At 46.1% G+C, this 115,343-nt stretch carries 72 protein-coding genes, 1 tRNA gene and 1 pseudogene (1 of these 74 only partly in view); 42 read left to right on the top strand and 32 right to left on the bottom strand.

The window, feature by feature from the left end:
- Nucleotides 1–195, top strand: partial view of a C40 family peptidase gene (locus QUA34_RS01595; RefSeq protein WP_333324789.1) — the 3' portion only. The gene continues 513 nt to the left of window position 1, outside the view; only the last 195 of its 708 coding nucleotides appear in the window; the start codon falls outside the window, past its left edge; it ends in the stop codon at nucleotides 193–195.
- A gap of 90 nt (nucleotides 196–285) precedes the next feature.
- Nucleotides 286–1,308 carry a glycosyltransferase family 2 protein gene (locus QUA34_RS01590; RefSeq protein WP_445242785.1) on the top strand — a complete coding sequence of 341 codons (1,023 nt, stop codon included), beginning with the start codon at nucleotides 286–288 and terminating at the stop codon, nucleotides 1,306–1,308.
- 137 nt (nucleotides 1,309–1,445) lie between these two features.
- On the opposite strand, the gene QUA34_RS01585 is transcribed toward QUA34_RS01590, so the two are convergent.
- Nucleotides 1,446–2,618, bottom strand: a complete 1,173-nt coding sequence (locus QUA34_RS01585) for an IscS subfamily cysteine desulfurase (RefSeq protein ID WP_333069058.1) — start codon at nucleotides 2,616–2,618, stop codon at nucleotides 1,446–1,448.
- Nucleotides 2,619–2,714: 96 nt separating this feature from the next.
- Here QUA34_RS01585 and QUA34_RS01580 point away from each other — a divergent pair, with 96 nt between their 5' ends.
- The 10 genes from QUA34_RS01580 to cheB all read left to right on the top strand — a co-directional run bounded on the left by QUA34_RS01580 (nucleotide 2,715) and on the right by cheB (nucleotide 19,632).
- Nucleotides 2,715–3,383, top strand: coding sequence for a hypothetical protein (locus QUA34_RS01580; protein ID WP_333383553.1), 669 nt, complete (start codon nucleotides 2,715–2,717; stop codon nucleotides 3,381–3,383).
- Nucleotides 3,384–3,575: 192 nt separating this feature from the next.
- Nucleotides 3,576–4,898 carry a four-carbon acid sugar kinase family protein gene (locus tag QUA34_RS01575; RefSeq protein ID WP_333383550.1) on the top strand — a complete coding sequence of 441 codons (1,323 nt, stop codon included), beginning with the start codon at nucleotides 3,576–3,578 and terminating at the stop codon, nucleotides 4,896–4,898.
- Between the two features lie 423 nt (nucleotides 4,899–5,321).
- Nucleotides 5,322–6,473, top strand: coding sequence for a circadian clock protein LdpA (gene ldpA, locus QUA34_RS01570; RefSeq protein WP_333383548.1), 1,152 nt, complete (start codon nucleotides 5,322–5,324; stop codon nucleotides 6,471–6,473).
- Between the two features lie 170 nt (nucleotides 6,474–6,643).
- Nucleotides 6,644–8,413 carry a R3H domain-containing nucleic acid-binding protein gene (locus tag QUA34_RS01565; protein WP_333383545.1) on the top strand — a complete coding sequence of 590 codons (1,770 nt, stop codon included), beginning with the start codon at nucleotides 6,644–6,646 and terminating at the stop codon, nucleotides 8,411–8,413.
- A gap of 379 nt (nucleotides 8,414–8,792) precedes the next feature.
- Entirely contained in the window at nucleotides 8,793–10,469 is a 1,677-nt protein-coding gene (locus QUA34_RS01560; protein WP_333383543.1) for a CheR family methyltransferase, read from the top strand.
- A gap of 3 nt (nucleotides 10,470–10,472) precedes the next feature.
- On the top strand, nucleotides 10,473–11,603 hold the full coding sequence (locus QUA34_RS01555) for a chemotaxis protein CheW (RefSeq protein WP_333383540.1): 1,131 nt from the start codon (nucleotides 10,473–10,475) through the stop codon (nucleotides 11,601–11,603).
- Between the two features lie 442 nt (nucleotides 11,604–12,045).
- Nucleotides 12,046–13,467: a methyl-accepting chemotaxis protein gene (locus QUA34_RS01550; protein WP_333383537.1), complete on the top strand. Its 1,422-nt coding sequence runs from the start codon at nucleotides 12,046–12,048 to the stop codon at nucleotides 13,465–13,467.
- A 322-nt stretch (nucleotides 13,468–13,789) separates the two neighbouring features.
- Nucleotides 13,790–15,673 carry a methyl-accepting chemotaxis protein gene (locus QUA34_RS01545; RefSeq protein WP_333383534.1) on the top strand — a complete coding sequence of 628 codons (1,884 nt, stop codon included), beginning with the start codon at nucleotides 13,790–13,792 and terminating at the stop codon, nucleotides 15,671–15,673.
- Nucleotides 15,674–15,763: 90 nt separating this feature from the next.
- The gene (locus QUA34_RS01540; RefSeq protein ID WP_333324883.1) at nucleotides 15,764–18,259 is read left to right on the top strand and encodes a hybrid sensor histidine kinase/response regulator; all 2,496 of its coding nucleotides are present in this window, start codon (nucleotides 15,764–15,766) and stop codon (nucleotides 18,257–18,259) included.
- Between the two features lie 287 nt (nucleotides 18,260–18,546).
- Entirely contained in the window at nucleotides 18,547–19,632 is a 1,086-nt protein-coding gene (gene cheB / locus QUA34_RS01535) for a chemotaxis-specific protein-glutamate methyltransferase CheB (RefSeq protein ID WP_333324808.1), read from the top strand.
- Between the two features lie 149 nt (nucleotides 19,633–19,781).
- Here cheB and QUA34_RS01530 read toward each other — a convergent pair whose 3' ends face one another.
- Nucleotides 19,782–20,168, bottom strand: coding sequence for a response regulator (locus tag QUA34_RS01530; protein ID WP_015175702.1), 387 nt, complete (start codon nucleotides 20,166–20,168; stop codon nucleotides 19,782–19,784).
- A 741-nt stretch (nucleotides 20,169–20,909) separates the two neighbouring features.
- Between QUA34_RS01530 and QUA34_RS01525 the strand changes: the two genes are divergently transcribed.
- On the top strand, nucleotides 20,910–23,720 hold the full coding sequence (locus QUA34_RS01525; RefSeq protein WP_333324810.1) for a GAF domain-containing protein: 2,811 nt from the start codon (nucleotides 20,910–20,912) through the stop codon (nucleotides 23,718–23,720).
- A 101-nt stretch (nucleotides 23,721–23,821) separates the two neighbouring features.
- A tRNA-Gln gene (locus QUA34_RS01520) sits at nucleotides 23,822–23,893 on the top strand.
- A gap of 697 nt (nucleotides 23,894–24,590) precedes the next feature.
- Here the strand turns inward: QUA34_RS01520 and QUA34_RS01515 are convergent.
- Nucleotides 24,591–25,868: a serine hydrolase gene (locus tag QUA34_RS01515; protein ID WP_333324812.1), complete on the bottom strand. Its 1,278-nt coding sequence runs from the start codon at nucleotides 25,866–25,868 to the stop codon at nucleotides 24,591–24,593.
- Between the two features lie 179 nt (nucleotides 25,869–26,047).
- On the opposite strand from QUA34_RS01515, the gene QUA34_RS01510 reads away from it, so the two are divergent.
- On the top strand, nucleotides 26,048–27,154 hold the full coding sequence (locus tag QUA34_RS01510; RefSeq protein ID WP_333324814.1) for an N-acetylmuramoyl-L-alanine amidase-like domain-containing protein: 1,107 nt from the start codon (nucleotides 26,048–26,050) through the stop codon (nucleotides 27,152–27,154).
- Between the two features lie 141 nt (nucleotides 27,155–27,295).
- Here the strand turns inward: QUA34_RS01510 and QUA34_RS01505 are convergent, their stop codons facing one another.
- Together QUA34_RS01505 and QUA34_RS01500 are read right to left on the bottom strand one after the other, a co-directional pair.
- A complete protein-coding gene (locus tag QUA34_RS01505) occupies nucleotides 27,296–28,627 on the bottom strand; it encodes a D-alanyl-D-alanine carboxypeptidase (protein WP_333324885.1) in 1,332 nt (443 codons plus the stop codon).
- A gap of 669 nt (nucleotides 28,628–29,296) precedes the next feature.
- Nucleotides 29,297–29,632, bottom strand: coding sequence for a ribbon-helix-helix domain-containing protein (locus tag QUA34_RS01500; RefSeq protein ID WP_039886507.1), 336 nt, complete (start codon nucleotides 29,630–29,632; stop codon nucleotides 29,297–29,299).
- Nucleotides 29,633–29,725: 93 nt separating this feature from the next.
- On the opposite strand from QUA34_RS01500, the gene QUA34_RS01495 reads away from it, so the two are divergent.
- The 3 genes from QUA34_RS01495 to QUA34_RS01485 all read left to right on the top strand — a co-directional run bounded on the left by QUA34_RS01495 (nucleotide 29,726) and on the right by QUA34_RS01485 (nucleotide 31,270).
- Entirely contained in the window at nucleotides 29,726–29,980 is a 255-nt protein-coding gene (locus QUA34_RS01495) for a hypothetical protein (protein WP_333324816.1), read from the top strand.
- 222 nt (nucleotides 29,981–30,202) lie between these two features.
- The gene (locus QUA34_RS01490; protein ID WP_190660760.1) at nucleotides 30,203–30,718 is read left to right on the top strand and encodes an HNH endonuclease; all 516 of its coding nucleotides are present in this window, start codon (nucleotides 30,203–30,205) and stop codon (nucleotides 30,716–30,718) included.
- Nucleotides 30,719–30,871: 153 nt separating this feature from the next.
- The gene (locus QUA34_RS01485; RefSeq protein ID WP_333383529.1) at nucleotides 30,872–31,270 is read left to right on the top strand and encodes an alr0857 family protein; all 399 of its coding nucleotides are present in this window, start codon (nucleotides 30,872–30,874) and stop codon (nucleotides 31,268–31,270) included.
- A 113-nt stretch (nucleotides 31,271–31,383) separates the two neighbouring features.
- Here QUA34_RS01485 and QUA34_RS01480 read toward each other — a convergent pair whose 3' ends face one another.
- The 3 genes from QUA34_RS01480 to QUA34_RS01470 form a co-directional block, all read right to left on the bottom strand.
- Nucleotides 31,384–37,206 carry a CHAT domain-containing protein gene (locus QUA34_RS01480; RefSeq protein WP_333383527.1) on the bottom strand — a complete coding sequence of 1,941 codons (5,823 nt, stop codon included), beginning with the start codon at nucleotides 37,204–37,206 and terminating at the stop codon, nucleotides 31,384–31,386.
- 577 nt (nucleotides 37,207–37,783) lie between these two features.
- Nucleotides 37,784–39,904 (bottom strand): ShlB/FhaC/HecB family hemolysin secretion/activation protein, encoded by a 2,121-nt coding sequence (locus QUA34_RS01475; protein WP_333383525.1) that lies wholly within the window; start codon nucleotides 39,902–39,904, stop codon nucleotides 37,784–37,786.
- 266 nt (nucleotides 39,905–40,170) lie between these two features.
- Nucleotides 40,171–41,037, bottom strand: coding sequence for a DUF928 domain-containing protein (locus QUA34_RS01470; protein ID WP_333383523.1), 867 nt, complete (start codon nucleotides 41,035–41,037; stop codon nucleotides 40,171–40,173).
- Between the two features lie 422 nt (nucleotides 41,038–41,459).
- Between QUA34_RS01470 and QUA34_RS01465 the strand changes: the two genes are divergently transcribed.
- Together QUA34_RS01465 and QUA34_RS01460 are read left to right on the top strand one after the other, a co-directional pair.
- Complete coding sequence (locus QUA34_RS01465) at nucleotides 41,460–43,151, top strand: transglutaminase domain-containing protein (protein ID WP_333383520.1); 1,692 nt, start codon at nucleotides 41,460–41,462, stop codon at nucleotides 43,149–43,151.
- 108 nt (nucleotides 43,152–43,259) lie between these two features.
- Entirely contained in the window at nucleotides 43,260–43,400 is a 141-nt protein-coding gene (locus QUA34_RS01460; RefSeq protein ID WP_006631167.1) for a hypothetical protein, read from the top strand.
- 351 nt (nucleotides 43,401–43,751) lie between these two features.
- On the opposite strand, the gene QUA34_RS01455 is transcribed toward QUA34_RS01460, so the two are convergent.
- Nucleotides 43,752–44,738, bottom strand: a complete 987-nt coding sequence (locus QUA34_RS01455) for an aldo/keto reductase (RefSeq protein ID WP_333383518.1) — start codon at nucleotides 44,736–44,738, stop codon at nucleotides 43,752–43,754.
- 144 nt (nucleotides 44,739–44,882) lie between these two features.
- Entirely contained in the window at nucleotides 44,883–45,776 is an 894-nt protein-coding gene (locus QUA34_RS01450; protein ID WP_333324826.1) for an alpha/beta fold hydrolase, read from the bottom strand.
- Nucleotides 45,777–46,473: 697 nt separating this feature from the next.
- Between QUA34_RS01450 and QUA34_RS01445 the strand changes: the two genes are divergently transcribed.
- A complete protein-coding gene (locus QUA34_RS01445) occupies nucleotides 46,474–46,962 on the top strand; it encodes an anti-sigma regulatory factor (RefSeq protein ID WP_333383516.1) in 489 nt (162 codons plus the stop codon).
- Nucleotides 46,963–47,233: 271 nt separating this feature from the next.
- Here QUA34_RS01445 and QUA34_RS01440 read toward each other — a convergent pair whose 3' ends face one another.
- Nucleotides 47,234–47,509 (bottom strand): DUF6439 family protein, encoded by a 276-nt coding sequence (locus QUA34_RS01440; RefSeq protein WP_333324830.1) that lies wholly within the window; start codon nucleotides 47,507–47,509, stop codon nucleotides 47,234–47,236.
- A gap of 211 nt (nucleotides 47,510–47,720) precedes the next feature.
- Between QUA34_RS01440 and QUA34_RS01435 the strand changes: the two genes are divergently transcribed.
- Both QUA34_RS01435 and asnS read left to right on the top strand, forming a co-directional pair.
- Nucleotides 47,721–48,086 (top strand): DUF2203 domain-containing protein, encoded by a 366-nt coding sequence (locus tag QUA34_RS01435; protein ID WP_333324832.1) that lies wholly within the window; start codon nucleotides 47,721–47,723, stop codon nucleotides 48,084–48,086.
- Between the two features lie 112 nt (nucleotides 48,087–48,198).
- Complete coding sequence (gene asnS / locus QUA34_RS01430) at nucleotides 48,199–49,590, top strand: asparagine--tRNA ligase (protein ID WP_333324834.1); 1,392 nt, start codon at nucleotides 48,199–48,201, stop codon at nucleotides 49,588–49,590.
- A 95-nt stretch (nucleotides 49,591–49,685) separates the two neighbouring features.
- On the opposite strand, the gene QUA34_RS01425 is transcribed toward asnS, so the two are convergent.
- Nucleotides 49,686–51,167: a pitrilysin family protein gene (locus tag QUA34_RS01425; RefSeq protein WP_333383772.1), complete on the bottom strand. Its 1,482-nt coding sequence runs from the start codon at nucleotides 51,165–51,167 to the stop codon at nucleotides 49,686–49,688.
- A gap of 193 nt (nucleotides 51,168–51,360) precedes the next feature.
- Nucleotides 51,361–52,956, bottom strand: coding sequence for a pitrilysin family protein (locus QUA34_RS01420; RefSeq protein WP_333383512.1), 1,596 nt, complete (start codon nucleotides 52,954–52,956; stop codon nucleotides 51,361–51,363).
- 282 nt (nucleotides 52,957–53,238) lie between these two features.
- Here QUA34_RS01420 and QUA34_RS01415 point away from each other — a divergent pair, with 282 nt between their 5' ends.
- On the top strand, nucleotides 53,239–53,856 hold the full coding sequence (locus QUA34_RS01415) for a TetR/AcrR family transcriptional regulator (RefSeq protein ID WP_333083393.1): 618 nt from the start codon (nucleotides 53,239–53,241) through the stop codon (nucleotides 53,854–53,856).
- Nucleotides 53,857–53,940: 84 nt separating this feature from the next.
- On the opposite strand, the gene QUA34_RS01410 is transcribed toward QUA34_RS01415, so the two are convergent.
- A complete protein-coding gene (locus QUA34_RS01410; RefSeq protein WP_333324839.1) occupies nucleotides 53,941–54,303 on the bottom strand; it encodes a hypothetical protein in 363 nt (120 codons plus the stop codon).
- Between the two features lie 75 nt (nucleotides 54,304–54,378).
- Here QUA34_RS01410 and QUA34_RS01405 point away from each other — a divergent pair.
- Nucleotides 54,379–54,621, top strand: a pseudogene (locus QUA34_RS01405) (TetR/AcrR family transcriptional regulator); the annotation flags it as partial.
- A 50-nt stretch (nucleotides 54,622–54,671) separates the two neighbouring features.
- On the opposite strand, the gene QUA34_RS01400 reads toward QUA34_RS01405, so the two are convergent.
- On the bottom strand, nucleotides 54,672–55,034 hold the full coding sequence (locus QUA34_RS01400) for a hypothetical protein (RefSeq protein WP_333083390.1): 363 nt from the start codon (nucleotides 55,032–55,034) through the stop codon (nucleotides 54,672–54,674).
- Between the two features lie 120 nt (nucleotides 55,035–55,154).
- Here QUA34_RS01400 and QUA34_RS01395 point away from each other — a divergent pair, with 120 nt between their 5' ends.
- Nucleotides 55,155–55,946 carry a cobalamin biosynthesis protein gene (locus QUA34_RS01395; protein WP_333383510.1) on the top strand — a complete coding sequence of 264 codons (792 nt, stop codon included), beginning with the start codon at nucleotides 55,155–55,157 and terminating at the stop codon, nucleotides 55,944–55,946.
- A gap of 4 nt (nucleotides 55,947–55,950) precedes the next feature.
- Here the strand turns inward: QUA34_RS01395 and QUA34_RS01390 are convergent, their stop codons facing one another.
- Nucleotides 55,951–56,319 (bottom strand): phage holin family protein, encoded by a 369-nt coding sequence (locus tag QUA34_RS01390; protein WP_333212153.1) that lies wholly within the window; start codon nucleotides 56,317–56,319, stop codon nucleotides 55,951–55,953.
- Nucleotides 56,320–56,428: 109 nt separating this feature from the next.
- Between QUA34_RS01390 and QUA34_RS01385 the strand changes: the two genes are divergently transcribed.
- Entirely contained in the window at nucleotides 56,429–56,926 is a 498-nt protein-coding gene (locus QUA34_RS01385; RefSeq protein ID WP_333383507.1) for a pentapeptide repeat-containing protein, read from the top strand.
- 238 nt (nucleotides 56,927–57,164) lie between these two features.
- Here the strand turns inward: QUA34_RS01385 and QUA34_RS01380 are convergent, their stop codons facing one another.
- Nucleotides 57,165–59,366, bottom strand: a complete 2,202-nt coding sequence (locus QUA34_RS01380) for a transglycosylase SLT domain-containing protein (protein ID WP_333383504.1) — start codon at nucleotides 59,364–59,366, stop codon at nucleotides 57,165–57,167.
- A gap of 338 nt (nucleotides 59,367–59,704) precedes the next feature.
- On the opposite strand from QUA34_RS01380, the gene QUA34_RS01375 reads away from it, so the two are divergent.
- Both QUA34_RS01375 and QUA34_RS01370 read left to right on the top strand, forming a co-directional pair.
- Nucleotides 59,705–61,183 (top strand): leucyl aminopeptidase, encoded by a 1,479-nt coding sequence (locus tag QUA34_RS01375; RefSeq protein ID WP_333383501.1) that lies wholly within the window; start codon nucleotides 59,705–59,707, stop codon nucleotides 61,181–61,183.
- Between the two features lie 421 nt (nucleotides 61,184–61,604).
- Nucleotides 61,605–63,827 (top strand): PAS domain S-box protein, encoded by a 2,223-nt coding sequence (locus tag QUA34_RS01370; protein WP_333324849.1) that lies wholly within the window; start codon nucleotides 61,605–61,607, stop codon nucleotides 63,825–63,827.
- Nucleotides 63,828–63,913: 86 nt separating this feature from the next.
- Here the strand turns inward: QUA34_RS01370 and QUA34_RS01365 are convergent, their stop codons facing one another.
- The 9 genes from QUA34_RS01365 to QUA34_RS01325 all read right to left on the bottom strand — a co-directional run bounded on the left by QUA34_RS01365 (nucleotide 63,914) and on the right by QUA34_RS01325 (nucleotide 83,123).
- Nucleotides 63,914–69,289 carry an AAA family ATPase gene (locus QUA34_RS01365; protein WP_333383497.1) on the bottom strand — a complete coding sequence of 1,792 codons (5,376 nt, stop codon included), beginning with the start codon at nucleotides 69,287–69,289 and terminating at the stop codon, nucleotides 63,914–63,916.
- A 164-nt stretch (nucleotides 69,290–69,453) separates the two neighbouring features.
- Nucleotides 69,454–74,835 (bottom strand): AAA family ATPase, encoded by a 5,382-nt coding sequence (locus QUA34_RS01360; protein WP_333383494.1) that lies wholly within the window; start codon nucleotides 74,833–74,835, stop codon nucleotides 69,454–69,456.
- 416 nt (nucleotides 74,836–75,251) lie between these two features.
- Complete coding sequence (cydB, locus tag QUA34_RS01355; protein ID WP_333383491.1) at nucleotides 75,252–76,265, bottom strand: cytochrome d ubiquinol oxidase subunit II; 1,014 nt, start codon at nucleotides 76,263–76,265, stop codon at nucleotides 75,252–75,254.
- 8 nt (nucleotides 76,266–76,273) lie between these two features.
- Nucleotides 76,274–77,716 carry a cytochrome ubiquinol oxidase subunit I gene (locus QUA34_RS01350; protein ID WP_333324856.1) on the bottom strand — a complete coding sequence of 481 codons (1,443 nt, stop codon included), beginning with the start codon at nucleotides 77,714–77,716 and terminating at the stop codon, nucleotides 76,274–76,276.
- A 274-nt stretch (nucleotides 77,717–77,990) separates the two neighbouring features.
- A complete protein-coding gene (locus tag QUA34_RS01345; RefSeq protein WP_333383488.1) occupies nucleotides 77,991–78,464 on the bottom strand; it encodes a hypothetical protein in 474 nt (157 codons plus the stop codon).
- Nucleotides 78,439–79,644: an urease accessory protein UreH domain-containing protein gene (locus QUA34_RS01340; RefSeq protein WP_333383486.1), complete on the bottom strand. Its 1,206-nt coding sequence runs from the start codon at nucleotides 79,642–79,644 to the stop codon at nucleotides 78,439–78,441. The genes QUA34_RS01345 and QUA34_RS01340 overlap by 26 nt, the downstream gene beginning before the upstream one ends.
- Before the next feature lie 225 nt (nucleotides 79,645–79,869).
- Complete coding sequence (locus QUA34_RS01335; protein ID WP_333324861.1) at nucleotides 79,870–80,937, bottom strand: LOG family protein; 1,068 nt, start codon at nucleotides 80,935–80,937, stop codon at nucleotides 79,870–79,872.
- A 189-nt stretch (nucleotides 80,938–81,126) separates the two neighbouring features.
- Nucleotides 81,127–81,450, bottom strand: coding sequence for a thioredoxin (gene trxA / locus QUA34_RS01330; protein ID WP_006631199.1), 324 nt, complete (start codon nucleotides 81,448–81,450; stop codon nucleotides 81,127–81,129).
- Nucleotides 81,451–81,959: 509 nt separating this feature from the next.
- Nucleotides 81,960–83,123 (bottom strand): GuaB3 family IMP dehydrogenase-related protein, encoded by a 1,164-nt coding sequence (locus QUA34_RS01325; protein ID WP_333085617.1) that lies wholly within the window; start codon nucleotides 83,121–83,123, stop codon nucleotides 81,960–81,962.
- Nucleotides 83,124–83,245: 122 nt separating this feature from the next.
- Here QUA34_RS01325 and QUA34_RS01320 point away from each other — a divergent pair, with 122 nt between their 5' ends.
- Complete coding sequence (locus tag QUA34_RS01320; RefSeq protein WP_333324863.1) at nucleotides 83,246–84,454, top strand: lipid-A-disaccharide synthase-related protein; 1,209 nt, start codon at nucleotides 83,246–83,248, stop codon at nucleotides 84,452–84,454.
- Nucleotides 84,455–84,720: 266 nt separating this feature from the next.
- Here the strand turns inward: QUA34_RS01320 and QUA34_RS01315 are convergent, their stop codons facing one another.
- Complete coding sequence (locus tag QUA34_RS01315; RefSeq protein WP_333383480.1) at nucleotides 84,721–85,428, bottom strand: polysaccharide deacetylase family protein; 708 nt, start codon at nucleotides 85,426–85,428, stop codon at nucleotides 84,721–84,723.
- A gap of 342 nt (nucleotides 85,429–85,770) precedes the next feature.
- Between QUA34_RS01315 and QUA34_RS01310 the strand changes: the two genes are divergently transcribed.
- Nucleotides 85,771–92,649, top strand: coding sequence for an AAA family ATPase (locus tag QUA34_RS01310; protein WP_333383476.1), 6,879 nt, complete (start codon nucleotides 85,771–85,773; stop codon nucleotides 92,647–92,649).
- 253 nt (nucleotides 92,650–92,902) lie between these two features.
- Here the strand turns inward: QUA34_RS01310 and QUA34_RS01305 are convergent, their stop codons facing one another.
- On the bottom strand, nucleotides 92,903–94,096 hold the full coding sequence (locus QUA34_RS01305; RefSeq protein WP_333324869.1) for a response regulator: 1,194 nt from the start codon (nucleotides 94,094–94,096) through the stop codon (nucleotides 92,903–92,905).
- A 98-nt stretch (nucleotides 94,097–94,194) separates the two neighbouring features.
- Between QUA34_RS01305 and QUA34_RS01300 the strand changes: the two genes are divergently transcribed.
- From QUA34_RS01300 to QUA34_RS01280, 5 genes are all read left to right on the top strand, one after another.
- On the top strand, nucleotides 94,195–94,413 hold the full coding sequence (locus QUA34_RS01300; RefSeq protein WP_333383472.1) for a hypothetical protein: 219 nt from the start codon (nucleotides 94,195–94,197) through the stop codon (nucleotides 94,411–94,413).
- Between the two features lie 339 nt (nucleotides 94,414–94,752).
- On the top strand, nucleotides 94,753–95,649 hold the full coding sequence (locus tag QUA34_RS01295; RefSeq protein ID WP_333383469.1) for a sigma-70 family RNA polymerase sigma factor: 897 nt from the start codon (nucleotides 94,753–94,755) through the stop codon (nucleotides 95,647–95,649).
- Nucleotides 95,589–97,322 (top strand): tetratricopeptide repeat protein, encoded by a 1,734-nt coding sequence (locus QUA34_RS01290; RefSeq protein WP_333383465.1) that lies wholly within the window; start codon nucleotides 95,589–95,591, stop codon nucleotides 97,320–97,322. The genes QUA34_RS01295 and QUA34_RS01290 overlap by 61 nt, the downstream gene beginning before the upstream one ends.
- A gap of 721 nt (nucleotides 97,323–98,043) precedes the next feature.
- Nucleotides 98,044–99,711 (top strand): ABC transporter ATP-binding protein, encoded by a 1,668-nt coding sequence (locus QUA34_RS01285; protein WP_333383462.1) that lies wholly within the window; start codon nucleotides 98,044–98,046, stop codon nucleotides 99,709–99,711.
- A 107-nt stretch (nucleotides 99,712–99,818) separates the two neighbouring features.
- On the top strand, nucleotides 99,819–100,616 hold the full coding sequence (locus tag QUA34_RS01280; RefSeq protein WP_333383459.1) for a class I SAM-dependent methyltransferase: 798 nt from the start codon (nucleotides 99,819–99,821) through the stop codon (nucleotides 100,614–100,616).
- Nucleotides 100,617–100,791: 175 nt separating this feature from the next.
- On the opposite strand, the gene QUA34_RS01275 is transcribed toward QUA34_RS01280, so the two are convergent.
- Genes QUA34_RS01275 through QUA34_RS01265 form a run of 3 tightly spaced genes read right to left on the bottom strand, consistent with a single transcriptional unit; the run spans nucleotide 100,792 to nucleotide 101,456 of the window.
- The gene (locus tag QUA34_RS01275) at nucleotides 100,792–100,986 is read right to left on the bottom strand and encodes a hypothetical protein (RefSeq protein ID WP_333383456.1); all 195 of its coding nucleotides are present in this window, start codon (nucleotides 100,984–100,986) and stop codon (nucleotides 100,792–100,794) included.
- Nucleotides 100,987–101,037: 51 nt separating this feature from the next.
- On the bottom strand, nucleotides 101,038–101,220 hold the full coding sequence (locus tag QUA34_RS01270) for an NfeD family protein (protein ID WP_333332803.1): 183 nt from the start codon (nucleotides 101,218–101,220) through the stop codon (nucleotides 101,038–101,040).
- Nucleotides 101,221–101,249: 29 nt separating this feature from the next.
- Entirely contained in the window at nucleotides 101,250–101,456 is a 207-nt protein-coding gene (locus QUA34_RS01265) for an NfeD family protein (RefSeq protein WP_333036967.1), read from the bottom strand.
- Between the two features lie 214 nt (nucleotides 101,457–101,670).
- Here QUA34_RS01265 and QUA34_RS01260 point away from each other — a divergent pair, with 214 nt between their 5' ends.
- The 3 genes from QUA34_RS01260 to rodA all read left to right on the top strand — a co-directional run bounded on the left by QUA34_RS01260 (nucleotide 101,671) and on the right by rodA (nucleotide 106,080).
- Nucleotides 101,671–104,082 carry a tetratricopeptide repeat protein gene (locus tag QUA34_RS01260; protein ID WP_333383453.1) on the top strand — a complete coding sequence of 804 codons (2,412 nt, stop codon included), beginning with the start codon at nucleotides 101,671–101,673 and terminating at the stop codon, nucleotides 104,080–104,082.
- 61 nt (nucleotides 104,083–104,143) lie between these two features.
- Nucleotides 104,144–104,491: a VOC family protein gene (locus QUA34_RS01255; protein ID WP_190661613.1), complete on the top strand. Its 348-nt coding sequence runs from the start codon at nucleotides 104,144–104,146 to the stop codon at nucleotides 104,489–104,491.
- 329 nt (nucleotides 104,492–104,820) lie between these two features.
- Entirely contained in the window at nucleotides 104,821–106,080 is a 1,260-nt protein-coding gene (gene rodA / locus QUA34_RS01250) for a rod shape-determining protein RodA (RefSeq protein ID WP_333327306.1), read from the top strand.
- Nucleotides 106,081–106,681: 601 nt separating this feature from the next.
- On the opposite strand, the gene QUA34_RS01245 is transcribed toward rodA, so the two are convergent.
- Nucleotides 106,682–108,046 (bottom strand): proton extrusion protein PcxA, encoded by a 1,365-nt coding sequence (locus tag QUA34_RS01245; RefSeq protein WP_333383451.1) that lies wholly within the window; start codon nucleotides 108,044–108,046, stop codon nucleotides 106,682–106,684.
- A gap of 52 nt (nucleotides 108,047–108,098) precedes the next feature.
- Here QUA34_RS01245 and QUA34_RS01240 point away from each other — a divergent pair, with 52 nt between their 5' ends.
- The 3 genes from QUA34_RS01240 to QUA34_RS01230 all read left to right on the top strand — a co-directional run.
- Nucleotides 108,099–110,309 carry a recombinase family protein gene (locus tag QUA34_RS01240; RefSeq protein WP_333383448.1) on the top strand — a complete coding sequence of 737 codons (2,211 nt, stop codon included), beginning with the start codon at nucleotides 108,099–108,101 and terminating at the stop codon, nucleotides 110,307–110,309.
- 379 nt (nucleotides 110,310–110,688) lie between these two features.
- Nucleotides 110,689–113,955 carry an Ig-like domain-containing protein gene (locus tag QUA34_RS01235; protein ID WP_333383446.1) on the top strand — a complete coding sequence of 1,089 codons (3,267 nt, stop codon included), beginning with the start codon at nucleotides 110,689–110,691 and terminating at the stop codon, nucleotides 113,953–113,955.
- 34 nt (nucleotides 113,956–113,989) lie between these two features.
- Nucleotides 113,990–115,343, top strand: a 1,354-nt coding sequence (locus QUA34_RS01230) for a calcium-binding protein (protein ID WP_333383445.1), incomplete at its 3' end; no start/stop codon positions are given.

The following is a 115,343-nucleotide window of genomic DNA, read 5'->3' as shown; positions in this document are numbered from 1 at the left end:
GGTTCGCCCGAAAAAGCAACTCATGTAGGATTATATCTCGGAGATAATCGCTACATTCACAGTTCTGGAAAAGCACAAGGTCGCAACGGTATCGGTATCGATGTTTTGTCGGAGGATGGCGATCGAGTCAGTCAAGCTTATTACCAGCAACTGCGGGGATATGGTAAAGTTGTGGCAAGTTATCAGCCTAGTTAGTTGTTAACGGTTGACGGTTGACGGTTGACGGTTGACGGTTGACGGTTAACTAATGACTAATGACTAATGACTAATGACTAATGATTACTGATGTTATCTAACAAAGAAATGGACGCTGCATTGTTTTTGGAAAAATTGGCTGCACAGCAGGCTGGCGCTGAGGTTGTTCTCGACATTTCGGTGGTGGTGCCAGTGTATAATGAGGTGGAAAGTTTGCCTCATTTGATTGAGGCGATCGCCTCTTCTATCCAACCATCTGGACTCAGCTATCAAATTATTTGTGTAGATGACGGTTCTAAGGACGGTTCTGGTGAACTTCTCCAGCAGTTAGCCAGCACTCGCGATGACCTTTGTGCTGTAATTTTGCGCCGCAATTACGGGCAAACTGCTGCCATGTCCGCAGGTTTCGATCGCGCTCGCGGTCGTGCTATTGTTACCCTAGACGGCGATTTGCAAAATGACCCGGCTGATATTCCGCTATTGTTGGCAAAGTTAGATGAAGGCTACGATTTAGTTAGCGGCTGGCGGAAAAATAGGCAAGACAATACTATTAGCCGATTGATTCCTTCTAAAATTGCGAACTGGTTAATTGGTCGCGTTACAGGCGTAACTTTGCACGACTACGGCTGTTCTTTGAAAGCTTATAAATCCGAGTTGGTAGCAGACTTGAATCTGTACGGGGAATTGCACCGCTTTTTGCCAGCGTTGGCGTTTATTGAAGGGGCGAGAATTGCAGAACTGCCGGTGCGACACCACGCCCGCCGTTTCGGTCAAAGTAAGTATGGAATTTGGCGGACTTTTCGCGTGTTGATGGATTTGTTAACTATTTCTTTTATGAAAAAGTTCCTGACTCGACCGATGCACGTCTTTGGACTTTTGGGACTGAGTTCTATGACGTTGGGAACGGTTTTAGGGATTTATTTGACTTTCCTGAAATTTGCTTTTGGTCAAAGTATTGGCAATCGTCCTCTGCTGATTTTGGCTGTGGTTTTACTGTTAACTGGCGTGCAGTTATTTTGTTTTGGTTTGCTGGCGGAAGTGATGATGCGGACTTATCACGAGTCGCAGGGAAAACCGATTTATCGGGTGCGCGAGGTGTTTGGTTCTAAATAAGGAAGGGGTTGATCCAAATTATACTCGGTGATAAAAAGAGGAAAAGTTTTGAGTTGTAAGTTAAATAATTTAAAACTCAAAACTCAAAACTACTTCCTAATCTTCAATTCTCTCATCTAAAATCTCAAATTTCAAATCTAAAATTGATTAACTTTTTGAGCTTGTCGGAGAGATGTAATAGTTGCGATCGCGTGTTCGGCGACTGCATCTATTTCGGCTTCGGTATTGAAGCGGCCAATACCAAACCGAATTGAAGCATAAGCTAATTTGTCCGATCGCCCGATCGCTGCTAAAACATGAGAGGGAGATATTTTTGCGGAAGTGCAAGCAGATCCCGAAGAAACTGCCGCCGCCGGTTGCAAACCCAACATCAACGCTTGACCGTCAACCCCGGCTACACTAATATTGAGATTCCCCGGCAATCTCTTCGTAGCGTGACCGTTGAGAAAAACATCGCCCAATTCACTCAATTTTTCCCACAAACGCTGCCGCAAATTAACCACTCGTTCTGTTTCCGACGGCATTTCTGCAATTGCCAATTCTACTGCTTTGGCAAACCCAACTATTTGCGGTGGGTAGAGAGTTCCCGATCGCATTCCCCGTTCGTGCCCTCCTCCGTGCATTTGTGGCGCTAGTTGCACTCTCGGTTTGTTGCGGCGCACGTAGAGAGCACCGATCCCTTTTGGCCCGTAGATTTTGTGGGCTGTCAAGGACATTAGATCAATATTCATCTCCTCTACGTCGAGGGGAATTTTGCCGATCGCCTGTGCCGCATCTGTGTGAAAAAGAATGTCATTTCCGCGACAAATTGCAGCAATTTCTGCGATCGGCTGGATGACGCCAATCTCGTTGTTAGCCGTCATCACTGAAACTAAAATTGTCTCTGCCCGAATCGCTTTGATCAAATCGCCTATATCAATCAGCCCGTCGCTTTTCACCGGTAAAACAGTAATGTCAAACCCCAATTTTTGCAAATAGGTACAGGGGTCGAGAATTGCATTGTGTTCGGTTTTTACTGTGATAATGTGCTTTCCTTTACTGAAATAAGCTTCGGCGATGCCTTTGATCGCTAAGTTATTTGCTTCGCTTGCGCCGCTGGTAAAAACAATTTCTTCTGGAGAAGCATTGATCGCTTCTGCTATGATTTGTCGTGACTGTTTTACCGCTGCTTCTGCTTCCCAGCCGTAGACGTGGTTGATACTGGCTGCGTTGCCGAATTGTTCGGTGAAATACGGCAGCATCGCCTCAAGTACCCGTGGATCTACCGGGGTTGTGGCGTGGTTGTCGAGGTATATAGGACGTGCAGACATAGTGCAGTTTTGGTTTGAAAAAGTGTTAGGTTTATTGTAGACGAGCCCCTTGTTCTACTACAAAACTTTATAATTAACATATATTTGTAAAGATTTATGCGAGCTGACATTCAGGGATTAGAAATTACTCTCGGTGAGCTCAAGCACCTCACCGGCGCCGGGCCCGATCGCGTATACCGGCCGCCGACAGCGACTAAGTTTGCCCGCGAAGCTTTGAAAACTGTCGGTTTAATTGTTTTGGTTCTCATCAGTTGTTGGCTGCTGGTTGCGATATTTCCTAGAGCTTATTTGTGGTGGTTCGCCCTTCACTTCGCTGCGATCCTCGGTTTAATCTTTGAGGATGCGTGGAAAATTCAGTGCAGCCGCCAAAACCAACATTTAATCAATCTTTTTGATGATGTCGATCGCTATAATGGTATAATCAAAGCGATCGAAATTAACGATAGGATAGAAGATGCCGGCAATGTGGCAGTCAAAATAGGCGATCGAGCCAAAGTTATTCAAGCTTTGCAACTAATCAGAGACGATTTAGTTCGAGCTTTGAAAACTGAAAGAATTCTTAGGGAAAACAAAAAATTTGTCGCTACTAACTCAGAATTATTTGCCAATAACTTAAAAAATTTGAATGCCCTCCAAATTAGCGATCGAGCCACCGAACAAGGGCGATTGCTGAACGAAGCTTTGCAGGTAGCCGTGGGAGTTCAAGCAGAAATGAAAAAGTTGCAAGATCGAAACGCTGCTAATTTTAAAAATGGCAAAAGTTAGTAGTGTGCACGGCTGCGTGCGCCTCTTACCCAGTAGCAATAGGCAGCTTACTGAACCGAGCGAACTCAAACACATTCTCCAAATTATAAGTTATGAGAATTGTGAAAAAAATATCATAACTATTGTAAATTTTTTCCTGTTACGTAACAGGTAAGGATATCTTGGAAAGGTGACGTTAACAACCAGGTCAGTATGTCTTCTGCCAAACCCAAGATTATAGTTCTCGACGACGATCCGACAGGTTCTCAAACCGTGCACAGTTGCTTACTGCTGACACGTTGGGACGAAGACACCCTGCGTTTGGGGCTGCGGGACAAGTGCCCGATTTTCTTCATACTGACAAATACTCGATCGCTAACTCCCGAAAAAGCAGCCTCCGTCACCCGCGAAGTGTGCCAAAATCTAAAAAGGGCGATCGCCAGCGAAAAAATCGAAGACTTCCTAATAGTTAGCCGTTCCGATTCTACCCTGCGCGGCCACTATCCCATCGAAACCGACGCGATCGCCGAAGAACTTGGCCCCTTCGACGCCCATTTTCTAATTCCCGCCTTTTTTGAAGGAGGCAGAATTACCCGCCACAGCGTGCATTACCTAATGGTTAACAGCGTCGCAACGCCTGTTCACCAAACCGAATTTGCCAAAGATTCAGTCTTCGGCTACAGTCACAGTTACTTGCCCGAGTACGTAGAAGAAAAAACCAAAGGTCGCATCAAAGCTGATGCAGTCGATCGCATTTTACTTGCAGACATCCGCTACGGAAGTTTAGATCGACTGATGGAGATGAAAGACAACCAATGTGCAGTTGTTGACGGCGAAAGCCAAGGCGATTTAGACACATTTGCCAAACACATTCTCGCTGCTGCCAGTCAAGGCAAAAAGTTTTTATTCCGCAGCGGGGCGAGTATTTTAACATCCTTAGCTGACCTCGGCCCGCAGCCAGTAGCAGCCGACGAAATGGCAAAATACGTGAGGGACGGCAAACCGGGTGCAGTAATAGTTGGTTCCCACGTTAAGAAAACTACTGAACAATTGGAACGCTTGTTAAAAGAACCCAATATAGTTAGCATTGAAATAGATGTATCTCACTTGTTAGAAGATTCACCAGAGTATCGCACCCAAATGCTCGATGAAATTCTCGGAAAAGTCCGTAATTCTCATGCCGATGGCAAAACGCCTGTAATTTATACCAGCCGCAAGGAACTCGAATTTGACAATGCAGAAATTAGGTTAAAATTTGGAGAGGCGGTTTCTGCTTTACTGATGGATATCGTGCGGGGACTGCCTGCGGATATCGGGTTTTTGATTAGCAAGGGTGGCATTACTTCTAATGATGTTTTGAGTACAGGTTTGTCGCTAAAAAGTGTCAGGCAAATCGGTCAAATAATCGCAGGTTGTTCGGTGGTGAAAACCGATGCAGATCATCCTCTGTTTCCCAATTTACCCGTGGTTTTGTTTCCGGGAAATGTGGGGGATAGCCATGCTTTGGCTACGGTTTATAAGCGGCTGAGCAAGTAGTAGAGCTCGTTGAATCGCAGATTAACGCAGATGAATGTAGCTTCAAGTTAGGGAGTAGAATGTTCATCTGCGTTTCGTCGCTGGGTTTCAATGCTCGATCGAACTTTATGGCAACTGCCACTGCACGACCACTTCCAAAAAAATCTCTCGCCTACTTTTTTGCCAAATCGACCCTAGTATGATATAGTAGAGAGTCTGTGCGTAATTACAGCCGATCGCCAAAGTGGAAAATCGCCTCATCGTTAGGCACTATCAAAAAAATTAGATTTCTCAAAAATACTTACCTCAGAACTCTACATATAGGGCCAACAGCACCAGAGCTACTGCTATCAGTAGCGTTTCCAGCTTGTAACCGCCTAAATTTTCAAATTAAGTAGAAATTTCCACATAGTAATTTTCAGCTCAAAGGATTAGCATATAAGGGTGACAGAACATTATCATCCCCTAAACTCATTAAAAGATGGCCATTGGTTCAAGCTGATCTGTGGGGCGAGCTTTCAACACCTGCCTGCTGTACGGAATCTCACCTTGGCTTACACCTTAGCAGGCGCTGACTGTATCGATGTCGCGGCAGATCCCGCCGCCGTCGCCGCAGCGAAAGAAGCCCTACAAGTGGCCAGCGACTTACAGGCAAGAACTCAAAACCGCAGGTTTGGCGGCAAAGGGTTGCCGTTGCTGATGGTGAGTTTAAACGATGGGGAAGACCCGCATTTTCGCAAAGCCGAATTCAACCCAGCCGATTGTCCGGCGGACTGCTGGCGGCCGTGCGAAAAAATATGTCCAGCCGAAGCAATAGTTTTTCAGAGTGCTGGCAGTGGTTTTTCCGGGGTGATAGACCAGCAATGCTATGGCTGCGGTCGCTGTCTGCCGATTTGTCCGAGCCAACTGATTTATACTCGTTCTTACGTGTCTGCTCCCGCCGCGATCGCACCTTTAATCTTGCAATCCGGTGCGGACGCCCTAGAAATCCACACGCAAGTAGGCAGAGAGGCAGATTTTGCGCGACTTTGGTCGAGCATAGCTCCCTGGGTCGCTCAACTCAAGGTAATAGCAATTAGTTGCCCCGATGGAGACGGTTTGATTGATTATTTGCGGACACTGTATCAAATAATTTCCCCCCTTCCTTGTCCCCTAATTTGGCAAACGGACGGTAGGCCAATGAGCGGAGATATCGGAACAGGAACTACTAGAGCCGCGGTCAAACTCGGTCAAAAAGTTTTGGCTGCCCAGTTGCCGGGATACGTGCAACTTGCAGGCGGCACTAATGCTCACACTGTCAGCAAGTTGAGAGCCGAGGGACTGATGAAGGATGCCGGGACAAATTTGTCAGTTCCCCCTGTCCAATATATTGCAGGTGTAGCTTACGGCAGCTATGCCAGGGTTTTGCTATCGCCAATTTTAGAACAGTTAGAAAGAATGCAGACCGATCGAGCCTATGCCGTTCCGGTGGCAGTCACGCGGCCAGGAGCCGGAGTTCAAACATCTCGGCTACCTCAGCTCGAAGCCGTCCCAGAACTTCTCTCACAGGCCGTGAGTTTAGCTCGTTCTCTAGTTTCCCCGCTCAAAGAATTTTAGTCAGTAGTCATTAGTCAGTAGCCATTAGTCATTAGTTAGTGGTTAGTAGTTAGTAGTTAATTTCAACAACAACTGGCAACTGACACATAACAACTGGCAACTGGCAACTGACAACTGTTAACTGACAACTGACTAAAAAGTTGAAAACGTCACCGAACACATCGAGGCGAATGCAGATTACAGACGACCTCAACAGATTATTAGACATCGTGCCAGATGAGATCCGGCAGCCCTTAGAGCAGCACCCGCAGCGCAACAATCTCATTGAGATTGTCATGGATTTGGGCCGCCAACCTGAAGCTCGTTTTCCATCATTGGCTGAACCTCTTTCCCAAACACCGGTTTCCAAGGCAGACCTCAACTATTGCATCGAGCGAGTCGGCCACTTCGGCGGCGACAATCGAGCCGGTATCGAGCAAACCCTGCACCGAATTAGCGCCCTTCGCAACCGCAGCGGCGAGATTATCGGCTTGACTTTGAGGGTGGGCCGCGCTGTGTTCGGGACGATCGGGATTATCCGCGATTTAGTGGAAACCGGTCAGTCAATTTTGATGCTCGGCCGCCCTGGAGTTGGCAAAACCACGGCCCTGCGGGAAATTGCCCGCGTGCTCGCCGATGACTTGGAAAAACGGGTGGTAATCATCGACACCTCCAACGAAATTGCCGGAGATGGAGATATTCCCCACCCAGCGATCGGCAGAGCTCGCAGAATGCAAGTTTCCCGCCCCGAACTCCAGCACCAAGTCATGATCGAAGCAGTGGAAAACCATATGCCGGAAGTGATCGTGATTGACGAAATCGGCACGGAGCTCGAAGCTTTGGCGGCTCGGACGATCGCCGAAAGGGGCGTGCAGTTGGTCGGTACCGCCCACGGGAACCGGATCGAAAACTTGATGAAAAACCCGACTCTGGCAGATTTAATTGGGGGCATCCAAGCGGTGACGCTGGGAGATGACGAAGCAAGACGGCGCGGTTCTCAAAAGACGGTTTTGGAGCGCAAAGCACCGCCAACTTTTGAAATTGCCATCGAAATGCTCGAACGCGAGCGCTGGGTAATCCACGAGCGAGTTGCAGATGCGATCGACACTTTGCTGCGGGGACGCGAACCGCACCAGCAAATCAGAAGCGTCAGCGAGACTGGAGAAATAATTATCGAGCGCGAGTCAGCCGCTCCCCCCGCCCGGTTTCCGGGGATGGCAGCTTCCAGCAGCACGGCTGCGGTATCGGCAATCCGGCCCGTCACACCGATCTCTGGGTGGCGGAGTGCTGGCAAAATGGTGCCGATGCCCGCTCCCAGCGAGAACTTCGCTGCTAAAAGCGCGCCGGTTTCTGAGACTCGGTATTTCGAGCAACTGCTCGAAGAATCCCTGTCCGTCGAACCGGTACCCAAGGCGGCTGGACGCTATTCCCATAATGTCGGCCCTAACGGCGAAGATTTGCCCCTCCACGTTTATCCTTACGGCATACCTCGCCACCAGCTCGAACAGGTGATTTCGACGCTGAACCTGCCGGTGCTGCTGACGAAGGATATTGAGAGTGCTGACGTGGTTGTGGCTTTGCGATCGAACGTTCGGAACCAGTCGAAATTGAGGCACTTGGCCAAAACTCGCCAAGTTCCCGTGCACACAATTAAGGCCGCCACTATTCCCCACGTAGCCAGAGCTTTGCGGCGCCTGTTGGACATGGATGACCCAGGCACCCCGGAAGTGGCAGACCTCGCCTTATTCGCCCGCAGCGGTTCTTCTGATGAGCTCGAAGCTCTCGAAGAAACGCGCTTAGCAGTGGAGCAAATTGTCATTCCCAAGGGACAGCCGGTGGAACTCCTGCCCCGTTCTCCTAACGTCCGTAAAATGCAGCACGAACTTGTGGAACACTATCACCTGAAATCCCACAGTTTTGGGGAAGAACCTAATCGCCGCCTGCGGATATATCCAGCTTAAAGTGGGAGATTAGTGCCTTTGAAGGCAGAAGGTGGAAGGCAGAAGGGATAATTTTTTCCTGGGTTCTGTCTTTTACCTTTTGCCTTTTTCCTTTAAGTAGCTGGCAAGTTTCTGATATGATGTGCTGTGACACTGTTCTTGTTCAGGCGATCGGCTAAATTCCCGATTTATAATTCCAAATTCCCCAATTACCAATTCCCAATACTTCGACTACACGAGCTTACAAGTTCCCCCATTCCCAATAGTTCAGCTACGCACTTCCCTTCGGCTTTGCGAACTGACGAGCCGCCGCCTAGCAGCTATGCTCAGCACAAACTCAGCACCAGCTCAGTAAAAGTTCTCACTTCCCAAATTATTAAATGAATCTACCTGGATTGACATGAATGATTCCCTAATTCAGCTATTTATTAACTTAATTACTACTGAAATTGGTGTGCGAATTAGGTCCCAAGATCGAGCTGGTTTGTCTCATAAAATCATGACTCGGATGAAAGATAAAAAAATTGCAGAACCCGAAAAATATTATCAACTTTTAACCGCAAAAACTTTTGAAAGTACAAATGAATGGGCAAAATTAGTCTTACTATTAACAACAACTGAAAGTTATTTTATGCGAGACAAAGGACAGTTTTCTCTGTTAAAAAGAGTAATTTTTCCTGAATTGATAGAGCAGAAAAGAAACTTGCACAAGACCGTGGGAATGCAGCCGACATTGCGAATCTGGAGTGCGGGCTGCTCCACCGGTGAAGAACCTTATTCTTTAGCTATTGTTTTAAAACAATTGATTCCAGATTGGGAACAATGGAAAATATTAATTTTAGGTACAGATATCAATGAAAAAGTAATCAAAAAAGCCCCCCAGGGAGTTTACAATCATTGGTCGTTTCGCTTGGTTGAACCGCAGATACAAAAGCAGTATTTTCATCAGAGGCAAAATGACTGGGAAATTAATCTAGAATTGCGCGAAAGTGTCAATTTTAGTTGTGTAAATTTAATCACAGATGAGTTTCCTAATATTTACCAAAATCTTTATAACATAGACTTAATTTTGTGTAGAAACGTTTTTGTGTATTTTGAACATAAGTATATTTCACTGGTACTGAAAAAATTTTCCAAGACCCTGAGACCTGGAGGATATTTAATGACCGGTCACGCTGAAGTTTACGGTCAAATTATGAACGAGTTTGAACCCAAGATTTTCCCGGAGTCGGTGGTGTATCAGCGTCGGGATGCTGTACCGGAGGAAGGCTGTCAAATAGAGTCTAGGGTTGCGACGGTAGGGGAAGCCAACTCGGCATTTCGGGAATTCCCGAAAGCAGATACTATGGGCGATGATAGTGGTGAGTTGCTAACAGGGGAAACTATGCCACCTAGTTTTACTACTAACAGCAATTTTCCAGAGATAGAGATGCCTTCCCTATTAAAAATAAGTAATCTGCTGGGGAATATGCTGCCCTCTCGCTATATCGAGGATGGCTTGCCGAACAAAGCCGTGTCAGTTACAGAAAAAATACTAGCAGAAAATACTCAAAATCAAACGCCTCAAATGCTAATTTTAGAGGCTAAAAAATTATTTAAAAATCAAGAGTATGCTGAGGCAATCAACAAGGCACAAGAGGCAATAGACTTGCAGGGACCTAATTTTGATGCTTATTTTTTAATCGCTCAAGTTCAGGCAAATGCCGGCAATTATTCTCAGGCCATAGAATACTGTAATAGAGCTAGAAAAGTAGAGCCTGGCTCAGTATATACTGATTATTTACAAGCTCAAATTGCTGAAGAACAGGGGCAATTGGAAACAGCAAAAAATTTATTAAAAAGGACTATTTATATGTGTCCCTCTTTTGTTTCAGCTTATATAGAACTAGGGAATATATACAATAAAGAAGGTCAAGTAAAAAGAGCTATTAAAATGTACAATTCATCTTGTGAAATCCTGAAAGCACTACCGCCAAACACTCCCATAGATTCACAGGGGAAAATGACAGCTAGTCAAGTGCTGATGAATGTTAAAAAAAAATTGTTAAAATTATACAGTAAAGAAACTGTACACTAAAATATGGAAACTAAACCGTATCTTATCTTTGAACAGAACGGTTTTCTCTGCGGTATAGAAGCCTGCTACGTTCGGGAAATTTTCTTTCTGCCGGAGTTGACAGCAATTGCAGAAGCACCTCAAGATATTGTTGGGGCGATCGACCTTCGGGGCGAAATTCTGCCCGTGATGGATCTGAATCTGCGTTTCGGATACGTTTGGCAGGAGTATTCTGTGACAGATAGTACGATCGTCATAGAGTGGCAAGAATCGAAAGTTGGTATAATTGTCAATCAAGTTCGCGAAGTTAAGGAACTCTCAGAAGAGGCCATCACTCCGCAGCTATCTTACGGACGAGAGAATTCAGAAGCTTCTCATTATTTTGTAGCTGGACTTGCCCGCAGCGAAGCCAATATTATCATGCTGCTAAATCTCGATCACTTAATTAGATATTCTCCCGAAAAGTCAGAGGAAAGCTGTCCTGTTTCTCCAAGCAATGAAGGTAGTGAAGCAGCAGCAGGTGAGGCAGAGACGGAAAATTTACACGGGCAAATAAGTTCAAAATTGTTAGGTAAAAATCCTAAAAATTTGAGCAAGCGTCACGTTTTTGGCCCGCAGGCTACCCCGGAAGAAAAAGCAATTTTTAAATCGCGCGCTAATCATTTGAGGCTGCGAGGCGAGGGGGAAAATGATGCTGCAATTAATATGTCCCTGGCGGTTTTTGTTTTGAATAGCGAATACTTTGGTATTCATTTAGATCTAGTCCGCGAATTTACTGATATCAACCAAGTAACTCCGGTTCCTTGCACTCCCGATCGCATAGTGGGAAATATAAATTTACGGGGAGAAATTGTGACGCTAATTGATATTCGCAGTGTTTTAAATATGTCTTTAAATATGTCGGAGACTGCAAATTATCTCTCTAAGGCGATCGTTGTTGAAGTGGCCGATTTTGTCGCTGGTATAGTTGTTGACGAAATATTAGATATTATATACTTAAATGTGTCGGAAATTGCGGCTGTTCCGGCAGCACTGCATTCTGCCAACCGCGAATATCTACGGGGGACAGCTATTTACGGGGAAAAAATGATGGCTATTCTCAACTTGCAAAAACTGCTGACAAAAGGAGGAGTAGTTGTTGATGAAGAGGTTTGAATCCAGAACAGGACTTACGCAAAGTATATCTGTCATGAGTGCAGTGAACCATCTGGCTTGATACTTCATTTCCTTCGCAATCCCGATCCAACGCAGAGATCAAGACTGGTAACGAGCGGGACTTAGCATGAGAGAATTATCTTGAAATGCGTCCAGGACTAAAGAAGTTAGTTATACCACAATACGGTTCAGTTAAGCTCGATCTCCCTAGCCCCCCTTCTCAATGGGGGGACAAGAACTTACTCAAAGTCCTCGCAACGATGGGCGGGGATGCGACGGGGATCTCTGAGGAATAAATAGTTTTAACCCAAGCGTATTGAGTTATACCAAATCCGCTTTTCAAGCGAGATTTAACTAAGCAATCTAATTCGTATATTCACGTGCTTAAATTAAGGAGAAAAATATGTTTTCTAAGTTAATAAAATTAAATATTAGAAATAGAATGCTGCTGGCATATGTAGCGCCCGCAACTATATACTTGGGTTTTCCGGTGCTAGTTTATACAACTACTAATCAAGTGTTGAATAATTTTGCAGAAGTAGAAAGGATAGAAAATGTGATCAGAGACACAAATGATATGTCCGCAGGTGCTGAACAAATGGTACGGGGAATGCGCGGGTATTTAATTAATAAAAATCCGCAGTTTTTAAATGATTTTAAGACGGGTGGAGAATTAGCTCGTGATTCGGGGAATAGTGCGGAGTTGAAGATGGAAAATCCTGAACAGAGAATGCGTTTAGAGAAGATGCTAAAACTCTGCAACGAATATTATGACGGTTCTAACGAAATAGTTGCTTTATTACAAAAAAATAATAGAACTGCAGCATTGGCTCTCTTTAACACCGGAAAACATACACAATTTGTGGATGAATTTGTGGAAGTAAATAAGCAATTTCGCGAAGTAGAAGTAAAAGCGATTAAGCAAGCTACAGAAAAAACGAAGCAATCTTTAGTTTTTTTGATATCGGCATTGGTATTTGGTTCCGTGTTTTTATTGGTGTTAGGTGCGGTTATAGCTTGGCTGATATCATCAGGAATTGCCCAAACTATCGATCGGGCAATTAGCTCGATCGCCACTTCTTCCACTGAGATTGCAGCCACCGTGGAAGAACAGGAACGCATGGCAAGTCAGCAAGCAGCTTCCGTAAATCAAACTACTACTACAATGGACGAATTGGGAGCCTCTTCCAGGGCGACATCACAGCAGATAGAAACAGCCGTGGTTCAAGCAATGCAAGCTTTGAATTTAGCTGGAGGTGGCACAAAAGCTGTAGAACAAACTTTAGAAGCAATGGCAACTCTGAAAACTAAAGTTCAGGATATCCAAGGACAAATTATAGAGTTGAGCGAACAAACAGATCACATTGGTAATATCTCAAGTGTAGTTAGCGATTTGGCTAATCAAACTAATATGTTAGCACTCAATGCTGCTGTTGAAGCAGTGCGGGCAGGAGAACACGGCAAGGGGTTTGGCGTGGTAGCGTCAGAAATTCGCAAACTTGCCGATCGCAGTAAAAAGTCAGGAGCGCAAATTAATCTATTAGTTGCTGATATTCAAAAAGCGATCAACTCAACGGTAATGGTGACAGACGAAGGAACTAAAACAGTGGAATCGGGCGTGAATATTGCCTCAGAAACCGCAGCGGCATTTGCAGGAGTTGCCAATGCCATTAACAATGTGGTTTTGAGTTCTCAGCAAATTTCGCTGAATGCCAAACAGCAATCGATCGCGATCGAACAGGTAGTGCAAGCTATGAACTCTCTCAATCAAGCCGCAGCCCAGACCGCTTGCGGTATCAGTCAAACTAAAGTCGGTACTCAAAAATTGAATGAAGCAGCCTTAGATTTGAAAGCAGTTTTGTAGGAGAGCAATGAATTATGAGTAGTTCCCCAAAAAGGTCAAATATATCCTTAAGAATTAAAACAATTGCTTTGGCGATCGACCTCGCTACAATTCCAGCGATATTAACGGGAGTAATAACTTGTTTATGGGCAAATGCAAATAAAAACCTAATATCAAATCAGCAGTGTAGTGAGTTGTGAGTTATTATTAGGAAGTTGTTATTTTTTCTTTATTACACTTCCCAATTTTCAATGCTTCGGCTACCCGATCATACAATTTTCCAGTTCTCTATACTTAGACTATGCGAGCGTACAAGTTACCAGTAACCGATTCCCAGTAACTAATGATTAACAATTTTTTCCAAAAAATGCAGCATCGACTATTGCTACTCCTAATTTTAAGTACCTTGATTCCCGTATCTATTGTTGGTTGGTATGGAATTTCTTCTTCAACAGAAGCACTGCAAAATTTAGCATTAATAACCCTTAGTGACAGTGTTAATTCCACCGCCAATCAAATGAGTAACAAATTGGAAAATCTGAGAGCCGATATTTTGTTTCTCCGCAAAACTCCCCCTGTTCAGGGAATGATTAGAGCTAGAGAAGGAAATGGATTAGACAAACAAACTAATTCAACTTATAAAGATTGGGTTTATCGAATGCAACTCACATTTTTATCCATGATGGAAGCCAAGCCATATTATATGCAATTGCGTTATATAGATAACAGTGGTAAAGAGATCGTGCGCGTAGATTCTGACGGCACAAATATCAAAGTTATTCCAGATTCTCAACTACAAAATAAAGCAGACACAGATTACTTCTCGGCAACTATGAAGCTAAAATCAGGAGAAGTCTATGTGTCTTCCTTAAATCTGAATAAGGAAAGGGGGAAAATAGAAATTCCTTATAAGCCAACAATTCGCTATGCCACTCCAATTTTTAATCCCAAAGGAGAAAGACAAGGCTTTCTCATTACGAATGCTCTGGGTAGCACTCTGCTCGATATGGTTAAAAATTTCAATCCTGAACTATCAGACAAATCTTTTATCTTAAATCAAGATGGGTATTATCTGGCTCATCCCAATCCTAAAAAAGCATGGGGATTGGAACTTAAAACTAAGGAAAATGTCAAAAATGATTATTCTGCAGACATTGTTGCTAAAATACTCTCAGGTGGTCAGGGAAATATTGATAATAGGGAGCTAGTGATTAGCTATAATACAGTTTTCCCCAGCAAACAAAATACAAATAATTTTTTAGTAATTGTGGATAGTTCACCCAAAAAATTGCTATTTTCTTCCATCGATTCTCTTCAAAAAATAGCAGCCCTGATTGCTATTGTTTCCCTGGCTGTGGTGCTGGGATTGGGATGGTTTTTTTTGCAAAAAATTGTTGCTCTCATTCGGGGGTTGATTTACCAAATATCGTCATTTTCACTGCAAATAGAATCTAATATGAACCGACAAGAGCAAATAGCAAATAGACAATTTGTCTCGGTTAATCAAACAACTATAACTCTAGAAAATTTGGGCCGATCTTCTCAGCAAACAGCCGAGCAAGCTGAGTCTGTTGCCGTTGCTGCTCGCCAAGCTTTAAATCTAGCCGAAGAAGGTACTAAAAAGGTAGATCAAACTCTCAATCAAATGCTGAATCTTAGAGAAGCTGTGGTGGCAATTTCTAAGCAAAATCATCGACTCGACGACAGCACGAGTCAGATTGGCAATATATCGACTCTCGCAAGTTTGGTTAGCGATTTAGCCAGCCAAACTAATATGCTGGCTCTCAACGCCGCTGTTGAAGCAGTCAGAGCCGGCGAGTACGGTAAAGGTTTTGCGGTGGTAGCAAGCGAAATTCGTAAGTTAGCAGATGAAAGCCAACAAGCAGCACAAAAGATTAATGGTATTATTCCAGAAATTAAGGGCGCGATCGACTCAACGGTAAAAGCAACTGAAGATAGTCGCAAAACAGTTGCAGAAGGGGTAAAAACAGCACAAGATACGGCAGAAGCTTTTACGGGTGTGAGGGAAGCTTGCAATCTGGTGTTTGCTAGCAACCAGCAAATTTCATTTAATGTTAAACAGCAGGCGATAGCAATTCAGCAAGTAGGTGATGCCATGAGTTCTATGAAGGAATCCGCGTCTCAAACAGTCAGTGGCATTACTCAAGTTAAAATTGGTACTCAACAACTCACAAAAGCTGCATTTAATCTTAAAGAAGTAGTGTAGTCATGAGTCATTAGTAATGAACGGAGGAGTTAACGAATTATCATTACCCTTAAGCCATAACCAATCAGCTATTACTTAATAACCTATATGATGATTGAAGATCAAGAACTTCGAGATGTATTTAAAGTCGCTAGTCAAGAACACTTACAGAAACTCGACGACGGATTGCTGTACCTAGAACAATATCCGAGCGACTTAGCTAAGTTAGAACAATTGTTGCGGGAAACCCATTCTCTTAAAGGTGATGCTGGGATGCTGGGAGTAAAAAATGTAGCATCTTTAGCTCATCAAATGGAGCATATTTTGGGATCTGTAAAACGGGGAGAAACTCAACTGAATTCGGATATTAGCGATCGACTTTTGCAAGGTTTAGACGCCATGCGGAAACTCGTTAACGAAGCCGTTACCGGCGAAGATTCCGGCGTTAATACTTTTTACATCCTCGCTAGCATGATGGGTGCTTCTAGTCAGCCACAGCCACAGGCTGCTGCCTCAATAGTAGATCCCTCATCTTCACAAGTACCAGAACAACCCTTGGTAGAAGCGCAATTTACTGAGCCTTCTACCAAAGAACTAGAAACAAATGTTGAAACTTCTGAAGTCCTTAACTTAGAGAAAAATTCCTCTTTTTTACCCCTACAATCCCAGCCAGAATTTCTACTGCAAGCTCAAAACTTGCCTGCACCTTCCGGGCCCGCCCCTGAGTCGGCTTCGCCGTCGGCAGTTAGTGCATCATCTACCTCATCTTACCGCATTGAAACCATTCGCGTTGCTACTCAAAATTTAGACGATTTAATGACTCAAGCAGGGGAACTTACTGTCACAAAAACTCGGTTAGGACACCGAGTTGCAGAGATAGAACAAATTACAACTTTGTGGGAAGAGTGGAGCCGAGAATATTTTGTAACGAGCTTGACTGTTGATCGGATGCAAATAGATGAAAACGGTATTAAAGCCAGCGGTAAATTTAGCCAATTGCAGGATTACTATCAACGTACAGAAGAACGTTTAGAACGTCTCGGAACTTTAGTCAACCGCTTGAGAAATCGAGTTTATGAAGATACTGCTAGACTCGAATTAATCACTGAGGCATTAGAATCAGGAATTCGCACTCTGAGACTTCTGCCTTTGTCTACTATTTTTAATTTATTTCCTCGAACTGTTCGAGATTTAGCAAAACGGGAAGGTAAAGAAGTTGCATTAGTGATTGAAGGAGGCGAAACTACAGCAGACAAACGCATTTTAGAAGAAATGAAAGACCCTTTAATGCACATGATTAGAAATGCGATCGACCACGGGATTGAAACTGTTGAGGAGCGGAAAAAACTAGGTAAACCTCCGGTGGCTACTCTCCGAATTAAAGGCTATAATATTGCTAGCAATATTATTATTGAAGTTTCTGATGATGGCCGGGGACTAAATCTAGAGAGCATTAAACAAACGGCTGTAAAACGTAATGTTTGTACGCTTGAACAACTGGCAGAAATGACCGATACTCAAGTACAATCTTTAATTTTTACTCCGGGTTTTTCGACCAAAAAATTTGTTACCGAAGTCTCGGGGCGCGGGGTGGGTTTAGATGTAGTTCGCACTAATGTTGAAGCGCTAAAAGGTAGTATTCAAGTAGAGTCTTTACCGGGACAAGGATGCACTTTGAGGCTGCAAATCAGCACGTCTTTAGCTACAGCAAATGTATTAATTGTCACAGTTGAAGACATTCCTTATGGTCTGCCAGTCGAGTTTGTAGACACGGCACAACTGGTGTCTCAGTCTGAGATATTTGCTATAGAAGGTAAGGAAACTATACTTTCAAAGGGTCAGCCTCTGTCAGTTGCTCATCTGACAGATTTGCTAGCATTAAACAATAGAAAAGGCTGGCAAAAAAATCGGTATCTGAGACAGGAAACCGGCAGCGAAATTTCGACAAAAAATCAAAACTACTTCCGAAATTCAAGTTCTTCAAAAATGCCTTGTATTGTTGTGAAAGTTGGGGAGGAAAGATTGGGATTATTTGTAGATGCTTTGATAGACGAACAGGATGTGGTTATGAAACCTCAAAGTCTATTGCTGAAACGGGTGCGAAATGTTTCGGGTGCCACAATTCTCGGTACTGGGGAAGTTTGTATGGTACTCAATCCCCACGATTTGATAAAATCTGTACGCCAGCAAGTTTCGTCCCGTGGGGTTTCTGGTGCGCGATCGCAACTTGAGACAGCCAGCAGAAAACAAGTTATACTATTAGCAGAAGACTCGATCGCCACGCGCACTCAAGAAAAACGCATCCTGGAAGGTGCGGGTTACGAAGTTGTGACTGCGGTAGACGGATTGGATGCTTTCCATAAATTAAAAACTCGCGATTTTGATGCTGTGATTTCTGACATACAAATGCCAAATTTAGACGGTTTGGCCCTGACTATTAAGATTCGGGAGCAAAAAGAATACAGTGAGTTGCCGATAATTTTAGTGACATCTTTGGCATCGGATGAAGATAAAAAAAGAGGTGCTGATGCGGGGGCAAATGCTTATATTCCTAAAGGTACTTTTAATCAAGATGTGTTGGTAGAGACACTAAAAAGGTTAGTTTAGTCATTAGTCATTACTCCTTGGTTACGAGGCATTTGTTATTTACTACCAATTAGCAAGGCCAAATATCCAGTGCCCAGTGCACCATTACCAGTGCATCGATGCCCAATGCCCAATACTTGGACTACGCGGTTACTGAGCGACTCGTGCTGAGCTTAGCCACTCGCCCTGCGCGGTTTGCCCGCTAAGCTTCGCCGAAGGAAAGTAAGTCGAAGGGCAGTACAAGTGCCCTATTCCCCATTCCCCATTCCCCATTTCCCGTTCCCCATTCCCCATTTCCCAGCAAACTGATGTTATCGCCCATTAAACTATTGTTAGTTGAAGATTCTCCAGTCGTTACGCTCGTCCTCAAACGAATTTTTGAGTCCTCGCCAGACATCCAAGTTGTAGGAACCGCTTGCAACGGATTAGAAGGACTAGAATTAATCCCCAAACTTCAGCCCCAAGTAATCTGTACAGATTTGAACATGGTACCAATGAACGGGTTAGAATTTACGGAAGAAGTAATGAAGAAATATCCGCTACCAATTTTAGTAATTAGTGCTTCAGTGCAAGCGAATGATACTCACAATGTATTTCAAGTGTTAAATGCTGGTGCATTGGATGTTTTTCCGAAACCGATTGGCGGGTTGGTATCTGATTACGCTCGCCTAGCAAATCAATTAATAGCTAAAGTTAAAATCCTGTCAGGAGTTAAAGTATTTACACGGCATCAAAAAAAGATGCCAACACAAGATAATAATCAAATTGTAAAAATCAACCAAGCACCTGTTCCTAATTACAAATTTTCCAACGAAAATGTTAAATTTCCAACTATTAAAGTATTGGCTATAGGGGCTTCGACAGGCGGGCCGCAAGCACTGTACGCGATTATTTCTAAACTCCCGGCTAGTTTTCCCGTGCCTATAATTTGTGTCCAGCACATCAGTGAAGGTTTTTTGCAAGGATTAGTTGATTGGCTGGGTAATGAATCGAAACTGCCTGTTAAGATAGCTTCTTTTGGGGAATTGCCACAAGCAGGGACTGTTTATTTTCCGCCAGAAAAACGTCATTTAGAATTGGACTCTCAAGGGAGATTTGTTTATTCAGAAGCTGCTCATGCTGCGGGACACTGCCCTTCTGTAACGGTGACATTTAAGTCGGTAGCTAATTTTTATAGTCGGGCAGCAGCGGGGGTTTTGCTGACAGGAATGGGTAGAGATGGTGCTGACGGAATGTTGGCTATCGCCAGAGAAGGGGGGTTGACAATCGCCCAAGACGAAGCTAGCTGCATTGTCTTCGGAATGCCCAAGGAGGCGATCGCCCTTGGTGCCGCCCAATATGTTTTACCTGTCAGTGCGATCGCTCCCCTACTCCTGGCTAAATTAAAAATTTAGGACTTACCTCGCAAATAGTGCAGAATGCCCCGCCCCTCGACTTGTTAAAGAAGTCGAGGATCACAGAGCGCGATCGCAACTTTTTAGTTCATTAATTACTCAAATTACTTGATTAATTACTCAAAACTGACTTTTTTTCCTAAGTCCGATTATTTGATTTTGATAAACTTACCAATTACCTCGCGCAACTTATCAGCATCAAACGGCTTAGTTAAATACTCTGTTGCTCCCGCCAAACGCCCCTGTACCTTATCAAATGCTCCATCTCGCGCTGTCAGCATTACGATCGGCAAATTCTGAAACTGAGGCAAGCTCCGCACCGTGCGGCAGAGTTCCAATCCGTCAATACCAGGCATCGAAACATCCAGCAACAAAACAGAAATTTGTTCGTGATAAATCGTTGACAAAGCATCCACTGCATTGTCGGTTACGAGAACTCGAAACTCTTTGCTTAAGGCCTGTTTAACAAGTCCTTGCATCACGACGCTATCATCAACTGCCAAAATAGTTGGTACTTGACTGCTACTTGCAGACATATTCTTCTCCCTGTTTATTTATAGTTCTTGAAAATACAAAACATACTTCGTTCAGTTATTTTTTGAGCGTTGCCTCTACCCAATAATTGTCAACTCCGTTGGAGCGTTAGTTGAAACTTTACCCCCGTTTTTTTACCTCAAACTCGAAAAAAGGGATTGGGAGAGTGGTTGATCGGCAATTACAACAGTTGCAAAATGTGCATCCGGGCCCAGAAACCCTAAAAGGTCGAGTTTGAACAACTATTGTTACAAAGTTTAACATCTTACCAATCTTTTGTAATTAATCTCCTAACTGTAGTTGAACTCCCGGCTAAGGCACAGCTCGGTAAAGGACACTGGTATTGTGGCACAAACCCCTGATTTAAATCTACCAGCAAGCCAGCTACCCACGATTAGACAAGTCTGTTAAAATACAATTAAACTGATAAAAAAATTCTAGGTAAGCAATCGTCATATATTTTGGAAACCTGCTTCCTCCCAACAGAGGCTCTTAGATTTAGAGAGCCGGAGGTATTCAAAAGCATAGTCAACTGGAAGTATAATTTATATAGTCTTAGATTTGGCGTGATCTAACTCCCATAACTCAAAAGTTTCCAGATCAGTCAAGAGGTTAGTCTGAATTCGGCGCAAGCAACCTGCGCTGAACTTGCGCCCAGAGTCTCCCAGCACAGAATTCATAGCTTGTTTTTCAAGGGAAGTATTGAGAAGGGCGGTTGCCAGCAACTAGACGGGCAGTTACACATGATGAAATCACCCTTGCCTCTTGGTAAAAAAGTGTTCAAGCTCCATAACATTGACTTGTATCAGCTTCTCGGCTCTGCTCCAGACGCTTGCTTGGACAATTTGGTAGGTTTGGCAGCTCAAATCAGCCGAACTCCTATTGCTTTCTTGAGCTTGATTGACGGTAATCGCCACTGGTTGAAGTCGCAATTAGGTATCGATCGAACTTTGGCTCACCGTTACCTGAATTTTTGCGCTCGCGCCCTGGACCCAACTCCCGAAGAGTTCGCCCAGAGTTCAAACTCAAACTCGGAATTTGACCGGGCAATTTCCCTACAACAACCGCCAGTTGCTCCCGAATTTGCGATCGAACTCCCTATAAATTCCTTTAAAGAACTGCCTGCCGCCATTGTTCGAGACGCTTCCACAGATATGAGATTTGGCGAGCATCCGCTGATCGTTTTCTACCCCTTCGTGAAATTTTACGCGGGCATCCCAGTCATGACCTCAGAGGGGCAGATGCTGGGAGTGCTATCCGTCATGGACTCGGTGTCGCGAGACTTGACAAAAGAAACGATAGAAGGTCTGCAAGCTTTGAGTCGGCAAGTTGCGAGTTTGGTGGAGCTGCGCTGGCAATTAGTCAAAGCCCAGAAACATTTGCCAGAGGTAGAAGATATCACTTCCGACAGCCAGAAAATCTCGGAGTTAGTTCCTGGATCGAACCGATCGAGCTTGTCTGCGGTACATACGCCACAGAGCAGCATGACAACAATATACGGAACAAAAAAGCTCCCGACGCTGGGAGAAACAGGCAAATCTCAATATGTGTGGGAAGCTTCAGCGGGCATCGGGCGCGCGGACGATACCCAACAAATCCGAGAAATCGTTGCCGGCCCCCGCGACACATCCGATCGCCAACTAACGGCAACGTCCCTACAAGAGCGAGCTCGCTTGGGTTCCCTGCAAGCTAAAGTCGGTGCAGCCCTCGGACAAGGCGGGAAAATATCGGTCATCCTCAACCGCTGCACCGAGGCAATGGTAGAGTATCTCGACGCCACAGGGGTGAGCATCTGGACTTTTAACCTGCAGACAGAGCGGTTAGAATTGCAGGCCAATTCAGGACTTAGCAGCCAAGAGTGGGCAAAAGAAATAGAAGATTGGGTGCGAACAGAAGCGGGAAAACTCCAAACTGCTCCTGTGTGCCTACTGTCGAACCCGTCTCTGTGCACCATTGCCTATCCGCTGATTGTGGAGGAGCGACTGGTGGGAGTGATGACTCTGTGCAGTAGCGCTTTGGCAAGCGAGGGAGCGCTAGAAGTTCTGGGTTGCATGGCTAACGCCATCGCCGTGGCGATCGATCGCCACGCAGCCCGAGAAGAATTGTTGAGCCGCCGGGAAGGCTTGCTCTTCGGCCTCGCCAGCCAGATGCGGAATTCCCTCGACCTCGACAAAATTTTAGATACGGCTGTCAACGAAATTCGCAGCTTGTTGCAGGTTGACCAGTGCTACTTTTTGTGGTACTCCATCTCGCGAGACGGGCAGCCAAGCTTTGCCATCACCCACGAGGCGGCAAATCCCGAACTGAAAGAGCGGCTCACAGAATACCCGATCGAACAAGTAACCCTGCTGGCCGAGAAAATTTGCCACCGCCAAACGCTCCGGATCGGCGACGCTGCAACAGCACTGTGCATCGAACCGCCCACGCGAGCTTTTTTGAGCAGTATCGGGATTGTTTCTAACCTGCTGCTGCCAGTCAAGACTCGCTCCGGTCAAATGGGTGCTGTAGTTTGTAACCATTACAGCAGCCACCGTTCCTGGGCGACGAGCGAAGTGGAATTGCTGCAAGCGGTGGTGGATCAACTGGCGATAGCGATCGACCAAGCCGAACTCTACGCCCAAACGCGGGCGGCAGCCTTAGCAGCCCAAACTCAAGCCCGCCAACTAACGGAAACTTTGCAGCAGTTGCAGCAGAAAGAAGCTCAGCTCATCCAAAACGAAAAAATGTCCTCTCTTGGTCAAATGGTCGCCGGCGTCGCCCACGAAATTAACAATCCGGTTAATTTTATTTACGGCAACTTGACTTATTGCAAGCAGTACATGAAAAATCTGCTGGATTTGCTGCACTTGTATCAAAAGCATTACCCGGAGCCTTGCCCCGAAATTCTCGACAAAAACGAAGAAATCGATGTTGAGTTCCTAGTGCCGGATTTGCTGAAAATTCTGTCTTCAATAGAAATGGGAACTGAACGCATCCGCCAAATTGTCCTGTCTCTGCGGAACTTCGCGCGGCACGACGAAGCCGAGATGAAGCCGGTGGACATTCACGAAGGGATTGACAGCACGCTGCTGATTTTGCAGAGCCGCTTGAAGTCAAACGGGCTAGTGCCGGGAATTGAGGTAATTAAAGACTACGGCGACTTGCCGAAGGTAGAGTGTTATCCCGGACAGCTCAACCAAGTATTTATGAATATTTTGGCGAATGCGATCGACTCTTTGGAAAATCAGCCTCCACCTAAGACGATCAAAATCTCGACGGCGGTGGTGAACCCAGACTCGGAGGCTGATGAGTCAGGAAAGTCGAGGGGTCAAGTTGTGGTGATTCGGATTCAAGACAGCGGGCCCGGATTGGCCGAAAAAGCTAAATGCCACTTGTTTGACCCTTTCTTTACCACTAAACCTGTGGGCAAGGGTACGGGACTCGGCTTGTCTATCAGCTACCAGATTGTGGTGGAAAAACACGGAGGAAGCTTGAACTGTATCTCGAAACCTGGACAGGGAGCGGATTTCAGGATTGAAATCCCCGTGGCGCGCCCCCGTGCGATCAAAGCATAAACCTGCGGGCGATCGGTTCCAAAAACATTTTTTAAATTTTATTGTCAAAATGCTTGACAGATTCCCGTGTCTGGGTGTTACTATATTAAATGTTGAGACGTTGGGGCGTCGCCAAGTGGTAAGGCAGCTGGTTTTGGTCCAGCCATTCAGAGGTTCGAATCCTTTCGCCCCAGTTAAATTGTATCCAGTAAATCAATTGTTAAACTCACCGTTTAGAGTTAGCTCTTGGCAGACGAGAGAAAAACGACTTCATTACGACAAACTTAATTAGCACTTGCTCATATCATGTCTGATCGAGCGATTAAAAGGGCGGGTTTTTGAGATTGTCAATTATTGGCAGATATTTTTCGTGAACCCGCCCCTACCCTATTAAGGGTAATGGACCGGACATACAGCAATTTCCAGGTTTATGGAGTACGGTTGCAAGGGTTTGTCAACCAGTTTGGTAAGTGCTTGGGATTAAGGTGTACTTTATTTGCCTGGAATCTGCTGTAGTATCATAGGATATCAGAAACCGGGTTTATTTATGCGGGTTTTACCTAACCTAAAAGCATAGAGTTGTGGTCAAAAAATTGTTTTTTTTTGGCCGTCAGTACCCTTTTTTCGCAGAAACAGTTGTTTGTGCATAATCTCACTTCTGACCGCGCCGGAATTGTAAAATCGAGTCAACATTCAACACTCATATCAAATCCGATTGCATTGGAATGATTAAGCCGCTGTTGACGCAAAGAAAACAGAGGAAGAGAACAGAGAGATGAATAATTCCGATGCAACCGGATTTGATATCAACCATCCTTCAGTTTTTCGACTAACAGTCAACAGTCAACAGTCAACAGTCAACAGTCAACAGTCAATCTGCCCTACTCCATATCACTGCAAAGTGCTGGGGCCACGAGCGTTTAGCCGATCGAAAACGTATCGAGAAATTGCCGGAAATGTTGTTTCGTCCTTGGCATAAGCCGGATCGTCTGCGAAAACAACTAAAATATAAATCGCGCGATCGTCTAAAGTTCTGACAAAGGCCGCTTCGCTGCGGGATTTGGAAGTATAGCCTACTTTGGAACCAAAATAAATATTAGTTGGTAAAGATTCGCCAAGAAATCCTTTTATTGAATTGCTAGGGTCATTTTTCCATGCCTTGGGGTCTAAGTCTCTAGTCAGCAAGTAAGCCATTTTGCGACTGGCGACGCTGGAAACGGCTTGCCTAGTATAGATTTCATATATTAATCTGGCCGCTTGGTCGGTAGTTACTTGATTGCGAATCGGCTGAGAAGCATCGCCCCGCAATTGCAAGTCGCGACCGATTGGCCCTTCTTGTCTTAAATAGTATATGGGATAATTTTTGGTGCTTATACGAAGATCATTGTAGCCTGCGGACTGGAAAAATGTGTTAATTTGAGTGCGCTTTTTCAGCCATGTTTGCAACTCTTCTCCTGAGAGCCTGCCGCCGGATTTTGTATCTGTGATTTTGTCTAAAAGTCTGCTGGCAGCATCGTTGTTGGAGATGCGAATCATTTGCTCTAGGTCGTTTTTAAATGCAGATTCTCTTTGCGTAATAATGCCTTTTTCTATGGCTGAGTAAAACGCTGCCATCCAAAATAACTTGGCAACGCTAGCGGGAAATCGAAGAGTTTGATTTTGATATCCGGCAAAGGTGTGACTTTTGGAATTGCTGACATCAAATAAGGTAATTGATAGCCGTTCTGCGGGCATTCCTTTGGTGGTTGCAATCTTCACCGCTTCATCAACAATCCCTTGCAATTCTTGAGAGTAAACTGGATTGGGAGGTGTTTTGATGTTGTAGCTAAAGGTAGGCTCGCTTTGACGATCGGCTAAATTGTCCGATGGTTCAATTGTCGGAGGCGAGAGTGTTTCTTGAGGCGAGACGGCCTGTTTAGCCAAGATGACTGGCGGTTCTGGGGGACGGCGAATTCTGAACGGTATTGTGACAATCCAACCGATCGCGATCGCCCCGGCAATTAAGCACAGGATGTTACGGTACTTTAAGCGAGAAAATTTCGTCCTGACTCGACGACGAGATTGAACAGGACGCTGGCTGCTTTGGCGTCGTGGCCCGATTGGGCCTAGGGGCTCGATGGGGCGTCGGGGGGAAATTGGGCGTGGGCGGCGTCGGCGTTCTACTTGCATTACAGTTTTGTGCTATCAAACTCGCACGATCAGTTTATAATAGGGCGGCATCTAAATGACAAGTGTATCCATCTAGTCCGCTGTTGCCAATTTTATCTGTCTACTAGGCTGATTGAGAATTCTAGTAATTGTAAAATTTTCAGGATAGCACTGAGTTGAAGCAAAATCCTTGGAAAAACATGAAAAATTTTTGGAGTCTGGCTGTTTTGGGATTTGCGATCGTCGGCGTGAATAATTCTTTGATCCCTGATGTTTGGGCATTTCAGTCTCAATCTGCTACGAGATATGTTGTCGATCGACAAACAGCAGGACAGGGGGCGGATCTAGCGTTTTCCTTGACGGGAGAAAGCGAAAATCTGGAAATAACAAACAAGCAAAGTGTTTCCAGTTTTCCGAGTATGTTGTGGGACTTCAAAAATTTAGGGGAAATTTCCTATTCCGAATTGCTGAAGGTGCTGGCGAGAGGATCGGACTCCAATAATACCGAGAGAGAAACCGTTGCACAGCCTCAAGACATAGCACGTTTTGAAAAGGTTGTACAGTATGCAAAACAACAAAATTTGCACGATCGCTCGATCGGAGAAATCGTCCAGGCGATCGCCGATAATTTCCAAGGATCGCCCTACGCCGCTGGTTTGCTGGACAAATCTGGCGAAGAAAAGTTGCTCATAACTTTGAATAAATTTGATTGCGTTTTATTTGTAGAAACCGTTTTGGCGATCGCCAGGGGCGTAGCAGTACAAGATTACGACTATCAAAATTTTGTAAATCGCATAGAACAACAGCGGTATTTAAACGGTAAAATTAACGGTTATTGCAGCAGATTGCATTATTTTTCTGAATGGATTAATGACAATCAAAAACGGCAAACAGTGGAAAATATCACCGCTGAATTAGGTGGAGTTCCCATGAATAAAACACTAAATTTCATGAGTCAGCACCGCAGCAGTTACCCGCAAATGGTTAAAGACGAAGCGACTTATCAGTGCATAGTCAGGCAAGAAGCAGACTTAGCCAAAACTACTGTTAATTACATCCCGACAAATCAGATAAAACGTGTTTATTCTCAGTTAAAACCAGGGGATATTGTAGCGGTAGCCACGGATGTTAAAGGATTGGATGTCACCCACACGGGTTTAGTCTACCGCAATGCTGACGGCAATATGGGTTTAATTCACGCTTCGCCGGCTGGGGAGGTGACAGTTGCTTACGACTTGCAGAGATATATTAGCAGAGTCGAAAGTGCGATCGGCATTGTAGTCGCTAGGGCGACAACCCCTAATTAAATTAGTTTGTACTCCTATGGTGCATCCGCTTGCATTATTTTAGCTGAAAATTTAAAATTTCTGTGCTGACGCACCCTACAAACTCTGTTGTGGGGTGGGCTTCTAACCCGCCCGGAATATACAAATTAAATGCACAACAGTTTATTGAACAATTTCGCTGCGAGATACCTTACTCTTTCTAGCAGGATTTGGCGTTAATTCCGGCGGCGAAACTTGAACACTTCCCCAGTCATTCAAAAAGCTTTTCAACAAAACCTCTTGCTGAGTGCGAAATGTCTCGACATTTGCCCCTCCATTCATAATCACAAACCACACTGTTTCTTGTTTTTGAGTTGGCAGGGCTCCGCCCAAAGCGCTAACATTATCCAACGTGCCAGACTTGACCACTGCTAATTTAGGAAGCGCCCGTTCTGCCAGTATTCCTTGATCTTTCCCAACTACAGTTAAGACATCAGCAACTGTCATGCTGTAAGGTTCAAGATAGCGTTCTAAAGCTATAAATAACGCGCAAGCAGCCCGGGGAGAAATCAGATTTTCTTCGCTCAATCCCGAACCGTTGACGAGTTGAATTTCTGCGGGGGGAACTCCGGTTGCTGCTGCTGCTTTTTGGGCGACTGTTTTGGCGCCGCCGACAGTATCAGCTAGCATATCTGCCATGAGATTGTTGCTATACTGATTCATTTTTTTGATCAATTCAGCAAGGGGCAAAGAATAATGTTTGACTAAAGGCTGCACGTCATTGGGAGATGCTGGCAAAACTTGTACAGTACCCTCAATTGCTATTTGGGGTTTTGGCGTATTTGGAGGCAGGGTTTGATACTGGGCGGCGGCTTCGCTGGGCCAGATTTGACTGTTCAATCCTTGTTTGAGCAATTCTCCCGATTTGAGGGGATCAAGTTCAAAGTTCATGTAAAACTTATCGACAATTATCAAATTGCCACTGACTTGCTTGATGCCTTTTTGATTTAAGGCGTTACCAAGGGCGATCGCCTCTTCCCAAACAAACAACGGATCGGCGTTTCCCTGTACAATTAAATCGCCTTTTAATACGCCGTTTTCAATTTTTCCAGTTGTACCAATTAAGGTTATAAATTGATGTTCCGGGCCGAATTCTTGCAGTGCTACCAGAGATGTGGCTACTTTGGTAATAGAAGCGGCTGACAGAGGAACTGTACCTTGATGATTTGCTAGCAAAGTATTGCCCGATTGCATCCATATCCCTTGATCTTCTTTGGCATAACCTTGTGCTGTTAAGCCGTTGAGATATTGCTGGATTTTGGTATTTGTGGCGGTTTCGGGATTGCTAACAGAGACTATTAAGGGCTGAGGCTGACTTGGTTTAACTGGGGGCGGGGAAGATTCAGCTACAGGAGAGGGAGATGCAAGTTGAGGTGATTCAGTAGCTGCACATCCGGCAATAATTGTGAGAAGGGCGATCGAACTCGCAGCAGTTAAGTAGGGGTTTTTCAGCATTACCTTAATTTTTTTCATCAAATGTACGATCGTCTGTTCGGCACGCCCGATGGAAAGTTTAACATTAACACGCGCGTTTTGGAGCATCCGGATCTGCGTTACCAGAATCCCGAACCGCTAACATTAGCTATCTTCTTCTCCATCTTTCTTCGTGCTCTACCCTACGGGAACGGCTTCGCCGAACACGTCTTCGTGGTTCGTTAAATAGATATTGTTTAGATACTGCGGGATTTTATACCAATAGCCCGGACTTTTTTAGTTCGCAGTCTGAAACCTTCGATTTTTCGTTAGTAGCTCACATCTTGCATCATTCTCGCTTAACAAGCATCTTGCCTGTTCCACAACAAGTGCATTTTCTTGTGGGGTGGGCAGGAGAGCCCGCCCATAAAAAGCTTATTGAAAATGGTGCAAGATGTCAGTTGGTAGTTCGATTGCCGAATCGCCTTGAAATCCTTATTCTACGGTTGGCACTCAACAACTGTCCGAAGTATTTTTATACCAGTTCCCAAAAACAATGCAACTCTAGGCAACCTCCAAACCCTTATCTTATAAGGCATTCCCAAATCTAAAATCTAAAATCTAAAATCTAAAATCTAAAATAGTCTGATCTTCAGCGCCTGGGGCCTTCACCCCAGGCCGATCGCTCTCACAAATTTTCGATAAACTGGTTTATCCAGCCATACTCCCTATACTCAGTGGCACCATTTCGCCGTGCATCGTCAGGCCTAATAACATCGGCCCGCCCGGTCGAATCAACTCTCCTGTAAGCGCGCAGCGTTCCTCCTGCTGTGCTGTGGCATTAATGCTAGCTCGAATATCCGATCGAGAAAACATCTGCCGATACTCTCCAGACTTCTGCTGCACGTAATTCCAGAGCAAATCTCGAATCAAAGCTTGATAGCCTTGATTGCCCGCGAGTTCTTTAAGTCTCTCCTTGAGCTCTCTTTCGAGTCGAATGCTGGTGACTTCCATTTCGGTGGTTGAGGTTCTAGGTAGGGTATGCATAATTTTTTCTCCGTGACGGGTGGACATATGTGTAATATCAGTGTAGTATGTTTACAGCTAGATTGAAAGCCTCTTAACCACCTTCTGCCGACTTTGAAATTTCTCCCCACCTACTCCACCTATCAACTGAAGTGCGATCGCCCTACGGGTCGCTCCGAGTCGTTACGGCACGTCTTTAGCACGGGTTTGGCGACTGTCGCAGCGACCTCGTGGGCGGGCTTGGGCCTAATTAAACCCGGTTATAGTGGATTAGAACAAATTGCAGAAATTAATTACAACGAGGTAGACCGAGACGGTCTGCAAGTGGCACAGCCACATCGAGATACGCGAAGCGGGAGGTACAGCTAAACGACTGTACCAAGACAGGATGAAAATTTGCATGAAAGCAGTTTTTCTAGCCCCCGCTTCTAAGTAAGAGAAGCGGGGGCATTTGATTGGATATTTGAGAAATTCGATCCGCTTGGGGAACTGGGAAAAAACCAGATGTAGCCAATGTAGGCGTTGCACCGAAAATCCCAAATCTAAAATCTAAAATCTAAAATCTAAAATCCAAATGAGGAGGAGCAAGCCGTGACCGTAGTAACTGATGTATTGAGGCAATCTGTGGTGGTGTTTTCTCAAAATTACCTACCAATGAGCCGTGTCAACATCAAACGGGCGATCGTACTGTTGGTAACAGGCAAAGCTGAACCTCTGGATTTTAGCATTGGCAACGGCTGGCTGGTACGATCGCCCAGCACCAGCATCCACGTACCCGAACAAATCCGCTTGACTTTTGGTAACAGGGAACGCCTGTGGAAAGTGCCCCCGGTCAATCGCCGGGAAGTTCTGCGCCGCGACGCTCATTCTTGTCAATACTGCGGTAGCAATCGGCATTTGACGCTGGATCACGTGATGCCTCGATCGAAGGGCGGCCCGCATACTTGGGACAACGTGGTGACTGCTTGCGAACGGTGCAACTCTCGTAAGGGCGATCGAACTCCCATAGAAGCTGGAATGTCTCTGCGAACTAAGCCGAAAGCCCCCATACACCCCACTGTTGCTTTTGCCGAACTGTTTTGGCACGAATATCAAATAGGGGAATAGGGAATGGGAAGAATTTTAGATTTTAGATTTTAGATTTTAAATTGATGCGTAATTCTCATCTAAAATCTGCCCTAAATCGCAATTCCAAATTCCCTATCGCCAATTTTCAATTACCAATTTTAAACTTTCAATTCCAAATTTAGGGCTGTCAATATGCTGAAGTTGACTTACACTGAAACGGGCTTTAACCTAGAGCGTTTGGCTCAATCTCCCGAACAGTTAGTGGCGCTGCGAGTTGTGCTGGCTATGCGAGTTGGTCAAAGCATCAGCGTCGAACCGAGCACTGCGGCATTTTTGCTGCCCGCGAATTTGCCGGCGCTGTCTCTGTTGGAATCTGAGGCGCGCCGAAACGACAATGATGCGATCGCCCTTTGTGTTGCTGATGCTGACTTTGTAGAAGTGACTCTGCGCGGTACGTGGATTTCTGATGCGTCTGAGGGGGCTGACGGCGTGTTTGCGACTGTGTTGGGCGATCGGGCGGAGCTCTTGCTGCTCAATCTTTGGCTAGAAACTCAGGCTGCTGCGGAGGTTGTCGGGGAAATCGGCGATTAATATTGGATGTCGAAGCAAGAGGGAAGAAGCAAGAGGGAAGAAGCAAGAAGGAAATATTTTCTTCATATCGGACTCCCCCACTTTTTCCCCTTCTGTCGATGTCAGTGGCGCACTCAATTCCATTCTCCTTGCAGCCCAAAAGCAGCCCAATAATAAGGAGATTGCCATTCTGGAAGCTGTAGCACTTCGATTTGTGCCGATCGCAGTGCCGCAGCAGGCGGCAATTTATCTTGGAGCATTTTTTTGTAAAATCGTGTCATCAGGTCAGAAGTTACTCGATCGTCAACACTCCACAAAGAAACCACCACACGCGGCGCCCCCGCATACATAAACCCTCTCGTCAAACCCACCAACCCTTCTCCTTTAATTTCTTTTCCCAAACCCGTCTGACACGCGCTCAGCACCACCAATTCAGCCGGTAAATTGAGATTGAAAATATCATTCAGTCGCAAGTAGCCATTTTGTAGAGTGCCTTTCTCATCAACCAAAGAGAGCACCAATCCCGACAATTCTGGATGTCTGCTATTAGCAAATCCGTGCGTAGCGAAATGAACAATGCGATATTGAGATAAATCGGGATTGGTTGCCGTGGTACGATTAGCAGTAAAGTCAAACGCTGGTTTTTCCAAATCATCGGGAACCAAAGCCAGAATTTGCTCAGCTTCAGTTCGCGAGAAAGGTAAGCGAGTCCAATTAATGTTAGCCTCTGATGCAGATCTCTGTAATTGTTGCGCTTCCAAGGGCAGATTTTCAACAGTTTGATTCCTCGTTACCTGCGATGTACTCGTGCCTTTGAGCCGTTCATCGTCAGTGCTAAAAACTGGATCGGCAAACAAGGCGATCGTCTTTGGAGCCGGTTGACGAGTCGCCATATCCCGCCGCAGAATAGCCAGAGTTGAGGCAGAAGGCAGATTAACAACTTCATGCTTAACTATTAGCGGCGCTTCAGATTTTTCCAGAGAGAGTGCGCCAAAAGGGATGTATTGCAAGGCTCCATCCGCAACAATTAGCAAGCGCTTGTTGCCCAACTCAGAAGCAACTGGAGCGAGGATCATTTGGCTTATAAGTGCAGCAGATTCGGCAACCATTTGAGGAGAGGTTCTCGTGGTCTCTTTGGTTAAAGTATCGCGGAAATTCTTAGCCGTGGCTTCAATCTCGGTGCGAGAAGGAAGTTCGTAACTGGTTAAAGAAGTTTTTGTCACCGCCCACAAATAACTGCGCTCCTCACCCAAAGAATATTCTAAAAGTAGCGTTTTGTCATCGATTACCTGTTGTTGAATTTGTTGCACCTTGAGAGGTTCGGGATATTTGAGAGCAGCGTAACGAGGACTACTGGCGCGAATTTTAGCTTCTATTTGAGCGAGTTCCTTGAGAACTGTGTCGATTTTGTGTTGAATTTCCTCCCGAGCTTCTTGCGTAGATTGAGCGATGACAATTTGGTATTTGCGAGTCTGAAAATCACTGAGTTGTTGTTGCAAATTTTGTTCTTGTGCTAGCAGTTGCGGGTCAACACCTTGGCGAATATTTGCGCTGGCTTCGCTGAGGAGTTCAAGCAGACTGCGGGCACGGGCACGTTCGCTAGCATGAAAGGCTTGTGCGTCGTAACCTCGATCTGGATTTTTCTGGTGCAGTTGCATCAACAAATCGATGTAAAACTGATAATAATCTTGGTTGCGGGCAAAGTAAGACTGCCGCAGTTCTTGGCTAGCGATTTGAGTGCGGAGGTTTTCAATAATATTAATGGCGGTTTCGATTGGTGTTTTGGCGGCGGCGAGGTTATTTTGTTGGCGGTTTAAGATGGCAAGATTGTAGAGGATGTGCGCTTCTTCTGTTTTGTAACCGAGTTGTTGGGATAGAGATAAAGCTTGGTTATAGTTTTCAATGGCGGTAGAATTCTGACCTAAAGCAGCTTGTATTTTCCCCATCTGATTGAGGACTGTGGTTTCTTTTACTTTGTCGTTTAAGTGTCGGGAGATGCTCAGGGCTTGGTTGTAGGCATTCAAGGCCGTTGACCATTCTTTTGAAGCGATGTAGGTGCTACCAATGCCAGTTAAGGCAGTAGCTTCGGCGGCTAAATTACCTGCGGGTCTGGAGATTACCAGGGCTTTGTTGTAGGAGTCTAGGGCATTTTTCCAGTTTCCTGTAGCAGCGTGAATATCACCAATGTTGTTGAGGGTGTTGGCGACTGCCGTTTGGTCATTTAATTGATAAAACAGGGGCAAAGCTTGGTTATAGTAATCCAGGGCGCTTGTCGGGTCAGCTAAATCGATGTAGAGTTGACCCAAACTGTTGATAATAGCGGCTTCTTCGGCTTTGGCCCCGGCTTGTTGCGATAAGGGTAAGGCTTGATTGTAGGAGTCTAGGGCAGATTGAAATTGTCCGAAATTGGCGTAAATTTTACCCATTGAAAGGAGAGTGAGTGCGGTTTGGGCAGAGTTTTTCTCTGCACGATAGAGTGCTAGGGCTTCTTCTAACTTTGCCAGTGCAAGTTGTTTAGATTCGACTGTGCTTTGGCTAGAAAGTTGAGTTCCTTTGATAAATGCTAATTCAGCAGCAGAAACTTTTATTCCAAGTGATAAGTCCCACAGGCGAGCAGTTCTATCGTCACTAGCAGTGAGAATTTGGCTACCATCGGGGCTAAATACTGCACTGTTGACCTCTTCCTCATGTCCCCGGAATATGGCTAGAAGATTACCTTTGGTATCCCACAAACGGACGGTTTTATCAAGACCAGAAGTAATGATTTGCTGACCATCGGGACTAAATACGGCACTGTTGACTCTAAAATTATGCCCCTGGAATTCTGCTTTGAGATTACCTTTGGTATCCCACAGGCGAACGGTTCCATCCCCACTGGCAATGAGGATTTGACTACCATCGGGGCTAAATACTGCCCTGTAGTGCGTAATCCAGCTTACATTTACATCCTTCCTGCCCGGAAACTCGACCAAGAGATTGCCTTTGGTATCCCACAGGCGAGCAGTTCCATAAAGATACCTACTATCAGTCAGAATTTGCCGACCATTGGGACTAAATTTGGCACTCTCGACATTTCCCTCATGCCCCCGGAACACAGCCAGGAGATTACCTTTGGTATCCCACAGACGGGCGGTTTTATCTAAACTGGCGGTGAGGATTTGGCTGCCATCGGGACTAAAGACTGCACTGTTGACATCAATCTCATGTCCTTGGAATATAGCCAAGAGATTACCTTTGGTATCCCACAGACGGGCGGTTTCATCCATACTAGCGGTGAGGATTTGACGACCGTCCGGGCTAAATACTGCACTTTCAACATCATGCTTGTGTCCCTGGAACTCCGTGAGGATATTACCTTTGGTATCCCACAAGTGGGCGGTTTCGTCACTAATTGTAAGGATATGGCGACCATCGGGGCTAAATACTGGTTTGGATACACTTTTTTTAGGGACTTGAAACTCGTTGAGGATATTGCCTTTGGTATCCCACAAGCGGACGGTTTTATCGGTGGCGGTAAGAATTTGGCGACCATCCGGGCTAAAGACTGCACGCCTGACTCGATACTTATCGTCCCGTAACTGTGCCAGTTGAGCGTTATTTTTAGATACGCTTTCCCGAAAAGTTTGCAGCGCTGCCATTTGCTGGGCTTGGGCAGCAATTGCTACTGATACATCCCACAGACGGGCGGTGCCATCAGAACTAGCGGTGAGGATTTGACTACCATCGGGGCTAAATACGGCACTTCCGACACCTCTTTCTATGTCATGCCCTCGGAACACAGCCAGGAGATTGCCTTTGGTATCCCAAACTCGCGCAGTTCCATCATAGCTAGCGGTGAGGATTTGGCGACGGTCGGGACTAAATACGGCACTGGTGACACCTCTTTCATGGCCCCGAAACTCTGCCAATACATTCCCTTTGATATCCCAGAGGCGGACGGTTTTATCTAAACTGGTGGTGAGGATTTGGCTCCCGTCGGGGCTAAATACGGCACTGGTGACCCGCTCCTTATGCCCCCGGAATTCGACTAGGAGATTGCCTTGGATATCCCACAGGCGGGCGGTTTCATCATTACTGCTGGTGGTGAGGATTTGGCTGCCATCGGGACTAAATACTGCACTTATAACGGTTCCTTCAGGCCCCAAGAACTCTTTGAGAAGATTGCCTTTAATGTCCCACAAGCTGACGATGCCATAATGACTGGTGCTGAGGATCTGGCTGCCGTCAGGACTAAATACTGCATTTCTGACTATCCACCTAGAGCCGTCCACTTTCTCCGGCCCCCGGAACTGTGCTAGGAGATTGCCTTTGGTATCCCATAGGCTCATGGGATAAGCTTGATCGGTGGGGAGGATTTGACGACCATCAGGGCTAAATACGGCACTGATGACCTGACTACCATGCCCCCGCAAAACAGCGATGGCATTACCAGAAGTATCCCACAAACGGGCAGTTCCATCATTACCACCAGTAGTAAGGATTTGGCGACCATCCGGGCTAAAGATTGCACTTACGACTTCATCCTCATGCCCCCGGAACTCGGTTAGGAGATTGCCTTTGGTATCCCACAACCGTGCAGCTTCATCTCGACTAGCGGTGAGGATTTGCCTGCCATCCGGGCTAAAGACTGCAATGTTGACAGAACTATTGTGTCCTCGGAATATTGCCAGTTGAGCGTTATTTTTGGACACGCCTTCCTGAAAGGTTTCTCTAGCAGCTATTTGCTCCGATTCGGCAGCAATAGCGGCTGATACGTCCCACAGACGGGCGATTTTATCCCAACCGCTGGTGAGGATTTGCCTGCCATCGGGACTAAATACTGCCCGTACTTGCCCCTCATGCCCCCGCAACTTTGCGAGTAGATTGCCTTTGGTATCCCAAATTTGAGCGGTTCCATCCCTACTACTGGTAAGGATTTGGCGACCATCCGGGCTAAATCCTGCTGCACTCCCGACAGAACTCCAGTGGGAATCTCCATGCTGCCCAAACACAGTCAGGAGATTACCTTTGGTATCCCAAATGCGGGCGGTTCCATCTATACTAGCAGTGAGGATTTGGCGACCATCGGGGCTAAATATTGCACTTTCGACATGATATTCATGCCCCTGGAACTCGGTGAGGAGATTACCGTTGGTATCCCACAGGCGGGCAGTTTTATCCTGGCTGGCGGTCAGAAATTGCCTGCCATCGGGACTAAATACTCCACTGAGGATAGGCTCTCTATGCGCCTGGAATTCTTTGAGAAGATTGCCTGTGATATCCCACAACCGGGCGGTTCCATCCCCACTAAGGGTGAGGATTTGGCGACCATCGGGGCTAAATACGGCTTCTAGGAAGCCTCCTAATCTGTCACTTCTGATCGGGATCTCTGCTTTGAGATTGCCTTTGGTATCCCACAAACGGACTTTACCCCACATGCCGGCTTTACCCGCCAACCTATTAACGGTGAGGATTTGGCGACCATCGGGGCTAAATACGGCACTTCTAAGATCAACCTGATCCTCAGACCCCCGGAACTCAGTTAGGAGATTGCCTTGGATATCCCACAGGCGGGCGGTTTTATCCCCATTGGTGGTGAGAATTTGTCTGCCATCGGGACTAAATACTGCACCGAAGACATTTCCCTCATGCCCCCGGAACACAGCCAGGAGATTACCTTTGATATCCCACAAGCGGGCGGTTTTATCTCCACTAGCGGTGAAGATTTGGCGACCATCGGGGCTAAATACTGCACTTCCGACACTTTTCTCATGCCCCACAAACATGGCGATTTGCCCGCCAAATGCTTGCACAGGTTGCTGCGTTGCTGATGGGTTGGGTTTTCCCGTTGTCGGTGATTGGGATGGTGTGGGAATCCTGGGTTGGCCGCTGATGGGAATGCTGTAGGTAGTAGCGAATACAACTCCCATCACCAGAGGGAGACAGCGATGCACTTTTCGGTATTTATCTGGCAGCATAATTGTTTTTTGGAAGAGTTAAGAATTGGGAGAGGGGGGTCAACTAAACCTGTCTCTAGCGAATCCCTAAAAGCCAAAAGCTATAGTTTTTTGGATAGGCAAATCTGCTTAGCGTTGGCTCATTTTTTACCGAGGTCATCAAAATTAAGATGGGCTGAGGGTTAGTTGTCAGAAAAAATTATTTATGTTAACGACAAACTCTATCATTTTTCATAATCTTTGTCTGTCATTGGCTGCGTCAAGGGTGAGGAAAAGACGTTAAGGGAAGTAACTTGAATCGGCGGCGGGGCGTTGGCTCGTCGATGTTATTATTTTGTGACCGGATGAATGGGGTTTGTAAAGCGAGCTGATTTTTCTCAAGGGACTGCTACCTGGGTCTAATATCAACTCCGGTAGCGTGGGAATTAATATTACCCCCAGTCAGGACACCGCGAGTGCCTAAGCCCTCATATGTTGCACCATTCTCAATTAGCCTTTTAGGAACAGGCAAGATGCCTGTTCGACAAGAAAATTTATATTTTGTGGAACAGGCATCTTGCCTGTTGCTGACAATGCTGCCAGATATCAGTAAGTCCGTTTAGGGTGTATAAATTATGTTGAAGTAAATGCCGTTATCTTGCAGATTGTCGCCTTTATCGCTAATTCTCACCAAAGGAAAAGCGTAATCTACTCGCAGGTTCACCCGCTGTATCGGTTCCCAGATTACCCCTAAACCTAAACCGGCTAAAAAGGTCTGATTGGTTAATGTATTAGGATTGTTCGCAACGTTCCATACGGTACCCGCATCCAAAAAAGGAGCCAATTGAAGTTTGGGATTTCCCGAAGCATCGCGCTGCAAAGTAATCCGATCCTCTATGGAAACTCTGAAGCCGTTATCGCCAGAACGGACATTTTGGCGGTAGCCGCGCAAAGATTGCCCGCCGCCAATTACAAATTGCTGGGAAGGCAACAAACTATTAGCTGACAACTGTAAGTCTGCCTGCAAAATTAATAAATGTTTGTCATTCAATCGCTGTACTCGCTGCACTTGACCCAGCCAACTCAAAAATTGTCCGTCGGGATCAGAACCTTCGTTTTGAGTAGCATCAAACAAGCTAGTGCCGATCGTAAATTGCGATCGCACGGCCCAAGCACCCTGCGGGTCGCGCCGAATGTAGTCCTGTCCCAGCTTAATTGCACTCGTAGTGGTGACACCATTGGAGTCCGGGCCGATGCCAAAAGGAGTCGGTTCGCCGGCGACAAAAGTTCTGCCTGTCTGATAAGTAAAACCGGCAGATAAGGCAAATTCTTCGATCGGCGTTCTCCGCAGTGGCTGGCGGTAACTAACTTCAAATAAATGCGATTTTCCCGAAATATCAAAAGTATCAAAAGGTGCTTGCACAATACTGTTGCGGTTCGGGGCTGCCCTCAATTGCAAAGTGCCGTTCATCGCATTTAGCGGCACGCGATAGCTAAAATCAAACACGTCTGAATCGCCGAGCGATCGATAATAAGCCCCTGCCAGTTCGTCGCCATTTCCTGTTATATTGCGGTGTCGCAAACTAACTCCCAATCTTTCCGAACCGACACTGGGAGGCGAGTAATTGTCAATGCTGAAACTAGGTTGAAATGGATTAGCTTCCGAGATTCGGACTATCAGAATGCTCTCGCCTTCATTATCCCCAGCCCGCAGACTGGCTTCTACATTGTCAAATAAAGGATCGACTCGCAGCAGCCGGAGTTGGTCTTCTAATGAAGCTGTGCTTAAAGGCATTCCCGCACCGAGACGAATCCGGCTGCGGATGTAACTCGGATTCAATCTTTTAGTTCCTTCTACCTCAATTCGGGCTAGCTTGCCTTCAATCACTTGAATTTGGACTACCCCTGCGGTGATAGTTTGGGGCGGCAAGACTGCTCTCGAAGTGATGTAGCCACGATTGAGGTAAATTTCGGTAATTTTGTCGGCGATTTGTTTGAGCTGTTCTAGGGTGGTAGAACGGCCTTCTAAGGGGTTGACTAAGGCATTAATTTCATCTTGGCTTAAAATTGTGCTGCCAACTACTTGAATTTTCTGCACCTCAATTGGTGTATTCGGCAGGGTTGGGGGAACTGGCGACGGGGACGGCGGCGCTACTGTGGGTGGTACTTGGGGAGGTTCTGGGGAAGGCTGCGGGGCGGGTTGCAAAAATCGATCGCGATTTGGATCGGGCTCCGTCGGCGGCGGTGGCAGGTTTGGAGGCAGCGAGGGTTGGTTCTGGGCTAAAAGATGATTGCAATCTAGCGGGTTCTGACATTGGGGATCGCTGTCAACCAGATTTGTTTGTTCGGGCAAGATGCCCCCACCACAAGCAGTTCCATCGATTGTGGAACAGGCTTCTTGGCTGTTCTCGGCGGGGTTCGATTGTGTTTCTGGTTCAGGGTTGGTCTCGATCGAATCGGGAAGCTGATTTAAGTTTGTTGCTGTTTCATCCTGCTTGATTTCCAGTTTTTGCAGTGCTAATACTTGATTGCCCGTATCTGCTGAGTTGTCAGCGGCGACAGGCAACAGAGAAATATCGTTTGTTTGGGATATAGCTTTATTGGCATAAAAGCAAGCCATCGGCAGTGCAGTTAGAAGTGAAATCCCCAACCGAAATAGTGCAATATTTGCATTCGGGCGCATAATTAATAATTTCTCTAAAATAAGTTTGTCGGCTGCTTCACTATGCCAGTTTATCATTTAGTATTAGGCGAAATTTGACCATCAAAATTTCCCCCGTTCGCCTTTCAAGATGCCAGAAGTCCGAACTGCTGATCAGTACACAAATTTTAATTTATTTAGGACGATCGACCAAACAACCCGCAACAGGCAAAAATCATCTGTGGCGCTGCCAAATACCATTTTAGATTTTAGATTTTAGATTTTAGAATTGGCAATGACTTATGGCTATCAGGGTTTGGGGCACGGGCCTACCGTTACATTCTTTGCGTGAAACTGGTATTGAATTATTTTCTTGTGATCGGTGTTATTTCACTGGCGACTAAGGGTTCTTGGGCTATTTTGCCGAGTTCGACTGAGTTCAAAACTGCTGACCACTTGATCGCTAAACTGGAATCGCTGGGAGACTGGAGACGCAATTTAGCTAGAGTTGCCAGGTACTCGTACCAGAGATTTTGTTGGGCGAAGATGCTGAGCTTGGTGAGATCGGACGATCGATCCAACTCTGTTTTCACGCTTGGAGCGACAGCAGTGCGGTTGATCCACCCGGAAACGAGAACATCATCTTGTGTATTTTTGGGGTTGCATTTGATAGTAAAGTACCATTGATAGTTTTTGCCAACTTCCAGGGCTGGCGAGTTGTCGTCGGAGCCAAGGCTGACGCTAACGACACCTGCACGGCTAGTTACCATGCGAAAACTTTTTTTGTATAGTGTTTTGTCCCTTTGGTCTGCTAACTCAAACTGAACTGTTTTGTCGAGGGCTACGGGAAGGTAGTAGAAAAATGTTGGCTTTGCTGATATGGTTTGCCCCATAGTTGATTGGGGAATCAAGGCAGTTAAGGCAGTTGTGGCCGTGGGGCATTCTAAGCCGCGGGTTCCTCCCCCTTCCCGCCTTCCGGGTACTCCGTCCTCCGGCGGTTGAAAGCTATTCCACGCCGCTCCCAATTGCTGGCTGTTCGGTCTGCTTCCGCTGGGTTCAGGGGGTTGAACTGTTTGCCAGTTGAGGGGTAGCTGCGGTGGTGAGGCGCGCTGGACAAGGTTTGCGGGGCTTTTGAGAGCCTCTGCTGGTATTAAAAAACTACCGGCGGCAACTGCCTCTAAAGACAGAATTAAGGAAAGAGCACCGATATTTAGAGCAGACTTCAAAGCCATGACGAACCTGCCTTCTGATGAACCTAGGAACTTTATCGCACGGTTTTATTCTATCCAAGGTTTTGACGGATATCGTAATCTGTTGTACTTAATTTATATCTTCAGGCAGATACGATTATTTGGGTCGATCTGCTCAACATAGAATTCTCTGTCGCGTTTGTCAGTGGTAGCTTAGTAGTTATACTTACTTCCATTCACTGCTGCAGGTTGGGTTGAGCTTGTTAAACCCAACTTTGACAAAGACTAATATTCGGGGTCTTTTAACTCTAGCAAGAGGCTACAACGCCTCTTTTCGTAAAAACACCTGGTTGATGCGTCAGTCCTGGATATCAGGAAACTCGGCAATTTTGCTGGTGAACCTCAAGCGCTCGGCTACAAGTTACAAATCAGTTTTTCTGTACAATACCGGCAAGAAATTTAGCATGAATCTCGATTCACCTGTTCTCTCGGACAAACAGCCTTCGGGGCTGCGGATGGTCAGACCCATCGGAGTCTTGGCACTGCACGGCATTGCTTTTTTAGGAAATAGGTTGTTCGCTGTCGATCGCGCCGAAGGGCTGCTATTGGAGATCGATCGAGAAAGTGACAACACTACTGTTTTGAATCCATTTCAAACGGCTAAGTTTACCGGCGCAACGGGGCTGGCTATTTCGGAAGATACTCTCTGGTTTGCGCGGGATGAGGATATTTGTTGCTGTCGGGGCGCAATTCGGGACGGGGCGATCGCTGAACTCAAACCGGAACATTTTGTTTCACTTTCTTATCCTGCTGACGGGATTGCTGTTTGGAAATCTACGCTTTATGTGACTTGCCAGAGATTAAACTCGATTCTGGTTTTTGACCTGAAAACTGGTCGGGAAATTACTCGGTTTTACGCTCCCGGTATTGGGGTAGAAAATATTACAGTCCGGGATGAGGAAATTTGGGTTTGCGACAAAACTGAGCAAACTGTTTACTGTTTGGAACGGGGAACTGGAGAGATTAAATTTAGCGTTTTGACTCCCTTTGAGTCGCCTTCTGGTTTGGCTTTTCACAAGGATTCCGAAACGGGGGAGGAGGTTCTGTACGTGGCTTATGCCGGGGATGAACTTTACATCCGAGATGACCCGAATTCGGAAGATCCTTTTCAGTTGACGAAGCGCGATCGCACTTTTATTCAGCCCTTGTCTTTTCACTACAATGAAGCTGACCGCTACGCTTTGTCAAACGGTTTTTTGATGGAAATGTCTTATGTGGAGGAACTGTCTCCTCTCGATGAGGTAGAAATCGAAAATTTAGAGTGGCGGATTGCTTTGCCTTCGGAAACTCATCGGCAAAAGGTAAGGAGTGTTACGCCGATTGGAATGCCTTTTACTGAGGAAATTCAGGAAGGAGAACGGGTGGCGGTGTTTAAGTTCGATCGGCTGCACCCTGGGGAACGCCGAATTTTCGGCTGGAAGGCATTGTTAGAAGTTCGATCGATTAAGTATCAGTTGTCACCTAGGGATGTCGAAAAGATTCCTAAGCTGTCGCCGGAGTTTGCAGCTAAGTATTTGGTGGATAATGACAATTTGGCGATGGATACGGAGATTGTGCGATCGGCTGCTGTGGCTGCCATTGGCTCAGAAACTAATATTCTCAGGCAGTTACTGAGCATTCGCAATTTTGTTTACGACCAACTTTCTTACGGGATTAGGCCTCACATTGACACTCCCGATATTGTATTACGCCGGGGCATCGGTTCTTGTGGCGAGTACGTGGGCTTGTTGTTGGCTTTGGCAAGGTTGAACCGGATTGCTTGCCGCACGATCGGGCGCTACAAGTGTCCGGCTTTTGCTGACAGAAAAGGTGTGTCGCTAGAGCCAGATTTCAATCACGTTTGGCTGGAATTTTACATTCCGGGTTTTGGCTGGGTGCCAATGGAATCTAATCCTGATGATATTCAAGACAGAGGCCCTTATCCGTTGCGATTTTTTATGGGTTTGGCTTGGTATCACGTAGAAATTGGCAAGGGAATTCGGTTTCAAAGTCTCACTAGCGGTGGTCTTCCTTTAAATAAGGAGGAGGTTTCCGTGGGAAGTCTGGCAATTAATCATGTGAGGTTTACAATTTTGTCAGAGTTGCCAGCAGTTTGAAGGGAGTGTTAACAGTTAACAGTTAGCCTTGAATATTCAACTGTTAATTGTTAACATTTTTCATCTAAAATCGAAAGTAGAAAATGTAAAATCAGAGGAAGAGGGGTTGTGGAATTTTCGATTGCTAATATTCTCGTTTTAGTTGCCTTTGTACTGCTGCTAACTGTGACTGGCGGTGTCGCTTATTTGACTTCTGTTGAGTGGCGCGATCGCAGGCGGTTAGATAAGGCGAAACGGAAAAAAAAGTAGCTTTTTGCTGTTGACAAAGTGCATATTTTATGATAAAAAACAAGGCGACCTGGTTGGCTCGCCTTGTTTTGTGATTTGAGGTATTTTCACCGCAGATGATATCAAGTTTAGTAACATAAACGTTGCAGGTTCGTAGTGAGGACTTGAGTTTTCATACAAAACTATGATTCATATCGTTTCCGGTTGGATCGGAAGGATTTAACCACAGAGAACGCAGAGAACACAGAGGGAGACAAGAAAGATGAATAATTCCGATGAAGCGTGGATTTGAGATCGCGGGCGTCCCGCCCGCGCCACAATAAAAACACTAAAATAAACACAGATGAAAAAGGGAATTTTGGAGTTGATATCTTAAGTCCACTGTCTGAAAAATGTATTTTCTTGCCAAGCGGCGGCGGTGCGTTTTTCAAGTGCTGCCATTTCTGTTGTGTTCAGGGGTTTGAATGCTTGGGCGACTTTTAAGTTTTCTTCTAATTGCTTTACTGAGTCGGCGGCGATGATGCAGCAGTGCACGCCGGGAAGTGAAAGCGTGTAGCCCATTGCTTGGTGCATTCCATCTAAAACACCGTTTTGAAATAATTTGCCGTAAGCGGGTATTTTCATGGCTATGACGCCGATGTTTTTGGCTTTGGCTACTGGTAAAGCGCTGGTAACAAAGGAGCGCGGATGATGTTTTTCGGCGGCGTTGAGGGAGATTAATGTTGTGTCGAAAGGATAGCGCTCCAGGCCTGCCACAATGATAGCAGGTTCGTGGTGTCCGGTGATGCCGGAAAAACGAATAATTTTTTGCTGTTTGGCTTCTTCGATCGCCTTTATTGCTCCTTTGGCACTGAAAATTTGGTCTAATTCGGCTTGGAATGAGACGTGGTGGAGTTGCCACAAGTCTAGTTGATCGGTTTTTAATCTTTTGAGCGATCGCTCTAAGTCTCTCCACGCGCCATCTCTGTCTCTGGCGGAGGTTTTTGTGGCTAGGAATAGGCGCGATCGATATTTGGGCAAAACTTTTCCTAAGTTTTCTTCGCTGGGCCCGTACTCGGCCGCCGTGTCAAAATAGCGAATGCCTAGTTCGATCGCACGTTCAATTTGTACCGCCGCTTCTGCTTCTCTTCCCGGCTGCGACAGCGGTGTTTGTCCGCCTCCCCCCAAACCGAAAATCGGCACTTTCACGCCGGTGTTGCCTAACAGTCGTTCTGGCATTTTTACTGTGGCGGCCGCCTGGTTATTGGGTGCGGCTGCGATTTCCCGATCCTGCTGTTCGATCGCCTTAGCACCTGCAATGCCACCTGCAACAGCTATACTGCTCAATATAAAATTGCGACGAGTCTTTTTGCTGGTCATGGTTGGCATCTCCTCAGAATATGTAAGTATAAATTAACTGGCTTTATGTTGGCACAATAAATATATTTTTACTGCAAATCTGATTATTTTCCCCCTCTCCGAGGGAGGACACGGCCGGGGGAAATTTATCAAGATGCCGATCGATTATTGGTCAATTATCCATGCGCGAATCAGTTCGTTTATCTGTTCTGGTACTTCGTCGTGGGGACAGTGACCAGCTTTGATAAAGTGTTCTGTCAACTGCGGATAGTGTTTGCGAAATTTGGCGCTTCTTTCTGCGGAATTCATCCACGGATCGCCTTCTCCCCACAGCATTAGCAACCGACAGTTTAATTGACTTAGCAATACGTCGATTTTTTCGCCTTGGGGTGTTCGGAATACGGAGGCGAATACTTTGGGGGCACCGGGATCGCAGGAGGGAAGGTATATTTCTTCTACTAATTGGTCTGTGACGGCGCTTTGGTCGAGATATACTTTTTCTAGGGTTTTCCGAATTGTCGATCGCTGGCGCACGTACTGGAACAGCAGAAAACTTGCCCAATCTTGCTGAAATAAGGTTTTAGCTACTGCAGATATGGCTTTTTGCAAGGGCGGGGCTTCGGGTGCGGGCTGCGGTTCGCTGAAGGGGCCGGCGCTGTTGATTAATATGAGTCCCGCGGCTGATTCGGGGCGCTGGGCAGCTACACACAAGGCGGCGTAGCCTCCGAGGGAGTTGCCAGCTAGTACGGCGGGCCGGCCGATGATGTTGGTGATAAAGTCGTGGAGTTGGTCGCGCCAGAGGTCGCCGCTGTACTGCAATTCGGGTTTTGCCGATCGCCCGAATCCGATCAGGTCGATCGCCCAGACTTCAAAATCTTTGCTCAGGCCGCTGATATTTTTGCGCCAGTGGTCTGTGGATGCTCCAAAACCGTGAATTAACAGTAGGGGAGGGCGTTCTGGATGCCGATCGCTGGATCGAACGTAGTACACTGAATGCCCCCGCCACTGCCAGTAAGTGCCGGCTATGGGGGCTGCGGTGATGGCTGGGGTTGTTTGCATAATGTAAAGAAATAATTATTTACTTTAACTATTGTATCGCGATATTCAGATTTATATAGTTTGACCAACGCCTCGGAGTTTCGCCAGCAAAGGATTGGTCAATTTGGGCGAGTGCGGGAGATCGCGATCTCCCGCACTCAGGATTAATAAGTTTTGTAACAAATATTGATTTTGGGAGGGGCGCAGCAATGGGAGATATTTTGCCCGATCGCATTTGGGATAATAAATCGGGTTTTGGCTGCAACATACCTAGGTATGATGATTTGGCTGTTTGGCGGTCTGAGCAAGTTCTGGGCGATGGCGCTTGCCTAGGGGTGCGAGGGTCGAACCTGATTGGGGAGGGTCAAGGGATCGACTTTTTTATAGTTATTTGCGAGCTTTTCCAAGTGGGGATCGTTTGTTCAAGATGTGTGGACGGCTTCGGGGATGCAGCTAGCCGTTTGGTTGCTAGTTGGCCAAAGCCGAGATCAAAAATTTCGCTGCTGGGAGAACCTATAAGTAAAATTACTGATGGTTCTCTGCAGAAGTTTCTCAGAATCGCTGAATATTTTGTGACGTGGTTTGCTGTTCTTAATTGCTTGGATACTCTAAGATAGAAGTAGAGCTGCGCCGCTCAATTAATTAGCATTTTGAATACTAGGGAGCCAACTATGCAGGGTGTGAACTTTATCCACCTGAAAGTTAGGGAGTTTTCTGAGTGATTGCTATTTCACCTCGTCCCGTCGGACGCAATTGGATTACGATTAGCTTCGCTTCTACCCTATACCTTTGTCCTATTTTGGATCTGCTCCTAGCAGAGCTTCCGGATCACTGGCAAGCGGAATTGCGGTTGGGGCTTCAAGAAGCTTTGGTAAATGCTGCTAAGCATGGAAACAAGTTAGACCCCCGTAAAACTGTTGGAGTCCGTTTTTCGATCGTCCAAAACCAATATTGGTGGGTGATATCGGATGAAGGTTCTGGCTTTAAGGCCCCTTGCAGTTGTAACCTTTATACCGATGATTGCGACAGTCTCCTAGCAGAGGACGTTGCAGATAACTCTGGACTACCCCATGTGGAACAGGAATGCGGTAGGGGGTTGTTTATTCTTTACCAAATATTCGATCGGGTAGAGTGGAATTCTCAAGGTACAGAGTTACGGCTGTGCAAAGAACTTCCCAGTCGCTACCGGCTGCCTCGCTTGCGCTAGAACTGCTATTTGGCAGCAGTTTTTACCTCAGCTAGACCTGGAAATTTTTTCGTTCCCGGACTGAAGTTTGCAGTGAGAATTTGAACGCTCTGGCTATTGATAGCTGATCATAATGCAAAATGTTAGTTTTGAGTTAAAAAAGTATAAATCTTTTGAACTCACAATCGCGCTGCTCGATCGGGCGGCGCGATTGTCTAAGTTTTGAGCGACTAATCAAGTCAAAACTCCCAAATCAAAACCGCGAAGCGTTAGGAACAACGAAGCAATCTAATTATTTGCCGTGGGTGGGACAGGGAGGAGCAGATATCGATCGATCCAGCCATCCTGCTGCTTGGTTTAAGCGCGGGAGAGCTTCTTCAGGCTGTTTTTTGAGCAAAAACACCAAAGCGGCCGCAGCTTGCTCGCAGGCCCGCGCGGAACGGTTGGCTTTGAGGCGGTGCCAATCTTTTTCGTGGATGGCGAGGCGCCCGGCTAGAGCTTGGGCTAGTTCTACCGTGCTCAGCTCGTTGAGGTTGACAGTTTGGGTTGTTTGTGTAGTTTCAAGCATAGGTGGTAAGGAAGAAGGAAGAAGGAAGAAGGAAGAAGGAAAATGCGAGAAAATCAAGGGTTTCAGCAATTAAAAACGTTTTAAATGCCGATAAAGTTGCTATACTTATGTCTATTTGGCTAGAGTTCGTTAATTTAGAAAATATACTGCATATAATAACAATTTAATTGGAAATCGGTTTTTTTTATTATTGTCAGGTTTGCAGATCGAAATGCCTCAACAGCCGTCAGAGTTAAATCCGGAAGAGCAAGAAAGCGAGTTTGTTCAAGCGATCGCAGCAGTTGAGCGATCGCTCGCGGCAGTCAAAGAACGGTACACTCAAATTCAGGTTGATCGACAGCGCCAAGTCGAACTCGGCCATCGGCGCGAAGAAATCCGCCAGTCGGGGCGCCGAAATCCTTTGCCACCACTCAAAAAAGAATTGCGGGAAATTGAGCAAGAATTGGAAACTATCGAGTTGAATTTAGAAAGCAGCCTGTTTTCTTGGGGAAGCATAAAACAACCTTTTTGGCAAGCAGTTCGCTTTGGGGGACTCGGTATTTTGATCGGTTGGATTTTGAAATCCTATGCAGGTTGAACAATGTTGGGATTTTTGATTTTTTTATTTACCGCAGAGGGCGCAGAGGGCGCAGAGGAAGAGAAAAGAGAGAAATATGGTGCAAAATATTAAATAAACAGGAGTGGATATTATGACAAATCAACGAATAGCAGCAATTTTGCGTTCAGGTGAACCCGACGAAACTGTAACTGTTCAAGGCTGGGTTCGTACTAAGCGCGAATTGAAAGAGTTTGCCTTTGTCGAAGTCAACGATGGTTCGGCGATGGCCAACTTGCAAGTAGTCATAAATTCCGATTTGCCAGATTTTGAAAATGTACTGAAACAACTGAATACAGGTGCATCTCTAGAAGTGTCGGGAGTGCTGGTAGCATCTCCGGCAAAAGGACAGCGAATTGAGTTGAAAGCCTCACAAGTACAAGTTTACGGTGATGCAGACCCGCAAACTTATCCGTTGCAAAAAAAACGCCATTCCTTTGAATTTTTGCGGACAATCGCGCATTTGCGGCCGCGCACAAACACCCACGGTGCTGTCTTTCGAGTCCGCAATGCTTGTTCGGCGGCGGTACACCAATTTTTTCAAGAACGCGGTTTTTTGTGGGTTCATACTCCGATTATTGCTGCTAGCGACTGCGAAGGTGCGGGGGAAATGTTCGCCGTTACCAACTTTGATTTAAAGAATGTGCCGCGCACTGATTCGCAAGAGGTTGATTATGCTAAAGACTTTTTTGGAAAGCGCGCTTATTTAACAGTTAGCGGGCAGTTGGAAGCGGAAGTTATGGCGATGGCTTTCGGAAATGTTTACACTTTTGGCCCGACTTTCCGAGCGGAAAATTCTAATACTTCGCGGCATTTGGCTGAGTTTTGGATGATTGAACCGGAGATGGCTTTCTGTGATTTGCAGGGAGATATGGATTTGGCGGAGGCGTTTTTAAAGTATATTTTTAAATACGTTTTGGAGCGCTGCCCGGAAGATATGGAGTTTTTCAATGAGCGCATTGACAAAACGGTTTTGGCTACTGCTGAAAATATCATTAATAATCAGTTCGAGCGGATTACTTATACGGAGGCGATCGCACTTTTGGAAAAAGCAGACAAAAAGTTTGATTTCCCGGTAAGTTGGGGTTTAGATTTGCAGTCAGAACACGAGCGTTATTTGGCTGAGGACTTGTTTAAAAAGCCGACAATTGTCAGCGATTATCCCGTGGGGATTAAAGCATTTTATATGCGTTTAAATGATGACGAGAAAACGGTGCGAGCAATGGATGTTTTGGCTCCTAATATTGGGGAAATTATCGGCGGTTCGCAGCGGGAAGAAAGGCTGGATGTGTTGGAGCGGCGCATGGAAGCCCAGGGTATGAATAAGGAGGAATTGTGGTGGTATTTGGATTTGCGCCGCTACGGTACTGTGCCTCACGCTGGGTTTGGTTTGGGATTTGAGCGGTTAGTGCAGTTTATGACGGGAATGGGGAATATTCGGGATGTGATTCCGTTTCCAAGAGCGCCTTTGAGCATTGATTTTTAGTAGTAGGGACACGGCATTGCCGTGTCCTTACCTTGGGCGGAGGACAAGGCATTGCCGTCTCCTGAAAACAGAGGAATGCAAGCCTTTGTTACCGATTAAGTCGCTGGGGGAATTGTGATATCAACAGATTCCACTTTGACCGAAGTTCCCAAACTCGATAACGGCGGTTGAATAGCGGCAGTATTTCCCACTACTAATGTTACCAAATTTTCCGGTTTCAAGTAAGTCTTGGCTACGCGCTGCACGTCGGCAATTGTTGCTGTTTCGATGCTGCGGCGGTAGCGAAAAATGAAATCTTCGGGATAACCGTAGTATTCGTAGCGAATTAATCGCGACAAAGTTTGACTGGGATTTTCAAATTTGAAGATGAAAGAATTCAGGGTGGAATCTTTAGCATAAGCTAATTCTTCCGGGGTAATTGGTTCGGTGCGGATACGATCAATCTCGGCGCGAATTGCCTGGATAAATGGTACTGTGGCATCCGATCGCGTTTGGCCTCCTGCGACAAACACCCCCGGATAGTCAAACCTCGGACTCCAAGCGGCGTATACTGAATAAGCTAAGCCTTGGCGCGATCGCACGTTATTAAACAAACGGCCACCGAAACCGTTCAAAACCCCATTCATCACATCCAAAGCACCGTAATCTGGACTGCTGAGCATTCCGCCCAAATGTCCCATTTGCACGTAACTTTGACTTAATTGCGGCTGATTTACCAAAAATACGCCGCCCCCATTTGCTGGCGCTACGGTTGGTAGTGCAGGCACTTCTGCACTTTGACTCGGTTGCCAGTTGCCGAATTTTTGCTCGACGAGCGATCGCATTTTAGCTGTATCAAAATCGCCAGAAATACCCAAAATCATATTTTTGGGATGGAAATATTTCTGGTAGAAACTCACCAAATCGTCGCGGGAAATATTGGCGAGGGTTTTGTATTCTACCGTGCGCGCGTAAGGACTGCGATCGCCATAAATTAATTTTTGAAACTCGCGGCCGGTAATACCGTCAGGATCGTCATTGCGGCGGGCGATCGCACCTTGAGTTTGGTTCTTCGCTAAATCCAACTTTTCCTTAGCAAATATTGGCTCCCGAATCACTTCTGCAAATAAGTCAAATACGGGTTCCAAATCTTCAGCTAAAGCACTAAAATTAGCGCTGCCCGAACTAACATCAATCCCTGTTTCTACCGAAGCTGCTCGCTGTTCTAGCAACTGATTTAATTCATCAGCCGTATGCCGACTCGTGCCGCCAGTTCGCATCACTTCTCCCGTCAAACCTCCCAATCCAATTTTATCGGCAGGTTCAAAACGCTCGCCCGTGCGAAATAGCGCCGTTCCCCCGACTAACGGGAGTTCCCGGTCTTCCATCAGATACACCCGGATGCCATTTTTCAGCTCGAAGCGAGTATATTTAGGCAGTTTAATTTCTGGCACCGCCGGGAATGTTAATTCGTCGTAGTGTTTCGGTGCAGCCGCGAAGGAAGGTAACAAATTAAACGTGCCCAGTGAAACAGTAAAAAAGCAAAGCGACAGCAGAAATAACTTTACTTTTTTCAGTCTCAATTTAGTCCTTTTCATTCTTTCTCCAATGTTTCCTAATTTGACAATTCGAGGCAGAGCCTCGCCGATATGCGTTCCCAGGCAGAGCCTGGAAACGAGTATTTCTTCCCTCTTCCTTCTTCCCTCTTCCCTCTTCCTTCTTCCCTCTTCCGACTTCCATCGGACTGACATCCGTTACATCCGTTACAGAATCCGTTGCCGAACCTTCTTCTTACAGCGGCAAAAGCTTTCCAATCGTGCGATTTTCCGGGCGGAAAGTTACCTGAGCGACACGCTGAATGTCAGCGGGAGTAACAGCGGCGATCGCATCCAATTCCTTGAACAAATTTCGCCACGAACCGGTTTTCACTTGATAGTCCACCAGCGCAAATGCCATGCCCATATTAGAATTGAGCGATCGCAACAAATCGGCTCTCGCCTGAGTTTTCACTCGCTCCAATTCCAAAGCAGAAACCGGCTCAGTTTTCAGGCGATCGATTTCCTTGCTCAAAGCTGCAGCTACTTCATCAACCGTGCGGCCCGGAGCAGTTTGAGCGTAAAATAACATCAAATTCGGATACTTTTCCCCCGGATAACCGCTGAAACCTTGAGCAGCCAGCGCCAATTGCTGCTCTTCTACCAAAGATTTGTAAAGCCGAGAAGTGCGGCCATCGCTGAGCAAAGAACCCATCATTTCATAAATGGCATTGTCGGGATGATTCATCGCCGGTTTGTGATACCCTTCCAAATACCAAGGTTGAGTTTTTAATTTCAGCGTGACTTCCTTCGTTTGCGTTTGGGGAGGTTCGACAATCTGCAATTCTGGAGGCGCTGGTGAAGCCTTGTAACGGCCGAAATAAATTTGAGCTAGTCGCTTCACCTCCGAAGCTTTCACGTCTCCTACCACCGCAACAGTCAGCTTGCTGGGGACGTAGTGAGTCTCGAAAAACTTCTGCACGTCACTGCGGGTGAGGTTTTTAATGTCTTCACTGTAGCCAATTACCGGGCGACGGTAGGGATGTACAGAGAAAGCTTTATTGGCAAAAGCTTCAACCATTTGTCCGATCGGAGAATTCTCGGTTCGCAGCCTGCGCTCTTCTAAAATTACCTGTTTTTCCTTGTAAAATTCCCGAAATACTGGTTCTAGAAATCGCTCAGATTCCAGCGACATCCACATTTCTAACTTGTTAGCTGGAAGGCTGTAAAAATACATTGTGGCGTCGGTGGAAGTAGCGGCATTTAGTCCGACTCCGCCTGCTTGTTCCACTATTTTGCCGAGTTCATTGCGCTTGACAAATTGCGAAGCTTCGGCTTCAACTTTGTCAAATTCTGCTTTTAATTGGGCGACTTCTTCAGTTTTGCCGCTAGCCTTGGCTGCTTGCATTTGCTCGAAGAGTTGGTCTTGTTTTTCTAGCAGCGGCTTTTCGGCTTGGTAGTCGGTAGTGCCGATTTTTGGCGTGCCTTTGAAGGCTAAATGTTCGAGATAGTGAGCGACGCCTGTTTGGCCGTCGGGTTCGTTTGCGCCGCCGACATCGGCGTGAATCAGAAACGATGCTACGGGTGCTCTGGGCCTTTCGAGTACGATAAATTTCATGCCGTTGTCGAGCTTAAATTCGCTGACTTGGCTGATTACTCGATCGAGCGACGGTTGAACAGAGACTGCTTGGGAGCCGCTACCGGGGTTGGAGCGGGCGAGGGCGATTTCGGGAGAAAGTCCCCACCACAGCAGTACAGCGGCTAGCAGGGAGGCAATGAATCGAGTTTTGCTCACGGGCGATTCCCTACGGGATAGCTTCGCTTCACGGGGTTTTTGGAACTGCGGGGTCATTCGATTTTAGATTTTAGATTTTAGATTTTGGATGGTCAAACAAAAAAATGTTTGTGCTCGGTGGCCAGGCATTCTTTTCTAAGGATAAAGATTTTTGGAGGCATAAGCGATCTGTTGCGCCGCAGATGTTAGGCTGATACAGCAAATCTCAAAAAGGGTCTGGAGCCCGGCGAGGAGTTTTAAGTTTGGGATAAAAGCCGCGCACAACTTAAAACTTAACATTATTTAGCCATTTAGTCCCGAACCCGTAGTTCCAAGTTGCCAATTACCGATTGCAAAGCCATGCGAATTTTTAATCAGTCTCCTCCTTCTGAAACAGAAACTAAGAAGCGAATTTTACAAGCAGCTCAGCGGTTGTTTGCCCGCAGCGGATACGACGGCACGACAACTCGTGATTTAGCAGCGGCGGCGGGGGTAGCCGAGGGTACGCTATTTCGGCATTTTGATAATAAAAAAGCTATTTTGATTGAGGTGGCGACGGAAGGATGGGTGGAGTTGCTGACGGATTTGCTGACTGAATTGAGTGAGATGGGCAGTTACAAAGCAGTGGCTCAGGTGATGCGGCGGCGGATGCTGAATATCCGCGAGAATAGCGACATGATGCGGGTGTGTTTTTTGGAGGCGCAATTTCACCCGGATTTGCGCGACAGAATTCAGTTGGAAGTCATCGGAAAAATGAGCGATGTGGCTGAGGCTTTTTTTGAAACGGCGATGGAAAAAGGAGTTTATCGAAAGATGAATCCGAAGATTGTCGCTCAGGTATTTTTGGGAATGTTTGCAGTCGCGGGTTTCAGTCAAAATACGATTATGGAGCCGAATGCTTCTCCGCAAGAAATGCAGGAAATGGCTGAAGGACTCGCAGATATTTTTCTGAATGGGGTTTTGCTAAAAGATGAATAATTAGTTATGGGTTATTTATTGGTTGTTACTTATTGGTCATTATAATCAATAACCAATAACCAATAAGTAGTCACTACTCCCCACTTACTCTATAAACTCGTACATCTTTTGCACCCACTTCTCGCGATAATCCTGCCATTCATCCGTCACTACTTCCCAAGTTGTATTGCTTTCAAGTTCCAGCAAGAGACTTGATACTTCTTCTAGCGTCGAGGCTATATGACATTCTTCTACCCAACTTTCACGGATCATTTTCCAGAGACTTTGTACTGCTTCTCGCTGAAAATTTGATTCTAATTCAACTAGCAATTTGGCGAGGTGTTTTTCGTCACTTGCTGCTAACACCTCGCTCATCCAACAGTTGCGACGTTCTTTCCATTCTTCCGTCACGGCGTCCCCGTTTAGGTGGGCTTGAAACTCTAACAGTAATTGGTTTAGTTCTACCATATTAAATTTGGTCTTGTTTGCAGTTTGTGCTAGAATTGTACAAATTTTATTCATTTAGACTGTTGGTTTTTTATAATGAGCTATGTGGCGGAGATTTTTTGGAAAACTGCGATGGAAAAACAAGTTTATCTAAAGATGAATCCGAAGATTGTCGCTCAGGTATTTTTGGGAATGTTTGCAGTCGCGCCCTTCAGTCAAAATACGATTATGAAGCCGAATGCTTCTCGGCCGCAAATGCAGGAAATGGCTGAAGGACTCGCAGATATTTTTCTGAATGGGGTTTGGCTGAAAGATAAAGAATTAGTGATTAGTCATTAGGAAAATTTAGAGCCTGGAAACGCATATTTGCAGGCTCTTAACCCTCGAAACTACTCGTTAAACTTGTGCATTTCCTGTACCCATTTCTCGCGATTCTGCTGCCATTCATCTGTCACCGCTTTCCAATTGGTATTGGTTTCAAGTTCCAGCAATAAACTTGATACTTCTTGAACAATCGATGCTGCCAGACATTCTTGTACCCAACGGTCCCGACGCTCTTGCCACTGAATATCTACCGATTCCCACTGCAAGTTAGATTCCAATTCAACTAGCAATTCTGCTAGATATGTCAGGTTAACTGATGCTGCCACATCGCTCACCCAACTTTCCCGCCGCTCTATCCATTCTTTTGTCACTCCTTCCCATTTGAGGTTGCTTTCAAACTCTAACAGTAACTGATTTAGTTCTACCATCTTAAATGTTGGTTTTTTTGTAGTTTGTGCTACAATTATACCAAAATTTTCACTCAACAGAGTGTTAAGTTTTTTTTTAGATTGCGGTCGCAGTGAAACTACAGAATAGATAACTGAAGAATGAGCGATGAATTTACTTTAGATATGCTAGACATTCCCAGCGGTTGGAGCCGGGGCGAAGGTGACTGGACTGGAGTGGCGGCGGCTCTTGCTAGAGGGGAAACTGTCGAAGTAATTCAAGAAGTTGGTTCTACTTTGTGGCACAACAGCCTGCCCGAAAAACATTCTTTGTATTGGGAGGGGGAAAATCTATCAACTATCAAAGCCCGAATTTGGATTAGTTTCACCCAGAGAAGATTTTCGCCGGAATCTGCTTTGCCAAAGGTTCAGTGGCATCCAAGAGTGTTGTGGATAGGGGTAGGTTGCGAACGCGGAACAGGGCGAGAATTAATCGAAACTGCGATTAAACAAGTATGCCGTGCTTATCATTTAGCGGAAAGTTCGATCGCAGGTATTGCTACAATAGACACTAAAGCAGGTGAAGTCGGCTTGTTAGAACTTTGTCAAGAGCGAAATTGGCCGTTAAAAACCTTTGCTGCTGACATTTTAGCTTCCGTAGAAGTCCCCAATCCTTCAAATATTGTAGTCAAACAAGTCGGGACGCCTAGTGTAGCAGAAGCTGCGGCACTTTGTGCAGTTAGAAAAGAAAATTTAACCGCAGATGAACGCGAATATACGCAGATATCCATCAATCATCAGCGTCCATCTGCGTTTATCTGCGGTTCAAATCCCCTCTTAGTCCCTAAACAAATATTTCGCAACAAAAATCCCCCCCTTTCACAAGGAGGGGTTAGGGCGGGTTCTGCGGTAACAGTAGCGGTTGCAGTTTCCCCGATCGAGTATCTGGGATAATGTATTACTGAGATAAAGTATTGGCATTCACAAATCGACCAATCAACCCAGAAACGAATGACAAAACAATCGAACCAAACAAAGCCGGCCAAAAACCGTTAACCGCAAAGCCGATATTGAACGCACCCGCCAACCACGAAGCCAGGGAAAGCGAAATTGCATTCACAACGAATAAAAACAAACCTAAAGTAATAATGGTCAAAGGCAGCGTCAGCAATGTAAGAATCGGTCTGACAACCGCGTTCACCAATCCGATAACAACAGCAGCCACCATCGCAGCCGGAAAGCTAACCACCGCAATACCTGGTACAATGTTAGCGGTAATGATCAGCGAAACCGCTGCTACTATCCAAGTTAAGAAAAAACTTAGCATATCTTTTTTTCCATCTCCATCACTATTAATTAAGATTGTAACTGTTTAGTCGATCGACCAAAGTTCGGGATACACTACGAAATACCCACCTTGCGAGAATATCAGACTTATGAAACTCCGGCAACTAGCAGCATTCCTATTCGCACTAACTATCTTCATCCTGCCGCGGCCAGCCCTGGCTCAATCTAAATATTACGCTCCTCCGCTGTCCTTTAGCAACGCCGAACTGACAAGACGCGATTTTTCGGGTCAAATGCTGCGGGCCGCTGAGTTTTCTAACGCTAATATGGACTTGACTAATTTTTCTAATGCCGATTTGCGGGGAGCAATTATGAGCGCTTCAGTGATGACTCAGGCGAATTTGCACGGAGCCAATTTAACTAATGCAATGATTGATCAAGTGAAATTTACTAATGCCGATTTAAGTGATGCAATTTTAGCGGAAACAATTTTGCTGCGTTCTACTTTTGACGGAGTTGATATCACTGGGGCTGACTTTACCGACGCAATTATGGACGGCTCACAAGTTAAAGAATTGTGCACAAAAGCCAGCGGTATTAATTCTCAAACAGGGATTTCTACTCGTGATTCCTTGGGATGCCGCTGATATAGCAGAAGGAAGAAGGAAGAAGGAAGAAGGAAAAAGGAAGAGGGAATAATAGGAAGGTTTCAGCGATCGAGAATGTCGTAACCCTCTTGGCGCTTGCTGATATCATGCCCGGTCAATTACCGCAATCAAGATGTTTGTAGTGAGGACTAAAGTGCTCACTACAAATCTGAGGACTTTAGTTCTTACTACAAACCTTGGAAATTAGGACTAAAGTCCTTACTACAAACCAAATTTACTAAGGCTTTGCTTTTTTCTGAGCAGCCGCATAATGCTCAGTCATTAACTGATTAACTTCGGGATTGTAAATCCGCAGATAATTCCAGTAATTCTCAAACACCGATTTCACGTATCCTTTCGTTTCAGGAAACGGAATCTTTTCCGCAAAAGCATCCGGGTCACTAAAATTAAACCTCTTCAACCAATCTGCTACTGCAGTTGGCCCGGCATTGTAACTCGCCACAGCTAACATCGAGTTATTCTTGTACTCGTCGTGAGTGTGATCCAAATACCACGTACCGAGTTTAACGTTATCGTCCACATTCTCCAATGAATACTTTTTGAGGCTGATTTGTCCAGCAACCCAAGCTGCTGTTTCCGGCATTACTTGCATTAAACCAGTGGCGCCAACTGATGATTTTATGGCGGGCATAAAGCGCGATTCTTGCCGGATTAATGCTGTTACTAATACTGAATTTAGTTGGCGGTCTTGCGACCATTTGACAATGGTTTCTAAGTAAGGAAAAGGATAAAGTGCTTGCCAATAAATCGGTTGCTGTCTGAGTTCGAGGTATTGGGTTCTATCATCTGGTTTATCGCGCTGCCTCAAGCTCCCAACCATCCACAAGCCGTCTAAATTGTCTCCAACTGCAACTCGCATTAAACCGTCGGTAAACTGTTCGGCAATACTTGGTTCTACGCGGTCGATAAATTCTATTTGCCACAGCGTCCAAGCATCTCTATCTTGACCTAATTGATAGAGTTCTTTCAACGCAGGAGAACCCGCAGTTGGTTCGGGGCGCTGAGGGGGCCGCACTACATTGGGAGACAAATCTCGGACTGTGGTAAAGTCGCCGACGGGCCAGCCGAGAAGTACAGCCGATCGCCACGCAAAATATGATTCTGGATAGCGTAAAATAGTATAGTCAAATGCAGTCTTGGCGTCTTGTTGCCGACCGAGTTGCTGTGCCCATTTCCCGACCCAAAATGCGGCTTCTGGAGCTTGTTCGCTGTCGGGATTGTGGGTGGTTAATTCTCTCGCCCACTGCCAAGCTGATTTTAAATCTCCGCCTTTGGCAAACTGTTGGGCGATCGTCCACCGCAATTCCCCTGCTTTATCAGAATTATTGTATTTTGTCAAGAGCAACTTCCGGGTATCTGAGGCGGATTGACCGCTGCGTGCTTTGTCGAGAAGTTGGGATTTATCTAACAAAGCTTCGGGGGCATAATTGGGGAATTTGCTAATAACTCGATCGAGCAAAACGATCGCTTCTTTCGGTTCGCTCAGCCGCGACAGCCGAATTAAACCCAAACCAGTATCTTCGGCATCAGGAAACTCGCGCACTAATTCTTGATAGGCAATTCTCGATTCCGGGATTTTTCCGTCGAGCCACAAACCGCGAGCTTTGCGGTAAAGATTTTTGGCGTTGCGGGGAGCTTTCCCGTAAGCAATAGCTCCTTTGCCGTAATTTTGTTTTTCCCAATAGCCAAAGGCAATTTCTTCCCAATCTTCCGGTTTCAAACCGGCGCTGTTTCGCTGCACCAGTTGTTCCAAAATTGTCCCGTAATCTTTGACATAATGACCGTGTTTTGCTACGAGCAGCATCAACTTCGGCTGATTGGGATTTTCTTTTAACTTGCGGAGGGCAATTTCTACGCTGCGGGGATGACCCGGAAATTCAGTAATTGCCTGTTGCCAATATTCCGGTTTTGACTTGCCTAAAACATATAAAGCTTCCGCTGCTACCGGGTCGCTCGGATAGTTTTTGAGCAGTTCCTCCCAAGCTTTTTGAGTTTTGCCTTTGTCGCCGCTCAATTGGTAAGCTTGCGCCCTTTTTAGGGCAATGTGAGCAGCTAAAACCGGATATTCTTGCTCTAATTTATCCAATAACTTTAATGCTTTGGCCGCATTTCCTTGCTGGATTAAATCGCTGGCAAGCAGATAGCGGGCGCGGCTTTGAGGGGAGATTTCCTGCTGCGGGTTCGTACTTGCAGACTGACTGGTTGCGAGTTCAACTAATTTCGCCGATCGCTCGATCGGTGATAGCGATACCAGCATCTTGACTTGCGATTCGGAATTCGCTGCATTCAGCGGCTGCTCGGCCTTCTGGACCGAGCCAAAACCCATCCATTTCATCGCAGCAACCAAAGAGCCGATCGCAATAACGCAAACTGAAACGCTGATTAAAACAGAAAATCGGGCCCGGCGTCGTTTTAGCATGGGAAAATTTAAGAGAATAAGATATAAAGAACCGATCGTTTGTCAAGAGCTATCACAGGCAGGATGGGTGTTCCACGCCATCACAGGCAGGATGCCTGTTCAACGAGAAATAAATGTTAAGAGTGGGGCAAAAACGGACAGCCGACCCCCAAACAGATGATTGAGATTGGTGGAAGATCCGATCGCAGGCGGACTTGGCTGATATAGTAGCAGAATTTATTTCGATGTGGAGCGAAGAATTTGTGCGATCGATCTATTTACCCGCACCAACGAAAAACCACAAACCACCCACTGCAAAGTACAATCAAAAATCTAAAATCTAAAGTGTAAATCAAAACATGGAATTTCTAGTCACCGATACGCCCCGCTCTGTTTGGACGGGAGACGCCCTGGCAATTGGTCTATTTGAGGACGGCTTGGAACTCACCGGCGAGCTGGCACAATTAGATGAAAAGCTTGCAGGCACTTTGAAAGAGCTGCTACTGGAAGTAGATTTTAAGGGCAAAGTGGGTACGAGCGCCATCACCCGCGTCGGCGGCAATAATCCCATTCGCAAAATTGCGATCGTCGGTTTGGGCAAAACAGAGGACTTAAAATTAGACACCGTGCGGCAAGCAGCAGGCGTTTGCGCCAAGTTAGCCAAAAAAGAGAAATGCAAAACCCTCGGAATTAGCTTCCCCCTGTGGAAAAACGCGCCGGATGTTACAGCAAGCGCGATCGCCGAAGGTGTAGAACTCTCTCTGAATCAAGACAACCGTTTCAAATCGGAACAGGAAGACAAAAGCCCGCAAATCGAACAAATTCATTTGCTCGGTTTTGCCGGTACAGAAAGTGCGATCGCCCGCGCCCGTCAAATCACTGCCGGAGTCATTTTAGCACGCGAATTAGTCGCAGCGCCTGCAAATTTTGTCACCCCGATTACCATGGCAGAAACTGCTCAAAGTCTGGCTGCCGAATGCGGTTTAGAATTAGAAATACTGGAGCGGGAAGACTGCGAAAAACTAGGCATGGGAGCCTTTCTCGGCGTAGCACTAGCATCTGATTTACCACCCAAATTCATCCATTTGACTTACAAACCCGAAGGCACACCGCGCCGCAAAATAGCAATTGTGGGCAAAGGATTGACCTTTGATTCCGGCGGTTTGAACATCAAAGGTGCGGGCAGTGGCATTGAAATGATGAAAATAGATATGGGCGGCGCTGCGGCTACTTTGGGAGCGGCAAAGGCGATCGGACACATCAAACCCGATGTGGAAGTTCACTTTATCAGCGCCGTCACTGAAAACATGATTAGCGGCCGCGCCATGCGCCCTGGAGACATCCTTACAGCTTCCAACGGCAAAACAATTGAAGTCAACAATACCGACGCTGAAGGTCGTTTAACCCTGGCTGATGCTTTGGTATTTGCTGATAAATTGGGAGTTGACGCGATTGTCGATTTAGCAACTCTAACCGGGGCCTGCGTAATTGCTTTAGGCGACGATATCGCGGGTTTGTGGAGTCCTCAAGATAGCGTCGCCGCCGAAATAGTCGCGGCCTCAGAATTGGCAGGCGAAAAATTTTGGCGAATGCCGATGGAAGAAAAATATTTTGAGGGCTTGAAAGCATTGCACGCTGACATGAAAAACACAGGCCCACGTCCCGGCGGTTCGATTACGGCGGCGCTATTTTTGAAGCAGTTTGTAAAGGATACTGCATGGGCGCATTTAGATATTGCCGGCCCGGTTTGGACTGACAAAGAAAATGGCTACAATGGCCCTGGCGCTACCGGTTTTGGAGTTCGGACTTTGGTGCATTGGGCGCTCGGCGGCGCTTAATTGTGGATTCCCAGCGCAAAAATTGAGATTTTCTCTGCCTTAAAAGTCTGCTAGTCCATCTGTGAGCCAGGGGTTAAAAACCTCTGGCTCACTGCTTAAGTAATCTAAAAGAAAATTTAATAGTGATCATTAACAATTTAAATGTTTCTGAAGCAATCAGTAGGCGAACCTATCTATTCCGTCACAGGGAGCAACGTAAGCGTTGTAAGCGTTGCGAGCCGTGACGCTCGGCATGGCTCATACTTCGGGAAACCTTCGCTCCCAAAGCCTAACCGAGACAGTTTTGACATTCCTTTACAAAATAGCTGTTTCATAAAAAATGAAAAAAGTATATAATTATGTAAATATTTCACTAGCCAAAATCAAATAATTAGATTTGATCTGATTTGCATTGGTACAGATAATTTTTTTCTTGAACTTTATGCAAGAACAATTAACAATTTTTTTTTCAACACTTGCTGTATCTTCCACACTCGGCTGCAACGCGGTACCGGAGTTGCGACTGTACGCTGTTTTTGACTCCCTGACGGCACTGGCTTATTGCTCGATCGCCCTCTCTTTAGTTTATTTTTCCCGCCAAGGTTCTCACCGCAAGATTTTCCGGCTGTTTGCCGTTGTTTTTTTTGCCTGGGGCGCTGCTAAATTGACGGAAGTTTGGACGCTTTGGCATTCCATATATTGGCTGTCGGTAACTCTCAAAGCTACAAGTGCTTTGATTTCTTTGCTTTTAGCCGCAGTCGCTCTCGCCCTCATGCCGAAAGCACTTGCAGATTCTGGTTTAAATCACAAAGAAAATCTTCAACAACTGCCGTTAAAACAGGTAGAAAAAAACCATCACCAGCATGATATCCACAAAGGAGAATTGGCAAAACCATCCCTCAATTTTTCCCCTTCCGATACTATTGTCGATCGCGCTTTAGATATCAATTCGCTTAACGAACAGTTAGAAAAAGAAATTGCCGATCGCCACCGAGTTGAGGAAAAGTTGCAACTGACTCAGTTTGCGATCGACCGATCGGCAGATGCGGTATTCTGGATCGGGTCGGACGGTAAATTTTTGTACGTCAACGACTCTGCTTGCACTTCATTGGGATATTCTGCAGCAGAATTGCTTTCGATGACCGTACACGACATCAATCCAGATTTTCCCCAAACTGCTTGGAGTTTGCACTGGAAAGTCTTAAAACGCTGCGGTTCGGTTAATATTGAAGTTCACCACGTCACTAAGTACGGTCGCATTTTTCCGGTAGAAATTACGATCGATCATTTGGAATTTAACGGCAAAGAATATCAGTGTGCGTTTGCTCGTGACATTAGCGAGCGTAAGCGGATTGAGGCAGCTTTGCGAGAAAGGGAAGAAGAATTTAGGTCATTAGTTTCTAGCATTCCTGGTGCAGTTTACCGTTGCAGTGCTGCTGGGCGATCGAGCCTAACTTTTATCAGCAGTGGCATAGAAGCTATTTCCGGCTATCCCGCAGCTAACTTTATGCAAAAACCGGTGCAGGCTTTTCCGAGTATAGTTCATCCCGATGACGTGCAGCATATCGAGACAATTATCGATCGGGCTATTAAAACAAAACAACCTTATATCATCGAATATCGCCTGATGCACTGCGACGGAAATGTGCGGTGGGTTGCAGAGAAAGGTCAAGCCCTTTTCAACGCAGACGGTGAAGTTTTATCCCTCAACGGTGCGATTTTTGATATGACAGAGCGCAAAGCAGCGGAGGATGCTTTGCGACTCTCCGAGGCGATCGCCAACAACAGAGCCCAGCAGCTAGAAATCGCTCTCAAAGAACTCCGAGAAACTCAAGCTCACCTAATTCATACCGAAAAAATGTCAAGTCTCGGTCAAATGGTAGCTGGAGTAGCTCACGAAATTAATAACCCGGTCAGTTTTATCTACGGCAATATTTCCTATGCTAGCCAATATATCAGAGACTTGTTGCAGCTTGTGGAACTTTACAAAAAACACTATCCTCAGCCAGCGGTAGAAATTCAACAATGTATTGACAATATCGATTTAGAGTTTTTGACAGAAGATTTGCTAAAAATATTATCTTCGATGAAAATGGGAGCCGATCGCATTCGCGAAATAGTTCTGAGTTTGCGAAACTTCTCGCGTTTAGACGACTCGGTAAAAAAACCTACTAACCTTCACGAAGGCATAGATAATACCCTCTTAATATTGCACAACAAACTCCGAGCCAGAGGCGACTATCCCGAAATAAAAATAATCAAAGATTACGGTCAACTCCCTTTAATAGAATGTTATGCAGGTCAGCTCAATCAGGTATTTATGAATCTGCTTAGCAACAGTATTGACGCCTTGGAAGATGCTTGCAACCAAAAAAGGCGAGCTGCGGCGGTCGGCGACGATTGGAAACCAACTATTAGCATTCGCACAGAAGCCCTGAACGAAAATAGTATTTGTATCCGCATTGCCGATAATGCGATCGGCATGACAGAAGACGTGCGGAGCCGATTATTTGACCCGTTTTTCACGACAAAACCGATGGGAAAAGGCACGGGTTTAGGGTTAGCCATCAGTTACCGAATTGTGGCGGAAAAACACGCCGGAGCCTTGAGCTGCCGTTCCACCGTAGGAGAAGGTACGGAATTTGCGATCGAAATTCCTTTATGAATTAGTGCGATTGTCAAGTGGGCTGTAAAAAAAAATCCATTTTCAAAAAAAATCCAAAAATTGGCTATAAATTATCAAGGTAATAATCAACATGGCAGTGAAATCGTAAATTCTGTACCTCGACCTAAAGTTGAGTTGACTTCTAGCATACCAGAGTGTTTCTCAACTACAATTTGCCGTGCGATCGCCAAACCCAACCCGGTACCTTTCCCCACACCTTTGGTTGTAAATAAGTGGTCAAAAATATGACCTTTTATCTCATCGGATATCCCTGGCCCGTTGTCATAAATGCGAATCGTCACCCACTCAGAAGACTTCATTTCTGTCCGAATCGTGATGCAATTAGTTGGGGCTTTAATCTTCTCTAAACCAGCTTCGCGATTTGATTCTTCCACTGCATCAATCGCATTCGCCAATATATTCATAAACACCTGATTTAATTGTCCGGGGAAGCAATCAACTGATGGCAAGTTGCCGTACTCTTTCACAACTTCAATCGCTGGACGCTGTTCGTTCGCTTTCAATCTGTGTTTGAGAATCAAAATTGTACTGTTAATTCCGTCATGAATATTGAAAGGAACTTTGTAGTCTTTGTCTGCTCTGGAGAAGGTACGAAGACTGGTGCTGATACCTTGGATGCGATCGCACCCGATTTGCATCGAATTCAACATTTTGGGTAAATCTTCTACGAGATATTCAATATCAAGTTCTTCTGCTATTTGCTCGATTTCATCCCCAGGATGGGGAAATTTTTCTTGGTAGACTTGCAGGTATTTGGTCAGATCTTTGACAGCGGCGATCGCTTCATGGATATTCCCAGAAATAAAACCGACTGGATTATTAATTTCATGGGCTACCCCGGCTACTAAATTACCCAAAGCCGACATTTTTTCGCTCTGTACTAATTGCAGTTGAGATTGTTCAACCTGGTGGGCATAGTCCTGCGCTTGCTGATACAGTCGCGCATTTTCTAAGGAAATGGCAGCCTGGGTGCAGAGGAAGTTGAGGACGAGGAGCCGATCGCGAGTAAACACTCCTTTTGTCGATCGATGTTCGAGATAAAGTATCGCAACTAAGTTCCCGCGATCGACAATTGGAGTACATAGCATACTCTGAGAGTGATACTGGAGCGTACAGTCATTCATTAAACCCGGAATATCGGTCTTGCCACCTTCAATAACCACAGTTTCCAGGGTGTGTTTGACATAATAAACCAGCTTGAGCGGAATCACCGCCGAGCCATCTATAGGTTGGGTTTGCAGTAAGGTTGTGGGTAACTCGTTATCTGGATTGATGTGAGTTATTGCTCGGATTTGCCATTCATCCTGATGGGGGAGTAGCAAAGCACACGTTTCTGCTCCAGAAGTTTTCAAAATAATTTGATTGAGGGTGTCGAGTAATTCATCAAGCTGAATTTTACTGGATAAAGCTTGAGCAGCTTGCACAATAGATGCGAAATCAAGGGCATCGGAAATACTCGTGCTGCTGCTGGTGGAAGTGTGCGAAGACGGGCTCATCGTTGCTAGCGTCTCTAGGGGATTAAAGCGAAGTTTGGGCTGATTCAGGATGGGATGAAGTAATTGGGGATAGCGTTGTTCTAAGTCTTCAACTTTGGCTAGTGCACCCCAACGGGCATAACAGTAATATGCTTCCTGCATATAGCTGGCGGCGACTTTTTCTTTGCCCCATTCCCAGTAGAATTTTGCTGCGAGTTCGTTGGCTAATCCTTCCTCTTGGATATAACCGTTTTCTTTGGCTCCTTGAATTGCTAGATCGTAAAATTCTAGAGCTTCTGTTTTGCAATTGAGGAGTTGATGCTTTTGGGCTTCAACTAAATGGTACTTGTGCAAGTAATTCATGGGAGCATAATGCGCCCATTCTTTTAACTTTTCTTGATTTTCTTGCATTCGCTGCCATCGAGGCTCCGACTCAGTTTTCGATTCACCAGGAGTAGCCAGCACGGTCAGAGAATCATAGAAATATAAGATCGGTTCCACGACACTTCCCATCCCTCCGGCCAAATACTGTCGGGTTTGAGCCCCATCGTGTTCCGCTTGGGCAAAGTCTTGGAGCCAGTAATTTAATGTGAATCGATACAGATAAAAGAAGGATAGTCGGTAAAAATCGACTTTGGCCTCATCCAGGATTTTTTCTTCGTATGAATCTTGGCGTAAGGGAATCTCGTTCTCTGACTCACCCAGCAGAATGAGAGCAGCTTGCCAGTAAGCCAAAACACAGTTTGCTGCTGTGACTTGGTGGAGGTCGCACAACTGTTGGTAATAGGCGCGAATTTGGGGTTCGAGTTCACTTAGCGGTTGACCGCACCAATAAGCATTAAAGCAGTACAACTGGGCGTCGTAGCCCATAAATTCTAGATTGCCGGTTTCCAATCCAGCTTGATAGCCATCGAGAAGAATGGGCAGCGATTCTTGTAAATGGGTCGTCCAATGACCAACATATCCCCCCATTAACAGGGCTGTTGCGGCTCGAATATTTTTGGCATCTGGCTCTGAGGCGAGTTGGTATCCTAATTGCCCAAACTGAGGCACCTTTGTCATGTCTCCCCACAGAATTCTCAGTTGGAAGGCGTAACCAGCGTAGCAATAGGGCGAAACAGGACTATTTCCAAATTGAATTGATAATTTGACCTGTAAAGCAACTATTAGGAAATAGAGCTTTGAGCCTGTCATGTAACAGACGGGTGTAAGACGAGCCGCATTTTGCATAATTGCTAACTGCTGGGCATCAGTCATGTTCGGCAGATGAATGAATGTCTCAATTGAGCGACCCTCAATTAGGGCATCAATTTCCTGCTTCAACTGCCGAATATCGTCTAGGGTTGGTTCATTTGGTAGGTTGACGCCTAACATTTGGAAGACTGATTGACCGATCGCGATCGCCTCGACAAATTTATTGTGGGCTACCAATGCCTGGATTTTGACTTGGTAAACTTGCACCTGTTCTAAAGGTGTTTTCGCATGATGAATCACCGCCTCAATCCACTGGTGCATCTGCTCAAAATCGCCTGCCAAAAAAGCCACCTCGGCAGCCAAGTCGTACAAAGATAGGGTCATTTCGTACTGCCGTTGCCAAGCCTCTGTTCCCAGCAGTTTCAGGCCCACTGTGGCATATTCGCGGGCGGCTTGATATGCGGTGGCGGCTCTGGCTTTGCGGCAAGCAGTGAGGTTGAGTTGGGCGAGTTCCTCCCTTTCCTGCTGTTCTACAACCATTATGGTTCCGTAGTTCAACTGATTGACTAATTCAAAAATGCGTTCTTCTCTGGCTTCGGCTGAAATTTGTTGCAGGAGTAATTGCCCGATTTGATAATGGGCGATCGCGCGTTCTTCTTCCGGAATCAAAGAATAAGCGGCTTGCTGGACGCGATCGTGCAAGAAGCGATAGGAAACTGTTTGAGAAGTAGCTCGATCGATATTGTCTTCTTCCCCTACATAAAATTTATAAATCTCACTCTGAGGTAAAACAAAACCTTCCTGTAAAGTTTTCCATAAAGCCGTTGCCGTTTCAGTCTCAGATATTTGCGAAACAATTGCTAATGTTGTCAGATCGAACTGATTGCCAATGCAAGCGGCTAATTTTAAAACTGACTGAGTTTCAACGGGCAATTTCTGTAACTGCTGCGCCATGAATTCAACTACATCATCCGTCAGTGCAGCTTCGGTAATTTTGCTAATATCGCACTGCCAATATCCTGCTTTAATATCAAAAATAATCACTTCATCTTGATGCAATGCCTTGAGAAACTGCGTCGCAAAAAATGGGTTTCCTTTTGTCTTCTGATACACCAATTCCGTCAGCGGTTCTGCTAAGTTAAGAGAACAAGTCAGCGTATCTGCTACTAATTGATTCAAACTGGTTCGAGCCAGAGGTGCCAGTGTGATGGTATTGACAGTTGCCCCTGTTTTAGTGACTTCATCTAAAGTCAACATCAAGGGATGGGCAGGGGAAACTTCATTGTCTCGATAGGCTCCAATTAATAGCAGGTGACTGGATTGGGATTCACCTATGAGCAACTGCATCAACTTTAAAGATGCCGAATCAGCCCATTGTAAGTCATCCAGAAACATCACTAAGGGATGCTCTTTTGTGGTAAAGACAGAGATAAATTTTTGGAATAGTAAATTGAACAGATTTTGAGCAGCTATCCCTGATAATTCTGGGGCTGGGGGTTGTTGTCCGATAATCCGTTCTAGTTCAGGAATGACTTCAATAATGACTTGTCCGTTGTCACCAAGGGCTGCTAAAATTTTGGTTTTCCATGCTTGGATTTGAAGATCGCTTTCACTGAGCAATTGTGTCATTAAATCGCGAAAGGCTTGCACAAATGCCGAAAAGGGAATATTGCGATTGAACTGGTCAAATTTACCTTTACTGAAATAGCCATGCTTTCGGACAATAGGTTTGTGAACTTCATTGACCACAACGGTTTTTCCGATGCCGGAAAAGCCTGCAACGAGCATCATTTCGCTGTTCCCTTGTGCTACTCGTTCAAAGGCTGCTAAAAGTTGCTGTATTTCTCGTTCTCGACCATAGAGTTTTTCGGGAATCAGGAAGCGATCGCATACATCCCGCGTTCCTAACTCAAAAGTTTCAATCTTTCCAGTTTCTTGGCACTGCTGCAAACACCGTTCTAAGTCATGCTTCAATCCCAAGGCACTTTGATAGCGTTTTTCGGCATTTTTTGCCATCAGCTTCATGACAATATCCGAAACCACCTGCGGGATTTCTTTGCTGTTTATTGAAGGAGGTTGTTTGGCAATATGGCAGTGAACCAACTCCATGGGGTCGTCACATTCAAATGGCAGTTTTCCTGTCAGGAGTTCGTAAAAGGTGGCTCCCATAGAATAAAAGTCGGTGCGGTAGTCGATGCCTCGGTTCATTCGTCCAGTTTGTTCGGGAGAAATATAGGCGAGGGTTCCTTCTAAAACGTTGGGATTTTGAATTTCTTGAGTTTCTCTCGGCAGTAGGGAGGCGATGCTAAAGTCAATTAGTTTAATTTGTTTAGTTTTCGGATGTATGAGGACGTTAGCTGGCTTAATATCTTTGTGGATGACTCGGTTTCGGTACAGTCCGTCAAGGATGTCAGTTATTTGAATGGCAATTTCCAATATTTCTGCTAGAGTCAGCGATGCCTCTTGGGCGTAGTCTCGCAGAGAAATGCCCCCAAAATCCTCCATTACTAGGGCATAGCTGTGGCGATAGGAGTCCAAATTGTAGGGTTCAACGACTCCCGGCAGACGTAGGTTTTTCGCGATGGTGTACTGGTTGCGGAATTGCAGCAGTTCGCTGAAGCTGGGATAGTCTCGATTTAATAGTTTAATGACAACCGGAAGCTGATCTGTTTCTCGAATGGCTCGATAAACTAGGGTTCTGGAACCACAGTATAATTGCTCAACCAGATGATATCCTGAAACTCGCTTCGTCAAATCCACTGCTGCACTCATCTGGATTACCCCATCTCAGACATTGACTATTGTAACTAATTATACACTTTTATTGGTCTAGTCTGAGGAAAATAAAACTGCGAAATCCCGAAGCGACAGACTCTACCGCTTTTATTCTTTTTCACTTTTAAAGAGAAAGATGGCGCTCTATCAAGATAATAGTCTTATCCTTTCATCGGCAATAAAATTGTAAACTCCGTCCCTGCTCTCAATACAGAATTTACCTCGATTGTACCGCCGTGTTTCTCAACCACAATCTGCCGTGCGATCGCCAAACCCAATCCCGTGCCTTTCCCTACTTCCTTGGTAGTAAATAACTCATCAAAAATCTTCTCTTGCACAGCTTCACTCATACCCACACCGTTATCTTTGATCCAAATTCTCGCTTGTTTGTTGTCCCGAAAAATGTCGGTTTTAATGGTAATTTCATTAGCGATTTCTGCATAAGGTCGTCCTTGATTTGATTCCTCCAAAGCATCGATCGCATTACCTAACAAATTCATAAATACTTGATTCAACTGTCCGGCATAACACTCCACGGGTGGCAAATTCCCATATTCCCTAATCACTTTGATTTCTGGACGAGTATCGTTAGCCTTGAGGCGATGTTTCAGAATCATAATGGTGCTATCGATGCCATCGTGGATATTGCAAGGTACGGGATAGTTAGTATCGGCACGGGAGAATGTCCGTAGACTGGTACTAATATCCCGAATCCGCTTCACGCCTTCCCGCATCGAACCTATTAATTTCGGTAAATCTTCCCGGATGTAGTCAAGATCGATGTTCTCGATTTCTTCTTGAATTTCTGGATCGAGTTGCGGATATTTTTGTTCATACAAATCGAGCAATCCAAACAAATCTTTGATATAATCTAAGGCGGGTTGAATATTACCAACCAGAAAACCCACTGGATTATTAATTTCGTGAGCGACCCCAGCCACTAAGTTTCCCAATGCTGACATCTTTTCGCTTTGAACTATTTTTATTTGTGCTTGTTTGAGATCGGTAAATGCTTGTTGAGATTCTTGATACAAACGGGCATTTTCTAAGGAAATAGCAGCTTGAGAAGCCAGCAAATTTAGCACTTCAATGCGATCGCTCGTAAATGCCCCAACCGTCAGGTTATTTTCCAGGTATAAAACTCCTATCAACTGCCCTTGATTAAGAATGGGCATACAAAGAACACTGATCGGCTGGTGCTGTTCAATATAGCGATCGCTCGCAACCTGGGAACTTACCCTAGCATCAACTATTACCAAAGGTTTCAAACTACGCTTGACCGTGTTAACCAAACTAATTGCTACATCCTGACTAGATTCTAGAGGTATTGATGGTAATAGCTTAGGTTCCTGTCCCTCTGCTACAAGAGCCGCTACCTGTAAATACTGTTTTTGTTTGAGCAATAAGACGCACTTAGTGGCGCCAGCATTCGCGATCGCTATTTTTAAAAGAGTAGTCAGGAGTTGATCTAGTTCAATCTCTCCAGAAATGGCTTGAGAGGCTTGGATCAGAGTAGGCACATCTAGAAATTCAGAGTTGCTGCTAGAAGAGTTGGTATTATAAGTAATTGTTCCCCGGGCGATCGTTTCCTTAAAGGAACTAAAGGATTGAGCTTGCTGAAGGATAATACCGAGTAGGCGAGGATAACGTTTTTCCAAATCGTCTATTTTGGCTTTAGCTCCCCAGCGGGCATAACAATAATATGCTTCAATCATGTAGGCTTGAGCTACTTTTTCTTTGCCCCATTCTAGGTAGAATTTGGCTGCGAGTTCGTTGGCGAGGGCTTCTTCGTTGAGGAATAGATTTTCTTTAGCGAGGGAGATCGCGCGATCGTACATTTCCAGTGCATCTGCTTTATTGCCCAAAACCCGCTGCCGTTCTGCTTCAACCAAATACCATTTATGCAGATGATTCATGGGAGCATTTTGCGCCCATTGGTGCAGAGTCGTTTGATGAATTTCCACAGAGGCGAGAATGTCAGCTTGCTCAATTTCAGGATTTGTGGGGAAGAGCGCCAGATGCGTCAGGGCTGCATAGAAATGGAAAATGGGAACATGAACCAATCCTGATAATGCCATCACACACTCTTTGGCTGAGCTAATGTAGTTTAGAGCAGCCGGATAATTACCAAAGGAATAGGCAAGCAGTAGTTTGTAGACGTAGATAAGGGCGATCGCACTGAATTCACGCTCCTGATAGTGCTTAGGAATCATTACCGTTTCATCATAGGCTTCGCCGATTAAGCAATCCGACAGAGTACGAACTTCCCTCAAGTTCTGCAACATCTGCAGCTCCATATGCAAATAAGTCCGAGCAGAATATTGCTTCACCTGAGCCAAGGTAGCACTGTAGACTGCAAGTTCCGGTTCCCAAGTATCCAGTTCTACCCCACTGTAAAAGTTGATGTAGCTGTAAGTAGCTATATTGTAGCCAGCGTTAAGAAAATCGCCAGTTTCCATCCCAGCTATAAAGCCCTCTTTCAGGGTTGGTATCCCTGCCCTCATAGCATTTTGATGATGCTGAATAAATGCCCCAAACATATTATGAGTAATGCACTTAAATTCTCGTGAATTGACCCGATCGAGCAATGACATTGCCAATTTACCAAAGCTATAGCCTGTTTTTGCCTCTCCCAAAAAGGCACTTAATACAAGCCCGTGAATCGCATAGCCCACTGTTGATGCGGGTGCATTCCCAAATTGGAGTGATAAACTTACCATCGTGGAGCTCAGTAGGGGTACTAAGCCTGGAATTCCCTGGAGAATGGGTGCAAATAACATTGCCAATATTGGCATAGCTGCCTGAGTCTGAGGATCACTCATCACAGGCAAATCGATTAGTTCCTCAATTTTTCTGCCGCTGAGTTGGCCCGCAAGGCTCTGTAGCGCTTTACCAATCAAGGCTTCGTCAGCTTCGGTAGGGAGTTCAACCCCCAATTGCCAGAGTGCATCTCTTGCTACTGCAATGGCTTCTAACGTCTTACTCTGTGCTGTCTGTGCGACGATTTGAATTTCATAAATTTTGATTTTGTCTAATATTGTCTGTGCATTCTTTAGCACAAGTGCTGCCATCTCTTCCATGCCATCAAAGTCAGCATTCAAATAGGCGACTTCAGCAGCAGCAACATAGAGGTTCAGGGTTAATTCATACTGGCTTTGCCAGCAGTTGGCTGTTAGTAGATCAATGGCTGTCTGCAGATAAACTCTGGCTGCCATGTAGGCGGTAGAATTTCTGGCTTTACAACCGGCTGCCAAGTTCAGTTTAGCTAAGGCTTCTCGTTCGCTAGGTTGGGTAATTAACTCAATTCCTCGATTCAAATGCCCGATAACATCAAACAGTTTTTCTTCTTGCTCTATCTCGGCGCAATTTTGCTGAAGTAATTGTCCGATTTTGAGATGCGTTGCTTTTTTCTGCGAATCTGGAATTAGCGAATATGCGGCTTGCTGGACGCGATCGTGTAAAAATCGATAAGTGGGATTAGCTGAAGCCTTGAAAACTTCATCACTCTCTGATTCCGTAAAGAATTTATAGATTTTGGTCGTGGGAATCACCAAACCTTCCTGCATTACTTTCCATAAAGCTTTAGCCGTCATCGCAGCAGATTTCTCACTGACAATTACTAACGTATTCAAATCAAACTGCGCTCCAATACAAGCAGCTAATTTGAGAACATCCTGAGTTTCTGGCGGCAACTTCTGCAATTGCAAAGCCATGAATTCAACGACATCATCAGTGATCGCTAAGGCTTTGACTTGGGCAATATCACACTGCCAATGCCGAATATCCCAGTTAAAGCTAATTAGCTTATCGTCATGTAATGCCTTGAGAAACTGAGTGGCAAAGAAAGGATTACCCTGAGTTTTTTGATACACTAATTTGGTCAAAGGTTGGGTCAGGGATAAGTCGCAATTCAGCGTATCCGCCACCAACAAATTCATATCTGGTTGGCTTAATGGTTGCAAAGTAATCGTCTTCACTATTGCCCCACTTTTAATTATCTCATCTACTGTTAAGATAAATGGATGCACAGGTGAAACTTCATTATCTCGATAGGCCCCCAATACTAATAAATATCCTGTCTCCCTCATCAATAATTGTAGCAAATTCAGGGAGGCTGAATCCGCCCATTGCAAGTCATCCAAAAACATCACTAAAGGATGTTCTTTGCTCGTGAAAACTTGCACAAATTTCTGCATTAGCAGATTAAAGCGATTTTGGGCGGCACTTCCTGACAATTCTGTTGCAGGAGGTTGAGCGCCAATTATCCGTTCTAACTCAGGAATTACGTCAATCAATACTTGTCCGTTGTCTCCGACGGCTGCTAAAATCTGGGTTTTCCATGTTTGCAGTTGGGTATCCGATTCTGATAGCAATTGACCCATTAAGTCGCGGAAGGCTTGCACAAAGGCACTGAAGGGAATGTTGCGTTGAAATTGATCATATTTGCCTTTGATAAAATAACCGCGCTGACGGACAATGGGTTTATGAACTTCATTGACAACGGCGGTTTTCCCAATTCCCGAAAAACCTGCTACTAGCATCATTTCGGTGCTACCTGTGCTGACTCGCTCAAAGGCAGCTAATAGGTGATTAACTTCTTTTTCTCTACCGTAGAGCTTTTCGGGGATAGTAAAGCGATCGTTAATATCTCGCTTTCCGAGTTCAAAAGATTCTATTTGTGCTGTTTTTTGTAACTGAACTAAACAAATCTCTAAATCGTGCTTGAGTCCTAATGCACTCTGATAGCGATTTTCGGCATTTTTCGCCATTAGCTTACTGATAATTTGCGATAAAATCGGGGGAATTTCAGGATTAATGTGATGGCTCGGTTTGGACTGTTTGGCGAGATGACAATGCACCAATTTCATCGGATCATCCGAGATAAAGGGCAACTTTCCTGTCAACAATTCATAAAAAGTCACACCCAGGGAATAAAAGTCACTACGATAGTCAATGCCTCGATTCATCCGTCCTGTTTGTTCGGGAGAGAGATAGGCTAATGTTCCTTCTAAGATATTGGGATTCTGTATTTCTTGGGTTTCTCGTGGTAGGAGGGATGCAATACTAAAGTCAATTAGTTGAATTTGTTTAGTGTCTGGATTAATAAGAATATTAGCGGGTTTAATATCTTTGTGAATGACTCGCTTTTGGTAGAGATAGTGGATAATGTCTGTTAGTTGTATGGCGAGTGGGAGAAATTCTGCTAAAGGTAAAACTTGAGATGATTCGGTTTCATTTGTTGCGGTTTTGAGATAAGTAGATAGGGAGACTCCGCCAAAGTCTTCCATTACTAGGACATAGCTATTCTGGTATACTTCCAGCGTCAGGGGTTTGACGAGGTGAGGGAAGTCGAGATTTTTGGCAATGGTATATTGGTTGCGAAACTGGACGAGCTCGTTGAAGGTGGGGTATTTGTTTCGCAGCAGTTTGACGACGACTGGGTATTGGTCACGGGTACGGATGCCTCGATAGACTAAGGTACGTGTACCTACATAAAGTTTCTCTGTAATTTCATAACCTGACAAATTTGCGATCGCATCCATAACTCGTTTATACAACAGTTAAATTAAAACATTCCCTTCTATTTTATTTTATTATGTGACAAAGATAGCGATCGCCAACTCTGCACCCTCGCTAGGTACAGAATTAACTGTAATTTTTTCCCTATGTTTATCAACTATTATTTGACAATCAAGCATTTTGGTGACAAGCCCCCGGACTCATCCGTGCGAGCAATCTCAAATCTTAAATCGTATGAGGTGTGATCGCTAATTCTCAACCAGTTCCTTTCCCTATTCGGCCCTATTGGCTATGGTATGTATAGTATGGTTTCGTAAGTTGTGATGGTATCATAAAACAATAATTTGTAATTTTTAACCGCAAATATACGCAGATTAACCAGTATAGAAACTTGATAGTATCTGCGTATATTTGCCTGCATCTGCGGTTGTATTATGCTTTATTCGCCGTAGTGGCCGCCGACAACCTTACCCCGAAACACAACATAATTGTAGATGTTGTAAAAAATCATAATCGGGAGCAGAACGCCCATAAACACAATCATAAATACCAGGGCGCTGGGCGAAGCTGCGGCTTGGTAAATGGTGATTTGCGAGGGAATAATGTAGGGAAAAACAATTAATCCCAAGCCGATGAAAGTAAGCAAGAAAATCAGAATCGTCCAGACAAACGGCGTTCGTTCTTCTTTATTTGCGAGACTTTTCAGCAGCAGTCCCACCAATAGCACTCCCAACAAAGGAATCGTGGCAAAGACATAAACTAGCGGTTTATCGAACAACCTGGCTCTAGCACTTTCGTAAAAAATCGGAGTGGCGATCGTAATTAAAACTGCTCCGATTAAAGTTGTCACCGCCGCAATTTTAGCCGTGCGATAGTGATTTGTTTGCAGTTCGCCCTCCGTTTTCATAATTAGATAGGTTGAACCGATCAAAACATAGCCTTGAATCAGCGTCAAAGCAACCAAGATTGATCGCCAATCCAGCCAATCCCAAGTAGAACCTACAAAGTGACCAGCTTCATCAACCGCAATGCCTTCGAGCACAGCACCGAGGGCAAATCCTTGAGCTAAAGCTGCTAAAAAACTGCCAGCACCAAAGGCATAATTCCAGAATAACTTGCGATTAGAATGCTCGCGAAATTCAAAGGCTACAGCGCGAAATATCAAACCAAAAAGCATCATGCAAATCGGTATGTACAAGGCCGTTAAAATCGTACCGTAAGCGAGGGGAAATGCACCAAATAAAGCGCCTCCCATTAAAACTAGCCACGTTTCGTTCGCGTCCCAAACGTTGCCCAAACTCGTCATTAAAATGCCCCGGCGTTCCTCGTCGGAAGCAGTAAGAGACAGGATTCCTACTCCTAAGTCAAAACCATCTAGCATGACATATAGCAGGAGAAACAAAGCCAAAACTACAAACCAAACTTGCGGGAGAAAATGCTCCAAAGCTTGCATAAAATCTCCTATTGTTGTGCTTCCAAGGGACGTTGATCGGGAATGTGTTCTGCGGGTTGACTTTCGATGGCAGGTTCATTGTCTAAACCAGGCACAGGCAGACTTAAATTAGGCCCTTGGCGGATAATTCTGCTGCCAAAATACAAGGCACAAACAAACAAAAAGCTGTAAATAACTGCAAAGAAACTCAGAGAAGTTAAAACATTGCTGGCGGGGATGTTTGACACCGCGTCAGCAGTGCGAATTTGCCCGTATAAAGCCCAAGGTTGTCTGCCGACACAGCGCACAATCCAACCCGATTCTACAGCAATATATCCCAGGGGAGCAGCTAATACCCAAGCGCGCATCAGCCAAGGTTGACTGCTAATATTTTCAGCAGAAAGTTTGCCTCGCATCCACTGAATTATACTGAACAGCATCAGTCCTAAAAAGAAGAATCCAATGCCGGACATGATGCGGAAACAATAATAGATTAAACCCACCATCCTGGGTCTATCTTCTGGCTTCCATTCCTTCAATCCGAGTACGGGTTCGGAGAGTTTTTGCTTGAATTCCAGAACGTACCCTAAGCCATTGGGTACGCTAATTTCCCAGTCATTTTTTTGGGCTTTTTCATTAGGCAAAGCTAGCAAAGTCCAATCTGCGGACTCTCCCGCTGGTGAGGTTTCCCACTTAGCTTCGATTGCTGCTAATTTAGTGGGTTGATAGTGATAGACTTGTTCGGCGCTCAAATGTCCGATGTATATCTGCAAAGGTGCAACGGCGATTGCTGTCGCTATGGCAATTTTTAAAGACTTGGAAAAAAACGCTTGGTTGCGCTTATTGAGAATGTACCAAGCGCTAATTCCCCCAATGACAAACAGCGAAGTTTCTAACGTCGCAAAAAACATATGAAGAATGCTGTTTAATGCGAACGGGTTCAGAATTGCTTGAAAGTAATCGCTGACAATAAACTTGCCATTGACCATTTCTCCGCCTGCAGGAGTTTGCAGCCAAGAGTTAGCGACTAAAATCCAGACTGTGGATAGGTTAGCGCCGAAGGCTACCATGATTGTAGCGAAATAATGGACGATCGGGTGAACGCGCTCCCAACCAAATAGCATAATGCCTAAAAAGCCGGCTTCTAGCATAAATGCCATTGAAGCTTCAAATCCCAAAATGCTGCCAAAAAAGTCACCAACCGCTTCCGAAAATGGTGCCCAGTTTGTGCCAAACTGAAATTCCATCGGAATTCCTGAAGCTACTCCAATACCGAAGTTTAGGACGTAGAGTTTAGACCAAAAACGAGCGTGATGGTAGTAGTCAGGATTGCGAGTTTTTAGCCACATTCCTTCAACAATTACCAGGTAAATCCCCATTCCAGTTGTCAGAACTGGCCACAGCATATGGAATATGGCGGTTAGGGCAAATTGCATCCGCGATAGCGCCACGGTGTTAGATAAGATATCCATCGTTATATCCTTTGCTCAGTTCAAAAGAGGTTAGCTTGCACAAATTCCATAATGGACACTGGTTATAATGTAGTGTAAAAATTTGTGACATTTTGTAGAGTTGGCACTTTTTAAGGTTTTATACAGATTTCGGTTGTATTTTCTTGTATGTTAAAATAGGTAGATTATGATTGGCCGTTGGGTGGGGGCGGGTTTATGAGATTGTGGGTTTTAGGCATTTATTGTTGGTGAACCCGCCCCTACAAGATTTATGTTCGGTGATGGAAAGATTATCTTAGCGAACTGTGACTGTATAAGTCAGTTTAAAGGGTTTAAAATTAGCTTTATTTTGGGCTGTTCCGCTCAATTCTAGTTCGTAAATCCCAGCCTTGGGAAACACGATATCAGCTCCCGGAATGCCTTGATATTTCTCGGCAGATATGGCGGTTAAAGGCGGCTGCATCAGCGGCTTATCCCCCTCTTTACGATTTTTAGGATAAACAGCCAATTTGCAATTACACTGCTCTAGCGGGATAATTTGACCGCCCCTGCGAGTCAGCGCAAACCACACTCTCGCAGGCTGTCCGGCGCGGGGATTGTGGTTGGGTTCGAGGTGAAAGGTAGCTGCGACATCCCCGGATACTTCGACTTCGTGTGCCAAAACTGAAAGAGAGTTTAACTGCGGCGCACTGGGAATTGTTGCTTCTACTAGCACTCCCAAAAATACTAACAATCCTAAACTTTTACTTTTGTTTGACAGGTGAAACATAGAAATTTTCTAGTGATAAAACTGACCAAAACAAGCGCGATCGCACAAACATAACTAATACCACAACCACCGCTAACACGCCTGTCAGCAGTTGATTGTGCAACTTCCATTCAAAGCCACCGAGATAGTGGGAACCGATGAGTGCAGCATGAATGGCGCACAGCAAGAAAGCTGGAACGCTTAACAAGTGAAGCATTCGCCACAGTTGGCCTAGAAAATTTTGAATACGATCGCAACTTGTAACCGCCGCCGGCAACATCAACAGCAGCGACAGCATCCCAGCCATCATTCCCAACTGATGCTGCGGCAACATAAAAGATAGGGCGTCAAAATTCCATTTCAGCGTATGATCCAGCATATGAAACGTGTGGGCGAGTGCTAAGACAAACGCGCCCACACCCAAAGCCCGGCGGTAGCGCAGCAGTTGCGGCAAAAACTTGCTCACCGGACGCGCCAACAGTGCTAGCATCAAGCACAGCAGCGCTGCGTGGCCTGTAAAATCTACCATTTCATCGGTTCGCAGCAAGGTAAGAATCCCGATCGATATCGTCACCCAACCACCCGCACGAAAAAGTTGACTGCGCTTGTCGGCGCTCAATCTGCCAGCAAAAAAACTCACTCCCAGCATCGTTGGCAGCGTGCCGAGTCCAAAAGCCAGCATCGTGGCCGCACCCAAAACCGAATTTCCCGTTTCCGCCGCCTTAATCTGCGCCGCGTAGAGGAAACCGCAGGGAATCAAACCCCAAAGCAAACCCAAAGCAATCGGCACCCACCATTTTTTTTGTGCCGAAAGCTTGCTCATTGCTTGTCCGACTCGATCGTGCGACAGCGGGTGCAATCGGGGCAATCCCGGCAGCAAGTTCGGTTTAATTTGCCCTACTCCGAACCAAATCAGCATCGTGCCCGTGAGAAGTGCGATCGCCCGCCGCAATTCGCTACCCGTACCTGCCAAAAGTCCGCCAGCAATTAACACCGAACCCAGTCCGCCAATTGCAGCACCAACCAAAGCGTAAGCAGTAATTCTCCCCAAATTTAGCAGCAAATGAAAGCGGAAAGCAGCTAATTTATCGTTGCGGGAATTAGAAAGAGAAAACGCCATTGTCAGCGGGCCGCACATCCCAGCGCAGTGACCGAAACTGCCGAGAAATCCCAAAATTGCAATTAGCAGCAGGTCTAGCATTTTGAGTTAGTAGTCAGCAGTCATTAGTTATTAGTTTTTTTACTGCTGATTGATTATTGATGAGTGTTGAATATCATAAATGTAGCCTATCGATTTTGTCAAAAGACAGTCTGTCAAATTTATCTCCATCAGAGGGGCAGGTTTATTTATCCTCTGAGTTAGTTACAACTATTTCTCGTGAAACCCGCCTCTACAGACTAATGACTAATAACTAATGACTAATAACTACTTTTGTTCTGGATGGGCAGCCGCCGGCGAAGCTGCACCCATTTGATTAATAGCAGCAATTAGCTGATAAAGCCGCCCAAAATCCCGCTGGTTGAAATGCAAAGTCAGGCGCGGCAGATCGAAAGTTTCATCTCCTATTTCCGGTTCCAAAGCTTGACTTTTTTCAATTTTTCCGGTGACAACAATATCGCTAAAATCAGTATTTAGCCGATCGACCTTCTCCTCAGAAAGCTCTGTTTTCAAGCGAATTACCAATTTTTCGCGTACATAACGGCAGGAGTGATAAACCAGATAAAAACTACCGATCGCCTCGCAAGCGACATTTATATCGTCAGTAATCGTATACAGGCTGCGATCCTCGGGTGAAATCAAACCCCGGCCCCGCAATTGTTTTTGCACAAAATAATTCCAATCGTGCCAATAATCTCCTCCCGGTCGATCGATCAATACCAAAGGAGCCGGCCCGAACTTGCCAGTTTGAGTCAAAGTCAGACACTCAAAAGCCTCGTCCAGAGTGCCAAAACCACCCGGAAACAGAGCTAAAGCATCGCTCTCCCGGAGAAAAAATAACTTGCGAGTGAAAAAATATTTAAAATTGAGCAATTTGGGATCGCCGGCAATGAAAGGATTAGAACTCTGCTCGAAAGGCAACTGAATGTTCAGCCCAAAAGAACGTTCAGCAGTCGCCCCCTCGTTCCCCGCCTGCATAATTCCTCCGCCGCCGCCAGTAATCACCATAAACCCCTGCTGGGCGATCGCCCGCGCAAAGTCTCTGGCCATCAAATATTCTGCCGATTGCGGTGACACCCTCGCCGAACCAAAAATCACAATTTTGCGAACGTGTCGGTAAGGATAAAACATCTCAAAAGCGCTCTCCATATCTCGGAGCGACGCCGCAATAATTTTCCAGTCTAGGCGATCGAGCTCCTCTCCGGCCATTTGCACTATAGTAGAGAGCGATCGTTCGATCCACTCAGAGTGCTTTAACATTGGGAAGCGATCGAGCAAATCGATCAATTCAGCTTGGAGGGACTCAAAACCTTGACCAGACCCAGAACGAATCATGAATTTTTCCGAAACGATAACAAATTGTCGCTACCAAAAATTAAGGGGCAAGCCAAAGTTAGAAGCCAATAGCCACCAGCAAATTGCCCTGCTGACCACTAATAACTTTTCCCGTAGCTTTGCCCCGGTTCTGAAGCGAGTTAGCTTTCGCGGCCCACAAAGAACAGCGCGAAACCGCTCGCAATTCAGTTAAATGTACTTTTCCAGAGTGTTGGCTAGAGTAGTTTTCGGAACTGCCCCTACCACCATATCCACACGTTGACCCCCCTTAAATATCATCAGCGTCGGAATGCTGCGGATACCGTATTGGCTGGCCACGTTAGGATTCTCGTCGGTATTAACTTTTACTACCTTGACCTGCCCTTCATATTGCTGGGCAATTTCGTCTACGACGGGTGCCACCATCCGACAGGGCCCGCACCAGGGAGCCCAAAAATCCACTAGAACTGGAACTTCGCTATCGAGCACTTCCTGCTTAAAGGTAGAGTCGGTTACTTGCGCGGCTGCTGACATCCCTAGCCATCCTTGTAAATACTATTTCTCGGATAACAAGTCTAGCAAAAAATGTAACCACTTGCGTCAACGATTTTAAGAGAAGGCTTCTGAAGGAAAAAGGAAGACGGTAGAAGGAAGAGGGAAGACGGTAGAAGGTAAGAAAGCACAAGGTTTCTGAAGGAACAAGGCACTTATGTTTCCCAAGGCATTTATGTTTCCCAAGGCAGAATGCACTTATATAGAAGAAAAATTCTCCCACTCCCAGACTCTCCCTCTCTCCCCCTCTCCCCCTCTCCGGAGCGAAAAGCCTCAGTCCTGTATCTAGTAAGCAAGAGGCAAGATTTCCGGCAAAAAAGGAACCGCCCGAACAGTAGTCCGGGCGGAGTGTGGTGTGAGGAGTGAACGGAAACTTGTGTCTCCGCTTCTTCTATTGTGACATCTCCTTCTCGATAATTCCACAACATTCTGTAAATTTCGAGACTATTGAACAAATTTTGTCAAGGTATGCTGGTATTCGATCGGTAAATCTACTTACCCATGCCCAACTGCTGAGCTTTTTGATAGACTTTACCCTCAGTCAGCAGAGAAGGAGCAATTACCACTTCCACTTGCTGCATCTCCTTAATATCCTTAGCACCCAAGGTACCCATGCTAGTTTTCAGAGCTCCGAGCAAGTTGTGCGTACCGTCATCTAGCACCGCAGGCCCCCGCAAAATTTGCTCCACAGTACCCGTAGTCCCCACTCGAATGCGAGTGCCGCGCGGTAAAACCGGGCTGGGAGTCGCCATCCCCCAGTGAAAGCCGCGGCCAGGAGCTTCGGCGGCCCTGGCAAAGGGCGAACCAATCATCACTGCATCGGCACCGCAGGCAATGCACTTGCAGATATCGCCGCCGGTAATTAAACCGCCGTCAGCAATCACCGACACATATTTGCCAGTTTCGCGATAGTAGTCGTCCCGCGCGGCGGCGCAGTCTGCTACCGCTGTGGCTTGGGGCACGCCGACACCCAATACGCCCCTAGATGTGCAAGCAGCCCCCGGCCCAATGCCCACGAGAATGCCCGCAGCGCCAGTTTTCATTAAATTCAGGGCGACTTCGTAGGTCACGCAGTTACCCAAAATTACTGGGATCGGCATCTCTTGACAGAATTGAGTTAAGTCTAGAGGCGTGATCGCTTCAGGGGAAAGGAAAGCTGTCGAGACTACTGTTGCTTGCACAAAAAATATATCGGCTCCAGATTCAGCAACCGTCCGGCCGTATTTGCTCGCGCCGGCTGGTGTACCGCTGACGGCGGCAATCCCTCCTCCTGCTTTAATTTCTTTAATTCTCAGGTCGATTAATTCTGGCTTGATGGGTTCGGCATAGAGTTGCTGCATCAGGGAAACAAATTCGTGGTTCCCCACACTGGCGATGCGCTCTAATATTGGCTGGGGGTCGGCATAGCGGGTTTGAATTCCTTCTAGGTTGAGCACGCCCATTGCTCCCAATTCCGACAGCAAAATCGCCATGCGGACATCAACTACTCCATCCATGGCGCTGGCGATGATCGGGATTTCTCGATCGATCCCGCCAATCTGCCACTTGGTATCTGCCAAACTCGGATCGAGGGTGCGCTGTCCGGGTACAAGCGCAATTTCATCTATGCCGTAAGCTCGGCGAGCGCTTTTGCCCCGCCCAATTTCAATATTCACGCTGTTTCACTTCCACAATGTATTTAAATTAGACTAACAAAAAGTTAGCCCGCCCGAGTTTAGCTATCGCACGGCTGTCTTTAAAAAAAGCTCGGCACTGATTCTGATTGTATTCTGATTATATGAAATCGAAGGGGATACTTTTCCTCAGCAACGGGCACGGGGAAGACGCGATTAACTGTCAAATTCTCAAAGCTTTGAGAGTATCTGGCGTGGATGTTGATGTTTCGGCGATGCCGGTTGTCGGTGACGGGGCTGCTTACCGCCGATCAACCGTGCCAATTATTGGGCCCACCAGTCAAATGCCGTCTGGGGGAGTTTTTTACATGAATCCCCTGTTTTTCCTCAAAGATATTGGGGCCGGGCTGATTGCTTTGACTTGGCAGCAATTGCAAGCTGTTTGGACGCATTCGCGCCACTGCGATTTGGTGGTGGCGACTGGGGATATTGTCGCCGGGGCGATCGCCCATGCCAGCAACCGCCCCTATATAATTTTTCTCTCGGCCCATTCTAGTTATTACGAGGGGCGAGTCAATTTGGGTTTAATCTTGTGGCAGTTGCTTTGCTCAGAGAAATGTCTGGCGGTTTTTACTAGAGATGCTTTGACTGCTGCTGACTTAAACCAACAGGGTTTAAAGAAAGCTCAGTTTGTTGGCAATCCTGTCATGGACAACCTCAATTCTACGGGCAAAGATTTGCAGTTAATACCCGGAGTTCGGACGATCGCCCTTCTCCCCGGTTCTCGCCTCCCGGAAGCCACCGACAACCTCGTTTTGCTGCTGGAACTGGTTAAAGAAATTGCTAGTAACTCTACTTTACCGGTGCAGTTTCGGGCTGCTTTAGTTCCAGCTTTGATGCCTGAATTAGATGATATTGCGGCGCGATCCGCATGGCAAATGCGATCGGGCAAGCTCATGTTTCCAACAATCAAACGGTCTTTTGCTGAACAAGAATTAGTCGAAGTGATGTGTTCAGCCGATGCTTTCGCCGATATTTTGCAGCAGTCGAGTTTAGTAATTGGGATGACGGGAACTGCTGTCGAACAAGCGGTGGGCTTGGGAAAACCTGTAATTGCAGTACCGGGAAACGGCCCTGCCTTTACCTATAGATTTGCGGAGGCTCAAAATCGGCTTTTAGGTGATTCCGTGCAGGTTATTGGCACACAACCAGCAAATTCTGATATTCTCAAGGAAGCTGCTTTGGCAGTCGATCGCACTTTGCAAGATGATAAATATTTAGCCAGTTGCATTCAAAATGGTTTAGAGAGAATGGGGCAAGCTGGTGGCAGCATAAAAATTGCTAATTATGTGGCAAACTATCTTGGTTATTGATTGTGGTAGGGTGCGTCAATCGATTTGAGATTTGAGATTTGAGATTTTAGAGGCGACCCCACGGATAAATGCGGGGGCTTGAGGATTTTCGATTTGGGATTGATTCCACGGATAAATCACGTGGCGCGTACCACCTTTGAAATTCGCTTGTCAGGTTTGAAATTTTCAAGCGTTACGGAAAGTCTAATTCTGACGCACCATTTATTTCCTGGTGCGTCAGTATGAGATTGTTGATTTGTCGCGAAAATAATTGTGGCTGACGCACCCTACTGCTCTTTCAACAACTCAGAAACAGTCTTAAATTCGTAACCTTTCGACTGCAAATCCTTGACAATCATCTCAGTTGCTGCTACGGTTTTCGAGCGATCGCCCCCGCCGTCGTGCATCACCACAATCGAACCAGAGCGCACATTGTCAATCACCCGATTTGCGATATCTTCCGCCGTGAGTGTTTTTTCATAATCGTGGGAATCCACATCCCACATAATCAGTTTTTTGTGCATTTGGGATAGCAAGTAAGACAAAACTACAAATCGCCTACCCCAAGGTGGCCGAAAACTAATACTGTCTTGCTTAACCTCAACTTCCTGCAAAAGTTTGTCGGTTTTTTCAATCTCAGACAGCAAAACTTCCTGGGGTTTAAACATCATATCTTTGTGAGAGTAGGAATGGTTTGCCAACTCATCTCCCCTCGCGAAAATCATTTTCACGATTTCTGGATGTTTCTCAATATTGCGACCGATTTCAAAAAAAGTTGCTTTAACTTGATAGCGATCTAAGATATCTAAAAGCTGATTTGTATATGGAGGATATGGCCCGTCATCGTAGGTGAGGGCAACAACTTTCACGTCGGTATCGGCGCGGTTGATGCCGAAATAATTGTGAAATTTAGTAACTTTAATCAACAGCGATACTGCGAAAAATAATGCTATTGTGAAAAGCAGAAACTTTTGTAAATTTTTACCGATTCGCATAGCTGCACGCACTCGATCGAGAATGAAATTGGATTGTTGTCAGATTACCACAATTGGGGAGCTGAATCCTTAAGATATTTTATCATTAATTATTGTCCGTTCCGAAATTTTTCAGTTTGGGCGATCGCACAATAGCTAGACGCTTCAAGTGCCAGTACACTTGTACCCTACATATAGCGTAAGTAAGTCCAGAGCAAAAAAGCAATAATAAAAGATCGGGAGTTGTAGGGGGGGTCAGACAAGGATTTATATTTGGAGCGACTTTACTGCTCCTCTCACCCGCTCCTCCCATGTTATATTTATTTGTATACTTAACTTTTTTAGGCAGCAATAATTCCCAACATGATTTCACTGCCAGATATCACAATTGTCAGCCAGATTTACGAAAGTGCTAATTCCCTCGTATACCGAGGCATCCTCAAATCTAATCAGCAACCTTTGATTTTGAAACTCCTCAAAGAGGATTACCCCACACCAGCCGAACTCTACCGCTATCAGCAGGAATACGAAATCACTCGCCGTCTCAACCTAGAGGAAACAATTAAAGCCTACGAACTGCGAAAATATGAAAACACACAAGTCATGTTGTTGGAGGATTTTGGCGGAGAGTCCTTAAAAATTCTGCTGGAACGTCGTACCTTTGCTTTACCAGAGTTTCTCCACCTTGCCATCCAAATCACAGATGCTGTAGGCAAAGTTCATCAAAAAAATGTCATTCACAAAGATATCAATCCATCTAACATTGTCTTGAATCCTCACACCGGACAATTAAAAATCATTGACTTTGGCTTATCTACCATCCTATCCCAAGAAAATCCCAGCCTCAAAAGTCCTAATCTTCTAGAAGGGACATGGGCTTATATTTCTCCAGAACAAACAGGACGGATGAATCGAGTAATCGACTACCGCACCGACTTTTATTCTCTTGGGGTTACTTTCTATGAACTGCTAACCAACCAGTTGCCTTTTGAATCCGTCGATGCCCTTGAGTCCGTCCATTGTCATATTGCCAAACAACCGACTCCACCTCATGAAATTCATCCAGAAATTCCCTTACCTGTCTCAGGAATTGTCATGAAATTAATGGCAAAAATGGCAGAAAATAGATATCAAAGTGCTTGGGGAATTAAGGCTGATTTAGACACTTGTCTCGCTCAATCTAGAACGGGTAAAATTCAATATTTTTCCCTGGGATGCCAAGATATTTCTACTCAATTGCAACTCCCTCAAAAACTGTACGGGAGAGAATCACAGATAGAGTCCTTATTGGCTGCATTTGTTCGTGTAGCGTCTGGACAAGAGAAACAAGTAGAAACACGTTTAACAAATAACCTGAGTAACCAAACGACCACTCATTCACAAAATCTGCCCGTACAAAGAGCCACTGAACTTATGCTAATTTCTGGATACTCTGGTATTGGAAAATCAGCTTTAGTTCAGGAATTGTATAAGCTCATAACTCAAAAAAGCGGCTACTTTATTTCAGGTAAGTTTGACCAGTTGCAACGCGATATCCCCTATCAAGCTTTAGTCGCTGCCTTCCAAGAATTGGTGCGACAATTACTCACAGAAACTCAATCGCAATTACAACAGTGGCGAGAGAAGATTCGACGGGCATTAGGAATCAACGGACAAATTATAATTGATGTCATTCCTGAAGTTGAACTGATTATTGGCAAACAGAATCCCGTCCCCGAATTACCTGCCACTGAAGCTCAAAATCGTTTTAATTTAGTTTTTCAAAACTTGCTCCAAGTCTTTTGTCAAAAAGAGCATCCCCTCGTACTATTTCTAGACGATTTGCAATGGACAGACAGTGCTACCCTGCAATTAATCCAGTTGATAATGACTCATGCTAATACTCAATATCTGTTTTTGATTGGAGCTTATCGAGATAACGAAGTGAGTGCAAGTCATCCTGCCATGCTGACTTTATCTGAGATAAGCAAGCAGGGGATAGTGGTTAACCATCTCTCCCTTTCAACCCTAAATTTCAACCAGGTTAATGAATTCATTGCAGATACGCTGAAGACTGAGTGCATCCATACCCAAAGATTAGCCGAGTTGGTTTGGGACAAAACACAGGGAAATCCCTTTTTTGTCAAGGAGTTTCTGAAGTCACTTTATACAGAGCAATTCCTGAAATTTGATACTAATGCTGGGGCTTGGTCTTGGGATTTAGAACACATTATAACTAGGAACATTACTGATAATGTTGTTGAATTCATGTCCGGAAAAATTAAACTTTTATCAGAACCCACACAAAAAGTTTTACGGTTAGCCGCTTGTATTGGCAACAAATTTGATTTGACAACGCTTTCAACCATCAATGAAACTTCTCAAAAAGAAACGGCCAATGAATTATGGGATGCCATTCAAGCGGGATTGATATTACCGGTCGGGGATGAGTACAAATTTATTCAAGCAGACCTAGACTCGAATGACTTCAAAATTACTTATAAATTTGCTCATGACCGCATCCAGCAAGCCGCCTATTCCCTAATTCCCCCAGACGACAAGCAAGCGGTTCACTGGAAAATCGGGCAACTGTTGTTACAAAATACACCGCCACACATACTCCAACAAAAGATTTTTGATATTGTCAATCAACTCAACTTCGCTATTCAAGCAATTGACTTTCTGTTAGACAGAGATAAACTTGCTCAACTAAATCTGATTGCTGGCAAAAAAGCGAAGGCATCAGCAGCTTGGAAACCCGCCTGGAATTACTTAAAAATTGGTATAAATTGCCTGAGTGCAGATAGTTGGCTTCGTCAGTATGACCTAACTCTGGCACTTTATGTGGAAACAGTAGAAGCTGCTATCTTGAGTGGCCACGTGGAGGAAATGGAAAAATTGGCTGACATTGTGCTTCAACAAGCTACTTCATTGCTCGACAAAGTGAAAGTCTATGAAGTCAAGATTCAAGCCTATACAGCACAAAACCAACCGTTAGAAGCGATAGATACGGCGCTTTCAGTATTAAAGTTGTTGGGAATTCGCTTTCCAAAAACAACAACAAAATTAAATATTTTTTTTGAACTGGTGAAGACTAAGTTAAGTTTAGCAGGAAAGCGAGTTGAGGACTTGATCGACCTACCATTGATGACTAATCCTTATAAGCTAGCAGCGATGCGTATCCTCTCAAGTGTAGTTTCTGCTGCCCATTTTGCTTCACCTGAATTGCTACCGTTAATGGCGTTTAAACAGGTAAAGTTATCAATCAAATATGGGAATACTTCTGTGTCTTCTTGTGCCTATGCTACTTACGGACTAATTCTGTCTGGGGAAACCGTAGGAGACATTGAGACTGGTTATAAATTTGGGCAACTTGCTATTTTGTTACTAGATAAATTTAATACTAAAGAACTCACACCCAGAACCATATTTATTGTTAATTACTTTGTCAAACATTGGAAAGAACATCTTAGGGAAACTTTAAACCCTTTGCAGAATGCTTACTCCATCGCTCTGGAAACTGGAGACTTAGAATATGCAGCTTATGCAGTTTGTGTATACTCCTACCATTCCTATGTATTGGGGAAGGAATTGGCAACAGTCGAGGCAGAGATGGCAATGTACAGCAATACCCTCAGCCAACTGAAGCAAGAAACATCCTATTACTACAACCAACTCACTCGACAGGTTGTATTGAACTTGATGGGCCGGGCTGAAGATAAATGCCGTTTAATCGGTGAAAGCTATGACGAAACAAAAATGTTGCCTCTGCATATAGAGGCGAATGCTCAAAATCTATGTCGTTCCCTCTATTTTTTTAAGTTAGTTCTCTGCTATATTTTTCAAGACTATCAGCAAGCTATAGAAAATGCTAAATCCGCCGAAAAATATAGCGATAGCGCTGTAGGTACTATTCCTCTCTACCATTTCTACAATTCTTTACTTTATCTGGCTATTTATTCTGACGCACCAAAATCAGAGCAAAAACTCATCCTCCAGAAGGTTAAATCCAACCAGAAAAAGCTCAAGAAATGGGCTCATTTTGCTCCAATGACTCACCTCCATAAATTCTATCTAGTGGAGGCAGAGCGATATCGAGTTTTGGGTGAAAAGGCTAGGGCGATCGACTACTACGATCGCGCCATTGCCTTAGCCAAAGAACATGAGTACATCAACGAAGAGGCTTTGGCTAATGAACTGGCTGCAAAATTCTACATCGCTTGGGGAAAAGAGCAAGTTGCCCAAGCCTATATGACAAATTCTTACTACTGCTATTTACGTTGGGGCGCAAAAGCTAAAATGACTGATTTGGAACGACAGTATCCTGAACTTTTAAAGCGTTTTTCGACAGCCAATATGTCCATAAATTCGCGCAACAGCCTACCTACTACTTCTGGCAATACTTCAGGTGAACTCCTGGATTTGGCAGCCTTGATGAAAGCATCTGGGGCAATTGCCAGTGAAATTGAGTTGGATAAACTCCTCACGACTTTGATGAGAATCTTGCTGGAAAGCTGCGGCGCACAAACTGGCTATCTAATTTTAGAGTCTCAAGGACAACTGAAAGTCGAAGCGTCAGGTGAGGCTAACTCAGATCAAGTGATGGTGTTGCAATCTACTCCTATAGAAACTTGTCTGCCGGTGTCGATTATTCACTATGTTGAGAGGACTAAAAAAGGACTGATTGAAACCAATGTTGCCCGTGAAGGCAGATTTACCCAAGATGCTTATATCAAAACACACCAGCCCAAGTCTATCCTTTGCGCCCCTCTACTCAATCAAGGGCAATTAATTGGCATTGTTTACTTGGAAAATAATTTAGCAAATGGGGTTTTTACACCCGATCGCCTGGAAGTGATTCAATTGCTTTCGACTCAGGCGGCGATCGCCCTTACCAACGCCAGACTCTACACTCAGCTACAATCGACGCAAAATCGCCAGAATAAATTCCTTAATGCCATTCCTTTTGGCATATCCGTTCACGACGCGAAAGGACAACTGCTTTTCGCCAATCCAGTTTCACAGCAGTTACTGAATATTCAAGATTTACCCAAAGCCGAAATCGAGCAACTCTCAAAAACCTATCACGTTTATCGGGCAGGCACAGACCAAATGTATCCAGTGGAACAGCTACCCTTGGTGCGATCGCTTCGCGGTGAAAAAACATGGGCGGATGATTTGGAACTGCACTACAGTGAGCGAATCGTTCCCTTAGAAGTAACTAGCACGCCAATTTTTGATGAGACGGGTAATGTAGAATATGCGATCGCAGCTTTTCAAGATATTAGCGATCGCCAGCAAGCACAGATTACGCTCATTGAAAATGTCCGTTTAGAACAGGAAATTCGCGAGCGCAAAAAAACAGAAGAAGCTCTGCAGCAGAGCGAGGCACGCTACCTTGGTATTCTCGAAGACCAGACAGAACTGATTGCCAGGTATCTGCCAGATGGTACCGTTACCTTTGTCAATGAAGGCTTCTGTCGATTTTTTGGACTGACAAGGGAACAACTCATCGGGCATCACTACGCACCTGTCGTGTTTGAAGAAGACCGCGAATATATAACCAGACTCGTTAATTCCATTAGCAAAGACAATCCCGTTGTCACAATTGAAAATCGGGTGATTGTTAGCTCCGAAGTGCGTTGGACGCAGTGGGTTAACCGAGGGATATTTGATGATTCCGGTTGCCTTGTTGAATTACAGGCCGTAGGACGAGATATCAGCGATCGCAAAAAAGCCGAAGCAGAACTCGAACGGGCAAAAGAAGCCGCCATTGCCGCCAACCTCGCCAAAAGCACTTTCCTTGCCAACATGAGCCACGAATTGCGAACTCCCCTGAACGCCATTCTAGGTTTTTCTCAACTGATGAATGAGGATACAAATCTGTTAAATGAACAAAAAGAGAACCTTAACATCATTCAGCGCAGTGGAGAGCATTTATTATCTCTAATTAATCAGGTGCTTGACCTTTCCAAAGTTGAAGCTGGAGGCATGACGTTATCTGAAAATAATTTGAACATTCATCAGTTTTTAGCTGAAATCGAGGAGATGTTTGCGTTGAAAGCAAACGCTCAAAGCTTACACTTACGATTTGAATGTGCGACCGATGTTCCTAAATATATCTGCGCTGATGAAGTTAAGTTGCGGCAAGTGCTGATTAATTTTCTCAGTAATGCCGTTAAGTTTACCTCTTCGGGAAGCGTGTCTTTAGAAGTAAAAAATAAACAGGTAAAAGCCCAAAGTGAAGCCGGAACCAAAACAACCAACAACCAACAACCAACAACCATTACCTTTGAAGTAAAAGATACGGGAGTTGGTATTGCGGCAGAGGAACTCGAGAATCTATTCAAACCCTTCGTGCAAACAGCATCCGGTCAAAAAGTACAGCAAGGAACCGGATTAGGACTGACCATTAGCCGTCAATTTGTCCGCTTGATGGGAGGTGAAATAACAGTCATTAGTCACGGTAAAGCTTTCACCCCTGGAATGCCTCTCAAGGAATTTTTAGAACACACAACGGGCACAACATTTAAATTTGACATTCCTGTGGGCATCGCTGATGCCAGCGCCATTCAAAATCAACCCCACAGTCGTCGCGTCGTTGGCCTAGCGCCTAACCAACCCCAATATCGCATCTTAGTAGTGGACGATCGAGATTACAATCGGCAACTGTTAGTTAAACTCCTCCAACCTGTTGGTTTTGAGGTGCAAGAAGCGAGTAACGGTATTGAAGCCCTTGAAATTTGGGATTCATACTCACCCCATCTGATCTGGATGGACATGAGAATGCCAGTTATGGATGGGTATGAAGCCACGAAACGCATTAAAGGCACCCTTAAAGGTCAAGCTACTGCTGTTATTGCTATTACTGCTAGCGTGTGGGAAGAAGAAAAGGCAGTTATTTTATCCGCTGGTTGTGATGATTTTGTGCGAAAACCGTTCCACACAGAAGCCATCTTTGACATCATGGCTAAACATTTGGGAGTCGGTTATATTTATCAGGATAAAGAGCTAGCGTCTTCCCCTTCTAATGTGACTGGAGAACCGTTAAATTTCACTAATTTATTAGCAGCGAGGTCAAAAGAATGGATTGTAAAATTGCATGAAGCAGCTATTGACGCGGATTCGGAATTAGTGTCTCAACTCCTTAAGGAGGTTCCTGAATTTCACCCTTTCGAGCTTCAGACTCTCAGGGGTTGGGTGACGAAGTTTCAGTTTGAGAAGATTCTCGATTTAACTGAACCCTTGGTGGGTGAATCTTGATATTTTTAGGAATTACACAGGGGTGGTCAGAAACCGGGTTTTTTTACGAGAAGACGCCTTACAGCCCGTAGATACGCTAAAAAACCCGGTTTCTAGCCGTGGGAGTGCGTAAGTCCCGTTTATCTCATATGTTGCACCATTCTCCAGAACAGGCAAGATGCCTGTTCCACAAAAAGTGCATTTTCTTGTGGGGTGGGCATCCTGCCCGCCCATAGAAGGGTTATTGAGAATGGTGCAATATTTCAGGTTTATGCTATTTGATGCTAGCACGCGGTTGGTTCTGTTCAATCATTGACTTTAATGCCGACTGTTTTAAGTCTGTAAGATCGCGGATGGTAATTGAGCAACCGTCTCCCAATCTCACAGCAGTGAAATAATAGCATTTACCAAGGTAGTCACTTTCTAGATGAACCTCTCCTTCAAGCGATTCTCCAGTCTCAACAACTTCTACTAATAAATCAAACAATCCGGGACTCAACTGATTAAGCAGTTTTTTCAGAACGGGTTCGCCCGCCAGTTCTGTTCGTTTTTTCCCTAAGAGTCTGGCAAAAACAGGGTTAACTACCAAGCAGCGAAAATCTTCAATTTCTCCAGCAATATCCGCCCTCACCGCCTCCACTGCGGCTATTCCATCCAGAGATGAGTTTAGCAAATTTGCCAACAGGGCGCGAGATTGGTAGGCAATTTCAGCGGTTTGCTGGTGTCGAGCGAGTGCTTCTTTAAGCTGGCGTTTTTGGTGCTGAATAGTGACCTGAGTTTCGAGGCGAACTAGCACTTCTTCCAACTGAAAAGGTTTAGAAATGTAGTCAACTCCCCCTACCTTAAAAGCTTTAACTTTATCAAATACTTGGTCAAGTGCGCTTAAGAAAATAAGCGGAATTTCTGAGGTGTTTTCATCGGATTTGAGGGCTTCGCAAACTTGATAGCCGTCCATGTCTGGCATTTTAATATCCAGCAATATAGCATCGGGAGAATGATTGCGAACTGTCCTCAAGGCCATCGTACCATTGGTGACGCAGCGAACTTTATACCCATGCTTAGTCAGAAGTTCTGTGAGAAAATGCAGATTTTCTGGGAGGTCATCAACAATTAAAATGTTACCTTTACAAGTTTCTAATTCATCGCTGTCACTTCCTCCGGCCGCAGGGATCTTGATAAGTTTGCCTTTTGTATCGACGATCGCACTTGTGGTGCTTTGCTTCTCTAGCAGAGAGCGGAAGTTATTTTTAGTAACTTTTTCTCCCATTACGTCTGAAAGCCGCTGCCACAGGATGGCAGCTAAATCTTTGATATGTCCTATGCTCAGGTACAAGCTGTCAGCAAGTACACTATAAGTTGCGTTTTCCCAAGCAGCTTTTAAGATTTCTTTTTCCAGCAAACTTAAGGGTTTACTTGTCTTGGACTCTAAGGCTGCTTCGATAAATTCTAGGGCTTCTTCAAAAGTCATGTACTAATCAATCTCATCGGGTAAGGTTTTTAAGTTTTGCACCCTAGCTTTGAGTTATGCACCGTAGTAAGTCGGTGGAGAAATTTCTAATAGATATTATGACAGACTTATTGACAATTACGATCCGGGCGATCGCCCCCGATCGTGATTCCACCTTGTCGAAACCCGAAAAAGGGGATCGCGGCCGCCTAATTCTTTGTGAGGGCGATCGGCTTAAACCCTTAACTTGCAAGGCTTTTAAGTTGCTTGTCACCCCGTCAGCTCCAAATGATCCGACTTTCCCGACTTTACGATCCGACTTTTCCGACTTGCTTTAGGCCGGTATGCCAAACATACTATTAATAGCATCTACCAAAAGACATAGAACAGTACGAGTCATGCTGTTGATCGGCTCTATCTAAAGATAGATAGCAAAACCAGGGCGTCCGACTTTTCCGACTTTCCGATCGGACTTTCCCGACTGACAGGGGCGGGGGAGGGGAGCCCTGATACAGACATGGAAAGGATGCAGCCTCAAAAAAAGAGCAACTGAATCCAATCTTTATCCGCATAAATACTGAGACCACACTCAGCTAGATGTTTGCGGGATTGGGGTGCAACGAAAAAAGCAACAGAGGAATGTTCCTTCACATCGATTTTTCACCACTTTTAAAGTCATGTCAAATTCTCAAGTTAGTGCAACAGACATTCGGTGTTGTCCTGAAGATATAGAGAAAGCATTTTGGCAGCTATGGCAGCAGAACCGAGATGATCTTTACCGTTGCTGTCTCAGGTGGATGGGAGGGAATGCTACTGATGCTGAAGAGGTGCTCAGTCGCGCCATGCTCAAAGCTTGGGATAAATTGCCAGACTATGCCGAAAAAATCACCAACCTCCGAGCTTGGATCACCCGCTTAACCCATAATCTAGCTATAGATATACACCGAGAACGTCGCCGGAAAGCAATGCAAATGGAGGATATTGAAGAAGTAGCTGCTACAGGAAGCTCAGCAGTTATTTCTTGTTTGAACTCTCCTGAAGAAGCACTTCTACATCATGAGTTGGGACAGTACATTCGCCGCGCTATTAATACTCTTCCTTCTCGATTACGCAATCCGTTTATCCTGCGTTACTGCCACCAGATTGCCTATCAAGATATTGCCCAACAACTTGCTCTCTCGCTCAATAACGTTTACAAGCGCATCCAACAGGCACGAGATATTCTGCAAAAGCGTTTGAGCAGGTATTTGTCAGGGTTGGATGATGCTTTGTTAGATTCCTCCGAGTCGTCTAAAAAGGGGGGCGTTGCCTCGATCGGGGATGATTTTGCTGTAGGGGTAGTGCCCCAGTGCCTACCGCGTCAAGATTGTGGGGCAGCCACGGTTGGGACGGCCTCGGCTGGGGCAACCACGGGGGGATTGCCCCTACAATTCGATGAAACGATCGCATCCGACTCGATCGCCCCCATCCCTCAGAACATTGGCGAGACAATTAATTATCAGGTAACAGCATCATGTCTAGAAACACTGCACTCCGGGTGGTATCCCTCACTCAGTCCTCTGGGGTGGAGTTGAACGCTTACCTGGTTGCAGACTCCAAGCCAACCCGACAAGAGCAGAAGCGGAAAACATTAAGTGAGTACGTGCAGCAGTATCCATCTGGGTGGAAGAAACGGTTGGAATTGGCGAATCTGCTGTATGAAATGGGTCATATCGAGCAGGCGGTTGAAGAGTATCGCCAAGTAATCGATCGGCAGCAACCATCGATCGGCGTGCGGTTGCAATTGGGGAAACTCTTGCAGCTTATGGGACGAGAGGCTGAGGCAATAGCGGTTTATGAAAGTGCCTTGGCCAATGCACGCAATGAGGCGACTCGACAGCATATCAGCGGATCGATCGCACTCTGTAGAAATGACACTCAGGGCGCGATACTGGCTTTTGAGTCGGCGGCTTCCCTAGAACCAAATAATGCGGCTCACTGGCTGGCGTTGGGGCAGGTGCAGATGGGGAGAGGGGATGCGGTTCCAGCTTTGCGATCGTTCGATCGGCTTTTGTCACTGAACCCGGATGATGTTGTAGCGCTGATTGACAGCTACGACGCGAGTCAGGCAGTGGGGAATGTGCGCCAAGCGCAGCGGCGGTTGAGCAAAGCGCTAGAGGTGGCTCCGGGTGATTTCCGAGCGCTCAAACGACTGGCGGATACTCGTTGCCGGATGAGATTGGTATCGGGTGAGGAAGGCAAACAGACTAAACAGATAATTAGTTCTGTGCTGCAACAGGCTCCTGATGCGGCGGATGCCCGCGAGTTGCTGGCATATTATCACCTTTTCCGGGAAGAGTGCGCTAACGGGATTGGGGTGTTGGAACGGTTTACTGAGGAACACCCGAATCATCCTAGGGGTTGGTATTCCTATGGGCGGTGCTTGTTCCATACGGGGGAATATCAGAAAGCGGCTGAGGCGATGCTGAAGGCTTATCGTCTGTATCCGCAGGATTGTGAAATTTATCGGGCGTTGTGCGAGATTTTGCCTTTAACCTCTCCCCCAGTTCCTCTCGATCCCCCCCAGCCCCCCTTAAAAAGGGGGGAGCTAGAGCAGGCAAAGTCTTCTAATTCCAAGGGGGGAACTCCTCTGGAAGTCCCCCTTGTTAAGGGGGATTTAGGGCGATCGAACCGTCAAGTAACCCTGACATCAATAGTAGAAGAGATGCTCGATCGTTTTCCCGATCGCTGGAGTGTTTGGACGACGGCGGGGCGGGTGTTGGTGGAAAGTTTTCAGGAGATTGAGCGAGGGTGTAGTGTTTCTGTGCGGGGGACGCAACTTGAACCGCAGTTACCTGATGCTTGGTTTAGTCATGGGCGGGTGTTGGCACTGGCGGGGAAACACCGGGAAGCGGTGGAGGCTTTGGCGCAAGGATGGCAGTTGTTACCAGAAGATGGGGGTTATCTGCAATCGGTGTCTGCTGCGGTGTGGCTGGGGGAGAGTTATGGAATGTTGGGGGATGAGGTGGCGAGTCGGAAATGGTTGGAAAAGGCTTGTCAGTCTCAGGAATTGATGGAGTTTGACCCGGCTATGGCTGGTTACTGGCAAGGAAGAGCGTTGTTGGGGTTGGGGGATGTGACGGAGGCTGTGGAGGCTTATCGAAGTGCCCTGAGTCGGCGGTTGCTATACCCTTTTCGCGGGGAGGTTGAGGAGGCTGTGAAACGGTTGAAAGGTAAGAGGCGAAAGGGCGATCGGGCTAAAGCGTAGATCCTTGACTTCTTAGGGAAGTCGGGGATCTGAACCTCTCAGAGTGCATTGAGTTGGGAAAAAACTGCCTCTAACTCGAAAAATTCAGAAATTGACCTCTGGAATCGTCTTATAGGTGTAGAGACAAAAATACAATTTCGTCTCGACAGAAAGCACAGCAAATTCATCTAAAGAAGGAGAAAAATAATGATTAGATTACTTCGTCGGCGCTAAAAGTAAAAATCAATTCTGATTGAAAATTAATCAGTAATTGAAAATAGATGTTGGGTAGGCACTGCCGTCAGCGCCTACCCAATATCTATTGTTTCTGACCTCAACTTAATGACAAAATCTGGTGTGATTGGAAATTAAAGTTCTTGTGCTGAGGGTGCATTTATCTAGGAAAAAACAGCCTCTAACTCGAAAAATTCAGAAATAGACCTCTGGATTCGTCTTATAGGTGTAGAGACAAAAATACAATAAAGGAGAAGATTACCATGTGTAGAAGACTAAGAAACGGAAGACTGTACTGCCACTTCTAAAAAACATTATCTTATCAGAAATTTTTTAGTGAAAAAAGCTGATAAGATAAGACCACAAATCTAAGCCGAGTGGAAAATTACCACTCAGTTAAGTCAGGAGTAGGGTGGGCATTGCCCACCCTACTTAGTAAGGAAATATCCAGATAATAACTGCCCAAGTAAAAGTATAAATCGTGCCTGTAGACAAACTCCCATAACCTATGGAAATTATTTGGTTTTTTAAAACTATCAACAAATATATTGCCGACTATAAATGGCAATTAGTTTTAGTCTATAGCTGCCTAATTTTCGACGCCGCCTTCGATACAGTCCTGAGAGCCAGCTTAAAATACATTATCGATGCCGCCATCGTTCCCAAAAATTATAATCTGCTGATTCTCATCCTATCCCTCCTAGCCGCGGGAGCCATTTTATATGCTGCTATCGGCTTGTTTGCCAACTTCTTAGGAGCGCGTTTGGGTGTTTTAATCGTCAACAACATCCGCCGTTCCGTATTCGAGTATCTCCAGAACCTGTCAATGGAGTTTTTTGGGCGACGTTCAGCCGCAGATATTGTCAAGTGTGTCATGTCCGACACACAGCATGTGGAATATGGTTTAATTACCACCGGGCTATCTGTCGTTATTCTCGAAATCGGTAGCATCCTGTTTTCATGTATCTTCCTCTTTCTCCTCAACTGGCAGCTAGCTGTTATCAGTTGCATTGGTTTAACATTCTGCACCATTGCCCCGGCAAAAATCGCCCAACGGGCGACTGAAGAAAGTTATCAATTAATGGAAAAAGAAGGACAAATTGCTAGCGGAGTCGAAGAGAATATTCTCTCGCAATCGGTTGTCAAGATATTTGGGATGGAAACCCAAATGGTCAAGAATTTTAATACCGATCTAAACGACTTGAAACGGGTTTATATCCGAGCTACATTTCTGTCCTACTTAGTGCAGAAAATTCCCATGATTGGTTTTGTCATGACGCAGATTGTGACGTTAAGCGTCGGTGCGTCAATGACTTTCTCAAATGTGATTTCGGTAGGAACCCTGGTTTCTTATCAGCTTTTACTGGTCGGGTTGAATCTAAATATTCTCGCCTTAACTTCATCGGTACCTTATTTTATCGATGGAGTAGCAGCCCTGCGGCGCATTAACGATATCTTGTCAGAAGTCCCTGATGTTCAGGATGCCCCAGATGCGATTGACTTGCCCCATTTTCATAGTGATATTTACTTTGACGATGTTAGCTTTAGCTACTCCCAAGATAGAGGAGGAGTTAAAAATCTATCCCTAAAAATTCGCCAAGGAGACTTCGCGGTATTTGTCGGTCAAAGTGGCGCAGGCAAAAGTACAATTGTCAACTTGCTGACGCGATTTTATGACCCGGATAAAGGACGCATTCTGTTTGATGGAATTGATTTGCGTGATGCAACAGTACGCTCCCTTCGTTCTCAAATTGGGCTGGTTTCTCAGGATGTAATTCTGTTTAATTGCTCGGTGCGAGAAAACATCCGCATGGGCTATTTACAAGCTACTGACGAACAAGTCGAAGCCGCAGCCAAAGACGCCGAGATTCACCAATTTATTTTGTCCTTACCCCAAGGCTACGATACACTTGTTGGTGACAGGGGGGGACAGTTATCAGGGGGACAACGGCAAAGAATCGCTTTAGCTAGAGCCTTGGTGAGAAATCCAGCAATTCTAATTCTGGATGAAGCCACATCCGCCCTCGACCCCGCCACAGAAGCCAAAATCCTCACCACCATCGAGCACATTAGCAAAGAACGCACCGTGATTTTCATCACCCACCGCATAGCTAATGCGCTGCTCGCGGATGTCACTTACGTGATGGAAAACGGCAGCTTGGTGGTGAGTGATTGACACGCAGATTTGACCTATACTGAACATTTTGGAGTTAAAAATTATGACCAGCACAAATGATTACAAATGGCTAATTCCCTCTTCTCCTAACCTAGGCTCGAAATCTCTTGAAGAAGAGAAAGCTCTCTGGAGATAAAAGCCACGAAGATTATACCAACACCGCTTTCAGCATCACCCAAGACCCCAAAATCTGCAAAACCCTAATCCGTCCAGAGCGTTCTCCCGGCTATGATATTCCCAACTCGCCTGACATCAAAGTCCTAATTCCCGGTTGCGGCTCGGAAATTTATCTTCAGAAAACTTTACTAGAATTTTGCCCCCAAATTGGACAAGTCTACTGTACCGATTTTTCCAAAACAGCCATTGAAAAAGCACAAGCACACTGGAAAACAGCAGATGGAGATTCCCGACTCAACAATCAGCAAATCGTGTTTGAGCAAGTAGACTCCACGCGAATCACCGAACAAAAACCGGAGTGGAACGAGAAATTTGATTACGTCCTACTCGCAAATTCCGTGGTTTCCAGTGAGGATAAAACCAATCGCGAGATGATTCGGGAATTTGGAAAGGTTCTCAAGCCAGGTGGCAAGATATACGGATATTTTCCAACCACCTTATGCTTCTTAGAAATTGCCTATTTCAGTCGCAAACACGCTCACTGTGTTACAGAGGGATATATCGATGTCTACGGCAATAAAGTTTGGGATGCTGAGTGGCAAGAGGCCCAGATTTATTACACTCCCTTGCGGTTAAATCGCATCTTTAAAGAAGCGGGATTAAAACAACTCAGTTTGGAGATGCAGTTTTTAGACTATGAGCCTTTTGTTTCCATGTTTAAAGAGATGATAGCTCATGACGACCCGGATATTTTTCTCTGGCATCTTCTAGTTCGTTATGAAAAATAGGACTTAGGCATTTGGGCGAAGCATCTGGCTTGATGCTTCGTTTCCCTCAGCATGACACATAGGCTTTGCGTAATTAGGGACACGGCATTGCCGTGTCCTTCTTCGTGTCAACAACTAGGTTAAACCCGCAGTCCGGCAAGGGTTGAAACCCCTGCCTCAAAGCTAAAGTCCTCGCTCAGAGGACTGAAAAACTCATTAGTCCTCTGAGCGAGGTAGACAGGGAATTCATTCCCTGGCGGTCTGGCGGACTGGCGACTGTCAGCGGCGAGTTGTGGTTGAGGTCAAATTCTAGAATCGGGAAATTAACAGAGGCGAGAAGTGCGATCGCCCGTTTGAAGAGAAATGTATCGAAATAGAAACGCGATCGCAAATTTATTTTTTCTAGCCTCCGATAACTCCCCCCCTCCAGATTGTTTCCCAACTACGCTTCAACTATCAGAGTAATGTTATCAAGTCTCACGACGCGAACAACTTCACCGGGTTGCAAAGTTATTTCTCGAACGCACTTGGCTGGCCACCAACTGCTTTGAAATCGCACGCTGCCGCACTGATTCGGTTTAATTTCTTCTTCAACGATCGCTCTTTCTAAATGGCTGACAGTCATGATTACTTTCTCCTGATTATATATTTGCCTTAACTTTCAGAATTGATCGCAAACGACGCTGCAACGATCAAAGTAATGTTTTCAATTCCCACGACGCGAACCACCTCACCGGGTTCAAAAGTCATGTCTCGATCGCACTTCGCCGGCCACCAACTGTTTTGGAAACGAACCCGGCCGCATTCTTGAGGGCGGATTTGTTCATCTACGATCGCTGTTTCAACATCGTTAATAGACATAGCTGCTTGCTCCAGAATATAAACTCGACTCGATCTGTGTGTAAGTTAGAAGCTTGTTTGTCAACTTCCCCTCCACACTCAACAGTATCCCCGGCCAACCTCGGCCGTGTCAGTCGGTAAAAGTCTATACAAGTCCACTGTTTGAGGGTGTAAGCGAGTCGGAAAAAGTCTGTTAAAGTTGTCTCAGATGGGTAACGCTAAACCTGGTGACTAAATGGAAGCCGATCGTGCACTGGATTTTACCAACTCGTTACTTGTGGCTCGAAACCTGAAAACTCTCGACAACCTTGACAGCGCGATCTTTCGCGAAGCTTGGCAAGGCGTGCAAGGCAGGACGTACCAACAGGTTGCAGATAGTGAAGGGTATGGAGTAGGGACTGTTAAGGATGCTGCCTCTAATTTGTGGAAGCGGCTTTCAGCGCTGTTTGGAGAAGGAGAAAAAGTCAAAAGAGACAACCTTCAAGCGGTTGTAGAGCGGTATTGGCGCAGCTACTCGAAACTTGAACCGCAGTCGGGACAAACTGTTCCGGCCCAAGTATCTCTCGGACTTGATGCGGATTTGGAAATCGAAAACCCGAATTTTTTGGGCCGCTTAGGGGCGATCGAAGATCTCAATACTCTTGTCGCCCAAGGTGCAAAAGTGATTGTCATCCAAAGTGCCGGCGGTATCGGCAAAACAACTTTGGCCAGACAGTATCTCAAATCTCAAGGGTTCGATCGAGTAATTGAACTGTTGATGGCAAAAGAGACAGAGAATATCACAGCATTGGAAAGTGCGATCGAAGAATGGCTCAAGCAAGACTTTCAGGAAGAACCAGGGCCCGACTTTGGCGTCACCTTGGGGCGGTTGAAACGGCAGCTTCAGACTCACAAAGTCGGCGTATTAATTGACAATTTGGAAGCCGCACTCGACGGACAAGGTAAGTTTATTGAACCGCACCGGCTTTACGTGGAACTGTTGCGAGTTTTGGCTGACGCAGCGGTGCAGTCGGTAACGCTGATTACCAGTCGCGATCGACTGTGCGATTCAGATGTAACCGTCGAACACTACTTGCTTCCGGGATTGGAAGTTGAAGTTTGGCGGCAGTTTTTTAGCTGTCGCAACATCAATATAGATGATGTCGCCCTCAAGGAAATGCACAAAGTTTACGGCGGTAATGCCAAAGCAATGGGCATTATTTGTGGCACGATCCGAGAAGATTTTGACGGAGATATGGCAGCTTACTGGCTAGAAAACAGTGAAGATCCGCTCCTTGAAACAGACTTAAAAAATTTAGTTACCAGTCAGTTTAACCGCCTGCAAGAACTCGATTCGGAAGCCTATCAACTCCTGTGTCGCTTGGGCTGTTACCGCTATCAAGATGTGCCGACAGTCCCTACTGACGGACTTTTGTGTTTGCTGTGGGACGCGCCCGAAGCCGGACGGCGACAAATCATTAAATCGCTGTTGCACCGATCGCTAGTCGAGTCTCAGAAGGGCGAATACTGGCTGCATCCAGCAATGCGCGAAGAAGCGGTCGATCGGCTCTCCCCCGGAGACTGGGAGACTGCAAACCGCAAAGCCGCCGAGTTCTGGACAGAGAGTGTTGAAAATATTGAAACGGTAGAAGATGCGCTGAAAGCTTTTGAAGCTTACTATCATTATGTGGCAATTAGCTGTTTCGACCAGGCCGCTAGCGTCATCCTCAAAAAAATCAATATCCAGTTTGCCAAAGATTACAAGCTGGGTAGAGCGCTCTACAAATTAGGTTTCTTGCAGCCCATAATTTCAGCCACTACTCGCATCGTCAACAATGTGACTTCTGATTATTATTTGAGCGGCTTATACAGTATTTTAGGCATTTGTTACCGGATCTTAGGCGAAATAAATCAAGCCATAGAATGCCATCAAATATCAGAAATAAAAGCCACTAAATCTTTGCAAATTCTAGCGAAAAGCAGCGACCCGGAAAACGGCAAACAAGCTAATCTCGAATTCTGGAAAGTTAACGCTGCAATTAATATAGGTTTTTGTCAAATAGAAATGGGCGAATTAGAATCAGCTATGGAGATATTTGTCAAGCTGAAAACTTCGCGGGACGAAATCGGGATTAATAGCTATTCGATCAATGTCGGGTTAGCTTTCCTCAACTCCTGTGTGGGAGCAAAAAAAGAGGCGGAAGAACTCGCCGAAAAACTTTATGCCGATCGGGAAAACAGTCAGTTGGTGGGTACGGGATACAAGTTAGTTTTTCTCGCCGCCACCTATCAAAACCTGGGAGAGACAGAGAAAGCTTTGAGTTTGTACCGCCAAGCGATCGCCCAAGCCGACCAAAACCAGTACAGCACCATCAAAGCCAAAGCTCTCAGCGGTATAGCAGCGCTGTACCGAGAACAGGGAGAATTTGACCATGCCCTGCAGCACCATGCAGGAGCAATAGAAATACTCGATCGAGCCAGCGCTAAATTAGACCGAGCCGAAGCTTGCTATCAACTAGCACTAACAGAACAAAAACTTGGTAACACCGAGAAAAGTGAAGAAAATTTTGAGCGCGCCATTCAACTGTTCAGCGAAATGGACGCTAGCAAACAAGTAGAAAAAGTACAGTTAGCCGCAACAAAAAAAACAGAAAAAATACCTAATTAATCGAGCAACAAATCAGAAAATAGATACAATAAATGAAAGAACAACCATAAACTTTGTAGATATGAAACTAAAACGATTGGGACACGTAGCCGTCTGCGTGCAAGACATAGAGAAGTCTGCTGAATTCTACCGCAACTTGGGTATGGAGTTAGTCTGGAAAGATGCAGACTGGGCTTATTTGAAAGCAGGAGAGGACGGATTGGCGCTGTTGAGTCCGAGTTACGACCAAGCAGGGCCGCATTTTGGCTTTGTATTTGACGATCGTACCGAAATGGAATCCGCCTACGAACAACTCAAAGCCGATGGTGTTTCCGTCACCCACATTCACGAACACCGCGACGGTACTGCATCTTTTTACGGCAGAGATCCAGATGGGAACGGTTTTGAATATCTTTACGAACCGGCCTGACGATTCTCGGACTTGCGGATCAAAACCCAAGAAACCGGGTTTTTAGCGGTTTCTGCGATTTGCAGTGCGTCTTATCGACAAAAACCCGGTTTCTGACCACGTGGGCGAACTAAATTAAGTAAGCGCCCAGAAAAAAATAGAATATCCAGATACCCGGTTGGGCGTTCCTTCTTCCGTTCCCGGAACATCCCTACAACTCCCCGAATAATCTGAGGTACTAACACCGAGGCTTCTCAAGTAAGGTGCAGGCTGTGAATCCGAAATATATCCACAACTTCCGAAAATCGGCTCGATAATCTAAAATCTAAAATCTAAAATCTAAAATCCTCATGTTGCAGAGAATACAAGTCAGAAACCGCTGGAAATCAATTTTCAAACCCTGGGAAGAAGCAGACCCTTGGCTGTTTGGCGCTTGCATCGCCCTCACCATCTTCGGGGGAGTCATGATCCGCAGCGTCGAAATCAACCAAGGGCTGATCGACTGGTGGCGGCACTGGGTAACTGGGGCAGTCGGTTTGTTCCTCGCCATCATCATTTCCCGCTGTCGCTACCAAATACTGCTTGAGTGGAAATGGCTGATTTACATATTAATCAATTTGTCCCTGATCGCAGTGCGGTTTATCGGTACTACAGGGCTCGGTGCCCAGCGGTGGATCAACATCGGCGGCTTCTACCTGCAACCCTCAGAATTTGCCAAAGTAGGCATGATTGTCACTTTAGCAGCTCTCCTGCACGACAAGACTGTCCCCACGGTGGGTAATATGTTGAGGATGCTGGCGATTATGGCTGTACCCTGGGGATTGATCTTTGCCGAACCAAATTTAGGTACTTCCTTAGTCTTCGGCGCAATCACAATGGGGATGTTTTACTGGGGTAATGTCAATCCCGGCTGGCTAATATTGCTATTCTCTCCTCTCATCTCAGTTCTCTTCAATAACCTGTCTACACCGATTTGGATAGCCTGGGTAGTTGTTGCCGGTATTATTGCTTGGCGAACCCTGCCTTGGCCCTGGTTAGGCACTTTCGGTGCTGTGTTGGTGAACGTTGTTTCTGGACACCTCGGACATATTTTTTGGAATGTGCTCAAGGATTATCAAAAAATGCGACTGACAGGGTTTTTAAACCCCGAGAAAGACCCTTTAGGCAGCGGATATCACTTGATTCAATCTCGGATTGCTATTGGCGCTGGGGAACTAAAGGGCCGGGGTTTGTTTCAGGGAACGCAAACTCAGCTTAACTTTATTCCCGAACAGCATACGGACTTTATCTTTTCAGCTATTGGCGAAGAATTGGGTTTTATTGGCTGTATTAGCGTGTTGTTGGTGTTCTGGATAATTTGTTTCCGGTTGGTGACGATCGCTCAAACTGCTAACGATAATTTTGGTTCTTTGCTGGCAATCGGCGTACTGTCAATGTTGATTTTTCAGGTATTCGTCAATATTGGGATGAACATTGGCTTGGCTCCGGTTACGGGCATTCCGCTGCCTTTCCTAAGTTACGGGAATGCGTCGCTGCTGAGTAATTTTCTCGCCCTGGGGCTGGTGGAGGCGGTGGCCAGCCAGCGACAGCGCAAGAAGCGTTGGAATTAGGTCATTGGTAATGGCTAATGAGTTTTGGGAATGCGATCGCCCTTTTGATTTCTTTCGAGAAATTCTGCGGGCGATCGCATTTTTTTTCCATCTGCCAAGGCGCATCTAAATTTTACGGTTCCTGAGCGGAGCCTTGATGACTGTCAAGTTTGATAAAATTCTTGTGGGGTGCGCGCGAGAACCCGCCCCCAAATAAAATTTAGAGACCCAACAGCTTAAGTAGATCAACTTAATTAAACCACTCCTGACGCAAACAATAAATGCTTTTGTGCGCTATGGGTAAGCCACTCAGTGTGCAGTGGACGCCCTACTCAGCAAGTTATTAATGCCTGAAACCATTGCTATTATTACATCTTTTTTTCTTCTTCCGTCTTCCTGCTTCCGTCTTCCTTCTATCCTTTACATCCCGTACATTGCTCGTTGCCGAACTTCCGTCTTCCTTCTATCCTTTACATCCCGTACATTGCTCGTTGCCGAACTTCCTTCTATCCTTTACATCCGTTACATCCCGTACATTGCTCGTTGCCGAACTTCCTTCTATCCTTTACATCCGCTACATCCGAAGAAAGCGAATCCGTTGCCGAACTTCCTTCGCCTCTGATTACTCGTTCATATTCTTGTACGTAGCAACTGCCGAAGGCGAACTCCGGTTTAAATAACGGAATATCCAATATTTAAATACCGTATCCAAGATCACTGGAAACGTTGCAATGAACAAAAATATGAACTGCCTATTTTCTGGCAGTCCCAAATGCCTCGATAAACCTTCGAGAATTACTTCCCAACCGTGAGGCGAGTGGAATCCGACAAACACATCCGTAAACAAAATAATTACGAAAGCTTTCGCACTGTCGCTGAGGCCGTAAATCACATCGTCCATGAAAGACTTTAAAATCTCAATCTCTTTCTTGTTAGTGACGATAATCGCGACAAATGCCATGCAGGAAATCAAATCGGCAAAAATATTTTTAATAGCTCCACCACTTTCAGCGCGGTATTCCTCCGCTAGCTCAACTGCTTTCTCGGCAATCTTCTTTTCCGTTTCTTCTAAAGAAAGCGACGGAGCAGCGCCTATTAACCTTTTAAATTTGAGGTTCTGCTCAAATCTCTCCAGTTCTTGGAATGCTTCTTCTTCGAGGTTAACATTTATGAAAAGTGGGGCCTTTTCTTGACCTCTAAAATGGTCAACTATCGGGCCGACAAGAAAGTTTTTGGAAATTTGATTTGTCAACAGCGGAACCAAAATCAAAAGCAAAATAAATCTGAGAGAAATAATTGTTTTGACTTTGGAATTGCGAAAATTTTTGACTACTTCTTTTTCAGCTCCAGGGTCTAAATCTTTAGTGATTCGATTCAAAGTCCCCAAAAGCGATCGCGGTAATAAATTGACTTCTTCATAGTTAGTGTCAACCTCACCATCGTGAATGTGAACAGAATTAGCTGAACCTTTATTTTTGGAGTCAGGTGGAGAACTGCTATTTGTAGATTTTGTCTGCACATTTACTGAACTGACAACCGGAACAATTGCCGTTGATCTACTATTATTAATATACTTGTCGATGACTCCATCAATAAACTCTAGCTTCTCAAATATAAGGGATTCTCTATCTTTATTGTTGAGATGTAATCCGTGCTGGTGATAATCAGCGCTGTGCCCCGTTTTGGGTTTAGCTCCCACTCGCTCCGGCAGTTCCAAAAAAGAACGGCTAGCATTAAACTCAACCATTCGGGTTTGAATAACCTTGAGGTATTTTTCCAGTTCGGATTTAAAGTAAGACAGGGTGCTTTGTCCGTAATCTCCCGATCGCTCAGAGATTCCTTGGCCGCCAAAATGCTCGTCTTCGATCGCCTTAATTGCTAACGCAGCATCGTAGGCCTGTTCTAGGGCCCTCTCAGGGGTTTCTCGATACCATTGGTGAAGGCTGTAGAGATATTTTACCATCCTGTTCCACGGAGAAGTATTCATAGCTAAAGCTGGTTAGTTTGCTGTAGACATTAGTGATTAAAGTATTCACGGTATGGTAACAAATTTACATGAACTGAGAACAGCCAGCGAGGATTCAATTTGGATTGTCGGATCTGCCCGCAGCGGCAAAACCACTCGTTTAGTCGAGCAGTTCTGCATATGGAGCAAAACTGTCAAGCCCCTGCCCACAACAGTTTCAGGGCGATCGAACTCCGGGCGGCGGCGGGCTGGACAAACTGCCCCAGCAATTTTAGTCTTAGCAGCTAACGGAGACAACCGGCTAGAATTAGCCGATCGCATCGCCGTCGCTACCCAAGGAAAATATACCTTTCACTCCACCACACCCTTCGGTTTTTTTGAGCAGGAGGTATTGTTATTTTGGCCCCTGCTAGTTCAGTCGCTGGATTTGAGGGCTCAATTTCCCTTGCGACTGCAACCTGAAACAGAACTGGAACTTGCCGCGAGACTCTGGCGTCGCGAACTAGACGAAGGCATTTTGCAAAAAACAGGGGTAAGTCCAAACCGAATGGTGCGTCGAACACTAGACTTATTACAACTTGCTGCTGTCAGCGGTACACCGAGAGAAGAGATTCCCAGCATTCTAGAACAGGGATTTGCTGGGGAGGGCGGCTCGACCCACCTGTGGACTAGCATGGGAGAGTTGCTGGAAAGGTGGCGGGAATGGTGCTTGACGCGGGGGCTCCTGACTTACGGGATTGTTTGCGAACTCTACTGGCGCTATTTGTTGCCGGATGTCAGTTATCAGCAGCATTTAGCCTCTAGATACCAAGCTGTGATCGCAGACGATGTTGACGATTATCCGGCGATAAGTCGCCATTTGTTCGATCGAATGCTCGACCAAGGTGCAGCGGGGGCGTTCTCCTACAATTCAGATGGAGGAGTGCGTTTGGGGTTGGGGGCTGACACGGAATACCTAGCCCAACTCGAAGACCGCTGTCAAAGCGTGGAAAATTTGGACGCAAAAGCGGGTTTAGCAGCAGAGATTGGAGATTTAGCGGTAAGTTTAGCAGTTAATTCTGAGGGTTTTTATCCTTTAGGCTTGAGTTTGCCCGGTAAAGTTCGATCGCTCCAAACCACTTCCCGGGCTCAACTGCTGCGAGAAACCGCCGAAATCATCGTCGATGCGGTGAAGTCACAAGGCGTGGAACCGCAGGAAATCGCCGTAATTGCCCCTGGGATGGATGCGATCGCCCGTTACAGTTTAACGGAAATTCTGGCGCGAGATAATATTGCCGCCGTATCTCTCAACGATCAGCGGCCGCTCTCGACTACCCCAGAGATTCGAGCTTTACTCACTTTGTTAGCGTTAGTTTATCCGGGACTCGGCCGTTTAGTCGATCGAGACGGCGCAGCCGAAATGCTGGTAATTTTAGGTAGCCAGAAACACCCTTCATTGGAAACAGAAGATTCCAACTCGACATTCAATCTAAAATCTCAAATTCACAATCAAAAATCGATCGACCAAGTGAGAGCAGGTTTAATCGCAGATCACTGTTTTTGTCCAGATATCGATCAACCTCAATTGCTGCCAATTACAGCCTTTCCCCGGTGGGACAGACTGGGACACCGAGCAGCCAGGGCCTACGAGCACATTGTCGAGTGGATCGAACAACAGCGATCGCAACAGCAGGAGCGGCTGTTGCCGAGTCCAATTGCCCTACTCGATCGAGCAATCCAGAAATTTCTCATGAACGACAGATACCTGCCCTACGATCGGCTAGCAGCCCTGCGCGAGTTAATGGAAACCGCCACCCACTACTGGGAAATCAACGGGCGAATGCAGCGCGTTGAACCAACAAACGGTGGCGACTCAGAAACGATCGCCCGGTTCATCCAATTGTTGCGCCAAGGAACCGTCACCGCCAACCCCTTTCCAGTGCGTCCAGAAGGCCCAGCAGCCAGAGCCGTCACCCTCGCCAACATCTTCCAGTACCGCAGCAGCCGCCGCGCCCACAAATGGCACTTTTGGCTGGATGCCGGCTCGCCCCTGTGGCTGAGTGGCGGTGCGGCGACTTTGTTTGGTGCTCCCTTATTTTTGCGATCGCAACTGGGGCGTCCCTGGGAAACCGAAGAGGAAACAGCGGCCGACCAACAGCGACTGCGGCGAATTCTGCTAGATTTGTTAAGTCGCTGTTCCCTGCTTTACCTGTGCCACAGCGAACTATCCGTCAGTGGACAAGAACAAACCGGGCCGCTTCTGCCCCTAATTAACAGCTCTGTTTCTTGTCAGCAGTCAGCATAAGGCATTCGCTTCTGCAGGCAAGAGGCACATCTGTATTCAGCATTCGACATTTGGGAAGAAAAAATTATGACGGCGAAGATTTTTATTTTTTCGGATTCTGGATAAATACACTGGGCTGACTCCAAGCGCGACTTCTAGGTTCTATCGAAATGGCGCGATATTAAAGTATACCCAACCTAGGCATCAAAACGTGCAATCATTAATATTTTGGGATCAAAAGATGCCCAGCTTAAAAAATATCTATAGCAGTTGCAGTTTTGATTTAGTATGTTAGAAATGATGGGGTTATTAATCAATTTTAAGCCGGATTTGTGGCAACAAACTGATACTAATCAGTTCTTAAAGTTAATCGGGATCGTCGTTTAAAGGAGCCAAAATAATGCCAAGTGCAGTGCCATTAGTAATTATACCAGAACCTACACCAACACCAGAACCAGAACCAGAGACGCCAACACCAGAGACGCCGACACCAGAGACGCCGACACCAGAGACGCCAACTCCGACTCCAACACCAACACCACCTCCCTCCGGGGACGACACCTTTGGCGGCATAGACGACACATTGGGCGGAGGCCAAGGTACGTCGCCCGCAATCATCGGCGGCGTAGTCCGCGGCACAGAAAGCAACGACTCCTTAGCTGGCAGTCCCGGCCCCGACGTGATTTCCGGGCTGCAAGGCAACGACACCTTGCAAGGAGTCGGAGGCGACGATTTACTATTTGGCAACGACGATGACGACGTGCTGTTCGGCAATGAGGGCAACGACGTTCTTGATGGCGGTTCAGGACTGGATACCCTGTACGGAGGCAAAGACAACGACTCCCTCGACGGGGGAAATAACCCCGACCTGCTGTATGGCAATGACGGCAACGACACGGTAATCGGAGGCGAAGGCAGAGACACGGCTTACGGCGGCAAAGGCAGCGACAGCTTGCGTGGGGGCTCTGGCGACGATAGCTTTTTGGGCGATCGAGGTGACGACATTCTGTGGGGCGACCAAGGCAACGACTCGCTCTTCGGTGGCGACGGCGAAGACTTGCTATTTGGCAACGAAGGAGGCGACTGGCTCTACGGAAACGCCGGCGGGGACACAATTTTTGCCGGCGACGGCGATGACATAGTATTCGGCGGTGAGGGCGACGACATCGTGGACGCCGGTGCTGGCAACGACGTTATTTGGGGCGAAGCAGGCAAAGACGTAGTGGCAGGAGGCGAAGGCAGAGATGTCTTCGTCATCGGTGCATTCAGTTCCCCCAGCGGCAGCAGCGACGGCACTAACGCGGCATTTATCACCACAGGCGGCCCCGATCTCGCCGATGCCGACATTTTCACAGACTTTCGCCAAGGCGAAGATTTAATCGGGTTAAGTGGCGACCTCAAGTTTGAAGATTTGGTAATCTTCCAAAGCACTGAGACCAAAGCCGGCAGTACGATTATTCGCAACGGCGTCAGCGGCGACTTTTTAGCAGTATTGCCCGGAGTAGACAGCAGAACCCTAGGGCGAAGCTCATTTGTAATTGCCCCCACAGTTCCCGGCAGCGCAACTCCGCTTCCCCTGCCGACCCCGACACCAACGCCGACACCGACGCCGACAAACAGTCCGACACCAACGCCGACACCGACGCCGACACCGACGCCAACACCGACGCCAACACCGACACCAACGCCGCCAGACGAGCCGGTGCCGATGTTCCCCGGGTCGCCGACACCGACAGGAAGTCCGACGCCGACAGGAAGTCCGACGCCGCCGACACCGCCGACGCCTATCTTTAACCAACCTCCAAGAGCAGTTAACGACAACTTCACCACGGTTGCGGGTCAAGAACTCAGTTTCAACGTTCTGTTGAACGACACTGACCAGGAACAAAGCGCTCTGACTGTCACGACTTTTGCTCCAGCAAGCAAAGGGAGCCTGGTTCCCGTGGGCGGCGGCGTATTCAAATACACCCCGAATCCGGGCTTCTCGGGTACTGACAGCTTCAGCTACTCGATCTCAGACGGCAGCGGCGGCACAAGTAAGGCGGTAGTAACCATCAACGTCAGTAGCCCGCCGCAGCTAATAATTAACGACGGTGTGGTGGTTGCCAAAAGTAATCCTACCCAAACAATTACTGCCGCCGATTTGTTAGTCACAGATCCCGACAACAGCCCCTTGGAAATCGTTTACACGATTACTAAAGCCCCCGATGCTACCAGAGGTTTTGTCCAAAGGGGTAGCACCTTTCTCAACGTCGGCGGCAAATTCAGCCAAGACGATATCAACAACAACATCGTCAAATACAACTTGCTGGCAGAAGGTGGCAGCGACAGTTTCACCTTTACAGCCTCCGACGGGTCTGCAACTATCGGGCCGGCATCCTTCAGCATCACGGTGGTAGATAATATTGTCGATCGCAGTGCACTCCCGGCCAGCACATTTACAGGCAGCAACCTCAGCGACTTCATCCTCGGCGGGGCCGGCGACGATACCCTATCTGGGGGCGACGGCAACGACATCATCGATGGTAATGGCGGCAATGATGTCGTATTCGGTGAAGCAGGCAACGACTCGGTGGTGGGTGCGATCGGCAACGACACCCTTGACGGCGGACTGGGCAACGATACTGTTGACGGCCAAGACGGCATAGACTCGCTGATCGGCGGACTGGGCAACGACCTGATGTTCGGCGGCAATGACAATGACAACCTCCTGGGCGGTGACAATAACGACACCATTGACGGCGGAACAGGCAATGACTCGATATTGGGAGAATCCGGCGAGGACTCGATACTTGGTGGCAGCGGGATTGACACCTTACTTGGTGGCATTGGCGACGACTCCCTCGACGGCGGTGAGGGCGACGACATCCTCGACGGTGGACTGGGCAGAAACTTGCTCGACGGCGGTATCAATAACGATTCCATCTCCGGCGGGGACAGCGATGACACGATTTTGGGTGGACAAGGCAACGACACGGGACTCGGAGGTTCGGGCAATGACTACGTGTTGGGCGAGGCCGGCAGCGACTCCCTCGACGGCCAAGCGGGCGACGACACTCTCGACGGCGGTGCCGGCAGCGACTGTCTCAGCGGCGCCTTCGGCAATGACTTGGTATTGGGCGGCGATGACAACGACTCGCTGTCCGGCGGTGCAGGCAATGACATTGTGGGCGGTGGCAACGGTTCTGACTTGCTCACGGGCGATGCGGGCAATGATTTCTTCTACTACGAAACTCCCAGCGAAGGCGTGGACGTGATTGCTGACTTTAACGCTAACGGTAGCGAGACCGACAGATTTTTGTTCAGGTCGTCAAATTTCGCAGGTTTAACCAACTCAGGAACTACTCTCGATTTCACCAGTTTTATCGTCAGGAATATCGGGTCTAGCGGCGACGACATCAGCAAGCAATCAGTCATTTTGTTTGAATCTAAATTTGACAACGCTCAAGCAGTAAATGCAGTGTTGAAAAATCAAAACGGTTCGAGCAAAACGGGAGCTTTCTTCGTGTACCTGAACAATACTTTTAACAAGTACGTTCTCGGCTTCGACCCGAATGTGGCAGATGACAGTCTCCCAGCTTTCGATTTGGCAGTGTTGAATTCTATTCCTACAGTGCCGGGAGCGCTCAGCACCGTCATTACTGCATCTGACTTTAAGTTTATTTAGTAGTTTTTGAGTAGCGTCGCAAGGAGTCGGAACAATGCCAAGTGCAGTACCACTAATTTTTCTCGAAGGGCGGCTACCCGATGAGAACGGGGATAGTTTGGATGGCGGCACGGTGCCGCAGCCTACGCCGTCGTCGGGGACGGAGCCGATGATGACCGGGACGGAGCCGATGATGACCGGGACGGAGCCGATGATGACCGGGACGGAGCCGATGATGACCGGGACGGAGCCGATGATGGGGACGGGCCCGGACATTTCGATCACCCCGGTGCCGCGGCCACCTCTGACAGTTCCCACGCCTCCCCCAGAGCCACTTTTTGTCGATGGCTTAGTTGTCGCAAATGAGGGCAGTAACTATTTAATCGGCAGCTTGTTCAATGACACGATTGCCGGGGGAGCCGGCGACGACACGCTTCTGAGTCGAGACGGGGACGATCTACTCAGGGGCGAAGACGGTAACGATTCTCTCAACGGTGGCGCTGGTAAAGATATCGTTGAGGGCGGGCGCGGCAATGACACGGCGCGGGGCGGCAAAGGCGATGACTTGGTTTCTGGCGACGAGGGCGGTGACGTAGCTTTTGGCGACCAGGGCAACGATATTGTCTTGGGTGCTGAAGGCGACGACTCGCTGTACGGCGGTAAAGGCAATGACTGTCTGCGCGGTGGTGGGGAGGACGACCTGATTTTGGGTGACAAGGGCAGTGACACTGTTTTTGGCGACACGGGTAACGACTGCCTGATCGGCGGCGCTGGCAATGATATTTTATTGGGCCAGGAGGGCGGGGATGTCATCACCGGGGGTGTTGGTAATGATACTGGTGACGGCGGCGAGGGTGATGACCTGATCTTCGGGGGCGACGGCAATGATTCTTTGTCTGGGGGGCCTGGGGATGATATTCTTTCGGGCGATCGCGGATCGGATACTCTCACAGGAGGCGACGGATCGGATATCTTTGTTCTCGGTAGGGTGGGCACGTCGCCTGGTAGCAACGGGTTTCTCACTACTGGCGGCCGCGAAATCGGCGATGCTGATGTAATTAGAGATTTTAATGCGGGAGATTCGATCGGTCTGGCTGGGGGTCTGAACTTTACAGAGTTAGAAATTTTCCAGGGCCAAGGCTCGAATTCTAGCAACACGATTATTAGAGACAGGCGAACAGGGGAATTTTTGGCGGTGTTGATTGATGTTCGATCGAACTCGCTAGATGAATCTCGGTTCACTACAGCTCAAATACCGCGCGTAAACGACAATCCCTTCACCATTGAGGGCACAACTCCTTCTAGCGGCGGGACAGGTCCTTCTAGCCCCGCCGGGACAGGTCCTTCTAGCCCCGCCGGGACAGGTCCTTCTAGCCCCGCCGGGACAGGTCCTTCTAGCCCCGCCGGGA

The organism is Microcoleus sp. POL10_C6, from assembly GCF_036701585.1.
Lineage (GTDB): Bacteria > Cyanobacteriota > Cyanobacteriia > Cyanobacteriales > Microcoleaceae > Microcoleus.
The sequence above is the reverse complement of the archived record's forward strand: the minus strand, read 5'-3'. Positions and strand labels throughout refer to the sequence as shown.

Excerpts from the sequence above, each read along its gene's own strand:
- QUA34_RS01285 (WP_333383462.1), top strand. The coding sequence starts at position 98,044 with ATGGAAATTATTTGGTTTTTTAAAACTATCAACAAATATATTGCCGAC.
- QUA34_RS01435 (WP_333324832.1), top strand. The coding sequence starts at position 47,721 with ATGCCTCAACAGCCGTCAGAGTTAAATCCGGAAGAGCAAGAAAGCGAG.
- QUA34_RS01410 (WP_333324839.1), bottom strand. The coding sequence starts at position 54,303 with ATGGTAGAACTAAACCAATTACTGTTAGAGTTTCAAGCCCACCTAAAC.
- rodA (WP_333327306.1), top strand. The coding sequence starts at position 104,821 with ATGTTGCAGAGAATACAAGTCAGAAACCGCTGGAAATCAATTTTCAAA.
- QUA34_RS01370 (WP_333324849.1), top strand. The coding sequence starts at position 61,605 with ATGCAAGAACAATTAACAATTTTTTTTTCAACACTTGCTGTATCTTCC.
- QUA34_RS01545 (WP_333383534.1), top strand. The coding sequence starts at position 13,790 with ATGATTAACAATTTTTTCCAAAAAATGCAGCATCGACTATTGCTACTC.
- QUA34_RS01255 (WP_190661613.1), top strand. The coding sequence starts at position 104,144 with ATGAAACTAAAACGATTGGGACACGTAGCCGTCTGCGTGCAAGACATA.
- QUA34_RS01450 (WP_333324826.1), bottom strand. The coding sequence starts at position 45,776 with ATGCAAACAACCCCAGCCATCACCGCAGCCCCCATAGCCGGCACTTAC.
- QUA34_RS01530 (WP_015175702.1), bottom strand. The coding sequence starts at position 20,168 with ATGTCTGCAAGTAGCAGTCAAGTACCAACTATTTTGGCAGTTGATGAT.
- QUA34_RS01345 (WP_333383488.1), bottom strand. The coding sequence starts at position 78,464 with ATGTTTCACCTGTCAAACAAAAGTAAAAGTTTAGGATTGTTAGTATTT.
- QUA34_RS01560 (WP_333383543.1), top strand. The coding sequence starts at position 8,793 with ATGAATGATTCCCTAATTCAGCTATTTATTAACTTAATTACTACTGAA.
- QUA34_RS01505 (WP_333324885.1), bottom strand. The coding sequence starts at position 28,627 with ATGCTGAAAAACCCCTACTTAACTGCTGCGAGTTCGATCGCCCTTCTC.
- QUA34_RS01440 (WP_333324830.1), bottom strand. The coding sequence starts at position 47,509 with ATGCTTGAAACTACACAAACAACCCAAACTGTCAACCTCAACGAGCTG.
- QUA34_RS01265 (WP_333036967.1), bottom strand. The coding sequence starts at position 101,456 with ATGTCTATTAACGATGTTGAAACAGCGATCGTAGATGAACAAATCCGC.
- QUA34_RS01235 (WP_333383446.1), top strand. The coding sequence starts at position 110,689 with ATGCCAAGTGCAGTGCCATTAGTAATTATACCAGAACCTACACCAACA.
- QUA34_RS01385 (WP_333383507.1), top strand. The coding sequence starts at position 56,429 with ATGAAACTCCGGCAACTAGCAGCATTCCTATTCGCACTAACTATCTTC.
- QUA34_RS01580 (WP_333383553.1), top strand. The coding sequence starts at position 2,715 with ATGCGAGCTGACATTCAGGGATTAGAAATTACTCTCGGTGAGCTCAAG.
- QUA34_RS01485 (WP_333383529.1), top strand. The coding sequence starts at position 30,872 with ATGCTGAAGTTGACTTACACTGAAACGGGCTTTAACCTAGAGCGTTTG.
- QUA34_RS01415 (WP_333083393.1), top strand. The coding sequence starts at position 53,239 with ATGCGAATTTTTAATCAGTCTCCTCCTTCTGAAACAGAAACTAAGAAG.
- QUA34_RS01575 (WP_333383550.1), top strand. The coding sequence starts at position 3,576 with ATGTCTTCTGCCAAACCCAAGATTATAGTTCTCGACGACGATCCGACA.
- QUA34_RS01305 (WP_333324869.1), bottom strand. The coding sequence starts at position 94,096 with ATGACTTTTGAAGAAGCCCTAGAATTTATCGAAGCAGCCTTAGAGTCC.
- QUA34_RS01340 (WP_333383486.1), bottom strand. The coding sequence starts at position 79,644 with ATGCTAGACCTGCTGCTAATTGCAATTTTGGGATTTCTCGGCAGTTTC.
- QUA34_RS01555 (WP_333383540.1), top strand. The coding sequence starts at position 10,473 with ATGGAAACTAAACCGTATCTTATCTTTGAACAGAACGGTTTTCTCTGC.
- QUA34_RS01335 (WP_333324861.1), bottom strand. The coding sequence starts at position 80,937 with ATGATTCGTTCTGGGTCTGGTCAAGGTTTTGAGTCCCTCCAAGCTGAA.
- QUA34_RS01565 (WP_333383545.1), top strand. The coding sequence starts at position 6,644 with ATGCAGATTACAGACGACCTCAACAGATTATTAGACATCGTGCCAGAT.
- QUA34_RS01515 (WP_333324812.1), bottom strand. The coding sequence starts at position 25,868 with ATGCAAGTAGAACGCCGACGCCGCCCACGCCCAATTTCCCCCCGACGC.
- trxA (WP_006631199.1), bottom strand. The coding sequence starts at position 81,450 with ATGTCAGCAGCCGCGCAAGTAACCGACTCTACCTTTAAGCAGGAAGTG.
- QUA34_RS01480 (WP_333383527.1), bottom strand. The coding sequence starts at position 37,206 with ATGCTGCCAGATAAATACCGAAAAGTGCATCGCTGTCTCCCTCTGGTG.
- QUA34_RS01295 (WP_333383469.1), top strand. The coding sequence starts at position 94,753 with ATGTCAAATTCTCAAGTTAGTGCAACAGACATTCGGTGTTGTCCTGAA.
- QUA34_RS01590 (WP_445242785.1), top strand. The coding sequence starts at position 286 with ATGTTATCTAACAAAGAAATGGACGCTGCATTGTTTTTGGAAAAATTG.
- QUA34_RS01470 (WP_333383523.1), bottom strand. The coding sequence starts at position 41,037 with ATGGCTTTGAAGTCTGCTCTAAATATCGGTGCTCTTTCCTTAATTCTG.
- QUA34_RS01420 (WP_333383512.1), bottom strand. The coding sequence starts at position 52,956 with ATGACCCCGCAGTTCCAAAAACCCCGTGAAGCGAAGCTATCCCGTAGG.
- QUA34_RS01540 (WP_333324883.1), top strand. The coding sequence starts at position 15,764 with ATGATTGAAGATCAAGAACTTCGAGATGTATTTAAAGTCGCTAGTCAA.
- QUA34_RS01395 (WP_333383510.1), top strand. The coding sequence starts at position 55,155 with ATGAGCGATGAATTTACTTTAGATATGCTAGACATTCCCAGCGGTTGG.
- QUA34_RS01360 (WP_333383494.1), bottom strand. The coding sequence starts at position 74,835 with ATGGATGCGATCGCAAATTTGTCAGGTTATGAAATTACAGAGAAACTT.
- QUA34_RS01300 (WP_333383472.1), top strand. The coding sequence starts at position 94,195 with ATGACAGACTTATTGACAATTACGATCCGGGCGATCGCCCCCGATCGT.
- QUA34_RS01245 (WP_333383451.1), bottom strand. The coding sequence starts at position 108,046 with ATGAATACTTCTCCGTGGAACAGGATGGTAAAATATCTCTACAGCCTT.
- QUA34_RS01365 (WP_333383497.1), bottom strand. The coding sequence starts at position 69,289 with ATGAGTGCAGCAGTGGATTTGACGAAGCGAGTTTCAGGATATCATCTG.
- QUA34_RS01525 (WP_333324810.1), top strand. The coding sequence starts at position 20,910 with ATGATGAAATCACCCTTGCCTCTTGGTAAAAAAGTGTTCAAGCTCCAT.
- QUA34_RS01260 (WP_333383453.1), top strand. The coding sequence starts at position 101,671 with ATGGAAGCCGATCGTGCACTGGATTTTACCAACTCGTTACTTGTGGCT.
- QUA34_RS01465 (WP_333383520.1), top strand. The coding sequence starts at position 41,460 with ATGAATCTCGATTCACCTGTTCTCTCGGACAAACAGCCTTCGGGGCTG.
- QUA34_RS01315 (WP_333383480.1), bottom strand. The coding sequence starts at position 85,428 with ATGCGAATCGGTAAAAATTTACAAAAGTTTCTGCTTTTCACAATAGCA.
- cydB (WP_333383491.1), bottom strand. The coding sequence starts at position 76,265 with ATGCAAGCTTTGGAGCATTTTCTCCCGCAAGTTTGGTTTGTAGTTTTG.
- QUA34_RS01290 (WP_333383465.1), top strand. The coding sequence starts at position 95,589 with ATGTCTAGAAACACTGCACTCCGGGTGGTATCCCTCACTCAGTCCTCT.
- QUA34_RS01510 (WP_333324814.1), top strand. The coding sequence starts at position 26,048 with ATGAAAAATTTTTGGAGTCTGGCTGTTTTGGGATTTGCGATCGTCGGC.
- QUA34_RS01310 (WP_333383476.1), top strand. The coding sequence starts at position 85,771 with ATGATTTCACTGCCAGATATCACAATTGTCAGCCAGATTTACGAAAGT.
- QUA34_RS01425 (WP_333383772.1), bottom strand. The coding sequence starts at position 51,167 with ATGAAAAGGACTAAATTGAGACTGAAAAAAGTAAAGTTATTTCTGCTG.
- QUA34_RS01390 (WP_333212153.1), bottom strand. The coding sequence starts at position 56,319 with ATGCTAAGTTTTTTCTTAACTTGGATAGTAGCAGCGGTTTCGCTGATC.
- QUA34_RS01350 (WP_333324856.1), bottom strand. The coding sequence starts at position 77,716 with ATGGATATCTTATCTAACACCGTGGCGCTATCGCGGATGCAATTTGCC.
- cheB (WP_333324808.1), top strand. The coding sequence starts at position 18,547 with ATGTTATCGCCCATTAAACTATTGTTAGTTGAAGATTCTCCAGTCGTT.
- QUA34_RS01240 (WP_333383448.1), top strand. The coding sequence starts at position 108,099 with ATGGTAACAAATTTACATGAACTGAGAACAGCCAGCGAGGATTCAATT.
- asnS (WP_333324834.1), top strand. The coding sequence starts at position 48,199 with ATGACAAATCAACGAATAGCAGCAATTTTGCGTTCAGGTGAACCCGAC.
- QUA34_RS01400 (WP_333083390.1), bottom strand. The coding sequence starts at position 55,034 with ATGGTAGAACTAAATCAGTTACTGTTAGAGTTTGAAAGCAACCTCAAA.
- QUA34_RS01550 (WP_333383537.1), top strand. The coding sequence starts at position 12,046 with ATGCTGCTGGCATATGTAGCGCCCGCAACTATATACTTGGGTTTTCCG.
- QUA34_RS01380 (WP_333383504.1), bottom strand. The coding sequence starts at position 59,366 with ATGCTAAAACGACGCCGGGCCCGATTTTCTGTTTTAATCAGCGTTTCA.
- QUA34_RS01475 (WP_333383525.1), bottom strand. The coding sequence starts at position 39,904 with ATGATAAACTGGCATAGTGAAGCAGCCGACAAACTTATTTTAGAGAAA.
- QUA34_RS01585 (WP_333069058.1), bottom strand. The coding sequence starts at position 2,618 with ATGTCTGCACGTCCTATATACCTCGACAACCACGCCACAACCCCGGTA.
- QUA34_RS01375 (WP_333383501.1), top strand. The coding sequence starts at position 59,705 with ATGGAATTTCTAGTCACCGATACGCCCCGCTCTGTTTGGACGGGAGAC.
- QUA34_RS01455 (WP_333383518.1), bottom strand. The coding sequence starts at position 44,738 with ATGACCAGCAAAAAGACTCGTCGCAATTTTATATTGAGCAGTATAGCT.
- QUA34_RS01320 (WP_333324863.1), top strand. The coding sequence starts at position 83,246 with ATGAAATCGAAGGGGATACTTTTCCTCAGCAACGGGCACGGGGAAGAC.
- QUA34_RS01500 (WP_039886507.1), bottom strand. The coding sequence starts at position 29,632 with ATGCATACCCTACCTAGAACCTCAACCACCGAAATGGAAGTCACCAGC.
- QUA34_RS01270 (WP_333332803.1), bottom strand. The coding sequence starts at position 101,220 with ATGACTGTCAGCCATTTAGAAAGAGCGATCGTTGAAGAAGAAATTAAA.